General features: G+C 72.5%; 80 protein-coding genes, 10 tRNA genes, 1 other RNA gene and 1 riboswitch. Of the genes, 46 read left to right on the top strand and 45 right to left on the bottom strand.

Annotation, left to right across the window (positions count from 1 at the left end; translation table 11 throughout):
* Window positions 1-307 precede the first annotated feature (307 nt).
* Complete coding sequence (locus tag GGE06_RS17605; RefSeq protein WP_184931217.1) at window positions 308-853, bottom strand: MarR family winged helix-turn-helix transcriptional regulator; 546 nt, start codon at window positions 851-853, stop codon at window positions 308-310.
* 154 nt (window positions 854-1,007) lie between these two features.
* Here GGE06_RS17605 and GGE06_RS17600 point away from each other — a divergent pair, with 154 nt between their 5' ends.
* Entirely contained in the window at window positions 1,008-2,282 is a 1,275-nt protein-coding gene (locus tag GGE06_RS17600) for an MFS transporter (protein WP_116159787.1), read from the top strand.
* A 6-nt stretch (window positions 2,283-2,288) separates the two neighbouring features.
* On the opposite strand, the gene GGE06_RS17595 is transcribed toward GGE06_RS17600, so the two are convergent.
* Together GGE06_RS17595 and GGE06_RS17590 are read right to left on the bottom strand one after the other, a co-directional pair.
* Window positions 2,289-3,920 (bottom strand): ATP-binding SpoIIE family protein phosphatase, encoded by a 1,632-nt coding sequence (locus GGE06_RS17595; protein ID WP_116159788.1) that lies wholly within the window; start codon window positions 3,918-3,920, stop codon window positions 2,289-2,291.
* Window positions 3,921-4,026: 106 nt separating this feature from the next.
* Window positions 4,027-5,391 carry an NAD(P)/FAD-dependent oxidoreductase gene (locus GGE06_RS17590; RefSeq protein ID WP_116159789.1) on the bottom strand — a complete coding sequence of 455 codons (1,365 nt, stop codon included), beginning with the start codon at window positions 5,389-5,391 and terminating at the stop codon, window positions 4,027-4,029.
* Between the two features lie 355 nt (window positions 5,392-5,746).
* Between GGE06_RS17590 and GGE06_RS17585 the strand changes: the two genes are divergently transcribed.
* A complete protein-coding gene (locus tag GGE06_RS17585) occupies window positions 5,747-6,529 on the top strand; it encodes a TetR/AcrR family transcriptional regulator (protein WP_116159790.1) in 783 nt (260 codons plus the stop codon).
* 206 nt (window positions 6,530-6,735) lie between these two features.
* The gene (locus tag GGE06_RS17580) at window positions 6,736-8,826 is read left to right on the top strand and encodes a sigma-70 family RNA polymerase sigma factor (RefSeq protein WP_184931216.1); all 2,091 of its coding nucleotides are present in this window, start codon (window positions 6,736-6,738) and stop codon (window positions 8,824-8,826) included.
* Here GGE06_RS17580 and GGE06_RS43435 read toward each other — a convergent pair.
* Window positions 8,813-12,025, bottom strand: coding sequence for an ATP-binding protein (locus GGE06_RS43435; RefSeq protein WP_184931215.1), 3,213 nt, complete (start codon window positions 12,023-12,025; stop codon window positions 8,813-8,815). The two genes, GGE06_RS17580 and GGE06_RS43435, sit on opposite strands and share 14 nt — an antisense overlap.
* Window positions 12,026-12,133: 108 nt before the next feature.
* Complete coding sequence (locus tag GGE06_RS17570; protein ID WP_116159793.1) at window positions 12,134-14,353, bottom strand: asparagine synthase-related protein; 2,220 nt, start codon at window positions 14,351-14,353, stop codon at window positions 12,134-12,136.
* 561 nt (window positions 14,354-14,914) lie between these two features.
* Here GGE06_RS17570 and GGE06_RS17565 point away from each other — a divergent pair.
* From GGE06_RS17565 to GGE06_RS17550, 4 genes are all read left to right on the top strand, one after another.
* Entirely contained in the window at window positions 14,915-16,360 is a 1,446-nt protein-coding gene (locus GGE06_RS17565; RefSeq protein ID WP_116159794.1) for an NsdA family TPR-like regulatory protein, read from the top strand.
* A 121-nt stretch (window positions 16,361-16,481) separates the two neighbouring features.
* The gene (lhgD, locus tag GGE06_RS17560; RefSeq protein ID WP_116159795.1) at window positions 16,482-17,666 is read left to right on the top strand and encodes an L-2-hydroxyglutarate dehydrogenase; all 1,185 of its coding nucleotides are present in this window, start codon (window positions 16,482-16,484) and stop codon (window positions 17,664-17,666) included.
* Window positions 17,667-17,801: 135 nt separating this feature from the next.
* A complete protein-coding gene (trmB, locus tag GGE06_RS17555) occupies window positions 17,802-18,521 on the top strand; it encodes a tRNA (guanosine(46)-N7)-methyltransferase TrmB (protein WP_246532628.1) in 720 nt (239 codons plus the stop codon).
* 56 nt (window positions 18,522-18,577) lie between these two features.
* On the top strand, window positions 18,578-19,882 hold the full coding sequence (locus tag GGE06_RS17550; RefSeq protein ID WP_116159797.1) for a PrsW family intramembrane metalloprotease: 1,305 nt from the start codon (window positions 18,578-18,580) through the stop codon (window positions 19,880-19,882).
* On the opposite strand, the gene GGE06_RS17545 is transcribed toward GGE06_RS17550, so the two are convergent.
* The 9 genes from GGE06_RS17545 to GGE06_RS17505 form a co-directional block, all read right to left on the bottom strand.
* Window positions 19,879-20,826: an aldo/keto reductase gene (locus GGE06_RS17545; RefSeq protein ID WP_184931214.1), complete on the bottom strand. Its 948-nt coding sequence runs from the start codon at window positions 20,824-20,826 to the stop codon at window positions 19,879-19,881. The genes GGE06_RS17550 and GGE06_RS17545 overlap by 4 nt on opposite strands.
* A 61-nt stretch (window positions 20,827-20,887) precedes the next feature.
* Window positions 20,888-22,003, bottom strand: coding sequence for a M23 family metallopeptidase (locus GGE06_RS17540; RefSeq protein WP_116159799.1), 1,116 nt, complete (start codon window positions 22,001-22,003; stop codon window positions 20,888-20,890).
* 11 nt (window positions 22,004-22,014) lie between these two features.
* A riboswitch (cyclic di-AMP (ydaO/yuaA leader) is annotated at window positions 22,015-22,161 on the bottom strand.
* A gap of 213 nt (window positions 22,162-22,374) precedes the next feature.
* Window positions 22,375-23,586: a PP2C family protein-serine/threonine phosphatase gene (locus GGE06_RS17535; RefSeq protein ID WP_116159800.1), complete on the bottom strand. Its 1,212-nt coding sequence runs from the start codon at window positions 23,584-23,586 to the stop codon at window positions 22,375-22,377.
* Window positions 23,587-23,721: 135 nt separating this feature from the next.
* Window positions 23,722-24,945 (bottom strand): MFS transporter, encoded by a 1,224-nt coding sequence (locus GGE06_RS17530; RefSeq protein WP_184931213.1) that lies wholly within the window; start codon window positions 24,943-24,945, stop codon window positions 23,722-23,724.
* Window positions 24,942-25,964 (bottom strand): PLP-dependent cysteine synthase family protein, encoded by a 1,023-nt coding sequence (locus GGE06_RS17525; protein WP_184931212.1) that lies wholly within the window; start codon window positions 25,962-25,964, stop codon window positions 24,942-24,944. The genes GGE06_RS17530 and GGE06_RS17525 overlap by 4 nt, the downstream gene beginning before the upstream one ends.
* 64 nt (window positions 25,965-26,028) lie before the next feature.
* A complete protein-coding gene (locus GGE06_RS17520) occupies window positions 26,029-26,412 on the bottom strand; it encodes a hypothetical protein (protein ID WP_147321078.1) in 384 nt (127 codons plus the stop codon).
* A gap of 85 nt (window positions 26,413-26,497) precedes the next feature.
* Window positions 26,498-27,238, bottom strand: coding sequence for a MerR family transcriptional regulator (locus tag GGE06_RS17515; protein ID WP_116159804.1), 741 nt, complete (start codon window positions 27,236-27,238; stop codon window positions 26,498-26,500).
* Between the two features lie 108 nt (window positions 27,239-27,346).
* Window positions 27,347-27,420, bottom strand: a tRNA-Met gene (locus tag GGE06_RS17510).
* A 52-nt stretch (window positions 27,421-27,472) separates the two neighbouring features.
* A complete protein-coding gene (locus tag GGE06_RS17505; RefSeq protein ID WP_116165404.1) occupies window positions 27,473-27,967 on the bottom strand; it encodes a rhodanese-like domain-containing protein in 495 nt (164 codons plus the stop codon).
* A gap of 197 nt (window positions 27,968-28,164) precedes the next feature.
* Here GGE06_RS17505 and GGE06_RS17500 point away from each other — a divergent pair, with 197 nt between their 5' ends.
* Window positions 28,165-29,133 (top strand): sigma-70 family RNA polymerase sigma factor, encoded by a 969-nt coding sequence (locus GGE06_RS17500; protein WP_116159805.1) that lies wholly within the window; start codon window positions 28,165-28,167, stop codon window positions 29,131-29,133.
* A gap of 157 nt (window positions 29,134-29,290) precedes the next feature.
* Here GGE06_RS17500 and GGE06_RS17495 read toward each other — a convergent pair whose 3' ends face one another.
* The 7 genes from GGE06_RS17495 to GGE06_RS17465 form a co-directional block, all read right to left on the bottom strand.
* Window positions 29,291-29,875, bottom strand: coding sequence for a phosphatase PAP2 family protein (locus tag GGE06_RS17495; protein WP_116159806.1), 585 nt, complete (start codon window positions 29,873-29,875; stop codon window positions 29,291-29,293).
* Between the two features lie 68 nt (window positions 29,876-29,943).
* Window positions 29,944-31,236 carry a diacylglycerol/lipid kinase family protein gene (locus GGE06_RS17490; RefSeq protein WP_184931246.1) on the bottom strand — a complete coding sequence of 431 codons (1,293 nt, stop codon included), beginning with the start codon at window positions 31,234-31,236 and terminating at the stop codon, window positions 29,944-29,946.
* Between the two features lie 349 nt (window positions 31,237-31,585).
* Window positions 31,586-31,658: transfer RNA gene (locus GGE06_RS17485), tRNA-Lys, on the bottom strand.
* A 115-nt stretch (window positions 31,659-31,773) separates the two neighbouring features.
* Window positions 31,774-33,753, bottom strand: a complete 1,980-nt coding sequence (locus GGE06_RS43745) for an FG-GAP repeat domain-containing protein (RefSeq protein WP_184931211.1) — start codon at window positions 33,751-33,753, stop codon at window positions 31,774-31,776.
* 297 nt (window positions 33,754-34,050) lie between these two features.
* Window positions 34,051-36,369: a DEAD/DEAH box helicase gene (locus GGE06_RS17475; protein ID WP_184931210.1), complete on the bottom strand. Its 2,319-nt coding sequence runs from the start codon at window positions 36,367-36,369 to the stop codon at window positions 34,051-34,053.
* Between the two features lie 198 nt (window positions 36,370-36,567).
* Window positions 36,568-37,248 carry a hypothetical protein gene (locus GGE06_RS17470; protein ID WP_184931209.1) on the bottom strand — a complete coding sequence of 227 codons (681 nt, stop codon included), beginning with the start codon at window positions 37,246-37,248 and terminating at the stop codon, window positions 36,568-36,570.
* A 223-nt stretch (window positions 37,249-37,471) separates the two neighbouring features.
* Window positions 37,472-37,822 carry a metallopeptidase family protein gene (locus GGE06_RS17465; protein ID WP_030496497.1) on the bottom strand — a complete coding sequence of 117 codons (351 nt, stop codon included), beginning with the start codon at window positions 37,820-37,822 and terminating at the stop codon, window positions 37,472-37,474.
* A 127-nt stretch (window positions 37,823-37,949) separates the two neighbouring features.
* On the opposite strand from GGE06_RS17465, the gene GGE06_RS17460 reads away from it, so the two are divergent.
* From GGE06_RS17460 to GGE06_RS17450, 3 genes are all read left to right on the top strand, one after another.
* A tRNA-Glu gene (locus tag GGE06_RS17460) sits at window positions 37,950-38,022 on the top strand.
* A gap of 40 nt (window positions 38,023-38,062) precedes the next feature.
* Window positions 38,063-38,136, top strand: a tRNA-Asp gene (locus GGE06_RS17455).
* Window positions 38,137-38,158: 22 nt separating this feature from the next.
* A tRNA-Phe gene (locus GGE06_RS17450) sits at window positions 38,159-38,232 on the top strand.
* Window positions 38,233-38,345: 113 nt separating this feature from the next.
* Here GGE06_RS17450 and GGE06_RS17445 read toward each other — a convergent pair.
* The 3 genes from GGE06_RS17445 to GGE06_RS17435 all read right to left on the bottom strand — a co-directional run bounded on the left by GGE06_RS17445 (window position 38,346) and on the right by GGE06_RS17435 (window position 40,434).
* Window positions 38,346-39,179 carry a cytochrome c biogenesis CcdA family protein gene (locus tag GGE06_RS17445; protein WP_116159810.1) on the bottom strand — a complete coding sequence of 278 codons (834 nt, stop codon included), beginning with the start codon at window positions 39,177-39,179 and terminating at the stop codon, window positions 38,346-38,348.
* Entirely contained in the window at window positions 39,176-39,964 is a 789-nt protein-coding gene (locus tag GGE06_RS17440) for a DsbA family protein (protein WP_116159811.1), read from the bottom strand. Before GGE06_RS17440 ends, GGE06_RS17445 begins: the two co-directional genes overlap by 4 nt.
* A 65-nt stretch (window positions 39,965-40,029) precedes the next feature.
* Window positions 40,030-40,434: a hypothetical protein gene (locus GGE06_RS17435; protein ID WP_116159812.1), complete on the bottom strand. Its 405-nt coding sequence runs from the start codon at window positions 40,432-40,434 to the stop codon at window positions 40,030-40,032.
* A 112-nt stretch (window positions 40,435-40,546) separates the two neighbouring features.
* Between GGE06_RS17435 and hrpA the strand changes: the two genes are divergently transcribed.
* The 3 genes from hrpA to GGE06_RS17420 all read left to right on the top strand — a co-directional run bounded on the left by hrpA (window position 40,547) and on the right by GGE06_RS17420 (window position 45,035).
* Window positions 40,547-44,521 (top strand): ATP-dependent RNA helicase HrpA, encoded by a 3,975-nt coding sequence (gene hrpA / locus GGE06_RS17430; protein ID WP_184931208.1) that lies wholly within the window; start codon window positions 40,547-40,549, stop codon window positions 44,519-44,521.
* 98 nt (window positions 44,522-44,619) lie between these two features.
* Window positions 44,620-44,693 (top strand) — tRNA-Asp (locus GGE06_RS17425).
* A 126-nt stretch (window positions 44,694-44,819) separates the two neighbouring features.
* Window positions 44,820-45,035 carry a DUF6274 family protein gene (locus GGE06_RS17420; protein WP_116159814.1) on the top strand — a complete coding sequence of 72 codons (216 nt, stop codon included), beginning with the start codon at window positions 44,820-44,822 and terminating at the stop codon, window positions 45,033-45,035.
* Between the two features lie 341 nt (window positions 45,036-45,376).
* On the opposite strand, the gene bldC is transcribed toward GGE06_RS17420, so the two are convergent.
* On the bottom strand, window positions 45,377-45,583 hold the full coding sequence (gene bldC / locus GGE06_RS17415; protein ID WP_003949541.1) for a developmental transcriptional regulator BldC: 207 nt from the start codon (window positions 45,581-45,583) through the stop codon (window positions 45,377-45,379).
* Between the two features lie 559 nt (window positions 45,584-46,142).
* Entirely contained in the window at window positions 46,143-47,003 is an 861-nt protein-coding gene (locus tag GGE06_RS17410) for a DUF8083 family protein (protein ID WP_184931207.1), read from the bottom strand.
* A 155-nt stretch (window positions 47,004-47,158) separates the two neighbouring features.
* On the opposite strand from GGE06_RS17410, the gene GGE06_RS17405 reads away from it, so the two are divergent.
* Both GGE06_RS17405 and GGE06_RS17400 read left to right on the top strand, forming a co-directional pair.
* Window positions 47,159-48,250, top strand: a complete 1,092-nt coding sequence (locus tag GGE06_RS17405) for a Leu/Phe/Val dehydrogenase (protein WP_184931206.1) — start codon at window positions 47,159-47,161, stop codon at window positions 48,248-48,250.
* Between the two features lie 290 nt (window positions 48,251-48,540).
* The gene (locus tag GGE06_RS17400) at window positions 48,541-48,795 is read left to right on the top strand and encodes a DUF3073 domain-containing protein (protein ID WP_030685394.1); all 255 of its coding nucleotides are present in this window, start codon (window positions 48,541-48,543) and stop codon (window positions 48,793-48,795) included.
* Between the two features lie 171 nt (window positions 48,796-48,966).
* On the opposite strand, the gene purM is transcribed toward GGE06_RS17400, so the two are convergent.
* From purM to GGE06_RS17380, 4 genes are all read right to left on the bottom strand, one after another.
* Window positions 48,967-50,034 (bottom strand): phosphoribosylformylglycinamidine cyclo-ligase, encoded by a 1,068-nt coding sequence (gene purM, locus GGE06_RS17395; RefSeq protein ID WP_116159816.1) that lies wholly within the window; start codon window positions 50,032-50,034, stop codon window positions 48,967-48,969.
* Between the two features lie 86 nt (window positions 50,035-50,120).
* Entirely contained in the window at window positions 50,121-51,647 is a 1,527-nt protein-coding gene (gene purF / locus GGE06_RS17390) for an amidophosphoribosyltransferase (RefSeq protein WP_116159817.1), read from the bottom strand.
* Window positions 51,648-51,863: 216 nt separating this feature from the next.
* Window positions 51,864-52,667 (bottom strand): META domain-containing protein, encoded by an 804-nt coding sequence (locus GGE06_RS17385; RefSeq protein WP_116159818.1) that lies wholly within the window; start codon window positions 52,665-52,667, stop codon window positions 51,864-51,866.
* Between the two features lie 39 nt (window positions 52,668-52,706).
* Window positions 52,707-53,495 (bottom strand): maleylpyruvate isomerase family mycothiol-dependent enzyme, encoded by a 789-nt coding sequence (locus GGE06_RS17380; protein ID WP_116159819.1) that lies wholly within the window; start codon window positions 53,493-53,495, stop codon window positions 52,707-52,709.
* 66 nt (window positions 53,496-53,561) lie between these two features.
* Between GGE06_RS17380 and GGE06_RS17375 the strand changes: the two genes are divergently transcribed.
* Window positions 53,562-53,969, top strand: coding sequence for a nuclear transport factor 2 family protein (locus GGE06_RS17375; RefSeq protein WP_116159820.1), 408 nt, complete (start codon window positions 53,562-53,564; stop codon window positions 53,967-53,969).
* A gap of 66 nt (window positions 53,970-54,035) precedes the next feature.
* Here the strand turns inward: GGE06_RS17375 and purL are convergent, their stop codons facing one another.
* Genes purL through purS form a run of 3 tightly spaced genes read right to left on the bottom strand, consistent with a single transcriptional unit; the run spans window position 54,036 to window position 57,207 of the window.
* Entirely contained in the window at window positions 54,036-56,285 is a 2,250-nt protein-coding gene (purL, locus tag GGE06_RS17370; RefSeq protein WP_116159821.1) for a phosphoribosylformylglycinamidine synthase subunit PurL, read from the bottom strand.
* Window positions 56,285-56,965 (bottom strand): phosphoribosylformylglycinamidine synthase subunit PurQ, encoded by a 681-nt coding sequence (purQ, locus tag GGE06_RS17365; protein ID WP_116159822.1) that lies wholly within the window; start codon window positions 56,963-56,965, stop codon window positions 56,285-56,287. Before purQ ends, purL begins: the two co-directional genes overlap by 1 nt.
* Window positions 56,962-57,207: a phosphoribosylformylglycinamidine synthase subunit PurS gene (purS, locus tag GGE06_RS17360; protein WP_017240564.1), complete on the bottom strand. Its 246-nt coding sequence runs from the start codon at window positions 57,205-57,207 to the stop codon at window positions 56,962-56,964. Before purS ends, purQ begins: the two co-directional genes overlap by 4 nt.
* 365 nt (window positions 57,208-57,572) lie before the next feature.
* On the opposite strand from purS, the gene GGE06_RS17355 reads away from it, so the two are divergent.
* The 8 genes from GGE06_RS17355 to GGE06_RS17320 all read left to right on the top strand — a co-directional run bounded on the left by GGE06_RS17355 (window position 57,573) and on the right by GGE06_RS17320 (window position 62,188).
* A complete protein-coding gene (locus GGE06_RS17355) occupies window positions 57,573-57,914 on the top strand; it encodes a histone-like nucleoid-structuring protein Lsr2 (protein ID WP_116159823.1) in 342 nt (113 codons plus the stop codon).
* Window positions 57,915-58,048: 134 nt separating this feature from the next.
* Window positions 58,049-58,120 (top strand) — tRNA-Gly (locus GGE06_RS17350).
* A gap of 84 nt (window positions 58,121-58,204) precedes the next feature.
* A tRNA-Gly gene (locus GGE06_RS17345) sits at window positions 58,205-58,277 on the top strand.
* 148 nt (window positions 58,278-58,425) lie between these two features.
* The gene (locus GGE06_RS17340) at window positions 58,426-59,370 is read left to right on the top strand and encodes an ABC transporter ATP-binding protein (RefSeq protein WP_184931205.1); all 945 of its coding nucleotides are present in this window, start codon (window positions 58,426-58,428) and stop codon (window positions 59,368-59,370) included.
* Complete coding sequence (locus GGE06_RS17335; protein ID WP_184931204.1) at window positions 59,367-60,176, top strand: ABC transporter permease; 810 nt, start codon at window positions 59,367-59,369, stop codon at window positions 60,174-60,176. Before GGE06_RS17340 ends, GGE06_RS17335 begins: the two co-directional genes overlap by 4 nt.
* 25 nt (window positions 60,177-60,201) lie before the next feature.
* On the top strand, window positions 60,202-61,485 hold the full coding sequence (locus GGE06_RS17330; protein WP_184931203.1) for a sensor histidine kinase: 1,284 nt from the start codon (window positions 60,202-60,204) through the stop codon (window positions 61,483-61,485).
* On the top strand, window positions 61,482-62,090 hold the full coding sequence (locus GGE06_RS17325) for a response regulator transcription factor (protein ID WP_184931202.1): 609 nt from the start codon (window positions 61,482-61,484) through the stop codon (window positions 62,088-62,090). Before GGE06_RS17330 ends, GGE06_RS17325 begins: the two co-directional genes overlap by 4 nt.
* 22 nt (window positions 62,091-62,112) lie before the next feature.
* A tRNA-Gly gene (locus GGE06_RS17320) sits at window positions 62,113-62,188 on the top strand.
* Between the two features lie 43 nt (window positions 62,189-62,231).
* Here GGE06_RS17320 and GGE06_RS17315 read toward each other — a convergent pair.
* The 6 genes from GGE06_RS17315 to ffs form a co-directional block, all read right to left on the bottom strand.
* Window positions 62,232-63,131, bottom strand: coding sequence for a phosphoribosylaminoimidazolesuccinocarboxamide synthase (locus GGE06_RS17315; protein ID WP_116159828.1), 900 nt, complete (start codon window positions 63,129-63,131; stop codon window positions 62,232-62,234).
* Window positions 63,132-63,264: 133 nt separating this feature from the next.
* Window positions 63,265-64,725, bottom strand: a complete 1,461-nt coding sequence (locus GGE06_RS17310; protein WP_184931201.1) for a N,N-dimethylformamidase beta subunit family domain-containing protein — start codon at window positions 64,723-64,725, stop codon at window positions 63,265-63,267.
* Between the two features lie 196 nt (window positions 64,726-64,921).
* Window positions 64,922-66,847 carry a M48 family metalloprotease gene (locus GGE06_RS17305; protein WP_184931200.1) on the bottom strand — a complete coding sequence of 642 codons (1,926 nt, stop codon included), beginning with the start codon at window positions 66,845-66,847 and terminating at the stop codon, window positions 64,922-64,924.
* A gap of 280 nt (window positions 66,848-67,127) precedes the next feature.
* On the bottom strand, window positions 67,128-68,381 hold the full coding sequence (gene purD / locus GGE06_RS17300; protein ID WP_184931199.1) for a phosphoribosylamine--glycine ligase: 1,254 nt from the start codon (window positions 68,379-68,381) through the stop codon (window positions 67,128-67,130).
* 61 nt (window positions 68,382-68,442) lie between these two features.
* Complete coding sequence (locus GGE06_RS17295; RefSeq protein ID WP_184931198.1) at window positions 68,443-70,536, bottom strand: DNA polymerase III subunit gamma and tau; 2,094 nt, start codon at window positions 70,534-70,536, stop codon at window positions 68,443-68,445.
* Window positions 70,537-70,603: 67 nt separating this feature from the next.
* Window positions 70,604-70,702, bottom strand: an RNA gene (gene ffs, locus GGE06_RS17290) — signal recognition particle sRNA small type.
* 118 nt (window positions 70,703-70,820) lie between these two features.
* Between ffs and GGE06_RS17285 the strand changes: the two genes are divergently transcribed.
* From GGE06_RS17285 to GGE06_RS17270, 4 genes are all read left to right on the top strand, one after another.
* Window positions 70,821-70,905 (top strand) — tRNA-Ser (locus GGE06_RS17285).
* A gap of 670 nt (window positions 70,906-71,575) precedes the next feature.
* Window positions 71,576-73,618 carry a helicase C-terminal domain-containing protein gene (locus GGE06_RS17280; RefSeq protein WP_246532587.1) on the top strand — a complete coding sequence of 681 codons (2,043 nt, stop codon included), beginning with the start codon at window positions 71,576-71,578 and terminating at the stop codon, window positions 73,616-73,618.
* A gap of 119 nt (window positions 73,619-73,737) precedes the next feature.
* Window positions 73,738-73,953: a type II toxin-antitoxin system VapB family antitoxin gene (locus GGE06_RS17275; protein ID WP_116159834.1), complete on the top strand. Its 216-nt coding sequence runs from the start codon at window positions 73,738-73,740 to the stop codon at window positions 73,951-73,953.
* Window positions 73,950-74,372 carry a PIN domain nuclease gene (locus GGE06_RS17270; protein WP_116159835.1) on the top strand — a complete coding sequence of 141 codons (423 nt, stop codon included), beginning with the start codon at window positions 73,950-73,952 and terminating at the stop codon, window positions 74,370-74,372. Before GGE06_RS17275 ends, GGE06_RS17270 begins: the two co-directional genes overlap by 4 nt.
* A gap of 238 nt (window positions 74,373-74,610) precedes the next feature.
* On the opposite strand, the gene GGE06_RS17265 is transcribed toward GGE06_RS17270, so the two are convergent.
* The gene (locus GGE06_RS17265; RefSeq protein WP_184931196.1) at window positions 74,611-77,250 is read right to left on the bottom strand and encodes a glycosyl hydrolase; all 2,640 of its coding nucleotides are present in this window, start codon (window positions 77,248-77,250) and stop codon (window positions 74,611-74,613) included.
* Between the two features lie 373 nt (window positions 77,251-77,623).
* On the opposite strand from GGE06_RS17265, the gene GGE06_RS17260 reads away from it, so the two are divergent.
* The 3 genes from GGE06_RS17260 to GGE06_RS17250 all read left to right on the top strand — a co-directional run bounded on the left by GGE06_RS17260 (window position 77,624) and on the right by GGE06_RS17250 (window position 81,029).
* Window positions 77,624-78,037 carry a hypothetical protein gene (locus GGE06_RS17260; RefSeq protein WP_116159837.1) on the top strand — a complete coding sequence of 138 codons (414 nt, stop codon included), beginning with the start codon at window positions 77,624-77,626 and terminating at the stop codon, window positions 78,035-78,037.
* Between the two features lie 65 nt (window positions 78,038-78,102).
* Entirely contained in the window at window positions 78,103-78,777 is a 675-nt protein-coding gene (locus GGE06_RS17255) for an ABC transporter ATP-binding protein (RefSeq protein ID WP_116159838.1), read from the top strand.
* A complete protein-coding gene (locus GGE06_RS17250) occupies window positions 78,774-81,029 on the top strand; it encodes an FtsX-like permease family protein (RefSeq protein WP_184931195.1) in 2,256 nt (751 codons plus the stop codon). Before GGE06_RS17255 ends, GGE06_RS17250 begins: the two co-directional genes overlap by 4 nt.
* Window positions 81,030-81,039: 10 nt before the next feature.
* On the opposite strand, the gene GGE06_RS17245 is transcribed toward GGE06_RS17250, so the two are convergent.
* Window positions 81,040-82,251, bottom strand: a complete 1,212-nt coding sequence (locus GGE06_RS17245) for an MFS transporter (protein ID WP_184931194.1) — start codon at window positions 82,249-82,251, stop codon at window positions 81,040-81,042.
* An 86-nt stretch (window positions 82,252-82,337) separates the two neighbouring features.
* Here GGE06_RS17245 and GGE06_RS17240 point away from each other — a divergent pair, with 86 nt between their 5' ends.
* From GGE06_RS17240 to GGE06_RS17230, 3 genes are read left to right on the top strand one after another with little or no spacing between them, the layout of a single operon-like run.
* On the top strand, window positions 82,338-83,315 hold the full coding sequence (locus GGE06_RS17240; protein ID WP_116159841.1) for an ArsR/SmtB family transcription factor: 978 nt from the start codon (window positions 82,338-82,340) through the stop codon (window positions 83,313-83,315).
* Between the two features lie 14 nt (window positions 83,316-83,329).
* Entirely contained in the window at window positions 83,330-84,187 is an 858-nt protein-coding gene (locus GGE06_RS17235; RefSeq protein ID WP_184931193.1) for an alpha/beta fold hydrolase, read from the top strand.
* A gap of 9 nt (window positions 84,188-84,196) precedes the next feature.
* Window positions 84,197-85,258 carry an aldo/keto reductase gene (locus GGE06_RS17230; protein WP_184931192.1) on the top strand — a complete coding sequence of 354 codons (1,062 nt, stop codon included), beginning with the start codon at window positions 84,197-84,199 and terminating at the stop codon, window positions 85,256-85,258.
* A gap of 17 nt (window positions 85,259-85,275) precedes the next feature.
* Here the strand turns inward: GGE06_RS17230 and GGE06_RS17225 are convergent, their stop codons facing one another.
* Window positions 85,276-86,148, bottom strand: coding sequence for a helix-turn-helix transcriptional regulator (locus tag GGE06_RS17225; protein ID WP_221518133.1), 873 nt, complete (start codon window positions 86,146-86,148; stop codon window positions 85,276-85,278).
* 185 nt (window positions 86,149-86,333) lie between these two features.
* On the opposite strand from GGE06_RS17225, the gene GGE06_RS17220 reads away from it, so the two are divergent.
* The 3 genes from GGE06_RS17220 (at window position 86,334) to GGE06_RS17210 (ending at window position 88,858) form a co-directional block, all read left to right on the top strand.
* Window positions 86,334-87,125, top strand: a complete 792-nt coding sequence (locus GGE06_RS17220; protein ID WP_184931190.1) for an alpha/beta fold hydrolase — start codon at window positions 86,334-86,336, stop codon at window positions 87,123-87,125.
* 15 nt (window positions 87,126-87,140) lie between these two features.
* On the top strand, window positions 87,141-88,316 hold the full coding sequence (locus tag GGE06_RS17215) for a winged helix DNA-binding domain-containing protein (protein WP_184931189.1): 1,176 nt from the start codon (window positions 87,141-87,143) through the stop codon (window positions 88,314-88,316).
* Window positions 88,317-88,441: 125 nt separating this feature from the next.
* Window positions 88,442-88,858 carry a YciI family protein gene (locus tag GGE06_RS17210; protein WP_184931188.1) on the top strand — a complete coding sequence of 139 codons (417 nt, stop codon included), beginning with the start codon at window positions 88,442-88,444 and terminating at the stop codon, window positions 88,856-88,858.
* Window positions 88,859-88,888: 30 nt separating this feature from the next.
* On the opposite strand, the gene GGE06_RS17205 is transcribed toward GGE06_RS17210, so the two are convergent.
* Window positions 88,889-90,304 (bottom strand): DHA2 family efflux MFS transporter permease subunit, encoded by a 1,416-nt coding sequence (locus GGE06_RS17205; RefSeq protein ID WP_184931187.1) that lies wholly within the window; start codon window positions 90,302-90,304, stop codon window positions 88,889-88,891.
* Window positions 90,305-90,368: 64 nt separating this feature from the next.
* On the opposite strand from GGE06_RS17205, the gene GGE06_RS17200 reads away from it, so the two are divergent.
* Together GGE06_RS17200 and GGE06_RS17195 are read left to right on the top strand one after the other, a co-directional pair.
* Complete coding sequence (locus GGE06_RS17200) at window positions 90,369-91,001, top strand: TetR/AcrR family transcriptional regulator (RefSeq protein ID WP_116159848.1); 633 nt, start codon at window positions 90,369-90,371, stop codon at window positions 90,999-91,001.
* Between the two features lie 80 nt (window positions 91,002-91,081).
* A complete protein-coding gene (locus GGE06_RS17195) occupies window positions 91,082-91,369 on the top strand; it encodes a metal-sensitive transcriptional regulator (RefSeq protein ID WP_030685455.1) in 288 nt (95 codons plus the stop codon).
* Between the two features lie 63 nt (window positions 91,370-91,432).
* On the opposite strand, the gene wrbA is transcribed toward GGE06_RS17195, so the two are convergent.
* Window positions 91,433-92,041 carry an NAD(P)H:quinone oxidoreductase gene (gene wrbA / locus GGE06_RS17190; RefSeq protein WP_116159849.1) on the bottom strand — a complete coding sequence of 203 codons (609 nt, stop codon included), beginning with the start codon at window positions 92,039-92,041 and terminating at the stop codon, window positions 91,433-91,435.
* 190 nt (window positions 92,042-92,231) lie between these two features.
* On the opposite strand from wrbA, the gene GGE06_RS17185 reads away from it, so the two are divergent.
* The 4 genes from GGE06_RS17185 (at window position 92,232) to GGE06_RS17170 (ending at window position 96,246) form a co-directional block, all read left to right on the top strand.
* A complete protein-coding gene (locus tag GGE06_RS17185; RefSeq protein ID WP_184931186.1) occupies window positions 92,232-92,870 on the top strand; it encodes a TetR/AcrR family transcriptional regulator in 639 nt (212 codons plus the stop codon).
* A 90-nt stretch (window positions 92,871-92,960) separates the two neighbouring features.
* On the top strand, window positions 92,961-93,530 hold the full coding sequence (locus tag GGE06_RS17180; protein WP_116159851.1) for an RBBP9/YdeN family alpha/beta hydrolase: 570 nt from the start codon (window positions 92,961-92,963) through the stop codon (window positions 93,528-93,530).
* A gap of 53 nt (window positions 93,531-93,583) precedes the next feature.
* On the top strand, window positions 93,584-94,519 hold the full coding sequence (pip, locus tag GGE06_RS17175) for a prolyl aminopeptidase (protein WP_116159852.1): 936 nt from the start codon (window positions 93,584-93,586) through the stop codon (window positions 94,517-94,519).
* A gap of 173 nt (window positions 94,520-94,692) precedes the next feature.
* Window positions 94,693-96,246, top strand: a complete 1,554-nt coding sequence (locus tag GGE06_RS17170; protein WP_312883167.1) for a M28 family metallopeptidase — start codon at window positions 94,693-94,695, stop codon at window positions 96,244-96,246.
* Here the strand turns inward: GGE06_RS17170 and GGE06_RS17165 are convergent, their stop codons facing one another.
* The gene (locus GGE06_RS17165) at window positions 96,247-97,845 is read right to left on the bottom strand and encodes a helicase HerA-like domain-containing protein (RefSeq protein WP_184931184.1); all 1,599 of its coding nucleotides are present in this window, start codon (window positions 97,843-97,845) and stop codon (window positions 96,247-96,249) included. It lies immediately after the preceding gene.
* Window positions 97,846-97,941: 96 nt separating this feature from the next.
* On the opposite strand from GGE06_RS17165, the gene GGE06_RS17160 reads away from it, so the two are divergent.
* Together GGE06_RS17160 and GGE06_RS17155 are read left to right on the top strand one after the other, a co-directional pair.
* A complete protein-coding gene (locus GGE06_RS17160; protein WP_030209440.1) occupies window positions 97,942-98,238 on the top strand; it encodes a type II toxin-antitoxin system VapB family antitoxin in 297 nt (98 codons plus the stop codon).
* 112 nt (window positions 98,239-98,350) lie between these two features.
* A complete protein-coding gene (locus tag GGE06_RS17155; protein ID WP_116159855.1) occupies window positions 98,351-98,977 on the top strand; it encodes a LytR C-terminal domain-containing protein in 627 nt (208 codons plus the stop codon).
* The last annotated feature ends 48 nt before the right edge of the window (window positions 98,978-99,025 follow it).

Raw genomic sequence — 99,025 nt, 5'->3', positions numbered from 1 at the left:
GGGCCCTTCCGGCGGTTCCGACTCTATCAGATCCTTTCGGCGTCTGATTCCCAGTCAGCGGGGTTTGTCTTTCCGGCTGTTCGGCCGTTCCGACGTCTCAAACTCTAGCGGGTTTCCCTGGCAACTCATAATCGAGTCTTTCGAAATGAATTTCGGCATGCCGAAATTCGTCCCGGTGGGGAGTCCGTGCTGAGTAAGAGGTGCCGCATCTGCGGCGGGAGTGGTTGTCGAAGAACCGTTCCGGCTCCGTGACAACTCGGAGAACACTACGCATCCAGTAGGGGCGTGTCAACCCCCGCCCGGTGCGTCAGTCGAGGTCCGTCAGACGGCCGCCGGCGTCCGGCTGGGTGAGCTCCACGCGGCGGAGCAGGCGGATCAGCGCGTCGCCCAGGGCGCCCCTCTCCTCCGAGCTCAGGTCCTGGAGGAGCTCCTCCTCGAAGTCGGTGGCCATGCGCATGGCCTCCAGCCACTTCGTACGGCCTTCGTCCGTCAGCTCGACGATCACGCGGACCCGGTTGTTCTCGTCCCGGTCGCGGGTGACCAGGCCCTCGCCCGCCATGCGGTCGATGCGGTGGGTCATCGCGGCCGGGGTGAGGCCGAGGCGCTTGGCCAGCTCGCCGGGGCCGAGGCGATAGGGGGCGCCGGCGAGCACGAGGGTCTTGAGGACCTCCCACTCCGCGTTGCTGATGCCGAGGTCGGAGAGCTGGCGGCCGTACGCCACGTTCATCCGGCGGTTCAGCCGGCCGAGGGCGGAGACGACCTTCTCCACCTGCGGGTCGAGGTCGCGGTACTCGCGCTGATACGCGGCGATCTGCTCGTCGAGGCTCGGCTCCTGGGGAGCGGTGTCGGACATGCGGCGAGTATCCCACGGGCTTGGTTGGCGTTGAAGTCCTTCAGTGTGTACTGTTAAGGCGTTAACTTTAGCGTTGAAGTCTTCAGGGTTCAGACGTACAGATCTGAACCCGCGACCGAAGTGGGTGAGTGTGACCAAGGCGAGGGGCGCAGCGATGCGCCGCATCCAGGCAGGCAGCGCGCTGAGCGCGTTCGGACTCGGCTTCACCGTCCCGTACTTCTATGTGTACGTGGCGCAGGTGCGGGATCTGGGCGCGGCGACGGCGGGAATCGTGCTGGCCGTCTTCGCCATGGCCGCACTGGTGGTGCTGCCCTTCAGCGGGCGGGCCATCGACCGGCGCGGGCCCGTGCCCGTCCTCCTGGTGGCCTCGGTCCTCGCGTCCGTGGGCGCGGTGGCGATGGGCTTCGCGTCCAGCGTGCCGGCGGCCGTGGGGGCCGCGGTGCTGCTGGGTGCCGGTACGGCCGTGATGCAGCCGGCCCTCGCCACGATGATCGTCTGGTGCTCAGCGCCCGCCGGTCGCACGCGGGCCTTCGCGATGCAGTTCTTCCTGCAGAACCTCGGCCTCGGTATCGGTGGTCTGATCGGCGGTCTGCTGGTCGACACGAGCCGGCCGGGCAGCTTCATCCTGCTGTTCTCGATCGAGGCGGCGATGTTCCTGGTGCTCGCCGCGGTCGTCGGGACGGTCCGGATGCCGGGCTCCCCCGCGCTGCAGGGCACCCGGCCGTCCGAGGGCGCCAAGGGCGGCGGTCTCCGGGCGCTGCTCGGGCACAAGGCGATGGTGCAGCTGTGCGTCCTCGGCTTCGTGCTGTTCTTCGCCTGCTACGGGCAGTTCGAGTCGGGTCTCGCCGCGTACGGCACGGAGGCCGCCGGCATCCAGCCGTCGACGCTCGGGATCGCCCTCGCCGCGAACACGGCGGTGATCGTGGTCGCCCAGTTCGTGGTGCTGCGGTTCGTCGAGCGCCGGAAGCGGACCCGGGTGATCGCGGCCGTGGGTCTGATCTGGGCCGTGGCCTGGATGGTCGCCGGGTACGCGGGCCTCGGGCACGGCAGCCAGGCCATGGCGACGGCTGCCTTCATCTCCACGTACGCCCTCTTCGGGCTCGGTGAGGCGATGCTGTCGCCGACCGTGGCCCCGCTGGTGGCCGATCTGGCGCCGGAGTCGATGGTCGGGTCGTACAACTCGGCCTTCGCCCTGGTGAAGCAGCTGGCGCTGGCCGTCGGTCCGGCCGTGGGCGGGCCCATGGGGGCCGCGCTGCACGGGCCGTACATCGTGACCTTCGTGCTCTTCTCGCTCGGGATCACGTTCCTGGCGGTCCGGCTCGGCCGGCAGCTCACCCCCGAGCAGGACCAGCCTTCGCTGGCGGTCAAGCCGTCGAAGGTGGTCGCCCGGCACGAGCCGGCCCGCGAGAGCGAGACCGCTGCCGCCTAGACCGGGTCAGTCCGGCAGGGCGAACTCGCACCACACCGCTTTGCCGCCGCCGGGCGTGCGGCGGCTTCCCCAGGACGAGGCGATCGTCGCGATGATCGAGATACCGCGACCCGCCTCGTCCTCCGTTTCCGCCCTGCGGCGGCGCGGCAGGTGGTCGTCGCCGTCCGTGACCTCGATGATCAGGCGCCGGTCGGTACGTCTCAGGCGCAGGCGCATGGGCGGGGTGCCGTGCTGGAGGGAGTTCGCCACGAGCTCGCTGGTGGCGAGGACGCCCAGGTCGCGCAGCTCGACCGGGAACCGCCAGGACGACAGGACCCCGGAGGCGAACGCACGCGCGCGGGGGGCCGCCTCCACGCCGCCGAGCAGCTCCAGGGCGGCGTTGTGGAAGAGCTCGGCGTCCGCGCCCTTGCGGGAGGGGTGCTGGACGACCAGGACGGCGACGTCGTCGTCGTGCTCGGCGGTCACCCCGAGGGCCCGCAGGAGCCGGTCGCAGACCACCTGCGGGGTGCCGGCGGCGCCGGCCAGGGCGCGGGCCAGGGCTTCGACGCCCTCGTCGATGTCCTCGCGGCGGCGCTCGACGAGACCGTCCGTGTAGAGGACGGCGGTGGAGCCGGGCGGCAGGGCGATGGAGCCCGAGGCGTGCAGCCAGCCGCCGGTGCCCAGCGGCGGTCCGGTCGGGTCCTCGGCGCGCCGGACGGTGCCGTCCTCGTCCCGTACGAGGATCGGGAGGTGGCCGGCGGAGGCGTACACCAGCTTGCCCTCGTTGGGGTCGTGGATCGCGTACACACAGGTGGCGATCTGGCTGGCGTCGATCTCGGCGGCGAGGCCGTCGAGGAGCTGGAGGACCTCGTGCGGGGGCAGGTCCAGGCGCGCGTAGGCCCGGACGGCGGTGCGGAGCTGGCCCATGACGGCGGCGGCGCGCACGCCGCGGCCCATGACGTCGCCGATGACGAGCGCGGTGCGGCCCGCGCCGAGGGTGATCACGTCGTACCAGTCGCCGCCGACGGCCGCGTCCGCGACGCCCGGCTGGTAGGTGGCGGCGATCCGCAGGTCGTCGGGCTGCTCCAGCTCCTGCGGGAGCAGGGAGCGCTGGAGGGTGACGGCGGTCTCGCGGTGCCTGCGCTCGCTGGCCCGGAGCCGCTCGGCGGCCTCGGCGTGGTCGGTGACGTCGGCCGCGTGGACGAGGACGCCGCCGCCGTCGAGGCGGGGGCTGTCGACGGGCAGGCACGTGACCGTGTACGAGCCGCCGTCCTTGGTCTTGCGGGACTTGACCGTGCGGGGCTTTCCGCTGCGCAGCACCTGGTCCATGAGGGGCAGCAGGCCGAGCTCCTCGGCCTCCGGGCAGGTGTCGGCGACGGTGGCGCCTGCGGCGCGCGGGCCGAACGCGGCGGCGTACGCGTCGTTCACGTACGCGATGCGGTGCTCCGGGCCGTACACGAGGGCGACGAGGCCGGGGAGACGGCCGAGCAGCTCCCGTACGGAGAAGTCCTCCAGGGCGGGGACGTCGGCGGCCTCTTCTGCGAGGTGCTCCAACTGCTGACCGTACTCACCGCGGGCGGCGGGCACGGAACCTTCGGTCCCCCGCGCCGCGCGGCGCTGCGTGCCGGGGAGCCGGGCGCTCCAACGGGTGAAGTTCACGGATTTGTATGCCTCGTGGTGTCGGTGCCGTGCAGAGTCACGCTGTGCAGGTGTGAGCCCACCTATGGTCACACGTCCAGTGTGGACGAGTGCACTGACAGTGATGTCAGGACTGCGGCTTGTCGCCGTCGCCGGGCGGTGGCGCCGCGGCGAGTTCGAACTCGGCCCTGGGGTGTTCCAGGGAGCCGAGGGAGACGATCTCCCGTTTGAACAGGCCGGACAAGGTCCATTCGGCGAGGACCCTGGCCTTGCGGTTGAAGGTCGGGACCCGGCTGAGGTGATAGGCGCGGTGCATGAACCAGGCCGGATAGCCCTTGAGCTTGCGTCCGTAGACGTGGGCGACCCCCTTGTGCAGGCCGAGGGAGGCGACGGAGCCCACGTACGCGTGCGCGTACTCCTTGAGCGGCTGCCCGCGCAGGGAGGCCGCGACGTTCTCGGCGAGGACCTTGGCCTGGCGGACGGCGTGCTGGGCGTTGGGCGCGCACTCCTTGCCCGGTTCCTCCGACGTCACGTCGGGGACGGCGGCGGCGTCGCCGGCCGCCCAGGCGTGCTCGGCGCCGTCGACGGCGAGCTGCGGGGTGCAGCGGAGCCTTCCGCGTTCGTTCAGCGGCAGGTCGGTGGCGGCGAGGACGGGCGCGGGCTTGACGCCGGCGGTCCAGACGACCGTACGGGTGGGCAGGCGGGTGCCGTCGCTGAGGACGGCGACCCGGTCCTCGCAGGACTCCAGGCGGGTCTCCAGGCGCACGTCGATGTTCCGGCCGCGCAGCTCGCGGATCGCGTACCGGCCCATGTCCTCGCCGACCTCGGGGAGGATCCGGTCGGAGGCCTCGACGAGGACCCAGCGCAGGTCCTCGGGCTTGATGTTGTGGTAGTACCGCGCGGTGTAGCGGGCCATGTCCTCCAGCTCCGCGAGGGCCTCCACGCCCGCGTAGCCGCCGCCGACGAAGACGAAGGTGAGGGCGGCGTCGCGGATCGCGGGGTCGCGGGTGGAGGAGGCGATGTCCATCTGCTCGATGACGTGGTTGCGCAGGCCGATGGCCTCCTCGACGGTCTTGAAGCCGATGCCGTGGTCGGCCAGGCCGGGGACCGGGAGGGTGCGGGAGACCGAGCCGGGCGCGATGACCAGCTCGTCGTACGTCATCTCGACGCTGCCGGTGCCCTCCTCCTCGGTGGCGAGGGTGATGAGGGTCGCGGTGCGCTTGGCGTGGTCGACGGAGCGGACCTCGCCGATGACGACGCGGCAGCGGTCGAGGACCCGGCGGAGCGGGACGACGACGTGGCGCGGGGAGATGGAGCCGGCCGCGGCCTCCGGGAGGAACGGCTGGTACGTCATGTACGGCTCGGGGGTGACCACCACGATCTCGGCGGTGCCGGCTCTGAGCTCGGCACTGAGCTGCCGCTGGAGGCGCAGCGCGGTGTACATGCCGACGTAGCCACCGCCGACCACGAGAATGCGCGCAGGTTCGGTCACTGTCCCATGACGCACCCCCGTCCGTGGTTTGTCCACAGGCTCGGCAAATTGTGTGACCGGAGGGGTACGGAGGCGCGGGGTGGCGCGTGGTGAGCGCGTGACGGAATCGGTGCAGGTCAGGGTCGGTGAGACCGGTTCGGAGAGGGGTCGGAATCGGGAGTCTTCCGGGCCTTGCTCCGATCGGGGGGCGCACCGTACGGAACTCCCCCTTCTGAATTGACCCCGACTCAACTATGTTCGTACTTCATCGGGGTGTCGGATCCGAGCGCGCGTGGACCGAAGCGCTCGTCCGCCGGAGGCCCCGTGTCAGGGCGGGGAGTCTCCGGGGGGAGACATCATGAGCGGGGGAACGCTTATGCAGATTCAGGATTCGCGGTGGCAGTCGGGCGCCGGGACGGCGACCGTCGTCGACGGGCACGCCCCGGGGACGGCCGAGCCGCGCAATGGCACGGTGGCGGGCGGCAGGTCCGCGCCGCTGCGGGTGGACGCCCAGCGCAATCTGGAGCACGTGCTCCGGGCCGCCCGTGAGGTGTTCGGCGAGCTCGGCTACGGCGCTCCGATGGAGGACGTGGCGCGCCGCGCCCGCGTCGGCGTCGGCACCGTCTACCGCCGCTTCCCCAGCAAGGACGTGCTGGTGCGGCGCATAGCCGAGGAGGAGACCTCCCGGCTGACCGAGCAGGCGCGGGCCGCGCTGGGCCAGGAGGAGGAGCCGTGGTCGGCGCTCTCCCGGTTCCTGCGGACCTCGGTCGCTTCCGGTGCGGGTCGTCTCCTGCCGCCGCAGGTGCTGCGCGTGGGTGTGGACGAGTCCGGTGCGCCGCTCGTCGCGGACGACGCGGACGACGCGGCCCGGGTGCCGTACCAGCGGGGTGTCGCCGAGCCGGGCGACACCCGTGTGGTCGCGCCGCGCCAGGTGCCCGCCGACGAGCGGGACGACGCGGGGGCCTCGGAGCTCCTGGAGGTCGTGGGCCGGCTGGTCGACCGGGCGCGTGAGGCGGGTGAGCTGCGGACGGACGTGACCGTGGCGGACGTCCTGCTCGTCATCGCCACCGCCGCGCCGGCCCTGCCGGACGCCGTGCAGCAGGCGGCGGCCTCGGCGAGGCTCCTCGACATCCTTCTCGAGGGCCTGCGCTCCCGGTAGGACCCGTCCGGCTGTTGTCACCGGGGCAGGTGTTCCTCGTGGTCCGGGCGGACCCATGAGCTTTGCACGAACGTGTGAGCGGTTACGCCCGGATACATGAACTCGCCCCGGACGAGTGGTAAGTGGACGCGGCGCTTCGGCATGCCCGCGCTCTGTGGCACGCTTGGCCGGTATTCGGTCCGAGCGTGCGTACGGGGGCTTCCGCGATGAGCGGTGACAGTCGGGACGATCCGCTGGGCAGCGGCGGCGGCGCGGAGACCGGGGACCTTCCCTCCCGGCAGGTGCCGAGCCAGGGCGGACCGGGGGGCTCGTCGGGAGCGCCTGGAGCGCCGGCCGTGCCGCACGCCGAGCCGCTCGACGCGAGCGTGCCGCAGCAGCGCGAGGGCAAGCCCGCCGGGGCGAGACCCGCGGACGCGGGTGCTGTCGCGGGTGGAGCCGCCTCGGATGGAGCCAACGCGGGTGGGGCCGCCTCGGGTGGGGCCGTCGCGTTCGACGCCTCCGGGAGCGAGGGCGTCGGCGGTGACCCCGAGGCCGACGAGCCCGACACCGTGCTCCCACCGCCGCGCGAACTGCCGCCCTCCGACGCCGAGCTCGTCCAGCTCATGCGGGACGGCGACGGCACCGCGTACGAGGAGCTGTTCCGCCGCCACTCCGACGCCGTCCGCCGGTACGCCAGGACCTGCTGCCGCGACGCGCACACCGCCGACGACCTCACCGCCGAGGTCTTCGCCCGCACCCTCCAGGCCGTGCGCGGCGGCGCCGGGCCCGAACAGGCCGTGCGCGCCTACCTCATGACCACCGTCCGGCGGGTAGCCGCCAACTGGGCCAGGACCCAGAAGCGCGAGCACCTCGTCGAGGACTTCGCCGTGTTCGCCGCGGACGCCGCCCGGTCCTCCGAGGTCGCCGACCACGACACGATGGACCTCGGCGCGGACGTCCGCGCGATGCACGAGGCCGAGCAGTCCCTCGCCATGCAGGCCTTCCGTTCGCTGCCCGAGCGCTGGCAGGCCGTGCTGTGGCACACCACCGTCGAGGAGGAGTCCCCGAGCGAGGTCGCCCCGCTCTTCGGACTGACCGCCAACGCCACCGCCGTGCTCGCCAGCCGGGCCCGCGAGGGCCTCAAGCAGGCCTACCTCCAGGCGCACGTCAGCCAGTCCCTCACCGCCGGCGGCGACTGCGCCCGCTACGCGGACCGGCTCGGCGCCTACGCGCGCGGCGGGCTGCGGATGCGGGCCGAGCGCGGCCTGCGCAAGCACCTGGACGAATGCGCCAAGTGCCGGCTCGCCGCCGGTGAGCTGGCCCATGTGAACGCCGGGATCCCCGCGCTCCTGCCGGTCGCCGTCATCGGCTGGTTCGCCGCCGGGTACTCGCTCAAGGCCGCCGGTGTCGTCGCCGGCGGCACCGCCGCCGCGGCCGGTGCGGGCGCGGCGGCCGCCGCCACCGGGTCCTCCGGGGGAGCCGCCTCGGGCGGTGCCGCCGCCGAGGGGCTCGGCGCGCCCGCGAAGGCCGGCATCGCGGCGGCCATAGCGGTCGCCGCGGCCGCCGGGCTCGTCTGGGCCATGGCCGGGGACCCGCAGCAGCCCGTGGCCGCGCCCAAGCCCGCCCAGCCGGTCGTCACCCCGATCGCGCCGGAGCCCGCGCCGCCGTCCCCGAAGCCGAAGCCCGCGCCGCCGGCCCCGCCCGTCGCCTCCGAGCCTCCGGCGCCCACGCCGCCGCCTCCCCCGAAGCCGAGCCCTAAGGCGACGCCGAAGCCCACGCCCAGGCCGACGCCTCCGCCCGCCCCGAAGCCGACGCCCAAGCCCACGCCCACGCCGACGCCCACGCCGTCCCCCACGCCGAAGCCCAAGCCCGCGCCGCCGTCCGTCTACCAGGTCAACGAGCTGCAGTACGGGGTCTTCGGCGACGGCACCAAGCCCGAGGTGTCCCTCTCGGACAGCAGCTGGATGTGGCAGCGGAACAACGTGGCCATCAACGGCACCACGTACGCGCACGGGGTCAGCGTCCACGCGCCGTCCTCGCTGCTCATCGACCTCAACCGGCAGTGCACGCGGTACGACGCGACCGTCGGCGTCGACGACCTGAGCGCCCAGCTCGGCGTCGGCGGCGTCCGCTTCTCCGTCTACGGGGACGGGCGTCGGATCTGGCGCTCCGAGGTCGTCCGGGCGGGCGACCCGCCGCTCCCCGTGCGGATCGACCTCACCGGGCTCTCCACGATCCGGCTCGTGGTGGAGGACCACACGCCGTTCGGCCGGGCCGCGGTCGCCGACTGGGCGGAGTCCCGGATCAGCTGCTCCTGACGGTCGCGTCCGCCCGCGCGGCGACGGGCTCGGCGAGGGCGAGGACCTCGTCGAGACCGAGCCCGGAACCGGCGGCGCGGGCGGCTTCCAGGCCCGACGCGCCGAGCTCGGCGAGCCCCAGGGCGGTCACGGACTCGCTGTCCCGCAGCTCGGGCACCGAGCGGGGCGTGTCCCGGCGCCGGTGGTCGGCGGCCGCCATGACCCGTACGGCGAGCTCGGCCTCGCCCGCCTCGGCGAGCGTGATGGCGAGCCCCTCCGTCAGGCCGTTGGTGATGAAGTCCGCGCACTGGGCGTCCCGCGCGGTGCGGAGCGCGTCGAGGGCCGTGGCGACGGCGGCCGCGCCCTTGCCCTCGTACGCCTCGACGCGGGCGCCGATCCCCCTCACCGCCGCCTCGAAGTGCGGCGGCGGGGTGCCGATCGAGACCGTACGGCCCGCCTCCTCCAGCTGGGCGCGGGCCTCCCTGATGTCGCGGCGGTCGAGGGCGAAGCCGGCCCGGAGGAAGCAGACGTACGCCTGGGTGTCCCGTACGTGGTGGCGATCGGCCTCCCGCGCGGCCTCGTCGAGGGTCCGCTCGGCGGTCTCCACGTCGCCGGTGCGGTAGGACAGTTCAGCGAGTCGGGCGAGGAGGAACGGGGCCTCGGCATGGGCGCCGACCTCGCGGGCGAGCCCGAGGGCCTCCTCGTACGCCTCGCCCGCCGCCGCGTGCCGGCCGCGCATCGTGTGCGCCTCGCCGGCCGCGCTCGCGATCTGGGCGCCCATCCAGCGGTCGCCGACGCGGCGGGCGAGGTCGCGGAGTTCGGCCAGGGCCTCGTCGACGCCGGGCATGCCGCCGGGCATGTCGACGATCATGTGCGTCCGGAACATGAGGGTGACGCCGAGCTCCCAGTCGCCGCCGTACCGGCGGCAGGTGTCGACGGCGGTGTCGAGGAGGGCGCGGACCACGGCCGGTTCCTCGGTGAGGACCGCGGTGAACGGCCAGAGCAGGCCGGGGAAGCGGGCCGACTCGGGGCCGGGCTCCGCGCCGAACGCGTCGCGCACGCGCCGGACCAGCGCGAGGGTCTCCGGTTCCTTGAAGTCGCCCATCGTGGTGCTCTCCACCGCGAGGAAGAAGTGCAGCATGCGCAGGTGCATGCGGGGCCAGTGGCGGGGGTCGGCGGGATCGGACGGGTCCTCGCCGAGGGCGAGCGCGCGCTCGACCCAGGCCAGGCCCTCGGGGCGGTAGTTCCGCAGCCACCAGAACCAGCCCATGGCGAAGACGAGCCGGAGGGCGGCGGCCTCGTCGGGGGCGGTGACGAGGGTGCGGTGGAAGGCGGCGCGGATGTTGTCGAGGTCGCGTTCGAGCCGGTCGATCCAGGGGAGCTGCTCGGCCGAGCGGAGCCGGGGCTCGGCGGTCTCGGCCAGGGCCGTGAAGTGGGCGGTGTGGGCGGCCTCGGCGGCGGCGAGCAGCTCGGGGTCCTCGGCGGCGCGCTCGGTCGCGTACTCGTGGATGGTCTCCAGGAGCCGGTAGCGCATCTCGCCGCCCTCGGTGGGGGTGGCGACGACGAGGGACTTGTCGACCAGGGCCCCGAGGACGTCGGCGGCACCCGGGGAGAGGGCCTCGGCGGCGGCCAGGTCCCAGCCTCCGGCGAAGACCGACACCTGGCGGAGCAGTGCGCGCTCGGCCGGGTCGAGGAGGTCCCAGGACCAGTCGACGACGGCGCGGAGGGTCTGCTGGCGGGGCAGGACGGTCCGCGAGCCGGAGGTGAGCAGGAGGAACCGGTCGTCGAGGCGGTCGGCTATCTGGCGCGGGGTGAGGAGGCGCAGCCGGGCGGCGGCCAGTTCGATGGCGAGCGGCAGGCCGTCGAGGCGGCGGCAGATCTCGTCGACGGCCTCGCCGCCGTCCCGGACGAGGTCGAAGGAGGGGCGCACGGTGCGGGCCCGCTCGGCGAAGAGGCGGTGGGCGGGGTCGGGCGGAAGGGGCTCGACGGGGCGGACCGACTCGCCGGGGACGCCGAGGGGTTCCCGGCTGGTGGCGAGGATGCGCAGGTCCGGGCAGTGGGTGAGGAGGGTCTCGGCGAGGGCGGCGGCCGCGTCGATGACGTGCTCGCAGTTGTCGAGGACCAGGAGCAGCGGGCGGCGGGCCAGGTGCTCGACGAGATGGGCGGTGGGGTCGTCCTGGAGCGGGACGCCGTCGCGGGTGAGGTTGATCTCGCGGAGGCGGAGGGCGGAGAGGACGGCGCCGGGGAGGGCGTCGGGGTCGTCGAGCGGGGCGAGTTCGGCGATCCAGGCGGCGGGGCCGACGGCCCGGAGCGCGGCCTCCTCGGCGAGCCGCGTCTTGCCGGAACCGCCGGGTCCGGTGAGCGTCACGAGCCGGGAGCGGGTCAGGTCGGCGTCGAGCGCGGCGAGTTCTGGCTCGCGCCCGACGAAGGAGGTGAGGCGCGGCCGGATGTTGCCGGCCCCGGCGGTGGGCGGCTCGGGGGCGCGTACGGGCGGGGGCGGGACGGCTCCGGCGAGGAGTTCCCGGTGGAGGGCGGTGAGTTCGGGGCCGGGGTCGGCGCCGAGGGCGTCCGCGAGGGTGCGGCGGGCCGACTCGTACGCGGTGAGGGCGTCGGCGTGCCGGCCCTCGGCCCGCAGGGCGCGGATGAGCTGGGCGCGGAAGGCCTCGTCGTACGGGTGCGTGGTGATGAGCTCGGTCAGCTCCGGTACGAGTCCGTCGGTGGCGCCCCGGCGCAGATCGGCCTCGACGCGCTGGCGGAGCGCCGCGAGCCGCTGCGCCTCGGGCCGGACGCCCGCCGGGTCGGGCAGGTCGGCGAGGGCGGGGCCCCGGAAGAGGCCGAGGGCCTCGCGGAGGAGGGCGGCTGCGGTGTCGGGGTCGCCGGCGTCGAGGCGGGCGGCGCCGTCCCTGGCCCGGCGCTGGAACACGTACAGGTCGATGTCGTCGGGGCCGGCGGCGAGCCGGTACCCGGGGCCGGGGGTGGAGGCGACGGCCTCCCGGCCGAGGATCCGCCGGAGCCGGCCGACGAGGGCCTGGAGGGCGGCGGGTGCGTCCTGCGGCGGATCGTCCCCGTACACGTCGTCGGCGAGCTCGCCGACGGACACGGCCCGTCCGCCGCGCAGCGCGAGCGCGGCGAGCAGCGCGCGCAGCCGGGCCCCGCCGAGGGGAAGCGGGCTGCCGTCGGGCCGGAGGGCCTCGGTGGTGCCGAGGATGAGATACCGCACCGCCCCATTGTGGCGGGCGGTCGGGCCGTACGCCTCGGGGTTTACCCCGGTGGGTCCCCGAGGTCCGGCCTTCGGAGCGCGTCGCCGTCCGGCTCACCGGGCGGGACCTCAAGCCGGCAGTGATCTCCTCGACGGCGGGATCAGGGGCCCCTGGACCGCGCGGTGGGAGCGGGGGGCCGCTGTGGTGTCGGTCCAGCAGGAGCCCCGGCGGGCCAGGAGGCGGCGGAGCCAGAGTTCGGTGGAGACCAGGTCGGCGAGGCCGTCGAGGGGGACGGGGGCGCCGTCGGCCGCCGCGCGGAGCGCCTTGCGGACGACGCGCGCGTCGATCAGGCCCGCGTCCGCGAGGAGCGGTGCGTCGAAGAGGGCGATGAGCTGCGGGAGCGCGGCACGCAGGCCCGCGCGCGTGGCGGCGGCCGGGACGGCCGGGTGGGGGGCGCCCCAGCCGGCGGGGACGTCGTGGACGCCGGCGCCGGAGAGGACCGTGCGCAGGACCCCGGCCCGGGCGTCCGGCTGGACGCGGAGCGATTCGGGGAGGTCGCGGCAGGCCCGTACGACCTGGTTGTCGAGGAAGGGGGCGTGCAGGCGCTGGCCCCGGATCTCGGCGGCCTGCTCCAGGACCCGGTGGTCGGCCGCCGCGCGCGCGAGGGCGGCACGCGCGCGTGCCTCACCGGGGCGCTGGACGGCGGCCGGGAGGGTCGCCGCCCGGTTCAGGCGAACCGATACTTCGGCCAGGGCCTCGCCCGTCAGCCAGCGCGCCGCCGGTCCCGGCCGCGACCAGGCGAGGGCCGAGAGCGAGGCCTCCAGGGGCCCGAAGCCGTCCGTGGCCGTGCGGTTCGCCTCCAGGACCCGCCGGGCCGCCGCCTCCAGACCCGTCCGGTACGGGGTGCGGGCCAGCTTCCGCGCCGCCCGGTACACGGTCAGCGGCACCAGGAGCGACCCCGCCGACGGGCCCGACGCCTTGGCGAGCGCCGTCACCGGACGCACCAGGGAGCGGCGCCTGCGGTCCATCAGGAGGTCGGCGAGGCGCGCCGGGTGCGCGTCCAGGACCTGCTTCGCGCCCATCCCGGTGAAGTGGTCGGCGCTGCCGCCCGCGAGCCTCCTGCGGTGCCGCTCGGCCGTGACGAGCGCGGGCCCCGGCTCGTCGGTGAGCGGCCCGTCGAGGGACGCGTACGGCAGGGCCTCCTCGCCGCCCGCGACGACGACGTGGTGCAGCCGGGGGTCGGCCGCTATCGCCCGGGCCCGCTCCAGCTCGGCCGTGCGGCGCGCGCCGGCCCGCGTCGCCAGGTCGTTGAACGTGACGGCGAGCAGCCGCTCCCCCGCGCCCGTGCCGTGCCCGGTGACCGTGCCCGGCACCCCCGGGAGGCCCGCCGCGAGCAGCGCGAGCGTGCCGGAGGCGCTGCCGCCGGACAGGTCGGCTCCGATGCCCGGCGCGGGGCCCGCGCCCCGGGCGGCGCGCCGGTCGGCCGGGCCCATGCCGGGGACCGGGCCGGGGTCGGGGAGCGGGGTCTCGGGTGCGTGCCGGGGGGCGGTGAGCCGGGCCCGTACGGCCTCGACGAGGGCGTCCCGCACCCCTTCGACGGCCTGCCGGGGGTCGGCCTCGGGCGCCGCGACGGCGAGCGAGGCCACCTGCTCGTAGCCGGTGATCTCGCGCGAGCCCTCCCGCAGGATCAGCGCGTGGCCCGGCGGCACCCGCCGCACCCCCTCGTACGGGGTGGAGTCGCGCAGCGCCTCCGGGGTCTCGGGGCAGGCGAGCAGGGCGGCGAGGTGGCCGATGTCGAGCTGGGCCTCGACGAGGTCGGCGAGCGGCAGGGCGGCGGTGGCGTACGCGGTGCCGCCCGCCCACGAGGTGTGGAACACCGGGCGGGCGCCCGCGAGGTCACCGGTGACGGTGACGCGGCGGCCGGTCTTCACGACGGCGGTGTAGCTGCCGGGCCAGGCGGTCAGGTGCCGCAGCGCGCCCCCGCGCGCGGTGAGCAGGCCGATCCGCAGCTCCTCGTCGCTCGCGGCGCAGCAGCCGAGGACGGCGAGGCGGGTCCGGTCGTCGACGGCGACCACGCGCACCTCGTCGGGGCGCCAGTCACCGACCGCCCAGAGCGGATCGGGGTCGCCCCACAGGAGTTGTGCGCCCACGGGTTGCACCGTGCGCCCCTCGGCCGCACGGTCGGGGCCGGGGGCGTATCCCGGGTCGTATCCGGGGTCGTACGGAGAGCCGGAGGCGTACGAGGGGCCGGGGCCCGAGCCGTACGCGCCGTGTGCCGGTCCCGCGCGGCCCCCCGCGGTCGTTGCGAAGCTCGCCGCGACACTGCTCCAGCCCACCAGCCATCGCATCGGCGCCTCCACATCCGTTTCGGTGGAGGACATGCTGCCACGACAACGGCGCACGGGGCGGGGTCCGGGTGCACGCGCGCCAAAGCCGAATGCGCCCCTGGCATGGGCCAGTTGATGATCGGCGGCGCACCGGCGTCATTCGGCCAAATATCGATCCCCGTCAGAGGTTTGGAGCGGCGCCGGGCGGCTCGCCGGACACCGGCAGCCCGGGAGGCGCTCCCGCCTCCCGGTGCCGTCCGCCGCCCGCGGGGAATGGGGCGGCGGTGTCCCCCAGCCCACTGGTCCGGGACACCGCTCCCGGCCGAGCGGGCCGACCCACGCGGAACTCATGGAAGCGCTCCCCCGCCGGCCGGACGAGAGCGCACGGCCGGGCGCACGGCCACACGGCGGGAGCACGGGCCGCGCCGCCGACCGTGTTCGTCGCACGTTCACACAACAATCTCGCCATACGGAACACCGCCCCTTAACGGTGGGGATGCGGCGAACTACGCTGTGTTTACGAATGCCGCACGCCTATGCCCGGCGTCGTGGCGGCCGTCTGGGTTGTCGAGGGGTGGCGTGATGTCCAGGGAGCAACGCGGGCCGAACGAAAAGCTCGGCACGGTTCTCGCCCTCGCGGGAATCAGCAACGCCGGGCTCGCCCGGCGCGTCAACGACCTCGGCGCACAGCGGGGTCTGACGCTTCGTTACGACAAGACCTCGGTCGCCCGCTGGGTGTCCAAGGGCATGGTGCCGCAGGGCGCCGCCCCGCACCTGATCGCCGCCGCGATCGGGCAGAAGCTGGGCCGGCCCGTGCCGCTGCACGAGATCGGGCTCGCGGACGCCGACCCGGCACCCGAGGTCGGGCTCGCCTTCCCGCGCGACGTCGGCGAGGCGGTCCGCTCGGCCACCGACCTGTACCGGCTCGATCTCGCCGGACGGCGGGCCGGCGGGGGCGGCATCTGGCAGTCGCTCGCCGGGTCCTTCGCGGTCAGCGCGTACGCGACGCCCACGTCCCGCTGGCTGATAACCCCGGCCGACCCGTCGGTCGAGCGCGAGGCCCCACGCCCGAGCACCGGCACCGCGGCGGGCCCGTCGGCCGCGGAGCACGCGCGCGTGGGCCACAGCGACGTCGCGAAGCTCCGCGAGGCCGCCGAGGACGCCCGCCGCTGGGACTCCAAGTACGGCGGCGGGGACTGGCGTTCCTCGATGGTGCCCGAGTGCTTACGCGTGGACGCGGCGCCGCTGCTGCTCGGCTCGTACTCGGACGAGGTCGGCCGGAACCTGTTCGGCGCGACGGCCGAGCTCACCCGGCTCGCCGGCTGGATGGCCTTCGACACCGGGCAGCAGGAGGCGGCCCAGCGGTACTACATCCAGGCCCTGCGGCTCGCCCGCGCGGCCGCCGACGTGCCCCTCGGCGGCTACGTCCTCGCCTCCATGTCGCTCCAGGCCACCTACCGGGGCTTCGCCGACGAGGGCGTCGACCTCGCCCAGGCCGCGCTCGAACGGAACCGGGGGCTCGCCACCGCCCGCACCATGTCCTTCTTCCGGCTCGTCGAGGCCCGCGCGCACGCCAAGGCCGGTGACGGGGCGGCCGCCGCGGCCGCGCTCAAGTCCGCCGAGGGCTGGCTGGAGCGCTCCCGGGAGGGCGACGCCGACCCGACCTGGCTCGGCTTCTACTCGTACGACCGGTTCTGCGCCGACGCCGCCGAGTGCTACCGGGACCTGCGGATGCCGGGCGAGGTGCGGCGGTTCACCGAGCAGGCGCTGTCCCGGCCGACGGAGGAGTTCGTCCGCTCGCACGGGCTGCGGCTCGTCGTCTCCGCCGTCGCCGAGCTGGAGTCGGGCAACCTGGACGCGGCCTGCGCGGCGGGCACGCGCGCGGTGGAGGTGGCGGGCCGGATCTCGTCGGCGCGGACGACCGAGTACGTACGCGATCTGCTGCACCGGCTCGAACCGTACGGGCACGAGCCGCGCGTCATGGAACTGCGCGAGCGGGCCCGGCCGCTGCTGGTCGCTCCGGCGTGAGAGGCGCGAGACGCGACCCGGGTCCGCCGCTGCGCGTCGGAGTGACGCGCGTCCCACACCGTGGGCGTTTAACGGCGTTGTCAGTGGGCCAGTGCACTATCGGTGGTGGGAGGTGGCGCTGGTGTTTGACTGTGACGTGCTGGTGATCGGCGGTGGGATCGTCGGTCTGTCGACGGCGTACGCCCTGACGCGCGCCGCCCCCGGCACCCGGGTCACGGTCCTGGAGAAGGAGCACGCCCTCGCGCGCCACCAGACCGGGCGCAACAGCGGGGTGATCCACAGCGGGATCTACTACCGTCCGGGCTCGCTCAAGGCGCGGTTCGCGGTCCAGGGCGCGGCCGAGATGGTCAAGTTCTGTGCAGAATGGGGCATTCCGCACGAGGTGACGGGGAAGCTCGTCGTCGCCACCGACCGCGAGGAGCTGCCCCGGCTGCACGCGCTCGTGCAGCGCGGCAGGGAGAACGGCATCCCGGTGCGCGAGCTCGGCCCCTCGCAGATCAGCGAGTACGAGCCGCGGGTGCGGGGGCTCGCCGCGATCCACGTCGGCACGACCGGCATCTGCGACTACACGGCGGTGTCCGAGCGGCTCGCCGAGGCCTCCGGGGCCCGGATCCTGTACGGCGCGGAGGTCACCGTCGTCGACCGGCGGCCGTTCGGGGTGGCCGTGCGGACCGCCGACGGGCGGGTGGTGCGGGCGAAGGTCCTGGTGAACTGCGCGGGACTGCACTGCGACCGGATCGCGCGGCTCGCGGGCGACGACCCGGGCATGCGGATCGTCCCCTTCCGGGGGGAGTACTACGAGCTCGCGGACCCGTCGCTGGTCCGCGGCCTGGTCTATCCCGTCCCGGACCCCGCCTTCCCGTTCCTCGGGGTGCACCTCACCCGGGGCATCGACGGCGGCGTCCACATCGGGCCGAACGCGGTCCCGGCGCTCGCGAAGGAGGGGTACGGCTGGTCCGTGGTCCGCCCGCGCGAGCTGGGCGCCACGCTCGCGTGGCCCGGGTCCTGGGCGATCGCCCGCGAGCACTGGCGGTACGGCGCGGGGGAGCTGCACCGGTCGCTCTCGAAGCGGGCCTTCACGGAGGCCGTGCGGCGGATGCTGCCGATCGTCGAGGAGTCCGACCTGCGACGGGCCGCACCGGGGGTGCGGGCGCAGGCGGTCCTGCGGGACGGGACGCTGGTCGACGACTTCCTGATCCGCGAGGCACCGCGGACGGTGCACGTGCTGAACGCGCCTTCGCCCGCGGCGACGGCGTCGCTGCCGATCGGACGGGAAGTGGCGACCCGCGCCCTGGCGCGGCTGTAGCCCCCCTTGCGGGCGGTGCCCCGCCCGTGTGGGCGGGGGCGCCGTAGACTGGGCCGCATTGTGTCTGAGCAGATCGAGAACACCCAGCACCCCGTCGCCGAACCCGGTCAGCCCGCCGCGCGCCGTGGCAGTCGGATGTTCGCCCCCGGCGAGGGGCCCATGCCCGATCCCGCCGGGGCCCACCACGAGCGGCGGATCCGCAGCTTCCAGCCGCGCCGCAGCCGTGTCACGTACGGGCAGGCCGAGGCCATGCTGAAGCGGTGGCCCGACTGGGGCCTCGACATCGACGGCAAGCGGGTCCTCGATCTCGGCGAGATGTTCGACGGGCTGCCCGTCGTCCTCGAGATCGGCTTCGGCATGGGCGAGGCCACGGCCCAGATGGCCGCCGCCGATCCCGGCACCGGGATCCTCGCCGTGGACGTGCACACGCCCGGCCAGGGCAATCTGCTCGGGCTCGCCGACCGGAACGGCCTGAACAACGTCCGCGTCGCCAACGGCGACGCGATCATCCTGCTCCGCGAGATGCTCGGCGACGCGACCCTCGACGGCTGCCGGGTCTACTTCCCGGACCCGTGGCCCAAGGCCCGCCACCACAAGCGCCGGCTGATCCAGCCCGAGTTCCTCAGCCTCCTCGCACCCCGGATGAAGCCGGGCGCCGTGCTGCACTGCGCCACGGACTGGGAGGAGTACGCCGTGCAGATGCTGGAGGTCCTCTCCGCGCATCCGGACTACGAGAACACGCAGGCCGACGGCGGCTACGCGCCCCGCCCCGACTTCCGGCCCCTCACCCGCTTCGAGGGCCAGGGCCTCGACAAGGGCCACGTCGTGCACGACCTCCTCTTCCGGCGGAAGTGACGGGGAGCGGCTTACTCCGTCGACCGGTGTCGGTGGCGGTCGTTAGGGTCGCTCACGTGTCGAACTCCGTTCCCGTCCCGCACCGCGACACCGAGGAGCCGGACTTCCCCGCCGCCGCGGACCGCTCGCAGTGGCGCTACCGGCCGCGCCGGGCCTTCTGGCGCAGCCGGCTGGTCCGCGCGGTCACCGTCGTGACGCTGCTCGCGCTGTGCGCCCTGGTGATCCTGGCCCTGGTGCGCGAGCAGACCGGCACGCAGGGCTTCCTCGTCGGTCTGGGCCTGGCCGTGCTTCCCGTACCACTGCTGATGTCGGCGTTCCGCTGGCTCGACCGGGTGGAGCCGGGCCCCTGGAAGAACATGCTGTTCGCCTTCGCCTGGGGCGCCTTCGCGGCCGCGCTCGTCGCGATCCTGGCGAACTCCTTCGCGGTCCACTGGATCGCCACGGCCACGGCCGACCCGGACTCCGCCGACAACCTCGGGGCCACCGTCATCGCCCCGGTGGTGGAGGAGAGCGCCAAGGCCGCCGCGATCCTGCTGCTGTTCCTCTTCCGCAGGAGGGACTTCGGCGGTCTCGTCGACGGGGTGGTGGTCGCCGGTTTCACCGCGACCGGCTTCGCCTTCACCGAGAACATCCTCTATCTCGGCAACGCCTTCGGCGAGGACCAGGAGTTCGGCTCCGGCATCGGCATGGTGACCGCCGGGACCTTCTTCGTACGGGTCGTGATGTCGCCGTTCGCGCATCCGCTGTTCACCGTGCTCACCGGCATCGGCTTCGGCTTCGCCGCCCTCGCCCCGCCCGGGAAGCGGCTGCGCCGGGTGCTGCTGCCGCTGGCCGGGCTGCTGCTCGCGATGAGCCTGCACTCCGCCTGGAACGGCTCGGCGACCTTCGGCGGCCCGCTGGCCTTCTACCTGGTGTACGGGGCGCTGATGGTTCCGGCGTTCGGCCTGCTGACCTGGCTGGCGGTGTGGAGCCGGCAGCGCGAGCTGCGCACGATATCCGGGGAGCTCCCGGCGTACGCGGCGGCCGGCTGGCTCGCGCCGACCGAGCCGCTCGCGCTGTCCTCGATGCGGGCCCGGCAGATGGCCCGCGCGTTCGCCGCCCGGACGTACGGCCCGCCGGCCGCGCGGGCGGTCGGCGAGTACGAGTCCTTCGCGACGACCCTCGCGTTCCTGCGGGACCGGGCCCGGCGCGGCACGGCCGGCCCCGATTTCCCGGCCCGGGAGCAGGAGCTCCTCCACCACCTGTGGCAGCGCCGCGCGGTGGCCTCCCCGGCACTGACGTACGCGGCCCGGGCGACGGGCCGGGCCTGGGCGCCGCCGCAGTACCTGGACTACGACGGCTACAACCCGTACCGGAGCTAGATCGCCGAGGCCTCCGTGAGGAGGGTCAGTTCGGCCTCCGTCAGCGTCAGGTCCGCCGCCGCGACGAGGGCCGGAAGCTGTTCGACCGTGCGGGCCGAGGCGATCGGCGCGGCGACGGTGGGCCGGGCGGCGAGCCAGGCGAGGGCGACGGTGGCGAGCTCGGTCTCGTGCGCCGCGGCGACCGTGTCGAGCGCGGAGAGCACGGCCCGGCCCCGCTCGGTGTCCAGGTGCTTGGCGGCGCCGGAGGCGCGGACGCTGTCGACGCCGGCGCCGGGACGGTACTTGCCGGTGAGGAAGCCGGCGGCGAGCCCGTAGTACGGGACGGCGGAGAGCCCGGCCTTCTCGACGGTCTCCAGGAGCGGGCCTTCGTAGGTGTCGCGGGAGACCAGGTTGTAGTGCGGCTGGAGGGCGACGTACCGGGTGAGGCCCTCGGCCTCGGCGAAGTCGAGGGAGGCCCGCAGCCGCTCCGGGGAGATGTTGGAGGCGGCGACGGCGCGCACCTTGCCGTCCTTCACCAGCTGGTCGAGGGCGGTGACGATCTCCTCGACCGGGACGGACTCGTCGTCGAAGTGCGTGTAGTAGAGGTCGATGTGGTCGGTGCCGAGGCGGCGCAGCGACTCCTCCGCGGCGGCCTTGATCGTGGGGGCGGAGAGGCCCTTGAAGCGGGGGTGGGCGCCCACCTTGGTGGCGACGACGATGTCGGAGCGGTTGCCCCGGGAGGCCATCCAGCGGCCGATGACGGTCTCGGACTCGCCGCCCTCGTTGCCTTCGGCCCAGGCGGAGTAGACGTCGGCGGAGTCGACGAAGTTGCCGCCGGCGGCGGCGTAGGCGTCGAGGACGGCGAAGGACTCCGCCTCGTCGGCGGTCCAGCCGAAGACGTTGCCGCCCAGGGCCACGGGGAAGACGTGCAGGTCGGAGGAGCCCAGCGGGCGGAGAGAGGTCATAGAAGGATCAACCATTCTCTCCGCCGGTCCTATTCCGTGCAGGTTCCCAGGGGTCGGGGCCTCAGGGGTTGATGCCCTTGGACTGGAGCCAGGCCATCGGGTCGATGCCGTCGCCGCCGGGGGTGTGGACCTCCATGTGGAGGTGGGGGCCGGTGACGTTGCCGGTGGCGCCGACGCGGCCGATGGTCTCGCCGGTGGACACGGTCTGGCCGGCGCTGACCGTCATGGACGACATGTGGCAGTACCAGACCTCGGTGCCGTCCTCCATCTCCAGGACGACGCGGTAGCCGTAGGAGCCGGACCAGCCGGCCGACTTCACGGTCGCACCGTGGACCGCCTTGAGCGGGGTGCCCGTGGGGGCGGCGAAGTCGAGACCGGTGTGGTAGCCGGAGGACCACATCGAGCCGGACTGCATGTAGGTGGCGGTGAGGGTGTACGAGGAGACCGGCAGCGAGTAGCTGGCGGCGAGCTTGGCGAGGCGCTCGGCCTCGGCCGCCGCTTCCGCCTTCGCCTTGGCCTCGGCCTCGGCCTTCGCCTTGGCTTCCGCCTCGGCCTTCGCCTTCGCGTCGGCGGCGGCCTTCTCCGCGGCCGCCTCCTTGGCCACGGCCTCCGCGGCGGCCTTCTCGGCGGCCGCCTTCTCCGCCGCGGCCTTCTCGGCGGCGTCGGCGGAGGCCTGCTGCTGCTCGGCCTGCTGGAGGATGCGGGCGCGCAGGGCCTCGCCGGCGGCGGGCATGGCGGCGGTGGTCTGCTCGGCCTGTCCGGTCGCCTGGTCGTCCGCGGTGGTGTACGTGGCGGCGGTGAGCGGGTTCGGGTTGGCGCGGTCCGCGCTGACCGGCGCGCTGTCCTCGCCGGGGAGGAGGTCGCCGACGCCGGGGAGGTCGTGCGGGTCCGGCAGGTTCAGGTCCGGGAGGTCCGGCAGCGATATGGCGACCGGGGGCTTCTCCTGCGCGGTGGCGAGGCCTCCCGCGCCGACGGCCGCGATGACGCCGACGCCGAGGACGGTGGAGGAACGGGCGAAGTTGGAGCGCTGCTTGACGACCCGGTGCCGGCCGCCGGAGCGGCTCTCGGCGCGGAGGGAGCCCTCGGTGGGGTTCCACTCGGTGGCGGGGGCGGAGGGACCAGCACCGCCACCGAAAGCATCGAAGGGGGCTTCGGGTGCGGGGGTGTTGGACGCCACGGGGGCGCGCTCCTTTCCTTCCTTCTCGCCTACCGGGTTAGCTGACGGGTTCGGAGCAGGAAGGTCTCCTACGGGCCCCTTCGTACGGGACGAAGGCGTCCGATTCACCCCAAGTGGTGGTTCCCCGGTTCCTTTTCAGGATTCGGCGCGTGCGCACGGTGCCGCCTCTTGCGACGGCTGGGACGACCGCGCTGCGTTATCGAACGTTAATAGACAGGGGGTCCCGATTCCAAGCCCGTCCCTCTTGATCATTCATTGAATTGAGGGAGTATCGCCCGAGTTGACCCCCCTTCAGCAAGGCGTAAGGGACTGATGGGAAAACCCGCGCGATCTGACGTTGTGTCAATTGTTATCGCAGTGACACCTCTCGACTACGGCCGGTGACCGGGCCCGCCCGGCGGCACCACCGGCATCGTCCGCCGCCGCTCGGGCTGCCCCGTCGCGGGGCGGCTCACCGCGAGCAGCGCCATGTCGTCCGTCGACCCGCCGCCCGTGTGGAGCCGTACGTCGTCCACGAGCGCGTCGAGCAGTTCCTCGGGTCCCGGGAAGATCCGCCCGGCGAGCCGCGCCGCCGGATCGTAGAAGACGCCCCGCGCGTCCCGCGCCTCCGAGAGGCCGTCCGTGTAGAAGAGGAGCGTCGCGCCCGCCGGGAACGGCCGCGCCTCGGCCCGGTCCGGCCACGCCGCCAGGTCGCCCATGCCGAGCGGCAGCGCCGCCTCGCCCGGCTCCAGGGTGTCGAGCCGCCCGTCCGCGTACAGCATCAGCGGCGGCGGATGCCCGCGGTTGACGACCCGTACGAAACCGTCGAAGGTCCCGCTCCCGTCGCCGCGCGGGATCTCGGCGAGCACGGCCGTGGTGAACCCCTCGAAGGCGTCGAGCCCGTGCCGACGGGTGCCCTCCCGGGCGAGCGCCCGTTCGAGTCGCCGCGCCACCCCCTCCAGGGTCCGCTCCTGCTCGGCCACCTCCCGGAAGGAGCCGATGACGACGGCGACGGCCTCGACCGCGTCCATCCCCTTGCCCCGGACGTCCCCGACGACGAGCCGCACCCCGTGCGGGGTGTCCTGGACGGCGAACAGGTCACCGCCGATGAACGCGTCGGCCTGCGCCGCCTCGTACCGCGCCGCGCACTGCAGCCCGCCGATCCGCTCGTCGGGCGTCGGCAGCACCGCCTTCTGCGCGGTCTCCGCGATGACCCGCGCCGAGGCGAGCCGCTCGCCGCTGCGGCGCACGACCCGGTTGATGAGGAGGGCGAGCGCGGAGACGGTGACCACCGTCAGGGTCTCGGTGAGGGACGCGACCTCGTCGACGGTGCCGTTGTAGGAGTGCAGCCCGATCGAGGCGAGGACCGCGGCGATCCCGGTGAGCAGGGTCGTCAGGAAGGAGAAGAAGGGGGCGGCGACCAGCGGGGCGGCGGAGAAGAGCGGCGCCGCCGTGTACTCGGGCGGTGTCGCCAGGTCGAAGACGACACCGCCCACGATGATCAGCGGGGGCAGCGCGCGGATGAACCGCCGGGCGCCGCTGTACTCGGGCCGGCCCTCACCGCCCCGCCGCCCTCCGCCCGCCGCTCCTAGGGGGTGCCCCACCTGTGCTCTCCTGCCCGGGTCCGACCGGCGCGCGGTCCGCACCGCACCCTTCCAGGGTGGCCGCCGCCGCCCGGGGCGGCGACTCCCACGGGGCCGAGTGGGCGTACACCCCTAGGGAGCCCCGGCCTCCGCGAGCTAGGGAGCCCCGGCCTCCGCGAGCCGTCCGCCCCGGGCGAGCAGCGCCATCGCCGCCGCGCACCCCAGGCCCACCGCGCACAGCGCGAGCCACGGGACCGCCGACCAGCCGGTGACGTCGAGGAGCGCGCCCGTCCCCAGGTTCCCCAGGGTGATCCCGATCCCGCACACCGTGTTGTAGAGCCCGTAGTGGGTGGCGACCCAGCGTCCCCGGGACAGGGCGACGACGGTGTCCATCTCGTACGGGTAGAGCACCGCGTTCGCGACGGCCAGGACCGCCGCGCACAGCAGCAGCCCCACCGGGCCGCGCCCCAGGGCGGCCGGCACGAGGAACGCCCCGCCCATCAGCGCGAGCCCGAGGACGAGACACCGCTCCCGGCTGAGCCGGCGCCGGGTCCAGGCCGTGATCCGCAGCTGCCCGGCGAGCGCGACGAGCGCCGAGACGACGAACAGCGCGGTCGTCACCCCCGTACCGCCCGCCGCGAGCGGCAGCGCCAGATAGACCTGGAAGGACAGCACGTACGAGCCGGTCATGGCGAGCGAGAAGAGCCAGAACGTGCGGTGGGCGAGCACCGTGCGGAACTGCCCCCGCTCCCCCTTCGCGGCCGGTTCGGCCACGGCCCGTACGGGCATGTACCGGAGCTGTACGAGGGTCAGGCCGGCGAACAGCACCGCCGCGACCACGCACGTCAGCCGGAACGACACCCCCGTCAGGGCCACCCCGACGAGCGGCCCGAGCAGGATGCCCGCCTGGTAGTACGCGTTGAACAGCGCGAAGGCCTCCACCCGGCGCTCCTCCCCCGCCTCCGCCGCGAGACAGGCCCGCACGGCAGGGTTGAAGAGCGCGCCCGCGAGGCCCGTCGCGAGCGAGGCGGCGATCAGCATCGGCAGCGACTGCGCGAAGGCGAGCGCCCCGAAGCCGACCGTCCGCAGCGCGCAGCCGGCGACGATGAGCGGCTTGAAGCCGAGCCGGTCGGCGAGCGCCCCGCCGACGAGGAACATGCCCTGCTGGGACAGGTTCCGCGCGCCGAGGACGAGCCCGACGGCCCAGGCGGCCATGCCGAGCCCGTCCGCGAGGTGCGCGGCCAGGTACGGCATGAGCATGTAGAAGCCGAGGTTGATGGTGAGCTGGTTGAGGAAGAGCAGCCGTACGGCCGGGTCGAAGGTGCGGCTCTGCCTCCAGATGCCGCCCCGGCCCTTCGCGGGCGCGGTCGTCGTCGTCACCGGACACGCTCCAGGACCCGGCGGGTCCAGCCGCTGACCGAGTCGTCGGAGACGTACGCGGCGGGGTCCTCCCGTACGGGTCCGTCGAGCAGCCCGTGCGCCGCGCAGAACTCGTCGTTGAAGACGGTGTCGAAGTACCGCTGCGGCCCGTCCGGGAAGACGGCCGCGATCCGGGTCCCGCGCGGCCGCGTGCGGGCCAGCCAGCCGGCGACGAGCGCGACCGCGCCGACGCTCCAGCCACCGGTGGCGAACTGCCGGGAGGCCAGCCGGCGGGCCGCCCGGACCGCCTCCGCCGGGCCCACCCAGTGCACCTCGTCGAAGGCCCCGTGGTCGACGTTCCCCGGGTGGATGGAGGAGCCGAGGCCGCGCATCAGGCGCTCGCCCGCCGGGAGGCCGAAGACGGTGGAGTTCACGGAGTCCACGCCGACCAGTTCGAGGGCCGGGCTGGAGGTGGCGCGCAGCGCCCGGGAGATCCCGGCCGAGTGACCGCCGGTGCCGACCGCACAGACGAGGACGTCGATCCGGTCGAGCTGCGCGGACAGCTCGGCGGCGAGGCCCGTGTACGCGGCGGGGTTGTCGGGGTTCCCGTACTGGTTGGGCCACCAGGCCCCGTCGAGGCCGGCGAGCAGCTCGGCGACCCGGTCCATCCGGGCCTGCTGCCAGCCGCCCCGCGGGCTGGGCTCGGGGACGACGTGGACGCGGGCGCCGTGGGCGACGAGCATCCGCTCGACGATCGGTTCGAGGCCGGGGTCGGTGACGACGTGCACGGGATGGCCGTGGAGCACGCCCGCGAGGGCGAGGCCGAGACCGAGGGTCCCGGAGGTCGACTCGACGATCGGGGCGCCGGGCCGCAGCTCGCCGCGGCGGCGGGCCTGCTCGACCATGTAGAGGGCGGCGCGGTCCTTGATGCCGCCGAAGTTGAAGCCTTCGAGCTTGGCCCAGTAGCCGTCGTCCGTCCACAGGACGGGGGTGTTGCCGACGGTCTGCCCGTCGACGGAGAGCGTCAGTGGTGCGGTCATGGGGGGGTACGTCCTCGGGTCGGTACGCGAAAGGGAACCTGGTCACGCGAGTGCGGGACCCGGCTCAGTTCCGGTCCACTCCGAGGGCGATCAGCAGCCTGCCCGGCTCGGGGCCGGGGCCCGCCCGGTTCCGTACGCAGCGCGCGCGGGGGTCGGTGCGGAGGTCCGCTTCGTACGGCAGGACCGCGGCTCCGCCGGCGCCGGGCGCGGCGAGCGGGGAGGCGGCGGCCTGCGCGGGGAGGTGGGCGTCGAAGGTCCAGGCGTCCCCGGAGCGCTCGCAGCCGTGCGGGAGCGCGGGGGCGGAGACGGTCGTGACGGTGCCGGAGGTCGGCGGCAGGACGTGCCCGTGGGAGCCGTGGCAGACGCTCACGACGAGGGCGAGGAGCGCGAGCAGGACGAGCACGGCGGGCGCCCGCCGGCTCATCTCCGTCACACTCTGGTCACTCATGGTGCGCGTGAGACTACGGTGGGGTGCCGCGCACCTCCAAAGAGGCAGGCACGGTTTTGGCCACCGTTTACTTCAGACAGGTCCGTCAGAGGTTCCGCTCCGCGTAGACCTTCATCGCGTCCCGGACGAGGAGTGCGGTGCCCTCGCCGTGCCTGTCGTAGTTGGCGGTGAAGCGCGGGTCGTCGACGTACATCTGCCCGAGGCCGATCAGGTACTCCTTGCTCGGCGTCGTGGTCGTCGACAGCCACGCGACCTGGCGCCACGCGATCGCCTGCACCTCCTCGCTGTCGGCGGCCAGGCCGTCCCGTGCCGCCCGCGCGAAGTCGCGGGCGATGCCGTCCTGCTCGCCCATGAACGCCTTCTTCTGCGCGGGGCTGAGCGAGCGCCACCAGTGGTCGGCCTTCTCGTACGCGTCGCGGCCCCAGCGCTCGGTGACCTCCTCCTCGTACCGCGTGTGGTCGAAACCGTCGAACACCTCGTCGGCCATGAGTTCCTCTCCTTCCTCGGTCTTCCGCAGAGTGGTCCGCACCGACGCGATCTGGCGTCCGATGCGCTCGCGCTCCTGCTCCAGGAGGGCGAGATGGGTGCGCAGGGCGGCGGAGGTGTCCCGCTGCCCCGCGAGGACCTCGGCGATGGCGGGCAGCGAGAGCCCCAGCTCGCGCAGCAGCAGGATCCGCTGCAGGCGCACGAGCGCCGCCTGGTCGTAGTACCGGTAACCGTTCGCGCCGATCCGGCTCGGTTCCAGCAGTCCGCGCTCCCCGTAGTGCCGGAGGGTGCGGCTGGTGGTGCCGGCCTTCTTGGCGATCTCCTGGATCGACCACTCCATGCCGAGAACGCTAGATCTTGACGTTGCGTAAAGGTCAAGCGGCGTTTTCCGGGAACACGACGAAGGCCCGGATCCAGTGACTGGATCCGGGCCTTCGTTGCTACTGAGTAGCGGGGACAGGATTTGAACCTGCGACCTCTGGGTTATGAGCCCAGCGAGCTACCGAGCTGCTCCACCCCGCGTCGGTGAACCCGACTCTACGGCATGACCGGGGCGATCACGAAATCGGTTTCCTCAGCACCCGCAGTCGTCGGAGTCGACGGGCGCGGTCAGCGGGTCGGCGGCCTTCTCCGCGGGCCCCTCCCAGGTCTCGTACGCGAAGCCCTCGCGCACCCAGTACTCGAAGCCGCCGAGCATCTCCTTCACCTGGAAGCCCAGCTCGGCGAGGGCCAGCGCGGCGCGCGTGGCGCCGTTGCAGCCGGGGCCCCAGCAGTACGTGACGACCGGGACGGACCTGTCGAGCAGCTGCTCGGCCTGCTCGGGGATGAGCGCGGTCGGCAGGTGGACCGCGCCGGGGACGTGGCCCTGGTCCCAGGAGGCGGTGGACCGGGAGTCGATCACCACGAAACCGGGGTCGGCGCCCTCGGCGGCGGCGGTGGCCAGCGCGGACGCCACGTCGGAGACGTCGGCGTGGAACGCGAGGCTGGCGGAGAAGTAGGCGGCCGCCGCGGCGGGGGAGGCCGGCGGGGTGCGAAGTACGGGGTTGACCTGCGGCGTCGTCGTCGTCATGGTGATCAATCTACGGACGAAGATCACCGTGCTGAAGTGAGGATCCACGGTGGTCGGGGGCTTCGGCCGGGGAATCCCGGGCGTTCACCACGAGGCGGCGGGGATCTCACTCTGCGGGACCCCGCGGCCCGGTTCCGCCGCCGGCGTCCGCGTCACCCGACGCGTCACATCGGCGGGATTTCATCCGTCATGACGACATGACGGGACGCGAACGGGGAGATCGACGAGTGGACCACGAGAACGAAGTCGGCCGGAAAGCCCTCGAAGGCGCCGACAAGGAATTCCTGGCCCGGCGCTTCGACGCCGACCGCGGCCATCTGCGGGCGGTCGCCTACCGGATGCTGGGCTCGGTCAGCGAGGCCGAGGACGCCGTCCAGGAGGCCTGGTTCAAGCTCAGCCGCAGCGACGTCAGCGGCGTGGAGAACCTCAGCGGCTGGCTGACCACCGTCGTCGGCCGCGTGTGCCTGGACATGCTGCGCTCGCGCGCCTCGCGCCGCGAGGACCCGCTGGAGTACTACGTCCCCGATCCGATCGTCCGGGTCGCCGACACCACCGCCCCGGAGCAGGCGGCCGAGCTCACCGAGTCCGTCGGGCTCGCGCTCCTCGTCGTCCTGGACACCCTGGGGCCGGCGGAGCGGCTCGCGTTCGTGCTGCACGACATGTTCGCCGTCTCCTTCGACGAGATCGCGAAGATCGTGGACCGCACCCCGGCGGCGACCCGCCAGCTCGCCAGCCGCGCCCGCCGCCGGGTGCAGGACGCCACCCCGGCCCCCGGTCCCGACGTGCGGCGGCAGCGGGAGATCGCCGACGCCTTCCTCGCCGCGGCGAACGGCGGCGACTTCGAGGGGCTGCTCACCGTCCTCGACCCGGACGTGGTGCTGCGCGCGGACGGCGGCCGGACCCTCGCGGCCCTCTCCCAGGTCGTCCGGGGCGCCGAGGCCGTCATGTCGCAGGCCGTCATGTACGCGAAGTTCCGCAAGGGCTCGCTGGCGCTCGTGGCCAACGGCCAGCCCGCGGTCCTGTCGGTGGTCAACGGCCGCCCGGGCTCGCTCATGACGTTCACGATCTCCGGGGACCGGATCGTCGCGCTGCACGTCCTGGCGGACCCGGAGCGCATCGCCGCCCTCGGCCTCACGGAGGAGGACCTGGCCCTCGCGACGTACTGAGGCCGCGGCCGCCGCGTGATCACCGCACGCGGGGCCTCGCCCCCGACGACGGCGGCGGCCTCACCCCGTACGTACGGAAGGAACGCCCGCCCTGCCCGAAGCAGGCGGCTCGCTGGCTGCCGGCCCCCGCAGCCGGCGACCGCGGACAGAGTCCGGGTCAGGGGCGTCCGGCGGCGATCCGGTTCGTGACCGCCACCGAGACGCCCGCGCTCGCGAGGCCGAGGAAGGCGCCCGCGACGACGTCACCCGGATAGTGGACGCCCGTGTGGACCCTGGAGTACCCGACGGTCCACGCCAGGGCCGCGAGGGGCAGCGCGGCGGGCGGCAGCACCGCCCCGACGGCGGTGGCGAAGGCCACCGCCGACGCGGTGTGCCCGGAGGGGAACGACGCCGAGTCCGGCATGGGCACATGGCGGCTCACCACCACGCGGGCCGCCTCCCGGTCCGGCCGCGGCCTGCGGACCAGCCGCTTGCCCAGGAGGTTCGCCGAGGCCGAGGCCACCGCGATCGCCCCGAACCCGGCGAGCGCGGCCCGCCGCGGCCGGCCCGGCACGAGCGCGAGCGCGGCCGCGACCGTGAACGAGATCTTGGAGTGGTTCGCCGCCGTGGACAGCCGGCGGAGCGCGGTGTCGAGCGTGGGCGTGGGGGTGGCGGCCACGGCGGCGTAGACGGCCCCGTCGACGGCCCGGAGATCGTGCGTCATCGCCCGGAGCGTCCCGGGCGTCGTCGTGTCGGTGGTCATGCGCCGCTCCTAGCGGGGTGGGTGGTACGGGAGTTCAAGGCGTACGGGAGTTCAAGGCGTACGGGGGCTCACGGCGAGTCCCGGGAGGCTCTCCGGTCCGGCTCCTCGGGGAACGCCAGCCGGGTCAGGCGCCGCCAGTCCAGGCGCGGCGGGGGCACCGGCGACCCCGGACGGGTGCGGGGCACGAGGACCCGCAGGGCGCGGGGCCGGAGGGTGCAGACGACGGGCGTGGGCAGGGTCAGCGCCTCGCCGTCCACGGCGACGGAGATCGCGGCGCCCGTGCCGTCCCCGACCTCCACCCTACGGGCCGTCAGGACGTTCAGGCCGGTCGCCTGCGTGCCGAGGACGGCCAGTTCGGCCGCCTGGGCGGCCCCGTCCACCCGTATGCCGATCACCCCGAGCTCACCCCCGTCGAGGCGGGTCCTGCGGGCGGTGACCGCACCGAGCGGATCGGGCGCCGCGTACGGGTTGTTGCTGACGAGGAGCGCCTGCTGCCCGAAGAGCGGGGTGGAGTCGGCGAGCGCGTCGAGACGGTCGCCCTCGCCGCCCTGGAGCAGATCGGGCAGGACGTCGAGCGCGGTGCCGGCCTTGGCGTCGCGGTACTCGGGGCGCTGGACCACGTCCGCGTACACCCCGAAGGAGACGGTGTTGACGAAGGGTCGCCCGGCGACGTCGCCGAGGTCGACCCGGAGCTCCTCGCCGTCGCGCAGCGCGTCGAGGCAGCGGGACGGGTCGGTGCGGTCGAGGCCCAGGTCCATGGCGAAGTGGTTGCGGGTGCCTGCCGACACGACCAGGAACGGCAGGCCGTGCTCGGCGGCGACCTCGGCCACCAGGGCCTGGGTGCCGTCGCCGCCGGCCACGCCGAGCAGATCGGCGCCCCCGGCCACGGCCTCGCGCGCGAGCCCGGCGACATCGGCCGGCTTCGACGGATCGAGCAGGATCACCCGGGCGCCGAGCGCCTCCGCCCGCTCGACGAGCCGGAACCGCTCGACCTTCCCGCCACCCGACTTCGGGTTCATGATCAGGACGGGCCGGCGGGGCGGGGCGGCCGGTACGCCCCGCATCAGCGCGTCCCGCTCGTCCTCCGGGCGGCGCAGGGCGGCCCGCGCGAAGGACAGCGCCAAGCCCCACAGTCCCAGGGCCACGAGGGCGTTCACCCAGACGCCCCAGGCGACGTACAGGCTCAGCGTCACCAGGGGCGCGGCCACCGCGAGCGCCGCCCCGAGCATCCGCAGGGTCCCCCGGTGCGCGAGGAACCACCAGACGCCCGCGGCCGTTGCGGCGAGCCCCACGACCCCGCTCAGCAGGATCAGCAGCCCGCTGCCGAGGGCGGTCAGCAGGGCAGCGCCCGCACCCCCCATGGCGACCAGCGCGTAACGGGCCAGCCGCTGGGCCTCCCCCGCCGGATCACCGGAACCGCTCGCCGTCACCGACCCCACCTCCACACTCCGCGTCCACGCTTCCCCACGCTCCCCACCGCCGCCCCCGGGACGGACCCGTTCGGAGGACGGAGCCCCTCACAGGCCCCCGGGAACAAGACAGCGGGAAGCCCCGGAAGGTTCTCAGGAAAGGGCGACCCGCTCCGAACGGACCGTCACGGCCACCCGCACCGGGCGGCTTTGCCCCCGAACGACGAAGCGCCCCGACCGGAACAAACCGGTCGGGGCGCTCCGCGGCGGGCAGGAGGGTCTCCCCTCCCCCACCGCTCGGTAGGCCGTGTGGGACTCGAACCCACAACCAATGGATTAAAAGTCCACTGCTCTGCCAATTGAGCTAACGGCCCGTGGACAAGCACACCCGAGCAGCATAGCCCGAGAGGGCCCCGGAACCGATCGGGTATCCGACACCGGCCGCGCCGCGGGCCCGGCCGTGGTGGCCGGGCCCCGGTCGGTCGCCGGTCAGGACAGGGTCTTGTACATCTGCCAGCCGCCGCCGATCTTCGCCCGGGCGGCGAAGAGGCCCGTGCCGGTCCCGGTGTACCGCCACAGCACGCCGGCCGCGTCGCGGGCGAGCAGGTCGCCGGCCTTGTCGCCGTTGAGGTCGCCGACGCCGACGACCGTGTTGTAGATCTGCCAGCCGCCGCCGACCTTCACCCGCGGCTTGAACTTGCCGGTGGTGTCGTCGGCGTACAGCCACAGCTCGCCGGACGGCGTACGGGCGAGGAGGTCGGTCCGGCCGTCTCCCGTCAGGTCGCCGGGCGCGATGAGGCTGTTGTAGACCTGCCAGCCGCCGCCGATCGTCCGCTTCGCCCCGCTCGGCGCGAAGGCCTTGCCGCAGTCGCCGTCGTACCGGGTCAGCACGCCGGAGGCGTCCCGGACCAGGAGGTCGTTGCAGCGGTCGCCCGAGAGGTCGCCGAACGGGACGACCGTCGAGGTCGCGGGCCAGCCGGTCGCCGAGGCGCCGGTGCCGAGACCGCCGGTACCGGTCCCCGTCCGCACGGTCAGCGCCCCCGCGGAGGTGAGGCCGAACAGGTCGCCCTTGCCGTCGCCGCTGACGTCCCGCCAGGCGGGCAGCGGCTTGACGGGGGCGGGGGCGGTGGTGGCGGCCCGCAGCTGGAGGGAGGTTCCGGCGGTCTGCTCCCAGGCGGCGACGGGCCGGCCGGTCGCGTCGACGGTCACCTGGCCGAGGGCGTATCCCTCGGTGTTCGTGCTCAGCGGCGTGGGGGCCGCGGACCATGCGCCGTTCACCCGGGAGGACGTCATCACCTTCCGGTAGCTGCCGACGCCCTGCGTCCAGACGGCGTGCGCGCTGCCGTCGGGACCGACCGCGAGGTCGAACTGGTCGTCCTGGACGTAGCCCGTGGAGAGGGCCTTCACGGGGGACCAGCTGCCCGTCGCCGCGGTCCAGGTGGTGGTCACGGCGCTGTACCCGGCGGGTTCGGCGTAGGTGACCCCCAGCAGGGTGACGTCGCCCTCGGGGCCGACGGCGACCTGCCGCCAGGCACCGGTCGCGAAGCCGTTCGCCGGGCCTCCGTTCCCCCATCGGTCGCCGCCGGCCGGACGTCGGGCGAACACCTGGACCGCCTCGGCGCCGCCCGGGGTCCCCCGGTCCGACCAGACCAGCGCGACGCTGCCGTCCTGACCGCCCGCGAGGGTGGGGTTGTTGACGTAGGACGCCGGGTTCGACACGGTGACCGGCGTGGTCCAGCCCGTGCCGTCGGCGGCCAGGTCGGCGACCTTGATCTCGCCCTTCTCGGCGCCGTACTGGGCGAAGGCCACGGTCGCCGTGCCCTGCGGCGAGACGGAGAGCTCCGCCCCGGACACCAGCTCGAGGCCCGGCAGGTCCTCGCTCAGCCTGACGGGGTCCGACCAGGCCTGGCCGGGCGCCGTACGGATCGACGTGTACACGGCGCTCGTACGACCGGACGTCTTCGTCCACGCCGCCACCAGCCTGCCGGACGGGGAGCCGGCGACCTTGATGCCGTGGGCGCCCGGCGCCGGGACGTCGGCGACGGCGGACCAGGTCGTGGCGCCGGCTTCGAGCACGGACATCCGGAAGGTGTCACCCGCCGCCCACGGCCCGCCCCCCGACCACACCGCGGCGACCGAACCGTCCGCGGAGACGACCAGCTGGGCGTCCTGGGGGTAGCCGGCGGTCGTGGCGAGGAGCTGCGACGCCCCCCAGGCGGTGCTGCCCGCCGGCCGCACCGTCGTCCTGATCTCATAGACGCTCTGGTCGCCGTTCGCCTTGTAGGTGAGGGCGACGACCGCGCCGTTCCCGGCCGTTCGGAGGTCGAGCACACCGTCGTCCGCCGTGCCGTCCGACAGCGGTACGGACGCCGCCCACGGGTCGAGGGCCACGGGCGCGGCGGCGGTCAGGGCGGTCGGCGCGGCGAAGGCAGCGGGAGCACTGGTCGCGGCGACTCCGAGGGCCACCACGGGTATGAGGGTGGTACCGAGAACACGGCGAAGAGTGGCCCGCCGGGGCCGAGCGTGGTGGTTCACGTCGTCTCCATGGGTGCGAAGGGGCGCACGGAGGAGACGCGGCATCCCGTGCCGCGGTCGGCAACGCGCGCACGCGTGCCCCGTCCTTGCTCGAACCCCCCGTGCGAGTAGGGCGACAGTAACAGCGGCCCCACGGGCGGCGGAAGCGAATTCCGAACCTGTTCAAAAAACGGCCAGGGCCCGCACGACACCGAAGTGTCGTACGGGCCCTGGTCAGGCTTTCAGGCGAGATCAGCCGTTGCGCTTCCAGCGCGGCTTGTCGTCGCGGCGGCCGAAGGAGCCGCCGGTCGAGCCGGTGCTGCCGCGGTGGTCGTCACGACGGCCGTACGGGCGGTCGCCGCCCGAGCGGAAGCCGCCGGCGGGGCGGTCGTCGCGACGGTCGCGGTTGAACGGACGGTCGCTGCCACGGTGGCCGCCGCGGTCGTCGCGGTTGAAGCCACCGGACGGACGGTCGTCACGACGGAAACCACCCGAGGGGCGGTCGTCGCGGCGGAAGCCGCCGGACGGACGGTCGTTGTCACGACGCTCGAAGGAACGGCCGCCACGGTCATCGCGGTTGAAGCCGCCCGACGGACGGTCGTTGTCACGACGCTCGAAGGAACGGCCGCCGCGGTCGTCGCGGTTGAAGCCACCGGACGGACGGTCGTCACGACGGAAACCACCCGAGGGGCGGTCGTCGCGGCGGAAGCCGCCGGACGGACGGTCGTTGTCACGACGCTCGAAGGAACGGCCGCCACGGTCATCGCGGTTGAAGCCGCCCGACGGACGGTCGTCACGACGGAAACCACCGGACGGACGGTCGTCGCGACGGAAGCCGCCACGGTCGCCCCGGTCACCACGGTCACCACGGTCGTCACGGCGGAAGCCACCGCGGTCACCGCGGTCGTCACGGTTGAAGCCGCCACGGTCACCGCGGTCACGGCGCTCGAAGTTGCCCCGCTCGTCGCGGTAGGTCGAACGCTGCTCCTCGCGGCGCTCCTCGGCCTTCGCGGCGCGCTCGGCCTCGACGGCGGCGGCCGCGACCTCGGCCTCGGCGGCCTCGGTCACCTCGGCGACGGCGGCCTCCGGGTCCTCACCGCGCTCGCGGGCGGCGCGGGCCACCAGGCGGTCGGCCTCCTCGCGGAGCTCGACGGCACGGCGCTGGAGGCGCTCCAGCTGCTTCGTCAGGTCGACGACCTCGCGCTCGGCCTGCTTGGCCGAGTTGTTCGCGGAGTCGGCCTGGACCTCGGTCAGCGAACGGGCGCCGGTGATCTCGGCGACCTCCGGGTCGAACGCGCCGGCGCCGCCGACGATGTGGCGCGAGGCGTCGACGCCCGCGTCCTCCATCAGACGGAAGATCTGGCGGCGCTGGTGCGGCAGGGCCAGGGAGACCACGACACCGGAGCGGCCGGCGCGGGCGGTGCGGCCCGAGCGGTGCAGGTAGTCCTTGTGGTCGCCGGCCGGGTCCACGTTCAGGACCAGGTCGATGCCGTCGACGTGGATGCCTCGGGCGGCGACGTCGGTCGCGACGAGCGCGTTGACGTAGCCGTCCTTGAAGTCGGCCAGGGTGCGCGTACGGGCGCCCTGGGTCATGCCGCCGTGCAGGGCGTCGGCCTTCACACCGGCGTCGCGCAGCTGCTCGGCGATGCGGTCCGCGCCCAGCTGGGTGCGGACGAAGATGATGGTGCGGCCCTTGCGCGCGGCGATGGCGGCGGTGACCGGGGCCTTGTCCTTCGGCTTCACGACGAGGACGTGGTGGGTCATCGTGGTGACGGCGCCGGCGGACGGGTCGACCTCGTGCGTGATCGGGTTCACCAGGTAGCGCTTGACGAGGGTGTCGATCTCGTTCTCCAGGGTGGCGGAGAAGAGGAGACGCTGGCCGCCCTCGGGAACCTGGTCGAGCAGCTCGGTGACCTCGGGCAGGAAGCCCAGGTCGGCCATCTGGTCGGCCTCGTCGAGGACGGCGACCTGGACCTGCTCCAGGGAGCAGGCGCCGCGGTTGATGATGTCGCGCAGACGGCCCGGGGTGGCGACGAGGATGTCGACGCCGCGCTCCAGGGCGTAGATCTGGTTGCCCATGGACGTACCGCCGCAGACGACCTTCATCTTGAGGCCGAGCACGTCGCCGTAGGGCTGGAGGGCGTCCGCGACCTGCATCGCGAGCTCACGGGTCGGGGTGAGGATGACGCCGCGGGGCTTCTTCTTCTCGGTGTGGCCGTCCGCCAGGGTGGCGAGCAGCGGCAGACCGAAGGAGAGGGTCTTGCCGGAGCCGGTGCGGCCGCGGCCGAGGATGTCCTTGCCGGCCAGGGCGTCCGGGATGGTCGCCGCCTGGATCGGGAAGGGGGTGGTGACGCCGTTCTGCGCGAGCTTCCGCACGACGCCCTCGGGCAGACCGAGGTCGCCGAAGGTGATGGTGGGCTCGGCGGGCTCCTCGGCGGGGGCCTCGGCGTCGGTGACCTCGTCGGTGACGGTGATGTCGGTCTCGGTCTCGACGATCTCGGTGGCCTCTACGGCCTCGACGATCTCGTCGTTCTCGGGCATGACGGCGTGGTCAGAACTGAAAATGGACATGCGAAATGCGAAACCTTCCGGAGTCTCGGCACGCGCCCGTCAACTCCGTGATTTCGCAAATCGACCGCCTCAATGCGGTCAGCCACGGCTAGGGAGAGTACGCGCCACACGGCGCTCTTCGGTATCGGCGCCGGGCAATGGGATCAAGCGATCTACCACCATACGCACCCTCCCCCACCTATGGCAAATCGGACTGCGTCACACCGGCTCCGCCTGCGGTGATGCCGCGGGCTCCGGGGGCGCCCCCGGCCCGTCCGCCGCCCGCATGGCACCCATCTGGGTGCCGGGGCCGGTGCTCGGCGGATCGGTGGGGTTCGACGTCGGCTCCGGGGTCGGCTCGGGCGTCGGGTTCGAGGTGGGCTCGGGCGTCGGATCGGGGCTCGGCTGGGTCGGATCCGGCGTGGGCGTGGCCCCGCCGCCGTCCGGCCCCCCGGCGCCTCCGCCGCTCCCGCCGTCCGTGCCCCCGCTGCCGCCGCTCCCGCTGCCGGCGCCCGAGCCGGCGCCCGGGACCTCGTGGCCGCCGCCGGCCGGCGGCTTCGACGGCCCCCCGGTACCGCCCGGCCCCTCCACCGGCAGCACCGCGCCCGGCGAGGGCTTCGCCGTGCCGGACGGCGAGCCGCTCGGGACCGGGGACTCCTTGCCGCCGCCGGCCGCGGCGGGCCCGCCCCTCCCGGACCGGCCGTTCCAGGATCCGGAGCCCCCGCCCTGGTCCGCGCCGCCGCCGTCGCTCTCGGCCGCCACGCCGCGCTTCTCCCCGGACGCGCCGGGCGCCGGCTTCGCCCCCTCGTCACTCACACTCATACAGCCGCTCAGACCGGCACAGGCCGCGACGGCCAGCGCGGTGGCGGCCCATCTCACCGGGGTGGGCAAATGGCGCACGGGGGGCACCTCCAGGACACAACAGGCAGGAACGGAACGCGTCGCCCTGCCCAACTCCCCAGGCACCACAAGGGACACGGCCGCCGCACAGCGACCCGATCCGGCCACGGCCGGCCACACGGCCCGCGATCACCGACCCGCGATCACCCGCCCCCGGCCGCCGGACCGCACCGGCCGCCGGACCGCCTCAGGCCGCCGAACCGGCCCCGGCCGCCCGTCCCGCTCAGCCGTAGCCGAGGGCGTGCAGCCGCTCGTCGTCGATGCCGAAGTGGTGGGCGATCTCGTGGACGACGGTGATCTCGGTCTCTGCCACGACGTCCTCGCGCGACTCGCACATCCGCAGCGTCGGCCCCCGGTAGATCGTGATCCGGTCGGGCAGCACCCCGGCGTACCACTCGCCGCGCTCCGTCAGCGGCGTCCCCTCGTAGAGCCCGAGCAGCTCGGGATCGTCCGGGGAGGGCTCGTCCTCCACGAACACGGCGACGTTGTCCATCAGCCGGGTCAGCTCCGGCGGGATCCGGTCCAGGGCCTCGGCGACGAGCTCCTCGAACTCCTCGCGCGTCATCTCCAGCACGGGCCCATTCTCCCCCGTCCGGGGGCGCCTCCCGCTTGCGGGGGGAAACCGTTTTGGCGATACCGGCCGGCATCCCATATGCTTCTCACGTCCCCGACGCACTGAGAAGTGCGCAGGTGAGCCTCTAGCCCTCATCGTCTAGTGGCCCAGGACGCCGCCCTTTCAAGGCGGTAGCACGGGTTCGAATCCCGTTGGGGGCACGCATGACCGTGTGCGAGACTAGTGATCGCACACAAGCTTGGCTCTGTGGAGCAGTTGGTTAGCTCGCCACCCTGTCAAGGTGGAGGTCGCGGGTTCAAGTCCCGTCAGAGTCGCTGAAGCTGGAAACAGCTTCGTGGCTGGGTAGCTCAGTTGGTACGAGCGATCGCCTGAAAAGCGATAGGTCGCCGGTTCGACCCCGGCCCCAGCCACAAAGAGAAGGCCCCGTTCGAAAGAACGGGGCCTTCTTCGTTCCCCGAGGCCTTCTTCGTGCGCCCGAAGCCGGCCGTACGGGGAAGGGGCCCGCGCCCCTCCCCCGTACGGCTCAGGCCTCCTCGCGCCGCCGCCCCTTGCGGCCGCGCACCGCGAAGGCGACCGCCACCACCGCGACCACGGCCACGAGCAGCGCCCAGTCCGGCACCGCCCGGCCGAGCGAGGCGACCCGCTCCTCGATGGCGAAGGAGTCGTCCACCGACAGCAGCCCCGGCAGCGCGGTCGTCCCGTCGAAGACCAGGAACAGGGTGCCGAGGGCGATGAAGAAGAGGCCCGACAGCAGCGAGGTGGAGTGCACCTCGAAGCGGCCGGCACGGAGCGGCCGGCCGCGCAGCCAGCGCCGCCGGCCCAGCTCGTACCGCTCCCAGAGCAGCGCCAGGACGAACAGCGGGACGGCCATCCCCAGCGCGTACACGGCGAGGAGCAGTCCGCCGTACGCCGGGCTGCCGCTCAGCGCCGCCACCGTCAGGACGCTGCCCAGGATCGGGCCCGCGCAGAAGCCCGCGAGGCCGTAGACCAGGCCGAGGGCGTAGACGGAGAGCGCCGAGGTGGGCCGGATGCGGCCGCTCGCCTCGGCGATCCGGCGGGAGGTGAAGCCGAGCCCGAGGATCTGGAGGACGCCGAGGCCGACGATCAGCCAGCCGCCGGCGGTGACGAGCAGGTCCCGGTGGCCGTAGAAGAACCGGCCCGCGAGGGAGCCGGCCGCGCCGAGCGGTACGAGCGTGGTCGCAAGGCCCGCGTAGAGGATGCCGGTCCTGGCCACGAGCTTCGCGCGCGTGTCGATCGAATACGCGAAGAAGGCGGGCAGGAGCAGGGCGCTGCACGGGCTGAGCAGGGCGAGGAGGCCGCCGAGGAAGGCGGCGAAGTAGCCGATGCCGGAGGTCACTGCCCGGCCTTCGTCGGAGCGGCGGTCCGAGCGGCCTTCGGCGCCGCGGTCGGAGCGGCCTTCGGAGCCGTCTTCGGAGCCGCCTTCGCCGCCGCCTCGATCGCCTCCGTGAAGGTCTCCAGCGGCTGGGCGCCCGCGATCGGCCGGCCGTTGATCAGGAAGGACGGGGTGGAGGAGGCGCCGAGCTCGTACCCCTGCTCCTGGTCCTTCCGTACGGCCTCCCGGGCCGCCGCGCTGTCGCCGTCCTTGGCGAACCGGGCGAGGTCGGGCACGCCGGCCTCGGTCGCGAGGGCGGCCAGGCGCTCCTTGCCGAAGCCCTTCTCCTTGGCGCCCTCGGCGTAGGCGGCCTTGTGGAACTCCCAGAACCGGCCCTGCTGCCCGGCCGCCCAGGAGGCGCGGGCGGCGGCCTCCGACTCCTCGCCGAAGATCGGGAAGTTCCGCCACTCGATCCGCAGGGTGCCCTTCTCCACGTACTTCTTCACCAGGGCCGGCTCGGTGTCGCGGGCGAACTTCCCGCAGTAGCCGCACTTGAAGTCGGCGTACTCGATGAGCACGACGGGGGCGTCGGCGCGGCCGAGGGCGAGCTCGTCGGAGGCGTCGCGGCGGGCGTACGCCTCCAGCTCGGCGTAGACACCGGCGGAGGGGTCGGCGGAGACCTCGGCGACAGAAGAGGAGCCGGAGGCGCCGGGGGACGAGGGCTTGGTGGCGGTGTACGAGACGACGCCGAGCAGCACGGCGGCGGCCGCGACACCGGAGACGATCAGAATCGGCTTGGACTTGGACATGCGGAAGCACTCCTGCACGGATCAACGGATCAGAGGGGGAAGGACGGCGGAAGGCGGCCGTCCGTCTACACCCTCAGGACCGACAGCTCCACGGGAGACCGGGGCACGCGCGCGGGTGGCTCCCGGCCCGGCGGCGCGGCCGGGTCGCAGGGGTCCGGCTGCCGGACCCCGGGCACCGCCCGGTCGGCGGCCAGTGCCGGCAGCAGCTCGGCGAAGCCGTGCGCGCGCGGCGGTACGACGGGACCTCCGGCCCCTTCGTCGGCGGGGTGGCCCGGGTCGCAGCCGGGCACGGCGGCACCGAGGACGACGGGGGCCGTGTCGGCGACGGGGACCGCGGCCGAGGCCGTACCGGCGAACCGGGCCGGGCCCGGAGCCGTACCGCTCGGGGCGAAGGCCCCGCAGGTCAGGAGCCCCAGCACCAGGCCCAGGAGCGCGGCGAGCACCGCCGGCGCGCGGGTGGTGCGGAACATGCGAAACCTCTCCGGTCCGGGCCAGATGCCCGAAATACTACGCACGGCCGCTCCGCCCCCTTCGTAAATCGGTTCGCCGCTTCTCGTCCGCAGGTGCGATCCTGGATCCCGTATGTCTACTTCCTTCGCCGCCCTCCAGTCCGTCCTGGCCGAGGTCTCGCTGCGGGACTCCCACCGGCTCGGCCGCCGTCTCGAAGGCGCCCGCCGCATCCGCAAGCCCGAGGCCCGCGCGGCCGTCCTGGACGAGATCGCCGCCGAGGCGGCCAAGGCCAAGGAGCGCGTCGACGGGCGCGCCTCCCGCGTGCCCGCGGTCACGTACCCCGAGCAGCTGCCCGTCTCGCAGAAGAAGGACGAGATCCTGGAGGCGATACGCGACCACCAGGTCGTGATCGTCGCCGGTGAGACGGGCTCCGGCAAGACCACGCAGATCCCGAAGATCTGTCTGGAGCTGGGCCGGGGCGTCCGGGGCATGATCGGGCACACCCAGCCCCGCCGGATCGCCGCCCGTACGGTCGCCGAGCGCGTCGCCGAGGAGCTGAGGACCCCGCTGGGCGAGGCCGTCGGCTGGAAGGTCCGCTTCACCGACCAGGTGAACCCGGACGCGACCTTCGTGAAGCTGATGACGGACGGCATCCTGCTCGCCGAGATCCAGACGGACCGCGAGCTGCGCGCGTACGACACGATCATCATCGACGAGGCCCACGAGCGGTCCCTCAACATCGACTTCCTGCTCGGCTACCTGGCCCAGCTGCTGCCGAAGCGCCCCGACCTCAAGGTCGTCATCACCTCGGCGACGATCGACCCCGAGCGCTTCTCCCGCCACTTCGGCGACGCCCCGATCGTCGAGGTCAGCGGGCGCACGTACCCGGTCGAGGTCCGCTACCGGCCCCTCCTGGAGGAGGACTCGGAGGAGTCGGACCGGGACCAGATCACCGCGATCTGCGACGCCGTCGACGAGCTCCAGAAGGAAGGGCCCGGCGACGTCCTGGTCTTCCTCTCCGGCGAGCGCGAGATCCGCGACACGGCGGACGCGCTGCTGAAGAAGAAGCTCTTCAACACCGAGATCCTTCCTCTCTACGCCCGGCTCTCCCATGCCGAGCAGCACCGGGTCTTCCAGGCGCACTCCGGCCGCCGGATCGTCCTCGCGACGAACGTCGCCGAGACCTCCCTGACCGTCCCCGGCATCAAGTACGTGATCGATCCGGGCACCGCCCGCATCTCCCGCTACTCGCACCGCACCAAGGTGCAGCGGCTGCCGATCGAGCCGGTCAGCCAGGCCAGCGCCAACCAGCGCAAGGGCCGCTGCGGCCGTACGTCGGACGGCATCTGCATCCGGCTGTACTCCGAGGACGACTTCCTCACCCGCCCGGAGTTCACGGACGCGGAGATCCTCCGCACCAACCTGGCCTCCGTCATCCTCCAGATGACCGCGGCCGGCCTCGGCGACATCGAGAAGTTCCCCTTCATCGACCCGCCGGACCACCGCAACATCCGGGACGGCGTGCAGCTCCTCCAGGAGCTCGGCGCGATCGACCCGACGGAGAAGGACCCGAAGAAGCGGCTGACGCAGCAGGGCCGGAAGCTGTCCCAGCTGCCCGTGGACCCGCGGCTCGCCCGGATGGTCCTGGAGGCCGACAAGAACGGCTGTGTCCGCGAGGTCATGGTGATCGCGGCGGCGCTGTCCATCCAGGACCCGCGCGAGCGGCCGTCCGACAAGCAGGCGCAGGCCGATCAGCAGCACGCCCGGTTCAAGGACGAGACGAGCGACTTCCTCGCCTTCCTCAACCTGTGGCGGTACGTCCGCGAGCAGCAGCGGGAGCGCGGCTCCAGCTCCTTCCGCCGGATGTGCAAGCAGGAGTACCTGAACTTCCTGCGGATCCGCGAGTGGCAGGACATCTACGCCCAGCTGCGGACGGTCGCGAAGCAGATGGGCATCCACCTGAACGAGGAGGACGCGCCGGAGCAGTCCGTGCACGTCTCCCTGCTGTCCGGACTGCTCTCCCACGTCGGCCTGAAGGACGTGAAGGAGAACAAGGACAGCGGCCGGGATCCGAAGCGCGAGGGTGGCGGCCGGAACGAGTACCTGGGCGCGCGGAACGCCAAGTTCGCGATCTTCCCGGGCTCCGCGCTCTTCAAGAAGCCCCCGCGTTTCGTGATGTCCGCCGAGCTGGTGGAGACCTCGCGACTCTGGGCCCGGGTGAACGCCCGGATCGAGCCCGAGTGGATCGAGCCGCTCGCGCAGCACCTGGTGAAGAAGACGTACAGCGAGCCGCACTGGGAGAAGGACCAGGCGGCCGTGATGGCCTTCGAGAAGGTGACGCTGTACGGCGTCCCGATCGTCGCCGACCGCAAGGTGAACTTCGGGCGGATCGACCCGGAGGTCTCCCGCGACCTGTTCATCCGGAACGCGCTCGTCGAGGGCGACTGGCGCACCCACCACAAGTTCTTCGCGGACAACCGCAAGCTCCTCACCGAGGTCGAGGAGCTGGAGCACCGGGCCAGGCGCCGGGACATCCTCGTCGACGACGAGACGCTCTTCGACTTCTACGACAAGCGCGTCCCCGAACACGTCGTGTCCGGTGCCCACTTCGACTCCTGGTGGAAGCACAAGCGCCACGAGGAGCCGGAGTTCCTCGACTTCGAGCGCGAGATGCTCATCAACGAGAAGGCCGGCGCGGTCACCAAGGACGACTACCCGGACTCCTGGCGCCAGGGCGCGCTGAAGTTCCGGGTGACGTACCAGTTCGAGCCGGGCGCGGACGCGGACGGCGTGACCGTCCACGTGCCGCTCCAGGTGCTCAACCAGGTGACCGACGAGGGCTTCGAGTGGCAGATCCCGGGTCTGCGCACGGAGGTCGTCACGGAGCTGATCCGCTCGCTGCCGAAGCCGATCCGCCGCCACTACGTGCCGGCGCCGAACTTCGCGACCCGCTTCCTGGACTCCGTGGTTCCCGTCCAGGAGCCGCTGACGGGTGCGCTCGCGCGGGAGCTCCAGCGGATGGTCGGCGTCCCGGTGACGGACGGGGACTTCGACTGGGCGAAGGTCCCCGAGCACCTCAAGGTGACCTTCCGGATCGTCGACGAGCGGCGCCGGAAGCTGGCCGAGGACAAGGACCTGGAGACGCTGCGCCTGAAGCTGCGCCCCAAGGCCCGTCAGGCGCTCTCCAAGGCCGCCGCGGCGGCGACGGGCGGCCCGGACGGCTCCGGGCCCTCCCTGGAGCGCACGGGGCTCAAGGACTGGACGATCGGGACGCTCACGAAGGTCTTCGAGACCAAGCGGGGCGGGCAGCCGGTCAAGGCGTACCCGGCGCTGGTCGACGAGGGCGACGCGGTGGCCGTGCGGCTCTTCGACTCGGAGGCCGAGCAGGCGCAGGCGATGTGGCGGGGCACCCGGAAGCTGATCATGCTGAACATCCCGGTGAACCCGGCGAAGTTCGCCTCGGACAAGCTGACCAACCAGCAGAAGCTGGCCCTGTCGTCGAACCCGCACGGCTCGATCCAGGCCCTCTTCGACGACTGCGCGACCGCCGCGGCCGACAAGCTGATCGCGGACCACGGCGGCCCGGCCTGGGACGAGGAGTCCTTCCGGAAGCTGTACGACCGGGTCCGCGCGGACCTGGTCGACACGACGGTGCGGACGGTGGGCCAGGTCCAGCAGATCCTGGCGGCCTGGCAGGCGTGCGAGCGCCGGCTGAAGTCGACGAACAGCCTGGCCCTGATCAACAACCTGACCGACGTGAAGGCGCAGCTCGCCTGGCTGATGCCGGCCGGCTTCGTCACCCGTACGGGCCTGAAGCGGCTCCCGGACCTGATGCGCTACCTGGTGGCGGTGGACCGGCGGCTCCAGCAGATGCCCACCGGGGTCCAGCGGGACACCACCCGGATGGAGAAGGTCCAGGAGATGCAGGACGAGTACGCCTGGCTCCTGGAGCAGCTTCCGAAGGGGCGTCCGGTGCCTTCGGAGGTCACCGACATCCGCTGGATGATCGAGGAGCTGCGGGTGAGCTACTTCGCGCACGCGCTGGGGACGGCGTACCCGATCTCGGACAAGCGGATCGTGAAGGCGATCGACGCGGCGGCCCCGTAGAGATCCGTGCGCGGGACCTCGCCGTCGGTGAGTTCGACCAGACCCCCTGACCTGCTGTACAGTCTGTCTCGCAGCCGCTCACGAGGGGCTGCGAGCAAGGCTCTGTGGAGCAGTTGGTTAGCTCGCCACCCTGTCAAGGTGGAGGTCGCGGGTTCAAGTCCCGTCAGAGTCGCTTTTCACGAAGGCCCGCATCGCGAGATGCGGGCCTTCGTTGTGTTCCCGTGTCTTGACGGGACCGCGCGCCCGCCGGTACCCCGGACTTCAGGGAATCGGGGGCCCACACCGGAGGTGGTCGCGCATGGCCGCGGCGTCCGCAGCTCGGCACGACACTCGCGCGCTGCTGCGCGCCCATCTGGCGGCCGCTTCGCGGTACGGACACCTCACCCGTCAGTGCGCGGTCTGCCATCGCCTCCTGCGGCTCGCCATGGAGGTCCCGGAGACCGAGGAGCCGGCGGACGGCACCGAGGACGCCATGGGGGACGCCACGGGGGACGAAAGTCCCACCGACCCATGACCAACGGCCGGTTGGCGGCGTTCCGCGAAGTGGGAGGCTGTTTCTTGGCAAGACTTCGTCAGTGTGACGGGTGTCACTGAAAGAGTTTCAGAAACCCCTGCACTTACACCCTCCCTACACCACCCGGATTTAATATGTGCAATTGCACCACCCTGGAGAGAGTGTGGCGCGGGGCACAAAAAAGATCGCGCTGGACCCGGCGGAGTCCAGCGCGATCGTTGACGGAGACCTGTTGGGGCAGGAGCCCGTCGGCAGTACTAGGGGTGGGCGACCGGATTGGGGGATCCGGACGGGCCCGGTGTTACGGGGTGTTGCAGGGTCCTGCGTGGTTCTGCGCGACCTCAGGCCTCGCTGCGCTGCTGCGGAATACCCGCCAGCAGAGCGCGAACCTCGGCCTCGCGGTACCGGCGGTGCCCACCCAGGGTGCGGATGGACGTGAGCTTGCCGGCCTTGGCCCAACGGGTCACCGTCTTCGGGTCCACGCGGAACATCGTGGCAACCTCGGCAGGGGTCAGCAGCGGCTCGGCATCAGGGGTGCGAGCGGTCATGAGCGGCCTCCTCGGGAGAACCGAACCAATCTCGGTTCTTTCCTCTAAATTCTGCACCTTGACCCGCCTTGCCCGAAATGGCAGAAGCGGGCCGAGTCGGTTATAGGACGAACGGCTTGTCCTCGGCACTACAACTACACCATCCGTCCAGCCGCGTCGGCCAAACCGATGGAATTGCCCTCGCAGGTGTTCATCAGCGGCGGAAGTCGACTGACCATGCCATAACGGACAGTCACGCCACTGTGACGATCAGTCACAGAGCGATCAGGAGTCCTCAGACCCCCCATAGAGTGCAATGCTGAGCGTTCCGCCCGAACTTGGGCGGAAGGAACCCTCCCCGGACTCCTTGTCCTATTTTGGCACGAGGGTGGGTGATGGACGCAAGAGTGCGTTACGTGCTGTCCGTCACGCTTGAGCCAAAGGCCCGGATCAGGACCAACGACCTCACCCCATCGGTGCGAAAGACCCGGCCAACGGAAACCGGCCACACCCTCAAGATCATTTACACCCGCCGGACATGTCTTGTCGATACCTACCTGACGAACTTGTCCGGCTGATGTCAGTTCGCGTAACGGAGGTCCCTGACCTTCCGCCAGCGCTCCGCGAGCCGCCCGTACACCTCGCTCGCCGCCTCGCCGTCCCCCGCCCGCAACGCGGCGATCCCCTCCGCCAGCTGCGCCGCCGAACGGTCCTCCGCCAGCCACCCGGCCGGCATCACGTGCACCAGACCGCCGAAGTCCAGCTCCACGAGCGCCCGCGGATGGAACTCCTCCAGCCAGCGCCCCACCTCGATCAGACCCTCCGTCATCGGACCGTCGTCGATCGACTCCCGCAGCGCCTTCAGCGCCCGCGCCAGCCGCCGCCGCGCCTGCGCCATCGTCGTCCGGTACCGCAGCACCGGCGCCCGGCCCGCCTCCGTGCTCCCGGACTCCCCCGGCTCGTACTCCCGGTCCTCGTCCCCGAAGAGCGAGAACCAGCGCAGCGGCACCTGCCAGACCCCGGTGCGGATCCACGGCCGGGCGTCCGGGTTCCGGCTCAGCCAGCGCTCGTAGTCGCCCGCCACCTGCGCCCGGACCACCGGCGGCAGCATCGCGTCCAGCACCGACGCCGGGTACGGGCCCGCCGTCAGCTCCTCCAGGGCCAGCCAGCCGCGCAGCCGGGTCCGCCACGGGCAGATCACCACCACCCCGTCCAGATGCGCCACGAAGGCCTCCCCGCTCTCGTGGACCGGCACCGGCACCGGGGGCGTCGGCAGCAGGTCCGCGAGCGAGCGGCGCAGCTCCTCCTGCGCCCCCGGGATGCGGGCCCGGCGCGCGTACCGGGCCCAGTGGGACCGCTCCGGCTCGGGGAACGCGGCCAGCGGCTCGTACACCCGCAGATAGGACGCGTAGGGAACGGGGACCGTGGAGGCGACCGACATGTCGCAAATCCTTCCACGGAGGTACTCCGGGAGGGGGTGATCCTGAGCACTGCGGCCGATCTACGCCCAGGTAGGACTTACTCTCTTCCCGATCTGGTCCTCCCCCACCCACAGGGAGGGCCGCAACCGCCGCTTCGTACTTGGGAGTCACCACCGTGACCGATGTGACCGGCGTTCCTGTCGACGTACTCAACACCCTGTTCCACTCGGAGCAGGGTGGCCACGAGCAAGTCGTGCTCTGTCAGGACCGCGCCACCGGCCTCAAGGCCGTCATCGCCCTCCACTCCACCGCCCTGGGCCCCGCCCTCGGCGGCACCCGCTTCTACCCGTACGCCACCGAGGCCGAGGCGATCGCCGACGCGCTCAACCTGTCGCGCGGCATGTCGTACAAGAACGCCATGGCCGGACTCGACCTGGGCGGCGGCAAGGCCGTCATCATCGGCGACCCGGAGCAGATCAAGACCGAGGAGCTCCTCCTCGCCTACGGCCGCTTCGTCGCCTCCCTCGGCGGCCGGTACGTCACGGCCTGCGACGTCGGCACCTACGTCGCCGACATGGACGTCGTCGCCCGCACCAACCAGTGGACCACCGGCCGCTCCCCCGAGAACGGCGGCGCCGGCGACTCCTCCGTCCTCACCGCCTTCGGCGTCTTCCAGGGCATGCGCGCCGCCGCGCAGACCGTGTGGGGCGACCCGACCCTGCGCGGCCGCAAGGTCGGCGTCGCGGGCGTCGGCAAGGTCGGCCACTACCTCGTCGAGCACCTCCTGGAGGACGGCGCCGAGGTCGTGATCACCGATGTGCGCGAGGAGTCGGTGTGCCGGATCACCGACAAGCACCCGCAGGTCACCGTGGTCGCCGACACCGACGCGCTCATCCGCGTCGAGGGCCTCGACGTCTACGCGCCCTGCGCGCTGGGCGGCGCCCTGAACGACGAGACCGTCCCGGTCCTCACCGCGAAGATCGTCTGCGGCGCGGCCAACAACCAGCTGGCCCACCCGGGCGTCGAGAAGGACCTGGAGGCGCGCGGCATCCTCTACGCGCCCGACTACGTGGTCAACGCCGGTGGCGTGATCCAGGTCGCCGACGAGCTGCACGGCTTCGACTTCGACCGCTGCAAGGCGAAGGCCACGAAGATCTTCGACACCACCCTGGAGATCTTCGCACGTGCGAAGTCCGACGGCATTCCGCCGGCCGCCGCGGCCGACCGGATCGCCGAGCAGCGCATGGCGGACGCCCGCCGCGCCTGATCCGCGCCCGGCAGTACGGAGGGCCGGCCCGCCGCCGGGCGAGACTTCGCTCACGCCCATCGGCGGGTCGGCGCTCAAGAAGAGGTTAAAATCGCGATTGACCAGCGAGGAAAGGGCACCTCGAAGGTTCTGTACCGGGGTATGTGATGCGCGCGGCGTACCGTAGACCCACGGAAACAGGTACCGTTGAAGCCCTACGGATCGGTCTCTCTGTCGAGAGTCCGTTCCGAATCATGAACGCGTGTCAAGACTCTGGGGCCGAAGAGCCCCGTCACCGAGGGGGTCGAGCCATGGGGCGCGGCCGGGCAAAGGCCAAGCAGACCAAGGTCGCCCGCCAGCTGAAGTACAGCAGCGGCGGGACAGACCTGACGCGTCTGGCCAATGAGCTGGGCGCTTCGACTTCGAGCCAGCCGCCGAATGGCGAGCCGTTCGAGGACGACGACGAGGAAGACGACCCGTACGCCCAGTACGCGGATCTCTACAACACGGACGACGAGGACGAGGACGACGAGTCCGGTCCGAGCTCGTCCCCGCGTCGCGCTTGACCTTCTGAATCGCAACACCGAAACCCGGACCGGGGTCACCCGTCCGGGTTTCTGTGCTGTCCGCGGAGGGATGCTGTCCGCGTAGGGATGGTGCCGAGAGCGGATACGTCGAAGGCGGGGCGCCCCCCAGGAGCGCCCCGCCTTCGACGTCAGACTTACTTCGCGACGCCTCTAATTTGAATACGTCCCGACCAGCTCAGCGCCCGTCGTGTGCGCCCCGCGCTCGGTGATCTCGCCCGCGACCCAGGCCTCGACCCCGCGGTCCTCCAGGGTCGCCAGGGCCACGTCCACGGACTCGGCCGGCACGACGGCCATCATGCCGACGCCCATGTTCAGGGTCTTCTCCAGCTCCAGGCGCTCCACCTGACCGGCCTTGCCGACCAGGTCGAAGATCGCACCCGGCGTCCAGGTCGAGCGGTCGACCGTGGCGTGCAGCCCGTCCGGGATGACCCGGGCCAGGTTGGCGGCCAGGCCGCCGCCCGTGATGTGGCTGAAGGCGTGGACGTCCGTGGTCCGGGTGAGGGCCAGGCAGTCCAGCGAGTAGATCTTCGTGGGCTCCAGGAGCTCCTCGCCGAGCGTCCGGCCGAGCTCCTCGACCTGCTGGTCGAGGGTCATGCCGGCGCGGTCGAAGACCACGTGGCGGACGAGCGAGTACCCGTTGGAGTGAAGGCCCGAGGACGCCATGGCGATGACCGCGTCCCCCGTACGGATGCGGTCCGCGCCGAGCAGCCGGTCGTACTCCACGACACCCGTGCCCGCGCCGGCGACGTCGAAGTCGTCCGGGCCGAGGAGGCCCGGGTGCTCCGCCGTCTCGCCGCCGACCAGGGCGCAGCCGGCCAGGACGCAGCCCTCGGCGATGCCCTTGACGATGGCGGCGACGCGCTCGGGGTGGACCTTGCCGACGCAGATGTAGTCGGTCATGAAGAGCGGCTCGGCGCCGCAGACGACGATGTCGTCCATGACCATCGCGACCAGGTCGTGGCCGATCGTGTCGTACACGCCCATCTGGCGGGCGATGTCGACCTTCGTGCCGACGCCGTCGGTCGCCGAGGCGAGCAGCGGACGCTCGTAGCGCTTGAGGGCGGAGGCGTCGAAGAGGCCGGCGAAGCCGCCGAGGCCACCGAGGACCTCGGGGCGCTGCGTCTTCTTCACCCACTCCTTCATGAGCTCGACGGCGCGGTCGCCCGCTTCGATGTCGACGCCCGCGCTCGCGTAGGAGGCACCGGTGGTCTCAGTCATGGGGTGAGAACTTTCGTGTCGTCGTACTACAGCTCGTGCTGCTCGTACCGCCCGTGCCGCGGGTCGCGGCACGGGCGGTGGGGGTCTTACGGGCGACGGAGCGCGTCGGAGGCCGCGGTGGCGGCCGGGCCGGCGGCCAGCTCGGTCTCCAGGAGCTGCTTGCCGAGCAGCTCGGGGTCCGGCAGCTCCATCGGGTACTCGCCGTCGAAGCAGGCACGGCAGAGGTTCGGCTTCTGGATCGTGGTCGCCTCGATCATCCCCTCCAGGGAGATGTACGAGAGCGAGTCCGCGCCCAGCGACTTGCCGATCTCGTCGACCGACATCCCGTTGGCGATCAGCTCCGCGCGGGTCGCGAAGTCGATGCCGAAGAAGCAGGGCCACTTGACCGGCGGCGAGGAGATCCGGATGTGGACCTCGGCCGCACCGGCCTCGCGGAGCATCCGGACCAGGGCGCGCTGGGTGTTGCCGCGGACGATCGAGTCGTCGACGACCACGAGCTTCTTCCCCTTGATGACTTCCTTGAGGGGGTTCAGCTTCAGCCGGATGCCCAGCTGGCGGATGGTCTGGGAGGGCTGGATGAAGGTGCGCCCGACATAGGCGTTCTTCACCAGGCCGGCGCCGAAGGGGATGCCCGAGGCCTCCGCGTAGCCGATGGCGGCGGGGGTGCCGGACTCCGGCGTCGCTATCACCAGGTCGGCCTCGACGGGCGCCTCCTTCGCGAGGCGGCGGCCCATCTCCACGCGGGAGAGGTACACGTTCCGTCCGGCGATGTCCGTGTCCGGGCGGGCCAGGTACACGTACTCGAAGACACAGCCCTTGGGCTTCGCTTCCGCGAATCGCGAGGTGCGGATGCCGTTCTCGTCGATCGCGATCATCTCGCCCGGCTCGACCTCGCGGACGAAGCTGGCGCCGCAGATGTCGAGGGCGGCGGACTCGGACGCGACGACCCAGCCGCGCTCCAGACGGCCGAGGACCAGCGGGCGGATGCCCTGCGGGTCACGGGCCGCGTAGAGCGTGTGCTCGTCCATGAAGACGAGGGAGAAGGCGCCCCGGACCTCGGGGAGGACCTTCGCGGCCGCCTGCTCGATGGTGAGCGGCGTGCCGTCCTCGTCCACCTGGCCCGCGAGGAGCGCGGTGACCAGGTCGGTGTCGTTGGTGGCAGCGACCCGGTTGGTCCGGCCCTCCTTCTTGGGGAGGTCCGCGACCATCTCGGCGAGCTGCGCCGTGTTCACCAGGTTGCCGTTGTGGCCGAGCGCGATCGAGCCCTGGGCGGTCGCCCGGAACGTCGGCTGCGCGTTCTCCCACGTGGAAGCCCCGGTGGTCGAGTAGCGGGCGTGACCGACCGCGATATGACCCTGGAGGGAACCGAGAGAAGTCTCGTCGAAGACCTGGGAGACGAGTCCCATGTCCTTGAAGACGAGGATCTGGGAGCCATTGCTTACCGCGATTCCCGCGGATTCCTGGCCCCGATGCTGGAGGGCGTAGAGCCCGAAGTACGTGAGCTTTGCGACCTCTTCACCCGGAGCCCAGACACCGAAGACGCCACAAGCGTCCTGGGGGCCTTTCTCACCGGGGAGCAGATCGTGATTGAGTCGACCGTCTCCGCGTGGCACGTTTCCGAGTGTAGACGGGCTCGACCACTGGTCCGAATTGAGGAAATGTGGAGGTGGCGGCCCTCGTGCGATCGCACGAAATGATCAACTCTGGCTTGGAGGGGCCTACGAAGCAGGCGGGGTAAGGGATTCCGGCCCCCGGGCCCCGGAGAGCGGACGCTCGTACCAGGCCCGGGGTGGTCCCGCGATGTGACGGACGCCGCAGTCGGTGGCAGCTCAGCGGGCGCTCGGGGTCGCCGTGAGGCCCTCTCCGGAGGCGTCGGTGAGGGTCAGCGTTCGGTGGTTCAGCCGATAGGTCAGCGGGCCGTCGAGGAGCTCGTACAGCCGCGTCTCCAGCGTCATCTGCGGGGGCGTGCAGATCATCCGGGTCGTCGCCGCCGGGCCCTCGACGGTGAGGGTGCGGGCCTTCTCGTCGACGCGGGCGTGCGCGGAGAAGTTGTTGCAGCCCAGGTTCCCGGTGACCCGGCCGTCGGCGCCGACCGTGAACCGCGCCTTGGCCCCGCTGCCGGCGGGCAGGGAGGAGGCCGTGTCCTTCGAGACCAGCCCGTCGATCTTCCAGGTGGTGCCGCGCAGCGGGACGGCCGACTCGGTGGTCAGCTCCACGCTGTTGCGCCCGTCGGCCGAGGCGAGCCGCAGGCCGTCGCCCTTCATCGTCCCCTTCAGCGGGCCCGAGAAGACCTTCAGGAACTCCGTCTCGAAGCGCCCCCGGTCGCCGGAGCAGGCCATGCCGGTCACCTCGGCCTGGGTGACGGTGAGGGTGTCGCCCCGGAGCAGGACGGGGGCGCCGAAGGTGTTGCAGCCGGCGTTCCCCCCGACGAAGTCCTTCTCCCCGAAGTCGACGCGCGCTCCGTCGGGCGCGACGGACCTGACGCCGTCGACCGTGACCGCGTCGACCGTCCAGTACGTGCCGGCGACCGGCAGGTCGGGCTCTCCCGCACCGCTCCCCGCCCCTCCTCCCGTACCGCAGGCCGTGAGCAGGAGGAGGGGGACCAGGACGGCGTGTGCGCGTGGCTTCGGCATGCCGATGGGACGGAGGGAGCGGCCGTACGGTTCCGCCGGTTACCCCATCAGGGGCAGCAGGGCCTTCAGGTCCGCCCGCTCGCCGCTCGCGCCGACGTGGGCCGCGTCCAGCTCCGCCGCCCACTCCGTACGGCCCGTGGCGAGCCTGAGCCAGGTCAGCGGGTCCGTCTCCACCACGTTCGGCGGGGTGCCCCGGGTGTGCCGGGGGCCCTCCACGCACTGCACCACCGCGTACGGCGGGATCCGCACCTCGACCGCCCCGCCCGGCGCCTTCTGCGCGAGCGCGTCGGCGAGCAGCCGGGTGCAGGCCGCGAGGGCCTGGCGGTCGTACGGGACGTCGGCGCCGGTCGCCGCGTTCAGGTCGTCGGTGTGGACGACGAGTTCGACGGTCCGGGTCACGAGGAAGTCCCCGAGCCGCATCGCGCCGAAGCGCGTCGGGACGAGCCGCTCGTCGGAGACGGCCCCGATCGCCTCCTCGTACCGTGCGAGGGTCTCCGCGTAGAGCGCCGGCAGGTCGCCCGCGTCGATCGCCCGGGTGTCCTCGTCGATGCTTCCCGCCGCCGTCGCCGTGGCCAGGGGCCAGTCGACCAGGGCGAGTTCCCGCTTCTCCGGCTCGGGCTCCGCGAGCCTCCGGGTCAGGGACGCGAGCACCATCGTCAGGTGCGCCGCCAGGTCCCGTACGGTCCACTCCCCGAGCCGGGTCGGCCCGTCCAGCTGCTCGGGCGTCAGCGCCGTCACCGCCTCCCGTACGTGCCGGAACTGGGCGAGGACGGCCGCCCTGGTCTTGGCGGAGTCGTAACTGCGGGCGCGCTTCTTGGCAGGTGGCATGGCCCGAGGCTAGCCCCGAGACTGGAAGGAACGGAGCCACTCGCAGCGAAAGCAGGCGACGGGACCATGACCCATCACGAGCACCCCGACGCGGCCCTGATACGCCGGGGCTACGAAGCGTTCGGCAAGGGTGACATGGAGGCACTCGGTGCCACCATGACCAGCGACTGTACCCACCACGCCCCCGGCAGCACCCGGTTCGGCGGGCACTTCAAGGGCCGCGACAACGTCCTGACCATGTTCGGCGAGATGTTCGAGTACACCGCCGGCACCATGCGCGTCGAGCTGGGGGGCGTCTACCCCGACGGCCGTGGCCATGTGATCTCGACCCACAAGTTCTACGCCGAACACGGCGATCGCGGGATCGAGATGAACGGCGCCATGTTCTTCACGATCATCGGAGGCAAGGTCTCGGACGTCGACGAGTGCGTCGAGGACATCACCGAGCTCGACGCCTTCTACTCCCAGGCCTGAGAAAGGCGTTCGAGCCCCCGCCCGGGCGAGGGCGGGGGCTCGATTCCGTACGGATACGGCGTCGGATCAGACCAGCAGGCCCGGGATCGTCGCCTCGTGCGCCTCGCGCAGCTCCGTGAGGGAGAGCGTGAACTCGCCCTGCACGTCCACCGCGTCGCCGTCGACGACACCGATCCGGGTCGCCGGCAGACCCCGCGCACCGCACATGTCGGTGAAGCGGAGCTCCTCGCTGCGCGGGACGGCGACGACCGCACGGCCCGCCGACTCGCTGAAGAGGAACGTGAAGGCGTCCAGGCCCTCCGGGACGACCAGGCGCGCGCCGTTCCCGCCGCGCAGGCAGGACTCGACGACCGCCTGCACGAGACCGCCGTCGGACAGGTCGTGCGCCGCGTCGATCATGCCGTCGCGCGAGGCCGAGATCAGGATCTCGCCGAGCAGCTTCTCCCGGTCGAGGTCCACGGCCGGCGGCATGCCGCCGAGGTGCTGGTGGATCACCTCGGACCAGGCGGACCCGCCGAACTCCTCCTTGGTGTCGCCGAGCAGGTAGAGGAGCTGGCCCTCTTCCGCGAAGGCGATGGGGGTGCGGCGGTTGACGTCGTCGATCACACCGAGGACGGCCACGACGGGCGTCGGGTGGATCGCGACCTCACCGGTCTGGTTGTAGAGGGAGACGTTGCCGCCCGTCACCGGGGTGCCCAGCTGGAGGCAGCCGTCCGCGAGACCACGGGTGGCCTCGGCGAACTGCCACATCACGGCCGGGTCCTCGGGCGAACCGAAGTTCAGGCAGTCCGAGATCGCCAGCGGCTTCGCACCGGAGGCGGCGACGTTGCGGTACGCCTCCGCGAGCGCGAGCTGCGCACCCGTGTACGGGTCGAGCTTGGCGTACCGGCCGTTGCCGTCGGTCGCCATGGCCACGCCGAGGTTGGTCTCCTCGTCGATGCGGACCATGCCCGCGTCCTCGGGCTGCGCCAGGACCGTGTTGCCCTGCACGAACCGGTCGTACTGGTCCGTGATCCAGGACTTCGAGGCCTGGTTCGGGGAGGAGACGAGCTTGAGGACCTGGTCCTTCAGCTCGGCGCCGTCCTGCGGCCGGGGCAGCTTGCCGGCGTCGTCGGCCTGGAGCGCGTCCTGCCAGTCCGGGCGCGCGAACGGCCGGTGGTAGGTCGGGCCCTCGTGGGCGACGGAGCGCGGCGGGACGTCGACGATCTGCTCGCCGTGCCAGAAGATCTCCAGGCGCTCGCCGTCCGTCACCTCACCGATGACGACCGCGATGACGTCCCACTTCTCGCAGATCTCGAGGAAGCGGTCGACGTGCTCGGGCTCGACGATCGCGCACATGCGCTCCTGCGACTCGCTCATGAGGATCTCCTCGGGAGAGAGCGTCGCGTCGCGCAGGTGCACCTTCTCCAGGTCGACCCGCATGCCGCCGGAACCGGCGGAGGCCAGCTCGGACGTGGCACAGGAGAGCCCGGCGCCGCCGAGGTCCTGGATGCCCGCGACGAGCTTCTCCTTGAAGATCTCCAGGGTGCACTCGATGAGGAGCTTCTCCTGGAAGGGGTCGCCGACCTGGACGGCGGGGCGCTTGGCCGGCTTGGTGTCGTCGAAGGTCTCGGACGCGAGGACCGAGACGCCGCCGATGCCGTCGCCGCCCGTGCGGGCGCCGTACAGGATGACCTTGTTGCCGGGGCCGGAGGCCTTGGCGAGGTGGATGTCCTCGTGCTTCATCACGCCGATGCAGCCGGCGTTGACCAGCGGGTTGCCCTGGTAGCAGGAGTCGAAGACGACCTCGCCGCCGATGTTCGGCAGGCCCAGGCAGTTGCCGTAGCCGCCGATGCCGGCGACGACACCGGGCAGCACGCGCTTGGTGTCGGGGTGGTCGGCCGCGCCGAAGCGCAGCGGGTCGACGACCGCGACCGGGCGGGCACCCATGGCGAGGATGTCGCGGACGATGCCGCCGACGCCGGTGGCCGCGCCCTGGTAGGGCTCGATGTACGAGGGGTGGTTGTGCGACTCGACCTTGAAGGTGACCGCGTACCCCTGGCCGACGTCGACGACGCCCGCGTTCTCGCCGATGCCGACGAGCATGGCGTCGTTCTCGGGGGTCTTCTCGCCGAACTGCTTCAGGTGGACCTTGCTGCTCTTGTAGGAGCAGTGCTCGGACCACATGACGGAGTACATGGCGAGCTCGGCGCCGGTGGGACGGCGGCCGAGGATCTCGCGGATGCGCGCGTACTCGTCCTCCTTGAGGCCGAGCTCCTTCCAGGGCTGCTCGCTGTCCGGCGTCTCGCTCGCGTGCTTGACGGTGTCGAGGCTCATCAGGCGTTGACCAGCTTCTTGAGGATCGAGGTGAAGAAACCGAGGCCGTCCGTCTTGCCGGTGCCGATCAGCGGCTCGACGGCGTGCTCCGGGTGCGGCATGAGGCCGACCACGTTGCCCGCGGCGTTGGTGATGCCCGCGATGTCGCGCAGGGAGCCGTTGGGGTTCACGTCCAGGTAGCGGAAGGCCACCCGCCCCTCGGCCTCCAGCTCGTCGAGCGTGCGCTCGTCGGCGACGTACCGGCCGTCCATGTTCTTGAGCGGGACCTCGATCTCCTGGCCCTCGGTGTAGTCCGAGGTCCAGGCGGTCTCCGCGTTCTCCACCCGCAGCTTCTGGTCGCGGCAGATGAAGTGGAGGTGGTTGTTGCGCAGCATCGCGCCCGGCAGCAGGTGGGCCTCGGTGAGGATCTGGAAGCCGTTGCAGATGCCGAGGACGGGCATGCCCGCCTTCGCCTGCTCGATGATCGACTCCATCACCGGCGAGAAGCGGGAGATGGCTCCGGCCCGCAGGTAGTCGCCGTAGGAGAAACCGCCGGCGAGGACCACGGCGTCGACCTGCTTGAGGTCCTTGTCCCGGTGCCAGAGCGACACGGGCTCGGCGCCCGCGAGGCGGGCGGCACGCAGCGCGTCCTGGTCGTCGAGCGTTCCGGGGAACGTGACGACGCCGATGCGTGCGGTCACGACTCCACCTTCACGATGAAGTCTTCGATCACGGTGTTGGCAAGGAAGGTTTCGGCCATCTCATGGATGCGGGCGAGGGCGGCGTCGTCGACCGGTCCCTCCACCTCCAGCTCGAAGCGCTTCCCCTGACGGACGTCGGCGATTCCGGCGAATCCCAGGCGGGGCAGTGCACGCTGCACCGCCTGCCCCTGAGGGTCGAGGATCTCCGGCTTGAGCATGACGTCGACTACGACGCGTGCCACTGGCACTCCCGGTGGTGTGTTGCGTGGGCGGTTCCCTCAGCGTACCTGCCTCCAAATTCTACGCGGGTAGAGATCTGAAGGATCCTACAAAAGCCCGGTTCAGAGCGGTGTGCGTCACACGAACACCCTCCACGCACCCGACACACGCTCCCCGCAAAATTCCAGTGAAATATTGCGGACCGCATTGCACCGGGACACGCTGAAACAATTGACAGGGCTTCACAATGCGACGCCTGCCGCTGTACAAAGGAATCCAGAAGAAAGCAGCATTGTCCCGGCACAGCCGTACGGTCGGCATCGCCGCACGTCAGGGGCGCCACAAGCGCCCTACCGGCCCCGGTGGCCGCAGGAAAGGACCGATATCCGTGGCTCAGCGTGTGGTGGTCACTCTCTCCGACGACATCGACGGCGGAGAAGCGGCTGAAACGGTCGCGTTCGGCCTTGACGGGAAGATGTACGAGATCGACCTGAATGCTGCCAATGCAAAGAAACTCCGCAAGGCCCTCGCGCCCTACCTCGCCGCCGGCCGCAAGCTGCCGGCCCGCGTGACGGCCGGCCGCGGCACCCCCGTCACCTCGTACACGCACACCGCCCTCGCCCCCGACCCGGCGGCGGTCCGCGCCTGGGCCCAGTCCAACAAGATGGACGTGCCCGCCCGCGGCCGGATCCCGAAGCGCGTCTACGAGGCCTTCCGCGCGGCGAGCTGACCGGGCGGCCACCGGGGGGGTGCACCCCCGGCTCCGACCGGGGCCGGAGGCGATTTGCATTGCACCCCCCATGATCCGGTAGAGTCTGGATCACGCCGAGGGGCGAGGCCGAAAAGCCGAGTCCCCAGCAGCGTGCGGGTGTAGTTCAGTAGCAGAACAGCCCCCTTCCAGGGGGAAGGCGCAGTGTGCGATCCCTGTCACCCGCTCTGCGAGAAACGCGTTACCGACCACTCCGGTGGATCAGGTAGAGTGGTGCTCGCACCGAGCAGCGAAAGCTGACCGGTAGCAATGCGGACGTGGCTCAGTTGGTAGAGCATCACCTTGCCAAGGTGAGGGTCGCGAGTTCGAATCTCGTCGTCCGCTCAGGGAGTACGAAGGCCCCGGTTCTCAGGAACCGGGGCCTTCGTCGTATCCCCACCCTCTCTCCCCGCTCCCCCCTCATGACATTTGTCAGCGGGACCGGTGACAGCGCGCACTGCCCGGGCGCGCAGAGCGGCGAAACCCTGGAGCCATGACTCCAGCGATCGAGGCGACCGACCTGAGCCGGACCTACTCCGGCGGATACGAGGCCGTGGCCGGCATCTCCCTCACCGTCCCGCGCGGCGAGGTCTTCGCCCTCCTCGGCACCAACGGGGCCGGGAAGACCTCCACCGTCGAACTCCTGGAGGGCCTCGCCGCCCCGACCCGCGGCACCGTCCGGGTCCTCGGCCACGACCCGTACCGCGAAAGGGCCGCCGTCCGCCCCCGCATCGGGGTCATGCTCCAGGAGGGCGGCTTCCCCTCCGACCTCACCGTGGCCGAGACCGTACGGATGTGGGCCGGCTGTACCAGCGGCGCCCGCCCCGCCGGGGAGGCCCTCGACTCCGTCGGCCTCACCGGCCGCGAGCGGGTCCGCGTCAAGCAGCTCTCCGGCGGCGAACGGCGCCGCCTCGACCTCGCGCTCGCCCTCCTCGGCCGCCCCGAGGTCCTCTTCCTCGACGAACCGACCACCGGACTCGACGCCGAGGGCCGCCGCGACACCTGGGACCTCGTCCGCGCCCTGCGCGCCGGCGGCACCACCGTCCTGCTCACCACGCACTACCTGGAGGAGGCCGAGTCGCTCGCCGACCGGCTCGCGATCATGCACCAGGGCCGGATCGTGCTCTCCGGCACCCCCGCCGAGGTCACCGCCGCCCAGCCCGCCCGGATCCGCTTCACCCTGCCCGCCGACGTGCCCGCGGCCCGGCTCCCGCTGCGGCTGAGGGCGGCCGACGACGGCGGCCGGGTGGAGATCCGCACCCACGCCCTCCAGGACGACCTCGGCGAACTCCTCGACTGGGCCCGCGAGACCGGCACCCGACTCGGAGCACTCGACGCCCGCTCGGCCTCCCTCGAAGAGGCCTTCCTCGACATCGCGTCCCGCGCGCAGGAGACCTCCACCCCCCGTACCCCCGCCCAGGAGGCCGCAGTCCGATGACGACCACCACCGTTTCCCGCGACACCGGCGCCGACGGCCGGCCGTCCACCACCCGGACCCGGCTCGCCGCCCTCGCCCGCGCCGAGCTCACCCTCCTCGGCCGCAACCGCAACGCCCTCTTCATCGCGGCCGTCATGCCCCTGCTGATGGTCGTCCTGCTGCGCTCCTCCCTCAGGGGACTCGACCCGAAGGTCCTCGCCATCGGCGCCGGACCGGCGACCCTCGTCGGCGGCACCGGCATGATCCTGCTGGTCGTCGTCTACATGAGCCTCACGTCCAGCCTGGTCGCCCGCCGCGAGGAGCTCGTCCTCAAGCGGCTGCGGACCGGGGAGGCGAGCGACACCGAGATCCTCGTCGGCGCCGCCCTGCCGGCCGCCGCGATCTCCCTCGCCCAGTGCGCGGTCCTCGTCGCCGCCGGCGTCACCGCCCTCGGCGCCGACGCACCCGCCCGCCCCGACCTGCTGCTCCTCGGGCTCGTCGCCGCCGTCGTCCTGCTCGCCGGACTCGGCGCCCTCACCACCACGATCACCCGCACCGTCGAGAGCGCCGGCCTGACCACGCTCCCGCTCTTCCTCGTCTCCTCCTTCGGCTCCGGGCTCTTCGTCCCCCGCGAGACCCTGCCCGGCCTCGCCGCCGACCTCTCCGAACTGCTGCCGCTCAGCGGCGTGATGGAGTTCGTACGGGCCGGCTGGCTCGGCACCGCGCACGCGGGGAACCTGCTGACCGCCGCGCTCCATACAGTGGCCTGGGGCGTCGTGACGGGGTGGGCGGTCCGCCGCCGGTTCCGCTGGGAACCGCGGCGCTAGCGGAAGTCGGAGGGGGACGGGTCGGATGACCACGATGACGGGCTGGTGGTCCCGGCGCAGCACCGCCGGAAAGGTCGAGCTCTACACCCGGTGGACCTTCCACTCCTTCGTACCGGTCGAGTTCTTCGCCCTCGGCGTGCTCCCGCTGACCGGCTCCAAGGGCAGCCCGCTCGGGCCGGTGGCCGCCACCGGAACGGCCCTGTGGGTCCTCACCCACGCCGTCCTGTGCGCGGTGCTCGCCTCCCGCGCCCTCGACCACACCACGGGCAGACGGGCCCGGCCGCCCGTCCGGCTCGCGGTCGCCGTCGGCTCCGCCACCGCCGCCGCCAACGTCCTCGTGCTCGCGCTGTGGACGGCCGGTGTGCTGCCCGACGGCGGGGTCGACGGCAGCGTCGTCAGCGGCACCACCACCTTCACCGTCGGTGCGATCGTCCTCTGCGTCGACCGCGTCCGGCACATGCTGTACGTCGTCGTCGGGGCCGCCCTCGCCACCGCCGCGCCCGTCGCCACCCTCGGCCCCGGCCCCGCCGTGGCCGGCATCACGGCCGTCGCGATCTTCGTCGGCGGCAGCGGCATCGCCACGGCCTGCGGCTTCTCCTCCTGGCTGCTCCGCGTCGTCCAGGAGCTGGAGCGCTCCCGCGAGCTCAAGGCCCGGCTCGCCGTCGCCGAGGAACGGCTCCGCTTCGGCCGTGACCTCCACGACGTCATGGGCCGCAACCTCTCCGTCATCGCCCTCAAGAGCGAGCTCGCCGTCCAGCTCGCCCGGCGCGGCCGCGAGGCGGCCGTGGACCAGATGGTCGAGGTGCAGCGGATCGCCCGGGAGTCCCAGCGCGAGGTGCGCGAGGTCGTCCGCGGCTACCGCGAGGCCGACCTCGCGGTCGAGCTGGAGGGCGCGCGGGGCGTGCTCGGCGCGGCCGGGATCGTGTGCGAGGTGACCGCGCCCGCGCTCGACCTGCCGGCCGGGGTGCAGTCGGCGCTCGGCTGGGTCGTCCGCGAGACGACGACGAACGTCCTGCGGCACGGCGACGCGCGGCGCTGTGCGATCGCCCTGCGGGCCGAGGCCGGAGGGGTGCTGCTCACCGTCGAGAACGACGGCGCGGAGGCGGCGGTCCTGGCCGTACGGGACGGGCCGGCGGCCGGCGCGGGCTCCGGGCTCGCCGGGCTGCGGGAGCGGCTCGGCGCGGTGGACGGCACCTTGGACGCGGGCCCTTCGGGACCGGACGGGTTCCGCGTGACGGCGCGCGTGCCGCTTCCCCGTACGACCGCGAAAGCCACGAACTCCGGGACCCAGGAGGAACGAACCCCATGACCGTGCGGGTGCTGCTCGCCGACGACGAGCACCTCATCCGGGGCGCGCTCGCCGCCCTGCTCGCCCTGGAGGACGATCTCGTCGTCGTCGCCGAGGCCGCCACCGGGCCCGAGGCGCTCGCCATGGCCCGGGCCCACCGCCCCGACGTCGCGGTGCTCGATCTCCAGATGCCGGGGGCGGACGGTGTGACGGTCGCCACATCGATCCGGGACGAACTCCCCTCCTGCCGCACCATGATCGTGACGAGTCACGGCCGCCCCGGGCACCTCAAGCGGGCCCTCGCCGCAGGCGTCCGCGGCTTCCTCCCGAAGACCGTCAGCGCCCAGCGGCTCGCCGAGCTGATCCGTACCGTCCACGCCGGAAACCGCTACGTGGACCCGGAGTTGGCGGCCGAGGCCATCGCCGCCGGGGACTCTCCGCTGACCGCGCGCGAGGCCGAAGTGCTCGAATGCGCGGCCGACGGAGCCCCCGTCGCGGAGATCGCCCGACGCACCTCGCTCTCCCCCGGAACCGTCCGCAACTACCTCTCCTCGGCCGCCGCGAAGCTCGGCGCGGAGAACCGTCACACCGCGGTGCGTCTCGCACGCTCCAAAGGATGGGTATAGTTAGCAGCGCGCTACGGCGCATGCGGACGTGGCTCAGTTGGTAGAGCATCACCTTGCCAAGGTGAGGGTCGCGAGTTCGAATCTCGTCGTCCGCTCCATGAAGAAGCCCCCGGTCGAATCGACCGGGGGCTTTCTCGTTCCCTAGGACCAGGCCCGGCCGGTGAGGAGTTCGTACGCCTCGATGTACTTGGCGCGGGTCTTCTCCACGACCTCCTGCGGGAGCGCCGGCGGCGGCTGCTCGCTCTTGCGGTCCCAGCCGGAGGCCGGGGAGGTCAGCCAGTTCCGCACGATCTGCTTGTCGTACGAGGGCTGGGCGCGGCCCGGCTCCCACTCGGCGGCCGGCCAGAAGCGGGACGAGTCCGGGGTGAGGACCTCGTCGGCGAGGACGAGCGTGTCGCCCTCGAAGCCGAACTCGAACTTGGTGTCGGCCAGGATGATCCCGCGCTCACGGGCGATGTCACGGGCCCGGGAGTAGACGGCGAGGGTCGTCTGGCGCAGCAGCGCGGCCGTCTCGGCGCCGACCTGGCTCGCGACCTCCTCGTACGACACGTTCTCGTCGTGGTCGCCGACCGCGGCCTTGGTGGCCGGGGTGAAGATCGGGGCGGGCAGCTCGGAGCCGTCGGTCAGGCCCTCGGGGAGCGCGAGGCCGCAGACCGTGCGGGACTCGTTGTACTCGAGCAGGCCGGAGCCGGTGAGGTAGCCGCGGGCGACGGCCTCGACCGGGACCATGTCCAGCGACTTGCAGATGAGCGTGCGGCCCTCCCAGTCGGCGGGGGCGCCGGCGGGCAGCTCGGTCGACAGGACGTGGTTCGGGACCAGGTCGGCGAGCTTGTCGAACCACCACAGGGAGAGCCGGGTGAGGACGCGGCCCTTGTCGGGGATCTCGGTGGGCAGGACCCAGTCGTACGCCGACATGCGGTCGCTCGCCACCATGACGAGGTCGCCCGCCTCGTTCCGGTACAGGTCGCGGACCTTGCCCGTGTGGAGATGGGTGAGGCCCGGGACCTGGACGGGCTCGGGCTTTTCTACGAATCCGGACACGGTTCCTCCGCGTAGGTTGATCCAGGAGCGAGTCCGATTCTCTCGCACCTCCGGCCGGATCCCACCGCCAGGCCCTGTGAGCCCGCGCTCAGTCCCTCTTGCCTCAGTCCCTCTTGCCTCAGTCCCTCTTGCCTCAGTCCCTCTTGCAGATCCGGTCCAGCAGGTTCGCGGTGGCGCGCTGCACCCGGGCGTCGACGTGGCCCGGCCGGTCGAGCGCCGGCGACCAGGCGAAGGTGCCGGACGCGAAGACCCAGGCGCCGGACGGGGCCCGGTAGAGGCTCGTCTCCTGGTGGCGCAGGGCCCCCTCGCCGTCCCGGTACGGCGAGTGCGCGAGCAGGATGCGGCCCTGGTGCTCGGGCAGCGCCGTGCGCGGGAAGTAGCGGTCGGCCTCGCCCGCGACCAGGCCCGGGAGCTCGTCGCCGTCGCCCGCGCCGGTGGCCTCCCACAGCCAGTGGTCGGCGTTCCGCACGACCAGCGGGTGCGGTTCGGGCACCCGGCCCGCGTACTGGATGCCGAGGAGCTGCTGCTCGGGCCGGTCCACCTCGCGCCAGAGCGCCGGACGGCCGGGGCCGCGCCGCTTGCGGCAGGTGAGGAGGCGGTCCGGCACCCCGGACGGCGAAGGGGCCAGCTCCACCTGCCAGTACATGGTGTTGGCCGAGAGGAAGACGAGCGAGGTGCCCTGGTCGCGGGCGAGTTCGGCGGTCCGGCGCATCGGCGCCGACCAGTACTCGTCGTGGCCCGGGAAGACGAGGCCCCGGTAGCGGCTGGGGTCGACCCTGCCCGCGTGCAGGTCGCGGGTCTCCGCGTACGCCAGGTCGTAGCCGTAGCGCTCGGCCCAGCGGATGAAGTCGTAGGCGTGGCCGACGTGCAGGGGCAGCCCCGCGCCCGCGTACGGCCGGTCGAAGGAGACGGTGACGGCCGCCTCCTCCTCGCCGAGCAGCCGGCCCTCCTCGTCCCAGGCGTGGTAGAGGCTCGCGCCGGTGTGGCCGTCCTCCGGGTAGAGGTTGTACGCCTGCCAGGTCACGTCCGGGAGGACGAGGAGCAGGTCCGCCGGGTGGTCGTCGCGGACCGTGAAGGGGATGTGCGAGCGGTATCCGTCGGCGGTCGTGAGCACGGCGACGTACGCGCCGATCGACCAGTACGAGGGGACCTGGAGCCGCCAGGACTGCCACCAGTGGTGGCAGGAGACCGTGCGGTCGGCGGTGAGCGGGGCCGGCTGGACGATCCCGGAGAGCCGCGGGCTGGTGGTGATCTTCGCGGCGCCGTCGCCGCCGTAGTGCCCGATCCGGTAGACGTCGACCGAGAACTGCTGCGGCGGGTCCACGGTGATGTGGAAGTCGATCGACTCGCCCGGCGCGACGGCTCCGCCGGAGGCGAAGCCCTTGATCTGGCGCCGGACGTCGTCCGCGGTGCGCGGACCGCCGCTGCCGCCGCGGGCCAGGATCTCGTCCGCGTACCAGGGGACCATCTGACCGGTGTCGTCGAAGTAGTTCTCCGAGCCGCGCAGCCAGGGCAGCGGGCCCTGGCCGAAGGGATCGGAGACGGCGTGCGCCAGCGCACCCGACTCCCACCGTCTGATCTGCTCCGCCCCCATGTGCGCCCCTCCTTCGACTCCCCCGGTCGGCCGGTCAGTGCCGGTGGCTCGTGCCGCTCGTTCTTGACGCTGTCTTCGTGCCTCTGTCAGTGACGGTCTCCAGCACATCACATAACGCACGCACTCCGTCACCGTTCGTCGTGAATTGGCGAGAGTGGAAGGCAAGGCTCCGCCTGGGGCCCGTTCGGGAAGGGCCTCAGACCAGGCGTACGGGCTTCTCCGGGCGCACTCCGGTGCGGCTGAGCCAGACCCGCAGCGGCTCCGGGTCGCCGTCCTCGACGAGCGCGAGGACCCGGGGGCCGAGGTCGGCCGCGCGCTCGCCGCCGACGAGGAGGGCGGGGCCGTCGAGCCAGTCGAGGCCGGGGGCGGCCTCGGCGGTGTCCACGGCCGCGCAGCAGACCATCGCGGTCACGTGGTCGGCGAGCAGGTCGCGGCCGGTACGGGGCGGCTGGAGCGGGAACAGCGGCAGGGGCCCGTCGGGCCCGCTCCCCTGCTCGGCGGCACGCGCGCTCTCCGCGGCCGCCGCGGCGACCCGGGCCTCCCGTGCCGCCTCGTCCCGGGCGACCAACGCACTGAGCGCCCCGGCGAGCGCCTCGGCGGCGGGGTTGACCGGTTCGTCGTCGTCCTCGACGAGAAGGTCGAGATCGGCGTCGGCGTCGGGGGCGGTCTCGGGGCCGGGATCGGTCTCGGGGCCAGGGCCCGTGCCGGAGCCGAAGCCCGTGCCGGAGCCGAGGACCGTGTCGGAGCCGAAGCCCGTGTCGGAGCCGAGGACCGTGTCGGCCGCCGGGCCCGCGTCGGAGGCCCCGCCCGCGTCAGATGCCCCGTCCGCGTCGGGCTCCCGGCCTTCGGCCGTCTCCGGCCGCGGCGTCGTCAGGTGGGCCATCACTCGGGTCAGGGTCGGGCCCGGCGCGTCGTCGGAGTTCAGGTCGGTACCGGTGGCCGGCACGCCCAGGTCGTCGAGGACCCGGTGGAGGCGGGCCGCGTCGGTGCGCCATTTGCGGTCGACGACCTCCTCCGGGTACTGGCTCCACTCCACCGGGGCCCAGTCGGGGCCGGGCTCGGCCGGGCCGCCGTGGAAGAGGCGGGCGGCGAGCAGGGAGGTGGCCTCGTCGACGGCGCCCGGCTCCTCCAGGAGGTCGCAGGCGGGGCGCTCGCCGAGCCGGGAGGAGAAGCCCTCCGCGAGCCGGTCCCGGCGGGAGAGCTCGGTCAGCGCGGAGACCACGCCCGCGTCGAGCTTGGCGGGCCAGCGGCCCATGCGCCAGGCGGGCAGCGCGACCCGGGTGAGGAGGCGGTCCCAGCCCGCGTAGGCCAGGCCGACCTGCTCCTGGGCGACGATCCGTACGCCGTAGTCCACGGCCTGTGCGCGCTCCGAGCCCGCGGCGGCGACCCCGCGCTCCATCTCGCCGGCGTGCCCGCGACAGGCGCGCAGCAGCACGCGGGCGACCTGCCCGACGCCGCGGGCGCCGAGCCGGCGGACCGGGTCGAGGCCGGGACCCTGCGGCACCGCGACGGCGGCGTCCAGGCCGCGGACGAAGCGGCGGGCGGCGGCTATGTCGGGCTGGGCGGCGGGTCCCGTACCGGCGACGACGGGCGCGAGGACCGCCCGCAGCTCGCCGACGCGCATCCACCACAGGAAGGGCGAGCCTATGACGAGGACCGGAGCGCCGCCGGAGGTCCGGCGGAGGCGGTGGGCGCGGTGGGTGCGGTCCTCCAGCCAGCTGTCGCAGTCCGGGGTCAGGGCTATCGCGGCGGGCGCCGGGACGCCCAGCCGGTCGGCCAGGTCGCGGACGAGCCGGTACAGATCGGGGGCCGCGGTCTCGGCGAGCTCCACGGTCGGCGTGGCCGCCGGGCGGGCCCGGGCGACGACGAGGGCGACGGCCGCGGCGGCGAGGAGGACGACGACGGCGAGGACCGTCACGATCCAGCGGGCCGTGTCCCAGGCCGTACCGGTGAAGTGGCCGGTGACCCCGCCCGCGTACAGCACGACGGCCACGGCGGCGGGGAGCACCGCGAGGCCCAGCGCCCTGCCGCGGACGCGGAGGACGGCGAGGGCCCGGGAGTGCGCGGCGCGCGCACCCCACTCCTCGCCGACAACGGAACCGGTACCGGACACGCCGTTCATCACCCCCTCCTGTCCTCGACGGGACTGCCTGTGGCGGTGTTGCTCACTCCCCCACTGTGGCACCCGCCACTGACATCGCAATGCCGGTGGGCCAAGTGCCGGAATGCCTTCGCCGCACCCTAGTTGGGGCTGTGGCGGGCGTCATCCGTATGGCCGAGCCGTCACTCGATGGAATGGCTTTGGGTAAAGGTGATGGCGCACTTGTGGCCGTGTGGTTCACATATTCCGCACCACACGGCCACAAGGGGAATCGGACTGATTCGGCTGGAATCCGGCGGGATCAGGCCTCCGCGGCCTTCCGCGCGATGTCCGTACGGTGCTGCGAACCGTCAAGGCGGATGCGGCCGACTGCCGCGTACGCGCGCTCGCGGGCCTGCGCCAGGTCCGAACCGGTGGCGGTGACCGACAGGACGCGTCCGCCGGCGCTCAGGACCGCGCCGTCCTCGCCCCGCTTCGTACCGGCGTGGAGCACGTACGCGTGCGGGGCGTCCTTCTCGGCGACCTCGTCCAGGCCCTCGATCGGGTCGCCCGTGCGCGGGGTGCCCGGGTAGTTGTGGGAGGCGACGACCACGGTGACGGCGGCGTCGTCGCTCCAGCTCAGCGGGGCCTGGTCGTCCAGGGTGCCGTTGGCGGAGTTCAGCAGGACGCCCGCGAGCGGGGTCTTCAGACGGGCCAGGACGACCTGCGTCTCGGGGTCGCCGAAGCGCGCGTTGAACTCGATGACCCGCACGCCGCGGCTGGTGATCGCCAGACCCGCGTACAGGAGGCCGGAGAACGGCGTGCCGCGGCGGCGCAGCTCGTCGACCGTCGGCTGCAGGACGGTCTCCAGGACCTCGTCGACCAGCTTCGGGTCGGCCCAGGGCAGCGGCGAGTAGGCGCCCATGCCGCCGGTGTTCGGGCCCTCGTCGCCGTCGAGCGCGCGCTTGAAGTCCTGCGCGGGCTTGAGCGGGAGGACGGTCGTGCCGTCGGTGATCGCGAAGAGGGAGACCTCGGGGCCGTCCAGGTACTCCTCGATGACCACGCGCTCGCAGGCGAGCGCGTGCGCCCGGGCCTGCTCGACGTCCTCGGTGACGACGACGCCCTTGCCGGCGGCGAGACCGTCGTCCTTGACCACGTACGGAGCGCCGAAGGCGTCGAGCGCCTCGTCGATCTCGGCCGGGGTGGTGCAGACGTAGCTACGGGCGGTGGGGACCCCCGCACCCGCCATGACGTCCTTGGCGAAGGCCTTGGAGCCCTCCAGCTGCGCCGCCTCCTGCGACGGGCCGAAGGCCGGGATGCCGGCCGCGCGGACGGCGTCGGCGACGCCGGCGACGAGCGGGGCCTCCGGGCCGACGACGACCAGGTCGGCGCCCAGCTCGGTGGCGAGCGCGGCGACGGCCGCGCCGTCCAGCTGGTCGACGGGGTGCAGCTCGGCGACCTCGGCGATTCCGGCGTTGCCGGGCGCGCAGTGCAGAGCGGTGACGTCGGGATCGAGGGAGAGAGAGCGGCACAGGGCGTGTTCGCGGGCGCCGCCGCCGATGACGAGGACCTTCACGCCTGCCAGGGTAGCCCGCGGGACGGGGTGCCTCTTGTGCGGGCCACCGAGCGAGACGCCCCTACTCGTTCGTGTATTCCTCCACAACCGTGGCTCCCAGCTCGCGCACGATCAGGTCGTGCCCGGACAGGGCGGAGTCGACGAGGTCCGGATCGTCCTCTTCCGGGACGTCGTCCTCGGGCGCGACGGGCTGCGGCGCCGGAGGCGCGTACGCGGGGGCCGGCGGCGGGGCCTGCTGGAACGCCGGGGCGGGAGCGGGCTGCGCCGGCGCGGGGGCGGGCGCCGGAGCCTGCTGGAACGCGGGGGCGGGCGGGGACGCGGGCGCGGCGGGCCGACCGCCACCGAAGCCGCCTCCGCCACCGCTGAAGCCGCCGGTGCCGCCCGAGCCGCCGAAGCCGGTGGCGGCGGGCGGGGGCGCGGAGCCGCCCGAGGGGTCGATGATCGCCTCGATCTTCCAGTTCACGTTGAACTGCTCGGCGAGGGCCTGCTTGAGGACCTCCTCGCTGCCGCTGCTCGCGAAGTTGTCGCGGGCGCCCGCGTTGAGGAAGCCGAGCTGGAGGGTCGTGCCGTCGAAGCCCGCCACCTGGGCGTTCTGGCTGAGCAGGATCCAGGTGAAGCGGCGCCGGTTCTTGACCGCGTCGAGGATCTGCGGCCACAGGTTCCGCACCTGGGACGTGTCCCCGCCACCGCCGCCCGCGGCGGCCGGGGCGGGCTGTGCCTGTACGGGCGCGGGGGCCGGGGCGGCGGGCGCCGCGGGTGCGGCGGACGCGCCGGGCCAGGCGCCGGGCGCACCGCTGCCGGGCGCGGCGGCACCGGGCCAGGCCCCGGGCCGGGGCCCGTCCTGTACGGGGGCCTGCACGGGCGCGGGCTGCTGAACGGGCGCGGGGGCCGGGGCCGGCGGGGGCGGGGCCATCGGGGTGTGGGCCTCGGGCCCGGGCACGTACGCCATGGCGGGTGCCGGGGGTCCGGGCGTGAAGACGGGCGCGGGCGCGGCGGCCGCCCCGCGCTCCAGACGGTCGAGCCGCGCCTGGAGGGAGCGCTCGTCGTCGAAGGCGGCGGGCAGCAGCACGCGCGCGCAGATCAGCTCCAGCTGCAGCCGGGGCGAGGTGGCGCCGCGCATCTCGGTGAGCCCGGCGTTGACGAGGTCGGCGGCCCGGCTCAGCTCGGCGGCACCGAACACCGAGGCCTGCGCCTGCATGCGCTCGACGACGTCCACCGGGGCGTCGATGAGCCCCTTCTCGGCGGCGTCGGGCACGGCGGCGAGGATCACGAGGTCCCGCAGCCGCTCGAGGAGGTCGGCGACGAACCGGCGGGGGTCGTTGCCGCCCTCGATGACCCGGTCGACGACCTCGAAGGCGGCGGCGCCGTCCCCGGCCGCGAAGGCGTCGACGACGGAGTCGAGCAGCGACCCGTCCGTATATCCGAGAAGAGAGGTCGCCATGGCATACGTCACACCGTCATCGGCGGCACCGGCGAGCAGCTGGTCCATCACGGACATCGAGTCACGCACGGACCCGGCGCCGGCACGGACGACCAGCGGCAGCACCCCGTCCTCGACGGGGATGCCCTCGTGCCCGCACACCTCACCGAGGTAGTCCCGCAGCGTGCCGGGCGGCACGAGCCGGAAGGGGTAGTGGTGGGTCCGGGACCGGATGGTCCCGATGACCTTCTCGGGCTCGGTCGTGGCGAAGATGAACTTGAGGTGCTCCGGCGGCTCCTCGACCACCTTCAGGAGGGCGTTGAAGCCCGCCGAGGTGACCATGTGGGCCTCGTCGATGATGTAGATCTTGTACCGGCTGGAGGCGGGCCCGAAGAAGGCCTTCTCCCGCAGGTCACGGGCGTCGTCCACGCCACCGTGCGAAGCGGCGTCGATCTCGATGACGTCGATGGACCCCGGCCCGTTCCGCGCGAGGTCCCGACAGGACTGGCACTCGCCGCACGGAGTGGGCGTGGGCCCCTGCTCGCAGTTCAGACACCGCGCCAGGATCCGCGCACTGGTCGTCTTGCCGCACCCGCGCGGCCCGCTGAACAGGTACGCGTGATTGACCCGGTTGTTCCGCAGGGCCTGCTGCAACGGGTCGGTGACATGCTCCTGCCCGATGACCTCGGCGAAGGACTCGGGGCGATAGCGGCGGTACAGCGCGAGAGACGACACGCATACGAGGTTATAGGCGTCCACCGACAACCCGGGAAAACGGCGCTGGGCCGGGAAACCCCCCGGGAACGCAAGCGCCCCCCACGCACCTGCCAGAGCCGACCTACCCTTGCTGCCTTCCGGCCCTGGGGGAGTTCAGTCAGATAGCACCGCGTGAGGGGCTCCGCCCAGCGTACCCGATCCGGACCCCCGCCTGTCCCCCCTCCCCGACCTGGATCCTCCGACCGACCCCCGCCCCGGATGACGTGCGCGAGCACCCTCTCCGGTCATGTAATGTTCTCCACGGAGGATTCGCCTAGAGGCCTAGGGCGCACGCTTGGAAAGCGTGTTGGGGGCAACCCCTCACGAGTTCGAATCTCGTATCCTCCGCAGCCGCCTGAACAGGCGAAACGAAGACCCCGGACCGCTTCAGCGGCCGGGGTCTTCGGCATGTGCCGGTCCCAGTTGCGGTCTCGTTTATATCCGATATTCACGACATCTCGGTCGGTGCGCCGGAACCGTCGGCGCCCCTGCCCGGTCAAGCGGCTCGCCTTCAGGGGTGAACCCTCACGTACGCCACCTGCAGCGGCCATGGGATGCACCATCCTTGACCTGCGCACGGGCCACATCTGGTCCGCTCGTGCGATCCCGACCTCGCGAGGTGTTCCCTGTGACGTCCCGGTCCACGCTGACGGCCTGGTTGGCCGGCCTCGACGCCCCGCAGCTGGGGCGTGTGCTCGCGCTGCGGAAGGACGTCTCGGCTCCCCCTGAGCCACGCTCGCTGGACGAATTGGCGGAACGTCTTCTGCGACCGGGCTCGGTGGCGCTCGCTTTGCCGCAGCTCCCACTGCCGTGCCTCCAGGTGGCCGAGGCACTGGCCGCCTTGGGGACGCCCATGCCGCGCGGCGCTTTGGCGAAGACGCTGGGAGCAACGACGCCCACCGCCGCTCGGGAACTCGACGCCGTGCTGGAGACGCTGGCCGATCGGGCGCTGGTCTGGCCTGATGGCGACGGAAGGCTCCGCATGGCCGCGTCATTGCGGCAAGCCTGGGAGGCGCCCTTGGGCCTTGACGCTCCGTTGGAGGAACTCCTGGAGGGTGTGACCTCCGAGGAGCTGCGCGGCATGCTCGTGGCGCTGAACATCAAACCGCCCGGCACCAGGCAGCAGCGCACGGCCGCCGTCCTGCACCACCATGGCGATCCGGAATGCATCGCCTCCATGGTCGCGAAGGCTCCTCCCTCCGCCCGCGAGCTGCTCGAACACCGAGCGAGGTCCGCACCGCGACACACGGACTTCATCGTGTTCGGTGCTCCCCAGCCCGATTCCCGGCCCGGCGAGCGATGGGCCCTCGACCGGGGCTTGCTGATCCGGAACCGTCACGGATACGGGCCTGCCCGCATGCCCGCCGAAGTGACACTCGCACTCCGCGGCCCCGACTGGCATGCCCCGTTCGATCCTGTACCGCCTGCCGCAGAGATGGTGTCCGTCGCCGCCGCGGAGGTGGAACGAGAGGCAGCGGCAGCGGCTACGGGCTTCGCGGCCCACGCCGCCTCGGTCCTGTCAGTCTGCTCGTCGGCTCCCCCGGCGCGGCTGAAGTCCGGTGGGATCGGCGCACGTGAACTGGGCCGGATCGGCAAGGCCGCGCAGACCGATGACGTCGCGGTGCGCCTCGTCCTGGAGGCCGCGTACTCGGTCGGACTCATGGCCAGAGACGGCCACCTCGTCGCGCCCACCCAGAAGTACGACGCCTGGGCGGCGCAGGAACCCGCAGCGCGGTTCGCCGTACTGCTCCAAGCGTGGTGGAACCTGCCGCTCACCCCGTCCCAGGCCCGCGACGAGGAGAACAGGTCGCTACCCGCCCTGGCCGGAGCGCCTCCCTGCGACGGCTGCCTGCAGGCACGCAGGGGACTCCTCACCGCTGCGGCACGGCTCCCGGAGGGGCTGGGCGCGCGGGTCGCCGCGGATCTGGGCCCGCTCGTGGCCTGGCACCGTCCGCTCGCCCACCTGTCATTCCAGGATGAGGCACCCTTCGCCACCGCGGTCCGCGAGGCCGAGCTGTTGGGTGTCATCGCCCGGGGCTCTCTCTCCCCGCTCGGTGAGGCTCTGCTGGCCGGCAACGCCGAGGTACTGGCCACCGAGTGCCAACGGCTGCTGCCCGAGGCCACCGGCACAGCCCGGCTCGGCAGCGATCTCACGGCCGTCGTCAGCGGCACGCCCACGGCGAGCCTCGCCGAGCTCCTGGATGCGACCGCGGACCGGGAGACCAGCGGGATGGCCTCGGTATGGCGATTCAGCGCCGCCAGCATCCGACGGGCCCTGGACGCCGGCCTCGCTCTGGACGAAGTCTCCGCCGAGCTGACCGCCATCGCCGAGGGGCCCCTGCCACAGCCCCTGTCCTACCTCATCGCCGATGCCGCACGCCGTCACGGCCGTGTGCGCGTCGCCCCCGCCGCCTGCGTCATCCACGGCGACGAACCGTCCCTCCTGGCCGAACTCGCCACCCACCGAGGGCTCGCCCCGCTCGGGCTGCGGCAGCTCGCCCCAACGGTGCTCGTCAGCGCCGGCACACCTGACCAGACCCTTGCCGCTCTGCGGGACCAGGGCTACGCCCCCGTCGCCGAGGCCCCGGACGGGACCGTACGCGTCGAGAGGGTCCCGCCCCAGCGGGCCGCCGCTGTTCCGACCCCACGGAAGCCGTCCGCGAAGACCGGCGGACGACTCACGACGCACAAGGCAGCTGAGGTGTCGGAGGCCGTCGACTCACACGCTGTGGCTGCCCGACTGCTGGCGGCCCCGCCGACCCTCCCGGACCCCGATCCCTTCGGCGCCGGAGGCCCCTTCGGAACGGACACCGAGGAGATCGTCGCCGGGTACGCGAAGCAGCTGACGTACGCCGACGTACGCCAGCTCGGTCACGCCCTCGACGCAGGCACCGCCATCGCGATCGAATACGTCTCCACCTCGGGCAGCCGCACCGTGCGCACCCTCAGCCGCCTCGAACTCGACCCGCCCTACCTCGAAGCCTGGTGCCACCTGCGTGAAGCCGAACGAGTCTTCACTCTGTCCCGCATCCACAGCGTCATGCCGACAGGACATGCCTGAGGCGCGGCGCGAGTGGTGACCGATGGGAGCGTCACTGTTCTGCGCGCCCCACTTCCGGCCCCTTGTGCATCAATCTTGATATATTAGGTGCACATATTGATATACAGCGAGGTGCACCGATGAGTCGCACAGTGATCGATCTCGACGATGACCTGCTGGCCGAGGTGGCCAAAGCCCTCGGCACGGGCACCAAGAAGGAGACTGTCAACACCGCCTTGCGCGAGGTGCTGGAGAACCGGCGCAGAGCACTCGCGCTCACTCGCCTGCGTGCCGCGGCAGGCGAGGGCGCCTTCGATCTTGAGCTCTTCGAAGACAAGAGGAACTACCGTCGGTGAACTCGGCCCAGTTCCTCATCGACACCAGCGCCCTCGCCCGGTTCTTGCGCGATGACGCCGAGCAGTACGGATGGGACCAGGCCGCGGCGGCCGGTCTCATCGCGACCTGCCCGATCACCGAACTCGAGTTCTTCTACAGCACCCGCTCCGCCGACGACCGCGCGCAAGGAATCGAAAACCTGCGTCTCATCTTCGGGTGGGTCCCTGTGGACGATCGGGCATACAGCCGGGCCTGGCAGGTCCAGGAAGCCCTGACCAAACGCGGTCAGCACCGAAGCGCGGGGGCGGTCGACCTGATCGTGGCCGCCACCGCCGAACTCCAGGGCCTCACACTCCTGCACCGCGACCGCGACTTCGAGTGCATCGCAGCCGTCACCGGGCAAGCCCTCCAGTGGTACGGGCCTGACGCAGGCAAATGACCGTCACGGTCTCAGTTCTGGTCTCGTTCGCCCCCGTCCAGGCCCCTTCGGACGGGGCCACCCCGGACACTCCGCCGCAGTTCAGGACGCCCACGCCCCCCTCCTGCCCCCCGTACGAACATTTGGAAAGCGTGTTGGGGGCAACCCCTCACGAGTTCGAATCTCGTATCCTCCGCCAGCGCCCAGCAGGGCGTACGGAGGGCCCCACCGTTCGCGGTGGGGCCCTTCGTCGTATGCGTCAGCTCAGGTCGCGGACCCTGATGCTGCGGATGCCGCGGCCGTGGGTGGCCGCGTACAGGGTGGTGCCGTCCGGGCCGAGCTTCAGCTGGAGCACGGCGACGGCCGGAAGCGAACCGACCCGCTGCCACGTCGTGCGGCCGGGGGCGCGGTAGGCGACGCCCAGGTCGGTGGCGACGGCGAGGCCGCCGTTCGGCGTGACGATCGCGGAGTTCGCCGGTACGTCGGGGAGGCCGGCCGAGATGTCCTTCCAGGTGGTGCCGCCGTCGGTGGACTCGAAGACGTGGCCGACGCCGGCGCCGGGGCCTTCGGTCCAGTGCCGGGAGAAGCCGTTGACGGCGAGGAAGACGTGGTCGGCGTTCTTCGGGTCGACGGCGAAGCCGCTCAGGTAGCGGTTGGGCACCGTCCCGTCCGCGGGCAGGGCGATGTCGTGCCAGCCGGTGCCGTCCGCGTTGCCGACGGCGATGCCGCGGGCGAAGCCCTTGTTGTTGCAGGGGCCGCACCAGGCCGCGTAGACCTTGCCGCCCGAGGCGGCGACGGCGGTCGCGGTGCGGCCGGCGCCGAGGTCGTACACGCTCTTCCACTCGTCGCCGCTGCGGATGGCGTACCCGTGGGTCTGCACCCACACGTGCCGGCCGCCCGCGATCCACGTCGAGCTGCTCTTGAGGTCGGCCGCGAGCGGGGCGATGAAGCGGGCCTCGCTGGTGGCGTTGTCGGCCGGGGCGACGTTGTACGAGGTGATCTTGCCGGGGTCGTTCACCCAGGAGCCGTCGTTGACCGCGCAGTTCTGGGTGACCTGGACGGAGAGGTAGACGTACTCCTCGGCGATGTTGCAGCCGTTCGCCGGGTCGGTGAGGGTGTCGCCGCCGTCGCCGCCGAAGTTGGACCCCATCACCTTGTCGCCGCCGCGCAGGAGGGACTGGCCGTTGTCCTGGAGGCCGCCGGTGACCGACAGGCCTCCGTAGGTCAGGTCCTTGCCGACGCCCACCGAGTAGTACTGGAGGGTGTCGATGCTGCCGTCGTTGAGGGACGTCCAGTCGGTGGCGTGCCCGGAGGCGTCCTGGGAGCCGTCGACCGGGCGCCGGTAGACGCCGCCGTCGTTGCCCACGTACACGAAGCCCTTGCCGTGGTAGCGGCCGATCGCCACGCCGTGCTGGTCGGGGTGGGTGGTCTGGTGGCAGTCGCCGGTCTGCCGGGCGGGGTCGATGCTCCAGCAGGGGAACCCGAAGTTCCAGTACGGGCCGACGGCCGACCAGGTGGCGCCGCCGTCCTTGGTCTCGTGGACCTCTTCCAGACCCGCGTACACGTGCTGCGGGTCACTCGGGTCCACGGTCAGGAACTGGTTGTACCAGGCCTGGACGCCCGGCATGTAGCCGCTGGAGGTCAGCGCGGAGCCGTCGGCGGCCAGCTGGTGGTAGTCGGCGATCTTCTTCCACGGGCCGGTCGGGGAACCGGAGGCGGAGACGAAGATCCCCTCCAGGCCGCTGTCCGGGTTGGTGTTCATCTGCTCGGGCGACTGGTCGAGTGCGTAGTAGCGCGAGCCGTCGGCGGAGCGGGCGAAGGTGACGTTGCCGACGCCGTCCGGGTCCGTGGGGAGGTCGCCCATGCCGTCGGTGATCCGCGTCCAGGAGCCGTCCTGGGCCTTCGTGTAGAAGCCGTTGTAGTCGTCGCCGCTGCGCCAGCCGACCGCGAGCACGACCTTGCCCGGGTTCTTCGGGTCGATCGCGATGTCGTTGGTGATGTTCTTGTACGCGGCCGACTCGTCGTGCGCCTTGGGTCCGCCCGGCAGGTAGTCGGGGTGGGGGGCGAACTCCAGCTTCCAGGCGCCGCTGAGCGTCTTCGTGGAGTGGCTCCACACGCCGGCGCTGGTCGCCGCCCACACCTTGCCGCCGCCGAACCGCAGGTGGTGCACGGTGGTGGAGTCCAGCTCGTCGCCGCCGACCCGGCCGCGGGCGGAGAACGTGCCGTCGTGCGGGTCGGTCAGGACGTAGACGCCGCTGCCGAGGTAGGCGTCCGCGTTGGTCGTCGCCTCGCCGGTGCCCAGCCACAGCCGTCCGGCGCCGTCGAGCGCGAGCGCTCCGGTGGACTGCGAGGGCAGCCGGTCGCTGATGGGCTGCCAGTGCCCGCCGCCCGTGCGCGACCGCCAGACGCCGCCGCCCGCGCTGCCCGCGTACACGTACCCGTCGTCGTCCGCCTCCACCGCGGCCATCCGGCCGGTGACACGGCCGGCGCCGCCGCTGGAGTTGGAGTCGTAGTCGCGGTAGCGCGGGTCGTCGGAGTCGTACGGCCGGTCGGTAACGTGCCGCCAACTGCCGCCGGTGACCGGCAACTTGGTCATGGCCGCCCACGCGGCGCCGTACGCGCCCGGGGCGACGACACCGGGCGCGGTGCGGGCCTCGGCGAACTGCTCCGCGCCCTCGGCTATCTCGTCGGCCTCGTTGCCGTCGTCCTCCTCGGCCAGGCTGGGGCTCATGACCCCGACCGACTGCTGACGCTCGGCCGCGAGCCGGGCCAGGTCGCGCGCCCCGAAGGGGCTGTGACCTCCGCCGGACGCCGCGTCGGCGGGTATGGCGACGAGCGCGGCGGATGCGGAGATGGCGCAGATCGTGAGCCATCGTCTCTTGCGGGTGGGTGCTGACACCAGGTTCCTCCTCGAACCGGCAGTGATACAGCCGTCGCGGGAGACCTGACCACAAGAGGCTTGTGAGGTAAGCGAGTTGGTGAACGCTTGACCAGAACCTGCCATCTCGACACGGAGACTGCCCCCGGGTGTGGGGGGATGGCGGGGAGAGATGGGAGCACAGCCCCGCCCGGCCCGGGCGCAACAGCGCGTCGGCAACGCGCACTGCGGGGTGGCCCGGAAGGCTGAAGAGGGCGTCCGGAAGGGGCCGTTCACTGGATCGGGGGGTGATCGGCGGGAGGGACGTTCCTTCGCTACCCGGTCTGTAGTGATGCAGATACTTTCTGTGATGACCAGTCGATGACCAGTCGGCACGATCAAACAGGGGATATCTATGAGGAAGTTGGCGGCAGCGGTGATGGCTGCGGGGTTGTTCGCCGGGGGGATGGGGGTGGCCGTCGCCGACTCGTGGCACGACGTAGCGCTCTTCAAGACGACCGGAGCGCGCTTCACGGGAGGAAAGTACAAGTGGGAGCCCGCAGAGGTACAACAGGGCGCCTTCCACATCAAGGGCACGCTGCGTGACGTCGGCATGGATGACAACCACAACGTGTATTTGCAGGTAAAGGTCCACGGATACGGGTGGAATCGCTTCGACGGGGTGCAGAAGAAGGGCGTCTGGATCGACAAGCTCGTCCACGACGGCGCCAGCCGGTACACGAATACGGCGGAGGTACGCGTGTGCCAGAACCGCGGTTCCCTGCACCCTGACAACTGCTCCCCGACGAAGTACTTCAAGCGCAAGTAGGGCAGTTGACCTTTGCGGGAGCCACCGAATAGGCGGCTCCCGCTCTCATAGGAGTGCGCACCACGATGGACGTCATCCTCCGCGCCGAAGGCGTGGACCTCTTCTACGGCACCCAGCAGGCTGTGACTGGTGCCGATTTCACGCTCAAGCGCGGCGAAGTGGCCGCCATCATGGGCAGCAGCGGGTCGGGGAAGTCCTCGCTGCTGTACTGCCTCGCTGGTGTTCTCGCCCCGACCGAGGGCACCGTGACCTTCGACGGGATGCAGCTCTCGCACCTCCCCGACGGAGAACTGAGCGCCCTGCGCCGTACCCGTCTCGGCTTCGTCTTCCAGTACGGAGAGCTGCTGCCGGAACTGACCGTCGAGGAGAACACCGCACTTCCCCTCCGGCTCGCCGGGATCAGCAAGTCACACGCTCACGCCATGGCCGGCCAGGTGCTGGGGCGGCTTGGAATGGGCGATCTGCTGCGGCGCAGGACTTCGAAGCTGTCAGGTGGGCAAAGCCAGCGCGTTGCCGTTGCGCGGGCTCTGGTCCACCGGCCGGACGTGGTGTTCGCGGACGAGCCCACCGGAGCGCTCGACAGCACAAACGCAGCTGCCGTGCTCGATGAATTCCTTCAGCTGGCGAGAAGGCAGAAGACCGCTGTCGTCATCGTCACGCACGACGCCGACGTCGCTGCGAAGGCTGACACCCAGTACACGATGTCGGATGGCGTACTGGCCCAACGGGTGACGGTGTGAACGCGTTCGTCCTCGGCCTGCGTCTGTTGTGGGGAAGTGGGCGCAGGGCTCGGGTCCGCTTCCTCCTGATGGCGCTCGGATCCGCACTCGGTGTTTCCTGCCTGGCCGCCGCACTCACCATCCCGACCATCATCGCCGCCAACGATGCCCGGGTGACGAGTCGCGCCGTTTTCCCGGGCGCGAACAAGAATGCCGTCTACCAGGAATTCCTGGACCCCTACGGCTCGCAACCACTGCGGCGCGTCTTCATCGGTCACAGAGGTGTCGGCCCCTTGCCGGTTCCCCCGGGAATCAAGGCGCTCCCTCGCACAGGCGAAGCGCTCGTCTCACCGAAGCTGGACGAGATCCTCGCGGCCAATCCCCGGGCCGCAGGACTCGTGCCCGGTCAGGTGATCGGCACCATTGCCCCGGAGGGATTGGGCGGCCCGGACGAGTTGTACGCCTACATCGGCACCGACGCCGACGAACTGAGCGAGGCGGCGCCACTCGGCCACTTCGGCTCCACGTACACGCAGCACCAGGTCATCGACCCCTCCACCCTGGACATCCTGCGCTTCACTCTCGGCTGCATCGTGTTGCTCCCGCTCGTCATCTTCCTCTCCGTCTGCGCCCGGCTCTCCGGCGAGTCACGTGCGCGTCGGCTCGCCGCACTCCGGCTCGTCGGTCTCAGCGCCCGGGACACCCTGCGGGTCAATGCCGGGGAGAACGTGGTCGCCGCCTTCGTCGGAGCTGTGGTCGGGCTCATCGGCTATCTCGGGATCAACGAGGTCATGGCGCGGATCGGGCTGCCCGGGTTGCGCTGGTACCCGGCCGACGGGCGACCGGACGGAACGACCATCGCCGCATGCCTGCTGGGGTGCCCTGCCCTCGCCTGGGTCGTGGGGCAGTTCAGTGCGCGTCGGGCCGTCCAGTCGCCCATCAGCGTGCGCCGGACCGGCGAGCGTAAGCCTCCGAAGAAGTACGGAACGCTGATGCTGATCCCCGGTCTCGGAATCATCAGCGGATACTGCCTGCTCAGCGCGATGGGGCGGGATCCGTCAGGCGGATCGGCCGGCGCAGTGCTGGTTCCCGGCGCTGTGCTGCTGACCGGCGCAGGGCTCGTATTCGGTCTGGCGCCGATCACGGCATGGCTCTCGCGACGCCTGGCGGGAATGTCGCGGTCATTGCCGCTGGCGCTGGCCATGCGACGCACGGAGGTCGATCCGGGGAGCGCTCTGCGGGTGGTCACCGGTCTCGTGCTGCTGGTTTTCGGTGCCTCGCTCACGCAGGGGGTGCTCATCGAGTTGGATCAGGTCAGTCGGCGGACGGCTCCGGTCCAGGAGTACAGCCTTCCGACAGCAGAGCTGAGTACGCGACAGCGCGTAGATATGACCGCGTTGAGCGGCGTACAGGCACATGGCCTGGTGGTCACGTCATGGGTGGCAACGTTGGAAGAGGACCTGCCCAGCATCCAAGGCGTCGTGGCCACGTGCGCTCAATTGTCTGCCTTCACCAAGACCACGCACGGATGCGTCGATGGCAAGGTCCTGCGGATTCAGGATCCGACCTTCTTGTTTGATGAGAATGCCCGCGTCGGCCGCAGCTTCCCTTTCCTGCTCAGCAACGGACAAAAGCTGAATGTCTCCGTCCCCCAGGACACCGTGACCATTCAGGCCTACGACCCCTCAGAGTTCGCCGGGCCGAGTCTGCTCATTCCTCCCTCCCTGCTCCCCCAAGGCGCTGAGCCCAAGGACGCCCGCTTCGTTCTCGTCAGTCCTTCCGACCCCACCACCGTCCGTGCCGTTCTCGACGGCATCGGGGCCATCGCCCCCACCGCGTCCGTCGAGCCCGTCGGCATCGTCATCGACTCGCTCGCCCAGTTGACCGTCATCCGGAGTCTCCTGGTCGTCGGCATGGTGCTCGGGCTCGTCATCGGGGTTGCCGCGTTCGTCGTGTCCGTGGCCGATCGGGCCATGGAGCGGCGGGGGCAGGTGACCGCGCTTGCTCTGTTGGGGGCTCGGGCCGGGACGTTGCGGGTGGTGCAGGTGGTGCAGGTGTTGTTGCCGTTGGCGGTGGGGCTGGGGGCGGCGATCGTCACCGGGTGGCTTGCCGAGTCCAGTTATCTGATCACCGGGGGTGGCGCCGTGCACTGGGACTGGGACGGGTTGCCCCTGCTGTTCGCCTCCGCCCTCGGGGTCATGCTCGCCGCCGCGGTCGCCTCCCTTCCCATGGTGCGGCGGCACATCGATCCCGAGCACATTCGGCGCGACTAGTCGGTGCTCCTCATGCCGCCAGCGTGTGGGTCGTACGGGCTTCCACCCTCCTCCGGAGCGTCAGCGTCGTCGCCGCCGTCGTCAGGCCCGCCGCCAGTGCCATCCACCACAGGGTCGTCGGGCCGAGCGTCGTGTACGTCGTCACGCCCAGGGTGAGGGCGGCGAAGCGGGCCGTTCCCCAGGTCCAGCTGTACGCGCCCTGGTAGCGGCCGCGGGCGTGCGCCGGGGCCAGGTTGGCGAAGACGCCCGCCGCGATGCCCGCGACGACGACCTCGCCGAGCGACCAGACCACGACCGACACCGTGTACCCGGCGATGCCGTCCGCGAGGCCGGTCAGCGCGACGCCCACCGCGATCAGCGCACTGCCCGCGCTCTGCACCGCGAGCTGCGGGAGCCGGGCCAGCCAGGCCGTCGCGAACGGCTGGAGCACGACCACCATGATCGCGTTGACCGCCGCCATCGCCCCGTACACCACCGGCGAGAGGCCGCTGTCGCGGACGGCCAGCGGGAGCGCGACCTCGGTCAGCGAGTACACGAACAGCTGGACTCCGAAGACCGGGAGGAGGAGCAGGGCCAGGCGGTCCTTCACGACCACGCCGTAGCCGATGCCGTCGTTCGGCCGCCGCTCCTGCGCCGGGCGCTTCGGCTCCGGCAGGCGGACCGCCACCACCAGCGCGTACAGCAGCATCGAGCCCGCGTCGACCGCGAACAGCAGCCAGTACCCCTGCGCCGCGAGGTAGCCGCCCAGGACGCCCGCCACGGCCGTGCCGATGTTCACGCCCCAGCCGAAGAGCGCGTACGCCCGCTGCCGTCGTTCGCTGTCGACGGCGTCGGCCAGCAGGGCGTACGCCGCCGGGGAGACCGTGCTGCCGGCCGCGCTGATCAGCAGCGCCGCCGCGGCCATCGTCCACACCCCGGGGGCCAGGAACAGCGCGCCCTGCGCCGCCGCCGCGCCGATCAGGCCGATCAGCATCGTGGGGCGGCGGCCGATGCGGTCGGCGAGGATGCCGCCCACGGCCGGGCCGATCAGGTTGCCCGCGCCGAGCGCGCCGAGGACGTACGTGGTGTCCGCGCCCGTCACTCCGCGCGAGGCGAGGAAGAAGACCAGGAACGGCGTGACGAGGTAGCCGAGGCGGTTGACGATCGTTCCCGCGAAGATCGTCCAGACCACGGACGGGAGGCCGTTGAAGGCCGAGGACTGGGAGAGGCGCTTCGTTCGCATGCCGGGAGCTTGCTTCCTTCCCCTCGACCCCCTCCAATGATTAAGTTCTGACCGAATCCATTCGCCTCCCCAGGACGTGAGACCCCATGGACGCCGGCCTCAGCTTCTCCGCCGCCGATCTCGCCCAGACCCGTTTCGCCGTCTCCCCCATGTGGGAGGTCGTCACCAGCTACCGGATCGTCGCCCACCGTCCCGACTCCGCCCCGCACGGCCGCTGGGCCGCCCAGGTGCGTCCCCGGCTCGTCCGCGCCGGGCTCGACCGCGGCTGGCTCGCCGCGCTCGTACCCCCTCAGGGGTACCTCGCCGATTTCCTCAACCCCACACCCGCCGGGCCCTTCCCCACCCTCGCCGCCGAGCTCGACGCCCTCCGCCGCGCCCGCGCCGACGACGTACGCGACGACCTCGACGCGCTGGAGCGCGACGGCAGTCGCGAACCCCGGCTCCGGCTGCTGCGCGAGGACCCCGGGGCCGTCCTGCCCAGGATCGCCGACGAGATCGAGACGTACTGGGAGCTCGCCCTCGCCCCCTACTGGGCCCGCATCCAGAAGGTCCTGGAGGCCGATGTCTTCCACCGGGCCCGGCAGGTCGCCGAGCACGGTTCCGCGCGGGTCCTGAGCGAGCTCCACGAGACCGTACGGTGGGACGACGGCACCCTGCGGCTCGTACGGCGGCACTGCGCCCTCACCCGCGACCAGGCGGGCTCCGGGCTGCTCCTCATCCCCTCCGTCTTCGCCTGGCCCAGCGTCCTCACCCGCTCCGTCCACCCCGATCCGCCCCAACTCGCCTACCCGGCCCGCGGATTCGGGAGCGTCTGGGAGCCCCGTACCGCCGACGCCGTGGACGCCGTCGCCGCCGTCCTCGGCCGTTCCCGCACCCTGCTCCTCACCGAGCTCGACACCCCAGCCTCCACCACCCAGCTCGCCGGCCAGTGCGGCATGTCCGCCGCCGGCGTCTCCCAGCACCTCATCGCCCTCCGCAACGCCGGCCTCGTCACCGCCCACCGCAGCGGCCGCTCCGTCCTCTACGCCCGCACCGCCGTCGCCGATCAACTCCTGCACCCGTGAGGGAGGATGGGCGGGTGACCTCTTCTGACTGGACCGAGTCCACCCTCGTACGCGACGGCGTACGGCTGTCCTGTCGCGACTGGGGCGGCTCCGGGCCCGACGCCCTCCTCCTCCACGGGCTCGCCGGGCACTCCGGCGAGTGGGACGCCGTCGCCCGGCTGCTCCGCGACGCCGGTCACCGGGTCGTCGCCCTCGACCAGCGCGGGCACGGCCGCAGCGAGCGGCACCCGGCGGACGTCTCGCGTGCCGCGTACGTCGCCGATGTCGTCGCCGTCGTCGAGGAACTCGGCCTCGTACGGCCCCTGTTGGTCGGTCAGTCGCTCGGCGGCCACACCGCGCTCCTCACCGCCGCCGCCCATCCCCGGCTCCCCCGCGCGCTCGTCCTCGTCGAGGCCGGGCCCGGACCCGGCGACCCGGGCCTCGGTGAGCTCATCGGGGGCTGGCTCCGGGCTTGGCCGGTGCCCTTCCCCTCGCGGGAGGCGGCCGTCGAGTACCTCGGGAACGGCAAGCGGGCCGTGGGGGAAGGATGGGCCGACGGGCTCGAGGAGCGGGACGGGGGATTCCGGCCGCGGTTCGAGGTCGACGTCATGGTGCGGTCCCTGGACGAGAACGGCCGTCGGGCCTTCTGGGGCGAGTGGGCCGCCGTTCGCCGTCCCGCCCTCGCCGTTCTCGGAGAGGGCGCGCAGGGCGGGATCATCGGTGGGGACGAGTACGCCGAGATGGTCCGGATCCAGGCCGGCCTCCACGGGATGAGCGTGCCCGGCGCCGGGCACGACGTGCACCTGGAGCGGCCCGAGGTGCTGAGCGGGGCGATCCTCGGATTCCTGGACGACTCCTTCGACCCTTGCCTTGGAGTGCACTCCAGTTCCTAGAGTGCGGCCATGCGCTATCGGATACTCGGCGGGACCGGGATCGACGTCAGCACCTACTGCCTCGGCACCATGATGTTCGGAGCCGTCGGCAATCCGGACCACCAGGAGTCCGTCCGGATCATTCACGCCGCCCTCGACCAGGGCATCAACTTCGTCGACACCGCCGACATGTACTCGGGCGGCGAGTCCGAGGAGATCGTCGGCAAGGCGCTGCGCGACCCGCGGCGCCGCGAGGCGACCGTCCTCGCCACCAAGGTGTACTTCCCGGTGGGCGGCGAAGGCCCCAACAGGGGCGGGTCCTCCCGGCGTTGGATCACCCTCGCCGTCGAGAACAGCCTCAAGCGGCTCGGTACGGAGTGGATCGATCTTTATCAGGTGCACCGGCCCGATCATCGGACCGACATCGAGGAGACCCTCGACGTCCTCGGCGACCTCGTCACCCAGGGGAAGATCCGGGCCTTCGGCTGCTCCACCTTCCCCGCCGAGGAGATCGCCGAGGCGCACGCCGTCGCCGAGCGGCGCGGGCTGCGCCGCTTCCGCTCCGAGCAGCCGCCGTACTCGCTGCTCGCGCGCGGCGTCGAGGCGAACGTGCTGCCCACCGCCCAGAAGTACGGGATGGGGGTGCTGACCTGGAGTCCGCTCGCGTCCGGCTTCCTCACGGGCAAGTACCGCAAGGGGCAGGCGATCGACCTGACCAGCGGGCGGGCCGCGCTCACCCCGCACCGCTTCGACCCCTCGCTGCCCGTCAACGCCGCCAAGCTCGACGCCGTCGAGGAGTTCGTCGCGCTGGCCGACGAGATCGGGTGCTCCCTGCCCGAGCTCGCGATCGCCTTCGCCGCCGCACACCCGGCCGTCACGTCCGTGATCATCGGGCCCCGGACGATGGAGCAGCTGGAAGGGCTCCTCAAGGGCGCGCCGGTCGTCCTCGCCGACGAGGCCCTCGACCGGATCGACGCGATCGTCCCGCCGGGGACCAACCTGTACCAGCCGGACGGCGCCTGGCGGTCGCCCGTCCTCGCCGATCCGGCGCTGCGGCGGCGGCCGTTGGGAGAGCGCGCCGCCGCCGTCTGAGCGCGCCGGGCGACCGCCTACCGGGCGAACTGCTCCGTGCCCACCACCCGCAGCAGGGCCAGGCGCTCCCCCGCGTCCGTGCCCGGCGGCGGGGTGTAGAGGACGAGGCGCTGCTCTCCCTCCGGGGCGAGCAGCACCTGGCAGTCCAGGTCGACCGCGCCGATCACCGGGTGCGCGACCCGCATCCGGCTGTGCCGGCGGACCGCCACCTCGTGCCGCTCCCACAGCTCCGTGAACTCCCCGCTCGCCCCGCGCAGGCGTTCCACCAGGCGCAGGGAGGCCGGGTCGCCGGAGCGGCGGCCGACGGCGGCGCGCAGGTCGGCGACGTGCAGGCGGCTGTAGTACGCGTGCTCCTCGGCCGGGTACGCGGCGCGGTTCGCCGGGTCGGCGAACCAGCGCCACACCACGTTCCGCCCGTGCTCGGACACCGTGCACACCCCGCCGAGCAGGGACTGGGCCATCGCGTTCTGGGCGAGGACGTCCCCGAGGTCGCTCAGGATCTGCGCGGGGGTCGTCTCCAGCTGGTCCAGGAGGTGGAGGAGGCCCGGGGCGACGTGGTCGCCGGCCGTGGCGCCGGCGGGCGGTCGGTGGCCGGCGAGGAGGTGGAGGTGGTCGCGCCCGTCGTTGTCGAGGCGCAGCGCGCGGGCGAGCGCGCCGAGCATCTGCGGCGAGGGCTGCGGGCCGCGGGCCTGCTCCAGGCGGATGTAGTAGTCGGCGGACATGCCGGCGAGCTGGGCGACCTCCTCGCGGCGCAGTCCGGGCGTGCGGCGCCGGGGGCCGGCCGGGAGGCCCGCGTCCTGGGGGCGGACCCGTTCGCGGGAACGCCGCAGGAAGTCGGCGAGTTCGCGCCGGTCGACGCGGTCGGTGCGGTCGGTCGTCATGCCGATCATGGTGCCGGGTGCGGGCGGCCGTATCCAGGGATCGGCGGTCCCAGGCTCGGAAGGGCTCTCCCGGGCGCTTCCGGGGGTCGGCAGAGTCCTCGGTGTCAGCCACCGACCGCCTCCCCGCCGGGGAACGGCCGGGGTCAGCCACCGCCTCCCCACCGGGGAGCCCGGATCCACCTGGAGCAGAGATCATGGCCACCGTCACCGTCGGCACCGCCCGCGTCCACTACGACGTCGAAGGCTCGGGCGCCGGGCCCGCGCTCCTCCTCGTGCACGGCACCGGTTCCGGCGGCGCCGTCATCAACTGGGGCCAGACCGCGCCCCGTTTCACCGGGGACCGCCGGGTGATCACCCTGGACCTGTCCGGTGCCGACCGGACCGTCGACGACGGCGGGGCGCTGACCGTCGAGACGCTCGCCGCGCAGGTGATCGCGGTGATCGAGGACGCGGGCCTCGGCCCGGTCGACCTCCTCGGGTTCTCGATGGGCGCCCCGGTGTCCGCGGCCGTCGCCGCCCTCCGCCCCGACCTGGTCGAGCGGCTCGTGCTGGTCGCGGGGTGGGCGTACACCGGCGGCGACGAGTACCTGCGGAACCTGTTCACGCTGTGGCAGCGGCTCGGCGAGTTCGACCCGGCGGGCTTCGGGCGGAGCGTGACGATGACCGGGTTCAGCCGCGGCTTCCTCAACTCGATCGGCCGCGAGGGCGTCGAGGCCCTCATCCCGAACATGCCGCCCACGCCGGGCACCCTGCGGCACGTGGCGCTGGACCTGGCGGTCGACATCCGCGCGCTGCTGCCCCGGATCACGGCGGAGACGCTGGTCATCGGCGGGACGCAGGACATCACCGTGCCGGTGGAGAACAGCCGGGAGCTGCACGCGGCGATCGCCCGCAGCACGTACGCGGAGATCGACGCCGGTCACGTCATGTTCTTCGAGAAGGAGGACGAGTTCGTGAAGACGGTGACCGGGTTCCTGGGGGCCTGACGCCATCATGGGCCCATGGGAGACACGAGGTTCATCGACGCGGCGGAGCGGCGGGCCCGGCTCGGGGTGCGGCACCGGCTGGCGGGGAGTGCGCGGGCGGGGTCGGCGGCGGAGGCCGGGGGTGCGCTCGTGGCGCTGCACGGGACGGATCCGGCGAGCGTTTTCCTCGCGGTGGCGGCGCGGCTCCGCGGGGGCGTCGAGCCGGTGGGGGCGGTGGAGCGGGCGCTGTACGAGGACGGGGCGCTGGTCCGGATGCACGGCATGCGGCACACGGTGTTCGTCTTCCCGTCCTCCCTCGCCGCCGCCGTCCAGGCCTCGACGACCCGGCCAGCCGCCGTCCGCGAACGGACCGCGCTCCTCAAGCACTTGGCGGCCGGCAGCGACTTCGACGGGGCCTGGCTCGCGGAGACCGAGCGGCTCGTCCTCGCGGAGCTGGCCGTACGGGGAGAGGCGACGGGGGCCGAACTCGGCGAGGCCGTACCGAGGTTGAGGTCGACGTACGTGTACGGTCCCGGCACCCGCCAGGAGGGCGTGCAGTCGGTGGCGAGCCGGGTGCTGCGGGTGCTCGGCATGGAGGGGCGGATCGTACGGGGCCGGCCGCAGGGGACGTGGACGTCGAGCCGCTTCCGGTGGGCGCTCGCCGAGGCCCGTCCCGCGCTGGACCCGGCGGAGGCGCGGGCGGAGCTGATGCGGCACTGGCTCGGGTCGTGCGGGCCGGCGACCGAGGCGGACCTGACCTGGTGGACGGGGTGGAAGGTCACGGACGTGCGGAGGGCGCTCGCGGAGGTCGGGGCGCTGCCGGTGACGCTGGACGAGGGGACGGGTCACGTCCTGCCGGACGACCTGGAGCCCGTACCGGAGCCGGAGCCGTGGGCGGCGCTGCTGCCCGCGCTCGACCCGACGGCGATGGGCTGGCAGGCCCGCGACTGGTACCTGGACCCGGCCCACCGGGCGGCGCTCTTCGACCGCAGCGGGAACATCGGGCCGACGGTGTGGTGGAACGGCCGGATCGTCGGCGGCTGGGCGCAGCGCCCGGACGGCGCCCTCGCCCACCGGCTCCTCGCCGACGCGGGCGCGGAGGCGGAGCGGGCGATCGCGGCGGAGACGGAACGGCTGACGGGATGGCTGGGTGACGTCCGGGTGACGCCCCGCTTCCGGACGCCGCTGGAGCGGGAGCTCAGTACAGGGTGAGCGCAGGCGGCCGATCGAGTGAATTCCCCCCTTTTCCCGGTTTCCGCCCGCGCGGTGTCGAGAACGGCGCCCCGGCTCCGACTCTGCTGCGAGAGGCAGTACGGCCCGAGGAGCAAGGAGGAGTCATGAAGTACCTGGTGATGGTGCAGGGCGCGCAGGCCGACTACGAGGCGATGACGGGGCGCGGCACCGCGCAGTACCCCTCCTGGGACAAGACGCAGCTCAAGGCGATGTTCGACCACATGAACGCGATCAACGAGGAGGTGTCCGCGCGCGGCGAGATGGTCGACGCGCAGGGCCTCGCCGCCCCGTCCACGACCCGCTTCGTCACGGTGGACGCCGACGGCGAACCGGTCGTCACCGACGGCCCGTACGCCGAGACCAAGGAGGTCCTCGCCGGCTACTGGGTCCTGGACTGCGCCTCCCTGGACCGCGTCACGGAGATCGCCGCCCAGGTCGCCCGCTGCCCGGTCCCACCCGGCTCCCCGGAGTACCCGGTGGTCATCCGCCCGATCGACGAGACGGGCCCGAGCCAGGACTGAGCCGTGGCCGGGCCCGCGCACGGGCCGGTCTCAGTGCATCCCGTGGGCCCCGCCGGTCGTGTGGGGCCTGCCTCGGGGGATGAGGAAGGGGGAGGTCAGGGCTGCTGCCGCGGCCGTCAGGGTGCAGGCCGTGAAGGCCGTGGTGAAGCCGGACGGGGTGGGGGGTGTGGTGGTGAGGGCGAGGGTGGAGGCGAGGGCCACGCCGATCGTGCCGCCGACCTCGTGGAAGGTGTTGACGATGCCGGAGGCGAGCCCGGCCTCGTGCGCGGGGATCAGGCCGAGGGCCGTCGTGGTCGCCGTGACGAAGACCGCGCCCAGGCCCAGGGCCGCCGTGGCCAGGGCCGGCAGGAGGGTCGTCCACGGGTCGGCGGTGGGGCTGAGGAACGCGAGGGGCGCGCAGCCGGCGGCCGCCAGGGCCGTGCCGCCGGTGGCGCAGGCGCGCGGGCCGGCCTTCGTGACCAGGTGGGAGCCGAGGTGCGCGCCGATCGCCGTGGTGAGGGCGACCGGGAGGAAGAGGAGTCCGGTGCGGAAGGCGTCCATGCCGTCGACGTGCTGGAGCCGCATCGAGCCCAGGAAGAAGAACGCGATCAGGAGCGCGGTCGCGACCAGCATGAGCAGGGAGCCCGCGACGACCGGGCGCCTGGTCAGCATCCTCAGGTCCATGAGCGGGGTGCGGGTCCTTCGTTCCACCGTCGCGAAGGTCGCGTAGAGCACGACCGCGCCCACCAGGGGCAGCAGGGTCGCCGGGGCCGTCCAGCCCGAGTCGCCCGCCTGGACGAGGCCGTAGACGAGCGCGCCGGTGGCGGTGGTGACGAGGAGGGCGCCCGGGACGTCCAGGTGCCGGGTGACCGTGGGCGCGGCGGGGTCCTTCGGGAGCAGTCTCGGGAGTACGGCCAGGAGCGCCAGGCCCGTCGGGACGTTCACGTAGAAGATCCACGGCCAGCCCGGGCCGGACGTGAGGGCACCGCCGAGGAGGACGCCGACGGCGGAGCCGGTGCCGCCGACGGCCGCCCAGACGCCGAGCGCCCGGGCCCGTTCGGGGCCGTGGAAGGTGAGGGTGACGAGGGCGAGTGCCGCCGGGGAGAGCAGTGCGGCGCCGATGCCCTGGGCCACGCGGCCGGAGAGGAGGACCGTGGCGTTCGGGGCCAGGCCGCAGATCAGTGATGCGGTGGTGAAGAGGGTCAGGCCGGTGAGGAGCATCCGGCGGGCGCCCAGGGCGTCCGCCAGGCGGCCGCCCAGGAGCATCAGGCCGCCGAAGCAGAGGGTGTACGCGGTGACGACCCAGGTCAGGGCGGTGCGCCCGAGGTCCAGGTCGGCGGCGACGGCGGGCAGGGCGACGTTCACGACGGTGACGTCGAGGATCAGCATGAACTGGGCCGTGCAGATCAGCGCGAGGGCGGTCCAGCGGCGGGAACGGACGTCTGCGAGGGCAGTGTCGAGGGCCATAACTGAACTGTACGGCACAGTACAGTTGAACTCAACAGTACAGTTCGCTTGGTAGGCTCCGGCCATGGAACCCAAGCCCGCCCCCGCCGGCCCCCGCGCCGCCCGCAAGCGCCAGGCCGTCGTGCGGGCCGCCCGCGACCTCTTCCTCCGCGAGGGCTTCGGCGTCGGCATGGACGCCATCGCCGCCGAGGCGGGCGTCTCCAAGGTCACCGTCTACAACCACTTCGGCAGCAAGGAAGCCCTCTTCACCGCCGTCGTCGCCGGCGCCCTCGACGAACCGCTGCACGGGGAGGCCGACGGCCCCGACCTCTCCGCCCTCGCCGACGCCGAGGACCTGCGCTCCGCCCTCACCGAGGCCGGGCGCGCCTGGGCACGGGCCGTCCGCGCCGACGAGGAGGGCCGCGCCCTGCGCACCCTCGTCGCCACCGAACTCCACCGCTTCCCCGAGCTCGGCCGCGCGTGGCGCGCGCACGGCCCGGCCGGCCACCACCCCGCCGTCGCGGACGCCCTGCGCGCCCTCGCCGACCGCGGCCGGCTCGCGATCCCGGACCTGGAGGTCGCCGTCCTCCAGCTGTACTCGCTGCTCGTCTTCCCGCAGATGGTGTTCGAGCAGTACGGGACGGAGCTCACCGAGGAGCTGAGCGAGCGGCTCGTCGTGGACGGGGTGGAGATGTTCCTCCGCCGCTACACGCCCTGACGGGTGTCATCCTTGGTCTTCGACGGGACCCCGAGCCGGGGAGTAAATTTACCCCCTGGGGTATCTGTGGAGGAGTGGCAGTGGAACTCGATCTCGCGGGCGCCGAGCTCAAGGCGGTCCTGAACCGGCTGCGCCGGGCCCAGGGCCAGATCTCCGGTGTGATCCGGATGATCGAGGAAGGACGGGACTGCGAGGAGGTCGTCACGCAGCTGGCCGCCGCCTCCCGGGCCCTCGACCGGGCCGGGTTCGCGATCATCGCGACCGGGCTCCAGCAGTGCCTGACCGACATCGAGGGCGGGCGGAAGAACGGCGAGGACCCCGAGGCGATGCGGGCCCGCCTGGAGAAGCTGTTCCTGTCGCTGGCCTAGCCGGGACAGACGCGGAAGTACCCCCGGGGGCCAGGCCCCCGGGGGTACTTCCGTCTCCGGCCGTCAGTCGTCCGCCAGGCCCTTCAGACGCTTGGCGATACGGGTCAGGCGCGCGCCCTGGTAACGGGCGGCCGCGAGGACCTCCTCCGTCGGGGCGCCGTTGGCACCCGGGTGCGCGGTGCCGTAGGGGTTGCCGCCGGCCGCGTAGACCGCGGGGTCGGTGAAGCCGGGCGAGACGATGACCGAGCCCCAGTGGTGGAAGGTGTTGTAGAGCGCGAGCAGCGTCGACTCGTTGCCGCCGTGGACGTTGTGCGCGCTGGTGAAGGCGGTCGCGGGCTTGTCCGCCATGACGCCGCGCTGCCAGAGGCCGCCCGTCGTGTCGACGTACTGCTTCAGCTGCGCGGACACGTTGCCGAAGCGGGTCGGGGAGCCGAGCGCGTACGCGTCCGCCCACTCCAGGTCCTCCAGGGTCGCGACCTCCACGTCGCCGGTGGCGTCCACGTGGGCGCGCCAGGCCGGGTTCGCGTCGATGGCGGCGTCGGGGGCGAGCTCGGGCACCCGGCGCAGGCGGACCTCGGCGCCGGCCTTCTCGGCGCCCTCGGCGACGGCCTGGGCGAGCTGGTGGACGCTACCCGTGGCCGAGTAGTAGATGACGGCGACCTTGACGGACATGGCGGATTCTCCTCAGCCGAACGTGCGAACGTGCCAGACTTCCGAGTGAAACGGAATGCTTTCCGCTTCCTTGCTGCATCGAGCCTAAGCGGATCACTATCCGGTTCGCAAGGGGAACGGGTATGCTCACTACAGGAAGCGACAGCAGACGAACCGCGGGGGAACGGGGCTCAGGGACAGGAGTCGGCAGATGAGCACGGAGAACCCGCAGGCCGGAGACAGGGCGGCGGTGCCGGTACTCAGCCTGCTCCCCACCCTCGACGAGCCCGCCCCCGAGCGCGCCGACGCGGCCCGCAACCGGCGCAGGATCCTCGACGCGGCCGCCCGGATCGTCGCCGAGGACGGCCCCGACGCCGTCACCATGAACCAGGTCGCCCACGCCAGCGGCATCGGCGTCGGCACCGTCTACCGCCGCTTCGGCGACGTCTCCCAGCTGCTCTGGGCGCTCCTCGACGACCGCGAGCGCCAGTTCCAGGAGGCGTACATGAGCGGCCCTCCCCCGCTGGGCCCCGGCGCCCCCGCCGCCGAACGGCTCGACGCCTTCCTCGACGCGCTCGTCGACCGGGTCGGCGCCCAGCGCGCCCTGCTGCTCGCGGCGCACTCCGCCGCGCCCCGCGCCCGCTACCACAGCGGCGCGTACCGGGTGATGCACACGCACATGGCCCTGCTCATCGGGCAGCTCAGGCCGGGCAGCGACAGCACCCTCCTCGCGCACCTCGCGCTCGCGCCGTTCTCGCCCGACGTCATGCACCACCTGACGGTCGAGCAGGAACTCTCGGCCGCCCGGCTCAAGGCGGGCGTGAAGGAGCTGCTGACCCTGCGGGGCTAGGGCCTGTCCGGCGGATCAGGGTCGGACAGGCCCTGGACCGCTCCGTGGACGGTGGTGGACCGGCGGGCCCCGTCGTCGCAGGATCCTGCCATGACCACGTATCTGATCCTGCACGGCTTCCAGAACCACCGCCCGCCCGCCCACTGGCAGCACTGGCTCGCCGGGCGGCTGCGCGAGCGCGGCCACGAGGTCCGCTACCCCCAGCTGCCCTCGCCCGACGCGCCCGTCCTCGGCGAGTGGCTCGACGCCCTGGAGGAGCACGGGCGGCGCCCGGCCGAGGGCGAGTTCGTGGTCCTCGCGCACAGCCTGTCGGTGCTGCTCTGGCTGCGCGCCGGGGACCGGCGGCCGGACGCCGACCGGGTCCTCCTGGTCTCCCCGCCCTCCCCGCAGGTCACCGCCTCCATCCCGGAGATCGCCGCCTTCGCCGACGGCCTCGACCTCACGGAGGCGGGGCTCAAGGCGCGGCTCGTGTACGGGGACGGGGACCCGTACTGCCCCGAGGGCGCCGACCTGCACTACGGCATCCCGCTCGGCCTCGACCTGGACCTCGTACCGGCCGGCGAGCACCTCAACCCCGACTCGGGGTACGGGGAGTGGCCCTCGCTCCTGGAGTGGTGCGAGGACCCGGCGGTACGGGTGCGGGCGAACACGAAGCCGTAGGGGGCGGGGAAACACCGCGACCCGTGGCACCCGCGCCCGGTAGCGTCGGCCGGATGCATCCCGAGACCGCACCGTACGACCAGGGCCTGCTCGACGTGGGCGACGGCAATCTCGTCCACTGGGAGGTCTCCGGGAACCCGGACGGCAAGCCCGCGCTCGTCGTGCACGGCGGGCCGGGCTCCGGCTCCTCCCCGCGCAGCCGCCGGTACTTCGACCCGGAGGCGTACCGGCTCGTCCTCTTCGACCAGCGGGGCTGCGGGCGCTCCACCCCGCACGCGAGCGACCCGGCCGCCGACCTGTCCGTGAACACCACCGCGCACCTGGTGGCCGACATGGAGCGGCTGCGGGAGCACCTCGGGATCGACAAGTGGCTGCTGTACGGCGGCTCCTGGGGCTCCACGCTGATCCTGGCGTACGCGGAGGCGTACCCCGAGCGCGTGTCGGAGATCGTGATCGCCTCCGTCACGACCACCCGCCGCTCCGAGACCGCCTGGCTGTACGAGGGCGTCGGCCGCTTCTTCCCCGAGGCCCACGAGCGCTTCCGGGCGGGCGCGGGCCACGCGGACGACCTGGTCGGGGCGTACGCGGCCCTCATGAACCACCCCGACCGTGCCGTACGGGAGAAGGCGGCGGCCGACTGGTGCGCCTGGGAGGACGCGGTCCTCGCGCCGGAGGGCATGGGCACCCCGTACACCGACCGGGTCGACGACACCCGGATCGGCTTCGTCCGGATCTGCTCGCACTACTTCGCGCACGGCGTCTGGCTGGAGGAGGGCGCGCTGATCCGCGACGCGCACCGGCTCGCCGGCGTCCCCGGGGTCCTGATCCACGGCCGGCTCGACATGGGCGGGCCGCTCACCACCGCCTGGGAGCTGGCCCGCGCCTGGCCGGGTGCCGAGCTGCACGTGGTGGAGGGCCGGGGGCACCTGGGCGGCGAGGAGACCCGGGACCTGATCCTGAAGGCCCTCGACCGCTTCGCGCAGGCCTGACGCCCGCCCCCGTGGGCCGCGAAGGCCGCGAAAGGCGCCCGACGGAGCGGGAATTGATAATTCCACATTGCATTCCTGTGCGACCTGACAGGAATTGCGACAGATCTGTTCACAGCATGCCCCCGATATCGCTAACTTCCCCTCAACCTCGTCCGTACCGGGAAGGCACCTCCGTGAACGCATCCCAGCGCCGAGCCGCGGCCATCCTCGCCGCAGCCGCCCTCGCCACCCCCCTGGTCCTCGCCTCCCCCGCCACCGCGGGTCAGGACCCCACGGCCGCACCCGCCCGCGATGCCGCCCGGCTGGCGAAGAAGCTGGTCCGCGAGACCACCGCCCAGGACGCCTACCGGCACCTGCAGAAGTTCCAGGCGATAGCCGACTCCGCCGGCGGCAACCGCGCCGCCGGCACCCTCGGCCACGACGCCTCGGCCGCCTACGTGTACACGCAGCTCAAGAAGGCCGGATACGACGTCCGGTACCAGCAGTTCGACTTCGTCTACACCCAGACGCTCGAAGAGAAGGCCTCCGTCCTCGCGCCCGCGCCCCGGACGCTCGGCATCAAGGCGATGACGTACACGAAGTCCACGCCCGTCGGCGGCATCACCGCCGAGCTCGCGGCCGTCCCCGTCGACGCCGACGGCTCCACCGGCTGCGAACCGGGCGACTTCGCCTCCGGCGCCTTCACCGGGAAGATCGCGCTGATCAAGCGCGGCGTCTGCTCCTTCGCGATCAAGCAGCAGAACGCGGCCGCGGCCGGCGCCGCCGGCGCGATCGTCTACAACAACGTCGACGGCGCCCTGTCCGGCACCCTCGGCGCCCCCGAATCCGGGCAGATCCCCACCGGCGGGATCAGCCTGGCCGAGGGCACGCAGCTCGCCGCCGACCTCGCCGAGGGCCCGGTCTCGCTCTCCTTCGAGATCCGCCAGCTCCAGGAGAAGCGCACCACCAACAACGTCATCGCGGAGACCAGGGGCGGCAACGCCGCCAACACCGTGGTGCTCGGCTCCCACCTCGACTCCGTCACCGCGGGCCCCGGCATCAACGACAACGGCTCCGGCTCCGCCGGCCTCCTGCAGACCGCCCTGGAACTCGCCAAGTCCAAGGAAAAGGTCCGCAACAAGGTCCGCTTCGCCTGGTGGTCGGCGGAGGAGGTCGGCCTCCTCGGCTCCGAGCACTACGTCAACACCCTCTCGGACCTCGGCCGGAAGGAGATCAAGCTCTACCTCAACTTCGACATGATCGCCTCGCCGAACTACGGCCTGTTCGTGTACGACGGCGACAACTCGGACGGCGTCGGCGCCGGCGCGGGCCCCGAGGGCTCCGCCCAACTGGAGCGCGACATCAACGACTTCATGGACCGGCGCGGAGTCCCGCACGAGGGCACCGACTTCACCGGCCGCTCCGACTACGGCCCGTTCATCAAGGTCGGCATCCCCTCCGGCGGCACCTTCACCGGCGCCGAGGGCATCAAGACCCCCGCCCAGGCGGCCAAGTTCGGCGGCACGGCGGGCGTGGCGTACGACGTGAACTACCACGCCGCGGGGGACGACCTCGGCAACATCGACATGACGGCCTTCGACGCCAACATCGACGTCATCGCCAACGCCGTGGGCACCTACGCCCACGACGTCTCCTCCCTGCGCAAGCCGGTCGTCTCCACCCCGACCACGGGCGACGCGGGCAGCGGCGGCGGCCTGCACGGCGACCACGACGAGGTGACGCGGTAGCTACCGCCTCCGGCGGGCCGTCCCGAACAGCGAGCGGCTGATCTCCCGGCCCAACTGGGTGCCGACCGACCGGGCCAGGGACGTGAAGATCCCGCTGCCCACCACCTGTTCGGCGAGCGAGGGCTCCTCTTTCTCCTTCTTCTTCTGAGGGGCCCTCTTCTCCTCGGCGGACGCGGCCGCCAGCGCCGCCTCCTCCGCCGCCCGCTGCTCGGTGGTCAGCTTCTCGTACGCCGACTCCCGGTCCACGGCCTCCGCGTACCGCCCGTACAGCGGGGAGGCCTTCACCGCCGCGTCCAGGGCCGCCGCGTCCACCGGGCCCATCAGCGACTCGGGGGCCCGCAGCCGGGTCGCCGCCACCGGGGTCGGGGCGCCCTTCTCGCTCAGTACGGTGATCACCGCCTCGCCCGTACCGAGGCCGGTCAGCACCTCCTCCAGGTCGTACGGCGAGTTCGGGAAGGTCCGCACCGTCGCCTTCAGGGCCTTCGCGTCGTCCGGGGTGAACGCGCGCAGCGCGTGCTGCACCCGGTTGCCGAGCTGCGCAAGCACGTCCGAGGGGACGTCCTTCGGGGTCTGCGTCACGAAGAACACCCCGACGCCCTTCGAGCGGATCAGCCGCACCGTCTGCGTGATCGACTCCAGGAACGCCTTCGAGGCCCCGCTGAACAGCAGGTGCGCCTCGTCGAAGAAGAACACCAGCTTCGGCTTCTCCAGGTCGCCGACCTCCGGGAGGTCGCCGAACAGGTCCGCCAGCATCCACATCAGGAACGTCGAGAACAGCTGCGGCTTGTCCTGCACCGCCGGCAGCTCCAGGACCGAGACGATCCCCCGCCCGTCCGGCGCCGTCCGCAGCAGCTCGGCCGTGTCGAACTCCGGCTCCCCGAAGAAGCCCCCCGCGCCCTGCTGCTCGAAGGCCGTGATCGACCGCAGGATCACCCCCGCCGTCACCGTCGACAGGCCGCCGATCCCCTTGAGCTCGGCCTTCCCCGTGTCCGAGACCAGGAAGGCCACCACCGCCCGCAGGTCCTTGAGGTCGACGAGCTCCAGGCCCTTGGAGTCGGCGTAGTGGAAGATCAGGCCGAGCGACTGCTCCTGCGTCTGGTTGAGCTGGAGCACCTTGGAGAGCAGCACGGGGCCGAAGCCGGTGACCGTCGCGCGGACCGGGATGCCGGGGCCGGTGCCGCCGAGCCCGTAGAACTCGCAGGGGAAGCCGCGGGCCCGCCAGTCCTGGCCCACCTCCCCGGCGCGCTCCCGGACCTTCGCGCCGTCCTGGCCGGGGGCCGAGACCCCGGAGACGTCGCCCTTGATGTCGGCGAGGAAGACGGGCACGCCGTTCGCCGAGAGCTGCTCGGCGATCAGCTGGAGCGTCTTCGTCTTGCCGGTGCCGGTCGCGCCGGCGACCAGACCGTGCCGGTTGAGCACGGGCAGCGGGACGCGGATGCGCGCGTCCGGGTGACAGACGCCGTCCCAGAGCAGGGCACCCAGTTCGAGTGCGGGTCCGTCGAAGGCGTATCCGGCGGCGATCTCGGCGGCGGGCCCCGCCAGGGAGGCGGGGGCCGTCCCGGTCGCTCCGGCCTCCGGCGGCTGCTCGCTGACGCTCATGACGGCACCCCAATTCCGATTTGTCACGGTTCGCACCAGCATCCCACTGCCCGCGCGTGGCTGCGCCGGGGACCGCTCGCCCGGTAGGCTTTCCGTGTGATCTTCAAGCGCATCGGAAACGGAAAGCCGTATCCCGACCACGGCCGGGAAAGCACCCGGCAGTGGGCGGACGTCGCCCCGCGCCCGGTCCGCCTCGACCAGCTGGTGACCACCAAGGGCCAGCTGGACCTGGAGACCCTGCTCGCCGAGGACTCCACCTTCTACGGCGACCTCTTCGCGCACGTCGTGAAGTGGCAGGGCGACCTCTACCTCGAGGACGGACTGCACCGCGCCGTCCGCGCGGCACTCCAGCAGCGCCAGGTGCTGCACGCCCGCGTCCTGGAACTCGACTGAGCCGTCGGGCCCCCTGGCCGGCTGAGCCTTTCGGGGTCAGTTCGCCCCCATCCGGACGCGATCACATGATCATCAAGTAGGCATCGCCGACGGGCGGCATTACGCTGCGTTCATGAGCATGCTCACTCCCCCCGGCATGGGCGGAAAGTACCGCATCACGGGGGATGTCTACCCCCGCATGCGCCGCCCCCACCGCCGGCGCAGGATCGTCCTCGCGTCCGCCGCCGCCGTGGTCGTGCTCGGCGCGGCCGGCTGGGGAACGCTCCAGCTCGTCGACGTCTTCTCCGGCGACGGGGGCACGAAGACGACGGCCGGGAAGCAGACCGACTGCAAACCCGCGCCCAAGCCGACCCCCGCGGCCGCCGCCTTCCCCAAGCCCGCGCAGATCACGGTCAACGTCTACAACGCGACCCCGCGCAGCGGGCTCGCCAAGACGACCGCGGACGAGCTGAAGAAGCGCGGCTTCAAGATCGGCAAGGTGGGGAACGCGCCGACCGCCTACGACAAGAAGGTCCCCGGCGCCGGCCTGCTGCTCGGCGCGCCCACCGCCACCAAGGGCGTCTTCCCGGTCCTCGGCACCCAGCTCGCGGGCGCCACGACCAAGACGGACACCCGGGCGACGGCGGACGTGGACCTGATCATCGGGACCGCGTTCAAGACGCTGTCGCCGAAGACGACGGCGGACGCGGCCCTGGTCGCCCTGACCAAGCCCGCGCCCGCCGTGAAGCCCTGCCGCTAGGTCCTACTCCGCGGAGCCGGCTGGCACTTATTCGGCGGAGCCGGCTGT

This window comes from Streptomyces nymphaeiformis (genome assembly GCF_014203895.1).
GTDB classification, from domain to species: domain Bacteria; phylum Actinomycetota; class Actinomycetes; order Streptomycetales; family Streptomycetaceae; genus Streptomyces; species Streptomyces nymphaeiformis.
Note: the sequence above shows the minus strand (reverse complement) of the source record. Positions and strands in the feature narration are given on the sequence as shown.

Coding starts and splice junctions, on each gene's coding strand:
- GGE06_RS17605 (WP_184931217.1), bottom strand. CDS start 853: ATGTCCGACACCGCTCCCCAGGAGCCGAGCCTCGACGAGCAGATCGCC.
- GGE06_RS17600 (WP_116159787.1), top strand. CDS start 1,008: ATGCGCCGCATCCAGGCAGGCAGCGCGCTGAGCGCGTTCGGACTCGGC.
- GGE06_RS17585 (WP_116159790.1), top strand. CDS start 5,747: ATGCAGATTCAGGATTCGCGGTGGCAGTCGGGCGCCGGGACGGCGACC.
- GGE06_RS17580 (WP_184931216.1), top strand. CDS start 6,736: ATGAGCGGTGACAGTCGGGACGATCCGCTGGGCAGCGGCGGCGGCGCG.
- GGE06_RS17570 (WP_116159793.1), bottom strand. CDS start 14,353: ATGCGATGGCTGGTGGGCTGGAGCAGTGTCGCGGCGAGCTTCGCAACG.
- GGE06_RS17565 (WP_116159794.1), top strand. CDS start 14,915: ATGTCCAGGGAGCAACGCGGGCCGAACGAAAAGCTCGGCACGGTTCTC.
- trmB (WP_246532628.1), top strand. CDS start 17,802: ATGTTCGCCCCCGGCGAGGGGCCCATGCCCGATCCCGCCGGGGCCCAC.
- GGE06_RS17545 (WP_184931214.1), bottom strand. CDS start 20,826: ATGACCTCTCTCCGCCCGCTGGGCTCCTCCGACCTGCACGTCTTCCCC.
- GGE06_RS17525 (WP_184931212.1), bottom strand. CDS start 25,964: ATGACCGCACCACTGACGCTCTCCGTCGACGGGCAGACCGTCGGCAAC.
- GGE06_RS17520 (WP_147321078.1), bottom strand. CDS start 26,412: ATGAGTGACCAGAGTGTGACGGAGATGAGCCGGCGGGCGCCCGCCGTG.
- GGE06_RS17515 (WP_116159804.1), bottom strand. CDS start 27,238: ATGGAGTGGTCGATCCAGGAGATCGCCAAGAAGGCCGGCACCACCAGC.
- GGE06_RS17505 (WP_116165404.1), bottom strand. CDS start 27,967: ATGACGACGACGACGCCGCAGGTCAACCCCGTACTTCGCACCCCGCCG.
- GGE06_RS17500 (WP_116159805.1), top strand. CDS start 28,165: ATGACGGGACGCGAACGGGGAGATCGACGAGTGGACCACGAGAACGAA.
- GGE06_RS17495 (WP_116159806.1), bottom strand. CDS start 29,875: ATGACCACCGACACGACGACGCCCGGGACGCTCCGGGCGATGACGCAC.
- GGE06_RS17490 (WP_184931246.1), bottom strand. CDS start 31,236: ATGGGGGGTGCGGGCGCTGCCCTGCTGACCGCCCTCGGCAGCGGGCTG.
- GGE06_RS17475 (WP_184931210.1), bottom strand. CDS start 36,369: ATGTCCATTTTCAGTTCTGACCACGCCGTCATGCCCGAGAACGACGAG.
- GGE06_RS17440 (WP_116159811.1), bottom strand. CDS start 39,964: ATGTCCAAGTCCAAGCCGATTCTGATCGTCTCCGGTGTCGCGGCCGCC.
- GGE06_RS17435 (WP_116159812.1), bottom strand. CDS start 40,434: ATGTTCCGCACCACCCGCGCGCCGGCGGTGCTCGCCGCGCTCCTGGGC.
- hrpA (WP_184931208.1), top strand. CDS start 40,547: ATGTCTACTTCCTTCGCCGCCCTCCAGTCCGTCCTGGCCGAGGTCTCG.
- GGE06_RS17420 (WP_116159814.1), top strand. CDS start 44,820: ATGGCCGCGGCGTCCGCAGCTCGGCACGACACTCGCGCGCTGCTGCGC.
- bldC (WP_003949541.1), bottom strand. CDS start 45,583: ATGACCGCTCGCACCCCTGATGCCGAGCCGCTGCTGACCCCTGCCGAG.
- GGE06_RS17410 (WP_184931207.1), bottom strand. CDS start 47,003: ATGTCGGTCGCCTCCACGGTCCCCGTTCCCTACGCGTCCTATCTGCGG.
- GGE06_RS17400 (WP_030685394.1), top strand. CDS start 48,541: ATGGGGCGCGGCCGGGCAAAGGCCAAGCAGACCAAGGTCGCCCGCCAG.
- purM (WP_116159816.1), bottom strand. CDS start 50,034: ATGACTGAGACCACCGGTGCCTCCTACGCGAGCGCGGGCGTCGACATC.
- GGE06_RS17385 (WP_116159818.1), bottom strand. CDS start 52,667: ATGCCGAAGCCACGCGCACACGCCGTCCTGGTCCCCCTCCTCCTGCTC.
- GGE06_RS17380 (WP_116159819.1), bottom strand. CDS start 53,495: ATGCCACCTGCCAAGAAGCGCGCCCGCAGTTACGACTCCGCCAAGACC.
- GGE06_RS17375 (WP_116159820.1), top strand. CDS start 53,562: ATGACCCATCACGAGCACCCCGACGCGGCCCTGATACGCCGGGGCTAC.
- purL (WP_116159821.1), bottom strand. CDS start 56,285: ATGAGCCTCGACACCGTCAAGCACGCGAGCGAGACGCCGGACAGCGAG.
- GGE06_RS17340 (WP_184931205.1), top strand. CDS start 58,426: ATGACTCCAGCGATCGAGGCGACCGACCTGAGCCGGACCTACTCCGGC.
- GGE06_RS17335 (WP_184931204.1), top strand. CDS start 59,367: ATGACGACCACCACCGTTTCCCGCGACACCGGCGCCGACGGCCGGCCG.
- GGE06_RS17330 (WP_184931203.1), top strand. CDS start 60,202: ATGACCACGATGACGGGCTGGTGGTCCCGGCGCAGCACCGCCGGAAAG.
- GGE06_RS17325 (WP_184931202.1), top strand. CDS start 61,482: ATGACCGTGCGGGTGCTGCTCGCCGACGACGAGCACCTCATCCGGGGC.
- GGE06_RS17310 (WP_184931201.1), bottom strand. CDS start 64,725: ATGGGGGCGGAGCAGATCAGACGGTGGGAGTCGGGTGCGCTGGCGCAC.
- GGE06_RS17305 (WP_184931200.1), bottom strand. CDS start 66,847: ATGAACGGCGTGTCCGGTACCGGTTCCGTTGTCGGCGAGGAGTGGGGT.
- GGE06_RS17275 (WP_116159834.1), top strand. CDS start 73,738: ATGAGTCGCACAGTGATCGATCTCGACGATGACCTGCTGGCCGAGGTG.
- GGE06_RS17260 (WP_116159837.1), top strand. CDS start 77,624: ATGAGGAAGTTGGCGGCAGCGGTGATGGCTGCGGGGTTGTTCGCCGGG.
- GGE06_RS17255 (WP_116159838.1), top strand. CDS start 78,103: ATGGACGTCATCCTCCGCGCCGAAGGCGTGGACCTCTTCTACGGCACC.
- GGE06_RS17245 (WP_184931194.1), bottom strand. CDS start 82,251: ATGCGAACGAAGCGCCTCTCCCAGTCCTCGGCCTTCAACGGCCTCCCG.
- GGE06_RS17240 (WP_116159841.1), top strand. CDS start 82,338: ATGGACGCCGGCCTCAGCTTCTCCGCCGCCGATCTCGCCCAGACCCGT.
- GGE06_RS17230 (WP_184931192.1), top strand. CDS start 84,197: ATGCGCTATCGGATACTCGGCGGGACCGGGATCGACGTCAGCACCTAC.
- GGE06_RS17225 (WP_221518133.1), bottom strand. CDS start 86,148: ATGATCGGCATGACGACCGACCGCACCGACCGCGTCGACCGGCGCGAA.
- GGE06_RS17220 (WP_184931190.1), top strand. CDS start 86,334: ATGGCCACCGTCACCGTCGGCACCGCCCGCGTCCACTACGACGTCGAA.
- GGE06_RS17215 (WP_184931189.1), top strand. CDS start 87,141: ATGGGAGACACGAGGTTCATCGACGCGGCGGAGCGGCGGGCCCGGCTC.
- GGE06_RS17210 (WP_184931188.1), top strand. CDS start 88,442: ATGAAGTACCTGGTGATGGTGCAGGGCGCGCAGGCCGACTACGAGGCG.
- GGE06_RS17205 (WP_184931187.1), bottom strand. CDS start 90,304: ATGGCCCTCGACACTGCCCTCGCAGACGTCCGTTCCCGCCGCTGGACC.
- GGE06_RS17200 (WP_116159848.1), top strand. CDS start 90,369: ATGGAACCCAAGCCCGCCCCCGCCGGCCCCCGCGCCGCCCGCAAGCGC.
- wrbA (WP_116159849.1), bottom strand. CDS start 92,041: ATGTCCGTCAAGGTCGCCGTCATCTACTACTCGGCCACGGGTAGCGTC.
- GGE06_RS17185 (WP_184931186.1), top strand. CDS start 92,232: ATGAGCACGGAGAACCCGCAGGCCGGAGACAGGGCGGCGGTGCCGGTA.
- GGE06_RS17180 (WP_116159851.1), top strand. CDS start 92,961: ATGACCACGTATCTGATCCTGCACGGCTTCCAGAACCACCGCCCGCCC.
- pip (WP_116159852.1), top strand. CDS start 93,584: ATGCATCCCGAGACCGCACCGTACGACCAGGGCCTGCTCGACGTGGGC.
- GGE06_RS17165 (WP_184931184.1), bottom strand. CDS start 97,845: ATGAGCGTCAGCGAGCAGCCGCCGGAGGCCGGAGCGACCGGGACGGCC.
- GGE06_RS17155 (WP_116159855.1), top strand. CDS start 98,351: ATGAGCATGCTCACTCCCCCCGGCATGGGCGGAAAGTACCGCATCACG.